The sequence below is a fragment of the Pseudomonas sp. Irchel s3h17 genome, from assembly GCF_900187505.1.
Taxonomy (GTDB): domain Bacteria; phylum Pseudomonadota; class Gammaproteobacteria; order Pseudomonadales; family Pseudomonadaceae; genus Aquipseudomonas.
Genome location: NZ_FYDL01000011.1, coordinates 55,289 through 170,631 on the forward strand (window position 1 = coordinate 55,289; position 115,343 = coordinate 170,631).

The window sequence follows — 115,343 nt, forward strand, 5'->3', positions numbered from 1 at the left end:
CGCGTTCCGTTCGGTACGGTGGGCAAGTTCTCTCGCGGCGGGACGGCATTGGCAGTCAATGCCCAGTTGCCAGTACTGCCAATCGCCCACAACGCCGGCAAGTTCTGGCCAAAGACCGGCTGGGCGAAAACCCCCGGCACGATCACGGTGGTCATCGGTGCGCCGATGTACGCCGAGGGTAGCGGGCCACGGGCGGTTGCCGAGCTCAACGACCGCGCCGCGGCCTGGAATGAGCAGACCCAACGCGACATGGGTTCGCTGCCGCCTCTGTCCGCCGTAACGGACAAGGAAGCGATTTGAGATTCTGTGGATAACCTGTGCACCGTTTTATCGAAAAAAGACGTAATTGATATCTAAATCCATGATTTACATACATATTTCTTAAGCTAATAAAACGCCGTAAAACGTGCATAAGTTTTCGCAGTCATAAAAAAGCCGGCACTGGATGCCGGTTTTTTTATGCCCTTCTTATTCATCCAGCAACGGCAGTTGGACACTGAAGGTCGTGCCTTGCCCGACCTGGCTTTCGCAAAGGATCCGTCCGCCATGACGATCCACCACGGCTTTGACCATCGACAACCCCAGGCCCAATCCGTCACTGCCCTGCGCTGAGGCAAAACGTCGGTACTGGCTGAACAATTCCGGCAACTCCGCCGCCGATAGACCTTTGCCCTGATCGCTGATGTCGCAGGTCAACCAGCCCTGCGCACAACTCACCCGCACCGTGACCCTAGAGCCAGACGGGCTGTACTTGATGGCGTTTTCCAGCAGGTTGAACAGCGCCCGGGTCAGCAATGACTGATCCGCCAGCACCATGCCTTCGGCATCGTCATCCAGGTCATGCTGCAACTCGATCTGCTTGAGCTGCGCGATGCTCATCGCTTGATCGAAGGCATCGAGCACCAGCATCGCGAACATGCTCGGCTCGAACTGGTAGGCCTCTGACTCGGCCTTGGCCAGCTGTACAAACGCCTCGGTCAGGCCCAGGGCCTTGCGTACCTGCAACTCGATCTGGGCGAACAACTGCGTGTCTCCCGCCCCCTGGCAATGCTGGACGTCGAGCAGCGCCAGAATCGCCGAATGCGGTGCGCGCAGGTCGTGGGAGAGAAAACGCATCAGCACTGCGCGTTGTTCCTCGGCCTCACGTTCGACGCTCAAATCCGTGAAACTGAGCAACCAGCCAATCGCCGCTCCACCTTCGGCCGGAAACAGCGATGCCACGTCCAGGCGCAGGCTTCGGCCATGGATATCGCGGAACTCATTGCTTTCAAGGGCCGATAGCGCGGGACGTGCCTCTTCAAGCAGGCCTGGATAACCCAGGGTCGCGAGCTGCGACAGCAAGTCTTCGCCGACCAGGTCACCGGCAAACAGACTCCGGGCATTTCGATTGGCCAGCAGAATGCGCCCATCCGGTCCACTGATCAGGGTGGCCACGGGCAAGTACTCAAGACCGTCCGAGATAAAACGCCGGGTGTCGCGGGTCCGGCTCATCGCCTGCTCCAGCGCAACGATCTGCCCCTGCAGCACATCACCGGCCGGAGAGGCCGTGCGACGACGTTCGGGGAACACTTTGGGCTCGCTGTCGAGTCGTGCCAGTTCCCAGCCGAAGTAGGCGAGCACGGCGCTCAGCCGGCGCCAGTTCCAGATCAGGTACCCCAGCAACATCCCCAGCACGCTCGCGGCCGGTGACCACCACCAGCCCGCCCTGAGCATGAGTGCCGAGATGAGCAGGGCCGTGGCCATGCCACCCAGGGTCAGCCACAAGGCTCGTCGTGGGCGGAACAACAGCAAGGCCAGCAACAGGGCGACCATGGCCGTCGACAGCGCAACCCTCCAGCCATTGCCCAACACCACAATGCTGCGTTGCTGGAGCAGACCGTTCAGCAGGTTGGCCTGAATCTCGATGCCCGCCGTCGTGCCGGCGCTCGCTGATTGCGGTGTGACGTAGCGGTCGCCTAACCCCGGCGCGGTGGAGCCGATCAGGATCAGGCGATCGCGCAGCAATTGCGCCGGTACTTCACCGCGCAGCACGCTGACGTACGGAACGCTGGGAAACCCTGCATTCATGCTGATAAAGGGAATTCGAATGCGCTGGCTTCGCTGCCAACCTTGCACTGTCGACACCGCGGACGAGCCGGGCAGGGTATCCGGGCCATCGGTGGTCGTCTCGTAGAGCAACCACGCCAATTGCGCTCTCGGGGCGCGCTCAGGGCCCTCACGCAGGTACACACTGCGCACGATGCCATCCGCGTCTGCCTCGGCATTGATATGCCCGACACCCTTGGCGCAGTGGCTCAACGGTGCCACAGGTTCGATCTCACCCAACGGCTGCCCATAGCGGGCAACCCCTTCACGCAACAACGGGATAAACACATTGCCAGCCTGGCAGATCGCCTGGGCCAGGCGAAGATCATGCTCGGGGGTTTTGGCCGGCTCACTGAAGATGACGTCAAACAGAACGCCCCGGGGCCCGGCGGCCGACAACCGATCAAGCAGGTCGGCGTGCATTGTCCGCGGCCAGGGCCATTGCCCTAACTGCTGCAAGCTGTAGTCGTCGATGGTGACGATGAGAATTCGCGGGTCGACTGGCAGTGGACTCAGGCGCCGCAGGTTGTCATACAGCAGGTTGCTCAGCGTCAGTCCATGGCTCAAGGACAATACAGCCGTCAACGGCAACAGGATCAGGCTGACCCATAGCCATTCACGGACCAACCGGCGAAACAGTCGCTGCGCCTGAGTGGGCTCGCGACCTTCCTTCCTTGGCCAGCGCCTCATCGGCAAAGCGCCGGACGCTTATTGAACTCGCGTGGTCCGAGGGTAATAGAAGATGTCATATACCCCGGTTTCTCCTTCAAGCCCCTGCGCGTCAAATGCAGAGAGCCGAACATGGTAGTAGAACGCCTTCAACCCGATGAAGTTTATCTCAGGCGTACTGGAAAACTGTTCCTGCTTGATGTTCATGAACGAGGTGTCCGTGGCGACTTGCGCCCGATAGCGCGTGGCGCCTTCCACCGGTTGCATGATCAGTTGCCAGGCCGGTGCCGGCCCGGTCTGTCCCGCCTGTCCGAGCAATCGTGGCGGAGGCAGCAGGTCGGTTGGTATCAACGTGCCTTCCTTCTGGATCCGTAATCCCTGGCGGGCCATCACCTGCACATCAGCATCCGTATCAGCCTGGGGCGATGGTTTTCCCGGTGTTTTTTTCAGCGGCGCGTCACCCTCATCACGGTCAACGGCAACCTGGCCATTGAGCACTTCAATCAATGAGTGCCCATTGTCTTCATTGCGTACCCGGAAGTGAGTGCCACGAACCCCGAGCACGCCCACCGGCGTCACGATCTGGAAACGATCATAGTCGCTGGCGCGCTTGATGACATAGGACTCGACCTGGCCTTGATCAAGGATCACCTGTGCCACCTTGAGCTCTTCGTTAAGGCTCAAGGTCACCTGGGAACTGGATGGCAGGACGATGCGCGACCCATCGCCCAGCGACAGGCTGACAAAGGCCGAAGGGGAGGTCTTCACACTTTCGTGTTCATCCACCGTCATCCCTTCTTCCAGGGCAACCTGCTTGCCTTTGCGGTCAAGCTTCCAGGCTTCGCCCGTCAGGTGTTCGATCGTGGCAGGCAGGGGTTGTCCGCGACACTGCTGATTATCATCAATGTACGGCAGGCGCTTGGCGGTGAAAAAAGCGGCAGATGCACTCTGGGTCAACGAACCCGACAAGCTCGCGACCAGCAACAACAGGGTGCCGAAATGGCGGCAGTGCAAAGAAGTGATTGAGTTCATAGGATTCGCTTTTCACGCTTTTTTTGAAGACCTGGCGGACCCACTGATTCGTCGGCCTTGCGCACCATACCTGACAGGGCTCTGCAACAGATAGCCCGTGCCTATACATAACGCCATCATCGATATAAAAAAGCTGTCGCGATTTTCCTTGAACGCGCCCCCCTCGAAAGGGGAAAGCGACACGTCCCTGTGTCGGATCGAATCCGAATCGACCCGGTTAACATGTGAGAAGGCACTCCATTTTTTCCCCTGAACTGCAGACCGCAAGCGAACCGGCGATCGGCGGTCCCGCCAGGCTGGCGATGACACTCCCTGTGTCGGGGCACATCCCAATGCCCCTGTGCCTCTCAACACTTGAGAAGTTACCAAGACCCACACGCGGTGAGGTAATTCTCAATATTTCTTCAGAATTGCCCGCCCAGCGTTTCAGAACACCCAGCGCGACTGCTCCTCCTGCGTGTGCAGAGGTGCCGAATAGGCTTCATCCCCGGACGTACTCACCGGCGCGAATCCCCGTGAATCGCTGAAGCCTGCATGCGCCACAATGGGGCTGTAGTAACGCGGCGACACGGGCTTATCCGATGCGGCATGACTTGAGTTCACCGCGGGCGAAGCGGCTCCCAGGCAGGCAACGAGTACCAACGATATGCAACCTTTCATCGCGATGCCTCGGTTCACCGTCGCCATCACAGCACGAGGATTCAACCTGTTCCCCATCGTTCGTTCCTTACACTTTCGAGCGGATACCTGCCGATTACCGGCTAATTGATATCAGCCTACCCAGCCCTGAAGCATCTGCAGAAAATCGCCATAATTGTTCAGATTCGAACAATCAGCCTAAACTCGGAACTGTAGGACTATTTACCCACAGCACTCTACGAGATGAAGGAAGCACTCCGCATGCGTGTCGCAATACTGGATGATGAACCCGCCGAGCTACGCCGGGTGGAACAGACACTGCGACAGATGCCGGAAGCCGGGGAAGATGCCTGGGGCTTGCATAGTTTCGAGCGAGGAGAGGACCTGCTGCGTCAGCTTCGCCGTGAAACCTTCGACTTGCTGATACTCGACTGGCAACTGCCCGACATCAGTGGGCTGGCGCTGTTGCGCTGGACCCGTGAGCACATGGAGGTGCCTCCGGCCGCCATCATGCTCACCAGCCGGGACGCTGAAAGCGACATCGTTCAGGCGCTCAACGCCGGAGCGGACGATTACGTCAGCAAGCCATTTCGCCCCAACGAACTCAAAGCCCGCGTTAACGCCGTGCTGCGTCGCCATGGTTTACAGCGCGGCACGGCCAGCGAAGTATTGAGCTTCAATGACCTGGTGTTCGATGACGCAGAGCTGACCGTCACCCGTGCCGGCAACCCCATCAGCTTCACCGAACGCGAGTACCGCCTGGCGCGCTGCCTGTTTGCCAACCTCGGCCGACCGCTGTCGCGGGAGTACCTCTATGAGCGTTTCTGGTCTCATGAAGAGATGGTGTCTTCCAGGCCCCTGGATACCCACATCTATCGCCTGCGCAACAAGCTCGGCCTGACCGCTGATCGTGGCTGGCAGCTGCTGACTATCTATGGCTACGGCTACCGCCTGGAAAGCGTCACGGCGGTGAGCGAGTAACGTGTTTTACGGTTAGATACGATCGAAAAAAAAGGCCAACGCTGAGCGTTGGCCTTTTTTGTTACTGCAGATCGAACCGGATGTAGGGTCTCAGAATAAATGATTTTGCGCCCCAGCAAACATTGCCGAAAAATCATCTTTTTTGTGAGTCAGCCGGTTAGGATTCACAAAATAAATGAGAAAAGCCTACTCGCCTCACACAATAGTTGGTTCCACGTGGAACATGGGCACGCAGGCGGAGTGTCGCATTGCAATTTTTTGAACCAATTAAATGTCGTTTCGCTCGCCTCCCCGCTGGAAGAGCTGAGTGGCTCAGGCCATGCCGAACCCATAGCCCCGTCCTGGCGCTCATCCGAGTAATCTTCTGCTGTACATCTTTTCCCACACTGATGGTGATGGCATATTGACACCTTCACACTGAAAAAATTGAAAAGGAAGTCAGGCGGAAAAGCTTATTGCTCTGCCGATTAAAGGCGAATCGTTCCTAATGCTGAGGGACGGTAAAGCCGTGCTTATTGATGGCGGTTACCCGCATCAGCAAAGTCGATCACTCACTCGAACGTCGGTTTATCGGCATGCTCTCGTGAGCGCTGCCAGTCTAAAACGCCGAGGTTACTTTTCGATATAATTGTCTCGCCAAGTATCGGAAGTAATAGACCGTGGCTGCGGGTATGGCATGGCCTTCACGACCTTACCAACGTCCAAAAAGCTCAAGCCGTATGCCACGGACAATCTGTCGAAATCAAGGCGGCTGAGGCCTGGGGCATCAAGATTAAAGGGCTTGTCGCAAGTCCCCTCAGCAGCTGACCGATGGTCGTGTCTCGTCACTATCACGTCATAAATCGTCCCTAGGCTGAATCGCATGGGCCAGGATTTTCCTGGCCTAGAGGAGGTCTGTTTGCCCTCTCCACACGCGCGGACAACTTCAGAAAACTCCTCCGACGGTCTTGTGCCGGCTGCGGAATACGTTCGTATGTCCACAGATCATCAACGCTACTCCACCGAAAACCAGTCGGCGGCCATCCATGCATACGCCATGAGCCATGGCATGGAAATCGTTACCACCTATCGTGATGAAGGGAAAAGCGGCCTGGATATCGGCGGTCGCGATGCATTGCGCACACTGCTTGATGATGTACAGGCCGGGAAGACTCAATTCCAAGCCATTCTGGTCTATGACGTCAGTCGTTGGGGACGTTTTCAGAACACCGATGAGAGTGCTCACTACGAATACCTTTGCACCAGCTCCGGCATCAGGGTGGTGTATTGCGCGGAGCCCTTCGAAAACGACGGTTCGCCACTGGCAACTATATATAAAGGCATCAAGCGATCCATGGCCGGCGAGTACAGCCGTGAATTGTCCCAAAAAGTTTTCGCAGGCCAATGCCGTCTCGTCGAGAAGGGTTTTCACCAGGGAGGGCCAGCTGGCTATGGACTGCGTCGTGCATTGATCGACGAGAGAAGCGAGTTCAAGGCAGAGCTCTCGCGGGGCCAACAGAAGAGCATCCAGACTGACAGAGTCATCTTGATTCCCGGCCCGAAAGCCGAGATTGAGGTCATTCAACGCATCTACTACCAATTCGTCCATGAACAGATGAGCGAACGTGAGATTGCCAATGCACTGAACGCTGAAGGTGTGGTCACCGATTTTGATCGCCCTTGGAGCCGAGGCAGCGTGCATCAGGTGCTGACTAACGAGAAATACATCGGTAACAACGTCTATAACAAGACATCCTCGAAATTACGAAAACGCATCATTCGTAACGCACCAGACAAGTGGATTCGCTGTGATGGGGCGTTTCAGGGCATTGTCTCACTGGGCGTATTTGCTGATGTACGCGAAATCATCTTACAGCGCTCGCAGCGCTTGGACGACGCACAGCTACTAGAGATGCTTCGCACCCTATTAAAGCGCGCAGGCACGCTGTCTGGGATGCTCATCGACGAGCAGGACAACATGCCCTCCAGCACCACCTATGTAAGCCGCTTCGGCGGGCTTTTACATGCCTATACCCTCATCGGTTACACGCCAGACCGAGACTATCGATACCTTGAGATCAATCGGTCACTTAGACAATTGCATCCCCAGGTTCTTGAAGACGTCGTGAAGCACTTCGAGCGCGTCGGAGCGGGAGTCGAACTCAACAATCAAAATGACCTACTGACCATTAACGATGAATGGACGGCATCCGTGGTCATAGCCCGTTGCCAGGCTACACCCGCTGGAACTCTTCGCTGGAAACTTAGATTCGACAACAGCCTAACGCCCGACATCACTATCGCTGTGCGCATGGAGGAAGCGAATCTTCAAGTGCGGGACTATTACCTCGTTCCCAACATAGACATGGGGACATGGCCACAAAAAATGGCCGAAGAAAACAGCTCCTTGATAGACAGCTACCGTTTCGCAACACTGGACGTACTTGATGGGCTGGCCGCGCGTTGCTCCCTAAAGGAGGCTTTTCAATGACCGTACCATCTGCAGCACGTGATCGCATCGCGCTCATTCCCATAGCGCAAATCCACATCCTGAACCCTCGCTCGAGAAACAAGAAAATTCACCGTGAGCTTATCGAGAATATCAAGACGGTAGGCCTCAAACGTCCAATTACCGTAAGTCGAAGAACCGCGCCGCAAGGACAGTTCAGTTACGACCTCGTTTGCGGACAAGGTCGTCTCGAAGCGTTCCTCTCGTTGGAAGCCACAGAGATTCCGGCGTTTGTCATTGATGCGGTGGAGGAAGATTGTCTGGTCATGAGCCTGGTAGAGAACGTAGCTCGAAGACAGCACCGCCCTATAGACCTGATGAACGAGGTTGGGCGCCTGAAGGAGCGTGGTAATACAGACGCGGAAATCGCACAAATAATTGGCACCACGTCGTCATGGGTGAACATGATTACGGGGCTGCTGGAGCGTGGCGAAGAAAAGCTCCTATCTGCAGTTGAAACGGGCTTGATTCCTCTGAGCATGGCAACGGATATCGCCCGCAGTTCGGAGAGTGAAATACAAAACGTACTCACGGACGCTTACGAGCGGGGAATAAGAGGGAAGAAAATTACCAAACTGCGACATCTTCTAGAGTTGCGGGCCAAGAAGGACAAGCTTGTCCGTGGAAACCCGTTAGGAGGTGGCCAAAACAAGAAGAAACGAATGACGCCTGCAGACTTGAGGCGTCTGTTCGAACGAGAGGCCGAGCGACAACGTCTGATGGTAAAGAAAGCAGCTTTTACTCATGATCGAGTTGTATTCGCCACTCAGGCCATCAAAGAACTGTTATCCGCCAGTGATTTCGAAAAGCTGCTCTGTGCCGAACAACTGGACTCATTACCAAAGCTCATACAAGCCCGACTAAGACAAGTAAGGGGGTAATGATGTCAGACCAAGCATTCGACCCGACCAACCATCAGCTAACTCATGTGCCGAAAAATGCTTTTTTGAATGAGTGCGTTAGAGTGAAAGTAGTCAATATTTTCCCCCTTAAAACCTCAAGGCCAGCTGTAAAAGAAAGCCATAAATATCAACAAATTCTCGCTTCGATCCAGGATGTCGGGTTGGTAGAGCCCCCTGTCGTAACGCCGGCGCCGGGCGGTAATGGTCATTATTTTTTGCTGGATGGACATCTGCGCATTGAAGCGCTAAAAGATTTGGCGGAGCTGGAAGTCGATTGCCTGGTGGCACCTGACGACGACACATACTCGTACAACAAGCGTACCAATAGACTCTCTGCCGTTCAGAGTAACAAAATGATTGTTCGCGCTATGGAGCGGGGTGTTTCGGCAGAGCGTCTTGGCAAAGCTCTTGGATTATCGCCACTGACGATCAAGCAAAAATTTCGTCTGCTTAATGGTATCTGTGAGGAGGCCATCGCACTTCTGAGCGATACAAATTGTCCATCTAATGTGTTCAACCTTCTACGGCAGATGAAACCACTGAGGCAAATCGAAGCTGCTGAATTAATGGTTGGAAACAAAAATCTATCGGTAATGTTCGCCAAAGCACTTTTGGCTGCCACACCGCCTGACCAACTGGCAATTCAAAGAAAAATACAGCCAGAGCAACAAGTCTCCGCAGAATCAATCGCGCGCTTGGAGCGTGAACTTGCCGCCTTGCAGATGCAGATCAAAACAGTGGAGGACGATTATGGGCCTGATGTACTGCATCTCACTGTCATCAAAGGTTATCTAACCAAGCTTCTTGCCAATGCTGCCATTGTTCGATGGTTGGCCAGACACCAACCGGAATACCTTAAAGAGTTCCAATCCATCGCGGAGCTGACTGAACTGCCTTGGGGAACCGACAGATCGGAAGCTGTTCCCCTTGAGCCTGCCACCGAGCCTACAATGGATGACACGCACCGGACACTAAGCACCTGATGAGGAGTAGGAAGCTTGAAGGGGGCATCCATCAATAAACCTCCACCTCACCCAGAAAGCTTCATAGCTCCCAACGCATTGAAACCGGCTGCCATTCACCACTCCGCTCAGAACAGCTCCATCGAGTTCAAAGTGTCAGCCAATCGATAGCCCATGGCTCGGTATCCACTCTGGCGCTTGTCCCACATCCTCAACAGTGCAGGATGTCCGCCATCGATGAAATCGATTATGCGCACATCGGCTTTACTTGCATGCTCCCGATGCAAACGCCCGGCATACTGCTGAAGTGTTCCCCTCCAAGAAATAGGCATTGCCAGCACCAAGGTATCCAATGGCGGATGGTCAAAGCCTTCTCCCACCAGCTTGCCTGTGGCCAAAAGCACCCGAGGGACATCCGGGGGTAGGGCTGCCAACTCCTCCATCATAGCCAAGCGCTGCTTTTTCGACATCCGTCCATGCAAGGTAAACAGGTTGTGGACACGCCCCGTCAGTGCGGCCTCAATGGCACTCAAATGATCGGTTCGCTCCGTCAGCACTAGAACCTTACGTCCTTGGTTAAAAGCTCCCTCCACTTCGGACGTGACGCGTTTGGTGCGATCAATATTGTCAGCAAGATGTCGGAATACCTCCTGAATACCCGCGCCCTCGGGCACATTGATCTGGCCCGGCAACAGTCGAGTTTCCACCATCAAATCACTCGGGGCACTTGTTGGCCTGCTTGCCGTATGTCGAATCGGCCCACACTGCATAAATATGATGGGGTGCTGTCCATCACGGCGTACCGGTGTAGCTGTCAGGCCAAGCACGTATTTTGCCCGAACACTTTTAAGGATCGCTTCAAACGAAAATGCCGACAGGTGATGGCATTCATCAACAATGACCTGCCCATAATTTTTCACCTGATCGCTAACCTCTCCTTGCCGTGACAACGACTGCATCACTGCTATATCGATGACCCCAGTCGGCTTGGCCTTACCACCGCCGATAGTGCCGACGAGACCTTTGCCGAGGCCAAGAAACATCTGCAAACGCTCCTGCCACTGTCGAAGCAGGTCAGTTCGATGTACGAGCACCAGCGTGTTAACGCCCCGGCGTGCAATTAGCGCGGCAGCAGCCACGGTTTTGCCAAAAGCGGTTGGGGCGCACAGGATGCCTGCATCATGTTGCAGTATCGCCGCTATAGCAGCCTCCTGATCCTCCCGCAATGAACCGGCGAAGTTAAGGTTGATCGGCTCTCCGCCAAAACGCTCATCCTGAACAATCGGGGCAATACCGTTATCGTTCAGAAGCTCTAACGCGGCATCCAGGCAACCGCGAGGCAGTGCGATGTGCTTGGGAAAATTCTCTGCACAGCCGATGATACGGGGCTTGTTCCAGACCGACAGACGCATCGCCTGCGCTTTATAAAATTCTGGATTCTGAAACGCAGCCAGCCTGATCAACCGATTAGCCAGTGCCTGGGGTAGCTCGGACTTTTCGAAGTAAATCAGGTTTGCCAACGTAACGTTCAAAGTTGCCGGCATTGGGCAGGATAGCTTTTGTTCGCGGGGGGTCTTCCACGGCTCCTGCTGGTCTTCCTCCGCGACAAATGTTACGTCCAGAGGGTGGGCATGACCGGTCGCACACACGATGGCCGGATCGATATCCTCCACAGGCATAGGCTTGATACTGGCCAGGAATGCCCATTGATCGGCATACGGTTTTAGTTCGCCGTCCACAAAGACACTGCACCCATGCTCGCGTGCTTTTTTCTGCAGAGGCAGTGCAATCAGGTTGCCAAAACCACCTTTAGGCATCCTGTCCTGGTTCGGGAAAAGTCGGTCATACGAACTCAGCTTTAGTTGTCGAGTCCGAGCGCAGGTATGGCTAATAATCGCCGTGCCCAGCCGCCTAGCGTCTTGGGCAGTGACAGCTTTTGCGAAGAAAATCCATGCATAAGCACCATTGCCCGAGCGAGAGATTTCCAAAGCCACGGGCACATCCAGCTCGTGACAGGATTGGGCGAAGCCCAGCAAGTCTTCACGCCAGTCGGCCTCGTCAAAATCCACGGCAAGGAAATGACAGGTGTCATCGGTTAGCAGAGGGTAAACGCCTGCGACTATTTCACCCGCCAAATGCCGATAAAGCACCTGGTCATCAAGAGGTACCAATTGGCGGAAGCTGCAGTCACCACACTTTATTTTCGGCTTCTGACAAACACCTGGGCGCCATTCATTGGCACAGGCCGGTGAGTATCCTGCCTTGCCGGCTTTGCTCTCCCAGCGTTGTGGGTACACATCAGTTCGTCCTCGAAACAAGCGCTGAAACAGCTTGAGCTTGGCCTCGGTTCCCAGATGCTGAGCGGGCAACTCGATTACTGAAATGGGCACGACGGACACAGCGACTGGCAGACGCCATTCGATAGCATTGGCTTCCAGCAAAGCAATCAATCGGGCATTTTCTGCCTGTAACTGTGCCAGTGCATCAGATTCAGTCATAGGGTCTCTATTCAATCCCGTGTCTCGTCCTTCCACGATGTTCTACGTTGGTCTGAGAAGCCAATTGCGCCATGGTCTACAGCGGCCAACGGTGATGTTCATGACTAGCAACGATATGAGTGATGGGCCTTTAAGCCAAACGTGGCGGCGCTCGTAAACAATGGCTGACGGTGCTGAGTGAAATGCGAGGGCACCCGACGGAGAACGACCTCTACCAGCCATATTGGTTGGGTATTTTAATATCCAGATCCAGCAGCCCGTCCGACTTATGGATAAGGGGATCAAGCCAATCCGCTTTGGCCTTAGCCCACTCTAAATAGGCGAGCTGCACTTGCGTTGGGGCTCCGGCACCGTAGGTTACTGTTTCTAACTCGACAAGATACTCCCGAAGCGCATTGGCCCGTCGCCAATTGTGGGCGTCATCCTCAAGCCGCTGTAGTTTTTCTCGCTCGGCATCCTGCTCCGCCTTTTTGGCTAAGGCTTCATCACGTTGTTGCCGACGCCCCACTTCAGCAATGGCCCGCTCTTCCCGCCCGATCAAAAGCTCGACGGCGCGCCGAACCATCATGATGATCAGCTTGTTGAGCTGCTGCTCAACAGGCGTATGGGTGGAGTCCATAATTTTCCCGCCATACCCTTCATCTCCCAGAACATGAAGCTGGCCTGTGGGAACGTACTGCGACGACGATATCGAACTCCAATTGATGCGTTCATTTCGCGCCAAGGTACGCGGAGGTGGACTGCTCTCAGAGCGCTTTGTCGGCTCGAAAAAGCGCAGACCAATCTGTATCCCGAATATTTCGACGTTGCATCGATCACCAATGAGCACTGTATACCCCCGGGTCTCGAAAGCTTTGATTAAGGCGTCAGCAATACGAAGCACCCGAGGCTGCATGGCCGCCGAAACCTTCATATCAAGTGCCCGCTGACGACCGGGGAAGGGCATGCCACGCTGATCCAAGACGGGATGAAGCAACGCCTCACGCGTCTGCACGACGTGGGCATGGGGATTTGTGAGCCGCTCTGCCACGCGAATCCGGTGGCTCGGCTGTTGCTCATATTCGATGACCGCTTGCAGCCGGGGATCAACCGACTCGATGACGGGCACTTTGGAGTGTGGCACCGGCACCGGCGCGTGATGCCATAGGTAGCGCGGAGGCCCGGTGTAATCCCGGAGTTGGGGTTGAGGCGGCACGCGCTTACCGGCTTTACGTTTGGCCCAATACCCTCGCATGGGCGTCGGTATCTGCAGTCTTGCGCACAACTTTTTGAGTCCGACGTCAGACAGCCCATACTTGGGCGCGACCACTGACACTGGGTCAGTCCAGACCTGCTCCAGAAGCACACCACGATCATATTGCTCCATGATCGGCTCCTCAATGCTCAGCAGCTAGCAAAGAACACGTTGATTTCCACAGTTTTACCGTCGTGCCAATACCACCGGTTCACCCTTCAACGGAAACCCGCGAGCCATAGAAGGGCGCACCTGAGTTACATCGCCCGGGCCGACCAGTAAGGTCTTCCAAAATTTTGCAATCGGCGCCAGTGGATGCCCGCCATGGGGCCCCACCCATCGGGTTTAACCTTTTGCCGGTTAGCCCTTACCGAATAGCTTGAGAAAGGTGGTGTGTTTCGCCTGGCGCCACGTCTCCGTCACGTCGCCGTTGAGCTCCAGCGCTTCGAAGATGCTTTTGACCTGCTCATTGGTGATTAACTTTGCCGTGAGCATTTTCTTGAGCAGCTCGTGGCCATGCCAGACAGCAATGTCGAAGTCTTGAGCGAGCTTGTGCATGCCCAGGTCATCCGTGACCACAATGGCGTTTCGGATTTGGCCAAACGCAAGGACTCTGCAGTCTGTCGAGGAAGGAGGAGAGCGGCCAGCCGTGGTGTAGGCTGTCGGATTCATTAATACCCAACCACGCAGCACGCTTTGAGCAGCTTCTAACTGGCCTTTCTCGTCAGCGCTCAGGCGAATCTGCTTCGCAACCCGCTCAGCGGCAAGATCCTCACCGTCGAACCAAGGAAACTTGAATTTCAGTGCACCACTGCGATGCACTTCCTCCTCTACATCTTTCAGAATGGTCAGGACATAGTTTTTCTGCCCAAACCCAACCCCCAGCATTGGGCGTACACGCTTCGCAAGCCGCAGATACGCGTTGGTATCCAGCAATACGAGCGTGGACGCCGCGCTCAACGCGCGAGCTCGCCGTATAGCGCGGAAGCATCACTGAGTGATACATCCATGATTTGCTGAACATACGACGGGCCCGTCCCGTGCTCGCGAATCATGCGTTTCAGCGCCATGAAGAACTCCGACTGAAACACATTCGACGCTGCGGCAATGTATTGCGCCGGTTTGGGTGGAGTCGGATCAAACAGGATCGTACTGACCAACTGCGGCGTGGAGCTGTTGCGCACCGCGTGAATTGTCCTTTCCGGTACCCGCAAGGATGGCAGATTGTTTTCCGCTGCATATCCCTGTGCCTGCTGGAACACTGTGTTCAGTGAAATCTGGTGATGCCTGGCATGCTGCTGAAGGACACTCACCTCCCCAGCTGCGCTAGGCGCTTGCGCCGCCTCGGCATACGCTAGCTGCACACAAGCCTCAGGAAACAGCAGGGCACCGGCAAAGGCATCCGCAAAATCCTCCCCCTCGTCACTACCCGCAAGCTCAGGGGTGTAGACATGCGCTAACTCGTGGGCCATCCAAAACTTGAAGTCTTCCAGCTTGGTATCCAGGTTGACGAAGACAAAGGTGACATCTGACGCCGGCAATAGAATGTGCAACGCATTCTTGTGTTGCTGCTTTTGCCCCCAGAGGACAGGCACGAGCACCGCTCCACACGCCTTGAATTCGGCGATCAGCGCCTCATACCCCAGCACACTGCGCTCACCCAAACCCAATTTATTGCGTACCTGGAACGCATCGCTCTGCAAGCGTGCATAGCTGGTGGAGGGCGACGAAATCTGGGTACGTAAGGTTGGCAGCTCCGGCAAAAAGTCGACGAGGGGCTTGAGCAAACCGCCGATGCCCATCGCTTTGAGAATGTGTTCATCGGTGGTTTTGGTGCCCGCCTTCTTGCGGAACGCCACCACGGGCTGATCCGGAGGGGGCGCGACCAACTGTGAAAATGAAAGCTGCAGTGTTGTGGCCAACTTCAGCAGTTTGTCTGGACGAGGAAAATCCTTGCCTTTGAGCCAGTTGGTAACGGACTGCGCCGAGACCCCCAACTGATCGGCCAGGTCTTTTTGTGTCCAGCCACGCTGAACGAGGGCCGCACGAAGCGACTCGATGTGTAGGGTATTTTGCATAATAGCCAATGTAGTGCCTCGGCTGGTCAAAATCAAGTTTGATCAAGTTTTACTTGCGCAGCATTGTCGAAACCATCATGTGCTTGAGGCGCCGCCGCGTCGCTCACCGTCCTGCGCCCGGCCACAGGGAGGCGAAACCTGCGGCACCTGGTGCAGGTAATGGACGTTATGGTCAGACTCCTAGTCTGGCTATGAGCCGGACGACACATAGAGAAATGCCAATCCGATAACTAGCAACCGCTGGCTCGGCGCACAAGAATTTAACGTCCTAATGGCTGTTTGCCTTTACCCACAAGGTCGGTCTGGATAATGTGATAGGCGACACAGGCTAAACACCTATAGGGCTGTGCTCTCTCCTACCGCGCCACGATCTTGCGCACGGCCAGGGCAGTGTCGTCACGGAGTCGGTATGGAAATGGATTGGGAATCGCTGTTAGACGAACTGTGGAGTTATGCGGCATCGGATCCTATGGAGCTGGAGACGAAGATCCGTTCGAGCCTGAAAGGCCATTCCTCAGAAGGCCTGCTCCAAGCTATTTCGCTTCTGATTACTCAGGGGCAACACGCCACAGCCAGAACACTCCTCAGCGAGTTCCTAAAAAACCATCAGGCTGCAGAAGATATCCAGCGCAGGCTTGAACTAATCCTTCGTTTCAAAAAACATCGCGCACAGCAGACCCTCTCGATCAAGAGCAAGCAACGCAGCAAAGAGCTGCTCCTCAAAGACGTCAACGGCCTGGTCGCGTCTGGCAAGTTACAAGCTGCCGAGTCGCTCCTCCTGGATGCAATTGATACGTTTGAAGAGCCTGACTATCTAAACCTGCTAAGTCGCGTTTACATGCTACAACGCCGCCCCATAGATGGGGCCAAAGCCATGCAGCGCGCTCTAGTGCTGAGACGCCAACAGCAGGCCTTTGTCGAAATAGCACCTGAAGAGTCGACGGATGACCTTCCAACAGCCAGTGACCTGGCTTTCCTCAACGACTCAGCTGAACGCCTAACGACCTTAGAAAGCCCAACACCCCCGATCAACAAGGCGTTGACCGAAACAGCCGATGATTCGCTCAACTTCATTCAGCACACGGCATCTCAATACCCCTCGTTGAAAACTGACGGCTGGTGGGAAGGCCAATCAGAATCAACGCCTTCTGAAGCTCCAATGTGCCTCAGTAAACCTGAAGCCGGTGATGCATCTGATATGGCTTCAGCAGCTACAGACGACTCCACCGAAGAGCACGCGGCTGAGGATGGAGTACATCCTGGTGCATGAGCTAGCTCACTTACATGAACGCCACCACAACGACCGTTTCACTGCTCTGCTGGATCAGCACCTGTCGCAATGGCGGTTGCTAAGAGATCAACTCAATAGCTCTCAGCTAGCTGATGAACGATGGCAGTAAATGTGAAATGAAAAAGCCCCCGGTAGATCGCATCTCCGGGGGCTTTTTCTATCTTCAACTCGGGAGAGTAACTTTGGCCGAAACGCTTTTCTTTGACCGAAAGGGCAAATAACTTTGCCCGCCTACAGCAGCCAAGCAGCCAAGCAGCCAAGCAGCCAAGCAGCCAAGCAGCCAAGCAGCCAAGCAAGGATGCGATTTGTTTCGATGAAACCGCAAGCGTGTCCCATTAGGTCGCCCATCAAATCATTGGAGACGGACCCCGAGCCGGACATGCGTTGTTGCTTGGCTACCCTTGGAATGAACACATTTCCCCCAGACGTCTTTGAAACTCTGTTTGGGTCTGGGCGGAGCTGAGCCCAAGGTCGGGTACGCAGGCAATGAGATGTTGCGCTGACCCCTCTGCCCATCCTTTTACATCGTCATCTAGGGCGACCCAGTGCCGAAGCTGTGAGCGGGCAGCGTAGCGGCAGATCTGGTCGTATCTTGTCCTCCCGTCCCATTGGTCTTCATCCACCCAGCCTTTGGCCATCGAGCTATGCCACGTGGCACCGATAACTCGCTCTCGCAGCTCGAGAGGTAGAAAGCCAATTGCTCGCTTATAGCCAAGATGTCGGACCCAACTAGTGCTCAATACCAACGAGATCATTGGAAAATCGTCGAGTAGGTTGGCAAGAATCGGCGCCCACATAAAAAGCGTACTTTCGGCTTTCAGTGTCGGCCCTTGGCGTGACAAGTAGACGGCGTCGGGGTGTAAGACGCCATCAAAATCAAGGAAAAGGATGTGCGTATTTCTCTGCACCGAGGTTTCTCCCGTAAATGGCCCTCACCAAATGGCTTGAGCCCGATGGGTCATGGCGTGTTCTCCACTCACTTTGCCTTCTCCAGTCGTTTCTGTGGGAGGGGAGTTATTGCCCAAAGCATATGAGATAGGGTATTAACGAAAAGCTTAGGAGCCGCGCCATAAGCTCAATAATACTCAACGAAGGCTCCCTGAAAGGCAAAAGACGATTGGTACCATGACTGTCATAGAGCAAGCTGTAGACGTACTACAGAAGGCCAAGAAGGTGGTCTTTTTCACTGGCGCCGGTATCTCCGCCGATAGCGGTATCCCCACGTACCGCGAAAAACTTTCTGGAATCTGGGCAGGTTACGATCCGAGGGATTTAGAGACAGCCAAGGCCTTTCGGGAAAACCCTGCATTGGTATGGGGATGGTATCTGTGGCGGCGGCTCCGAGTCACTCAAGCAGAGCCAAATGCCGCACATCTCGTGATACCTCGCTTGGCTAACTCACTGCGCAAAGTTTCTGTTATCACCCAGAATATTGACGACCTCCATGAGCGAGCAGGCTCGTTAAATGTGGTTCATTTGCATGGCAGTTTGGCAATGCCCAAATGCTTCGCCTGCCATCGGTCTGCGGTTGTCTCACCTAATCAATCCCCAATGCCGGATGAAGGCGCTCTGATCGAACCTCCTAGGTGCCAGCGTTGTAATGGCAAAATGCGTCCTGCTGTTGTCTGGTACGGAGAGGATTTGCCACCCCGGGCTTGGAAGGCCGCAGTGCTCCTGGTGAAGGATTGCGATCTTCTAATCTCAGTCGGCACCTCTGGGATCGTCATGCCTGCCGCAGGCCTTCCGGACCTCGCGTTGGCATCTGGAGCTTCAGTCATTCATGTGAATAAGGCTGACGTCGCAATGGGTGAACAGAAGGAATTCATGCTGATGGGGGCTGCCGCCGAAGTACTGCCGATGCTGCTCGAAAGGATAGAGACGGGTAAGCCCAGGGGACTTGAGCGTTGAAACTGCGTTTCGAGCACGCCTTTCTGATCTGCCCATTGGACCACTACAGGCGTCAGAAAGGCGTGTTTGCCGGACGCTTACCGTTTAACCACGCAAGGTGTTTTGGCGGACGTTCGAATTTATAGGGAATTATAGAGCGATTATAGAGCGACTCTGGCGCTGGCGCCCTAGGCTTACCCATAGCACCTAATCTGCCCCTTCGTGAAATCAGTCCCGCCCCGGCTTCGCCTTAAGGGGACCGTACGAGAGTCATGAGGAATCAGTCTGGGTCACCGACATACCAGCGCGAAGGGCAGGCCTATGTCGGCGACAACACGCTTACTACAGTAAGTCGCAAACCTTAGCTGTCGAGGTAAGATAAGCTGCCAGTTTCTTGCTCCGCCGCCATACATACTGCCGGCAATATGCATCTAAGAGAGAAGGACCAACGACAGGAAGAAATCCCACTTTCCGCAATTGAAATAGAGCGTTTATTACAGAAATCCCCAGTATCTGCGCGACTTCCGGGGCCAGAATATAGTTTCGTTTAAAGTGTTGTATTGCTCCGAGGGATACAACATGTGCTGGCCGCCTAAAGCATTGAACCATTTCGCTACGAAGTCGACCAAGACGCACAAGGGTGTAAGACACTTCTTCCTTCACACCCAGCATCTTCGCTGCTTCAGTAACAGACATCCCCTTTGCCTGCGATGAGGTAGAACGTGTGATTTGTTTACGCTGAAGTTCGTTCGGGCTAACTAGCCACTTACCAACATTTAAAGCCTCTGACTCTGCTCTACAAAACACAGGCATCTCCCCAGACTGAATCGCCATTACTAACTCTGTTAGACCGCCAGATGTAGGCAGATAGTGCTTCGCGACCTGCGATATCGTTATGAAGTCATCGCTAGGAGTGGACAAAAATTGTACAGGTGCAAGAGAAACTATCGAGGCATAGTCGACCAACCATTTTTCACCAGCATGCGGAGAGCCACCAACGATTTTTAGTATCCCGGCTTTTATTAACTGCTCAATACGCTTTCTACTGAGGTAAAGCAAACGAGACGTTTCCCGCAAGTTGAGAGGCTCATGTGCTACTGAACAGAGCCTACGGGCCTCTTCAATATCAACCACTGCGACAGTTTTACCACAGGAGTAACTAAACTCTCGAGCATCGAGTTCACCGGACAAATGCATCCTTCGGAGAAAGTTTTCGGGAAGACCGGTTATTTGCGCTGCCTTGTTGTATGGAAGCCAGCGATGCTCAAGTAATGTACACTCGCTTAACCTTCGGTTCCTCATAGCCAACGGACCTTCCCAATTTTGAATAACGTACCTTTCGAACTCACTACGAATAAAATCGTAGCATCGGTCGGTCAACGATAAATAAACATCGTTATAGATTCGCCCAAATGCAGAACCTAACCTCCAGGAAAGATTGGACGCCCTAAGCTCCATCAGATCGGTGAGCAAGCCATGAAAGGTTTGGGGCCAGCCCAATAGAACCTGACCAGCTGCTATGGCTAGGTCAGGAACTACGTTTCTAGACGCCATTGATGCGACCGTCATATTCATAAAATATTTACAACTTAACGCTCTCACACCGAAGCGAACGGCTAAAAAGTGAAACTGCTCGTATGTTAGTGAATCGAGACCAGCTGAATTACTAGTAATCCCTAGCCTTAGGCGTTTTTCAAGTTCGACCGAAATCCAGAATTTCGACTTATCGACTGCCGTGGCTGGTGTATATGCTTTAAGAGATGGATATCCACAGTTATCACAGCTCTTCGTGACCAGTATTTTTTGAGTAGATTTCGCTTGGCACCCGGGGCATTCATATAGAAGCTCTACCTTATGGACTGTACAAGTCGTATACAGGGTAAGGTCCCATAATTCACGCCAATAAAAACCAGCAGCCAAACAAACTTGACAATACTTTACATTAGCTAACGACCAGACCTTCTGATTATTGAATTTAGGTGTTCTGATTTCTGTGACCACATCATGCCAGCTTACGGGCCTAACATCCTCATTCAGCCATTCGTGCACTTGTTCATCTGTAAGCTCTTTGAATAATTTGACAAGCTCACCATTCCAAAGACCGTTACAATTCCCTAAGCGATACAGGTAACCTAACAAACTCTCATCGCGCTCTGGTGTAGGATTTATCAATAGACCAAACATCAAACTGATTCCTTTTAGAACGTATTGCAACTAAAGGTATTCAATATTAAATACCCGGCAATAATCGCCGGGTATTGATTGGACTCAAGCCGCAATAATGTCAAAGTTCTCGAATGGTTCACGATCTCTAATTAAAGGTTTGAAGTCGAATGCATCACTGAATGGATTGCGCTCATCAGGTGCAGCGCTCCAGACCTCGTCCTTAAACGCCTCAGAAAGTATCCCAAGGTTGATGCCTTCAGCATTTCGATGCTGGACCAGCCAAACAGAGCGATCTATAACTTTAATCAAATAGTCAATCAAGCCAAATGACGCTAGATAGAAACGGCGGATCATTTCCTTATCTGAAAAACTAATGGACTCCACCGGCAGCAATTCACGAATACCCCGGAGCAGCGTCGCGAACTGGGTCCAACAGGCTTCCGTCAGCATGAACCGATTGTAATCAACCGTGGCAGAGAATCTTCGTCGTAACTGCTCGTTCGCCCAGAGCAGGCCTTCAGTCCGCTTCAGGCCAACGAGGACGAACGTAATGCTGGTTTCGTTCATCAGACTCTTGATCCAATCTGCCGCCTCGTACGCAGCATTGCGCTTGTAATCCACGAGATGCTGCGCTTCGTCTAAAACGACTACTTCAACACCGAGGTTGCTTAAAAGTAGAATAATCCTCGCAAATTTCGTTTCTGCAGAGTGGCTACGCGAGTCCGCGTAAGGATCTTTCATCGCAGTCAGCATGGCCGTTGCCAGGTTCTTTTTGGTTGGAGAGGAAGGAATTTCCACTATGAGCACAGCTCGATGGCCCGCCACGTTTTTTTCTGTAGACTCCAACTCCCTGACATACTCTTTGATCAATGTGCTTTTCCCCACACCGCTTGGCCCTTGTATAACAAGTCCCTTGCTGGTACCTGTGCGACGTGTGTCTCCATGGACTTCCATCAATCTGGTCAGGGCTCGCTCCGCTTGCGGGCTAAAAATGAAGTGATGGCGCAGGGAAAATGGGGTTCGATTTTCCTCGTAGTTACTCATGATTTAGGCCCCCCGCTTGGGTGACGATGAATAACCTTGAATGGTATGGCGATATCGGTTGTAAGCGGCATGTCCAACCAGTCCATTCCGGTAGAAGCGATTGGAGACTTAGCGGCAGGGACCTTCCAGCCGTTTTTATCTAACTTGGCGCGGGCTACTGCCCGCCGTTTCCGCAATATCTGAGAACGACGCGCCTCTTCGACATCTTCTGTCAAATCGCGATAGCATTGATGAACCTGTTCGAAGCTAGGATTATTGCTGCCGCTATCTTGAAGCGCTTTTTCGGCAGCTTTCCATAGTTCACGACTCAGCCCAAGCATGCGCTTGTCTTTAATAGGTACCTGTAAAAATACATTTCTGAAACGGTCGTGCACCCAAACATGGCCGAGCTCGTCACGATATCGAACACTGATTTTTTCCTTCGGTGTCATCCGCATCCTCAACTCGGCAAGTTCAGGCGAATGGTAGCCGTGACCACCTACTTCAATACCGTAATGATGTACCGTCACCGAACTTCGGCGCGCGAGAATACATTCAAGCGCATCAGGATCAACGGGCAGCCTGATCAGGCGGTCCGCCTCTACGGAAGCCCACATTTGTGCAGGGGTCCTTTTTTTAAGAGCTCGGTGGGGAGTTTGATGGTATCCATCGACAATCCATTTCACGACGCAGCCTTCGAGCTGAGCCAGCGTGAAACACGCATGCTTCTCTGATTTGTAATCTCCCTTCTCCTGGATATTGGAAAATGTCGTTCCAGGCAGGTTATGAATCAATCCAAGGTTCTGAGTGCGGAAAAATCTCTCGACCGAACCTTTCATCTCTGGACCTCTAGACCGAGGGTACATAATTTCGATGCCGAGCTCGTTGAATCCAGCGATCAAATCGTCTGCATGGAATTCGGCCGCGTTGTCAGGAACGACTCGGGCGGGCAGTCCATGAGCCCGCCACTCGTTCTGTACCTTAGGAAAGCGTTTTAAAAAATCCGCCTTAGGACGAATGGAGCGTTCGATTACGCGAAGAACGGTCTCAGTGTTAGGTGCAGATAGATGAATTAGGTAGCCCATGATCATGCGGGAAAACTTATCCAGTACGACGGTGATGTAAGGACGCCCAATAATTAATCCAGTTTCTTCGTCCACCAGCAGCACATCCAACAGTGTATGGTCGATTTCCCATCGATCAAGAATGTTGGAAACTACGAGTACCTCGCCCGCAACTCGGTATTTATTTTTCGCAGCGTGCTTACCTAGACGATGTACATCAACCTCGTAAGGGTCGAGCTTGGCAAGGTACCTACGAACAGTCATACCGCACGGTTTTTTTAGTTGATGAGAGGAAAGACGCGTAGCGTTTTTTTCATCAATACGATCTAGATATTCGGCGACTACTATTGATATTTTGTGGCGTTCGGGCTGAAGGTATACCTCCTCTATGACACCTTGTAATATTTCTTCTAACTCTCCAGAGATTACATTGACCCTTCCTTTATCTGAATGTTTTGGTACTAACTTTACAACGTTTCCACCTACAAACCTTGAGTACCATCTTCTAATGGTAGAAATAGAGGGTACACATACCTCCTCTAGTTTTTTTGCTACCTCTTTTAATTTATCTCGCAAAATATCTATATTTGGTAGCATTGTCTGGCCCTCCATTACGCCTTCTAAATACGTACGACGACGTAAGGCTTCTTTACTATGTTTAGATGGGAAACAAGTAAGATCCGGGGCTACGTTCCTCACAAATGGAACCTCCCCAAGATAAGGTTGGTCTGTGCATATTTCGATCTCTCGCCGCTCATAACCGAGATAAAATTCGCGTTCGGTTAACGTAGTTGGCTCTCCGAGTTGATCAACGAAAAGCAGGCGTCTGTCGATAAGCCACCGCTGAAGTGACATCGTTGTACCGTGGATAACAACAACTAATTTCACCTTAAGCGAAAATGTCTGCATGGCGATGTCCTCCTGAAAGAAAGACCTTTGATTCTTCGATCAATGGCTCTTCAAGGTCGACACCGATAATGCACAGCCCCAACAAGCGCCAAGCTTCCATTGTTCCAAACAATGAAACAACCTCATGAAAAACCTGAGGTTTGTATTTATTCAATTGGAAGCAAACTTCCACATAATAAGACGACGACAGATATGGACCGCGTCGGTGATACAGTATTTTTTGAAGATTTGTCGCCAATGGTTCTCGCCAGATCAGCTCTTCCGTAACGACTGAAAAATTCCGATTGGTAGCAGGAAAATGGATCGCGGCTGCGCTCAGCTTTTGCTTAACGCTACAGATTAAAAGCTTCTTCGTTGGCTTGATTTCGATCCACCATTCTCCACCATCTTTCAAAAAAACACGCAGATCAGGAACGTAATCTACAACCGAATCTCCCAAGGAAATCCTTTCCCGAGAGGGCTGTACTTCATAGCGAAGAACGGACGGGGAGAGCTCGAGCAAGCGGAAAAAACCGCCCTCCAGCTGGGATTCCCAGGCCACAGGATGACCGTTTTTCAGAGAAGGGAAGTACCCCCTGAAATGACATGAACTGCGAGTAACTACCTTACGTACTGCCATCGCACACCTCCAAAGACGTGCACCGTCGCTGCACCTGGAAAGACAGGTACAGAGAGGTCCTCAAGGAGCACAATCGACAGGCAACACTTTCCCGTCGAGCGCCCTCGATAAAGTCGAAATGATGGGTGGGGATTGACAAGCACCAAAGAAAAGCTGAAATTACGGCTCTCACACCTGCAATTCCGCTTCAAATCGGCGCGGTCAAAACCCCTAGGTTTTGGTCGCGTTTTTACATTTCACACCTCCCGCTTTTCATAATTTTCTCCTCTGACTTGATAGCTAATGTAATTAAAGTTCCTTCTCGTTTATACGGTTATGCTCTAACCCCGCAGCCCTCAGCCACTTCCGAACCGAAGGTTTGGGTTAAATCAGCTTCGGTAAGCTTTTGATTTCATTAGTAGAGCTGTTCGTTCATCAACAAATGCAATTACCAAATAATATTCCAGCGCATCGGGAAAATCCATGGCTTACAACTGAAACCAAGTACTTTTTTTACTTCTCAACGACACTAAAAGTTAGCCGCTTAACTTTGCAATGTATAATATCTTTATATTTAGCATGCTTTAAAAACACCGAATTTTCGGAAATTCGAACGCTTTTTAGCGAATTAATAATATCTATTTTTATATGTTTTTATGCGTTAGAAACGCGTAAGACCGCCTGCCTTAAACAAAATCCTGTATTCCAATAAACTTCAGACCTTTCCAAACTCAAGTTTTAGAATTTCGTTGATTTCGAATCCCCATAGAATTTCTGTGTCTGGCAGTTATTGTTATCGCTCGTGCCGATCCTCCAAAAAGGATATTTAGCTTTTTCGCGTCAAAAAAAAGCCCGCTTATAAGCGGGCCTTCTTTTGGCGTGGCTACCTAACCCTGGGGTTAGTAGAACCATTTATTTGTGAAAATGCGCAACTATTCAGTGAACCTACACCGGATCAGAAGTCCAGGTTGGACACTGCCAGGGCGTTGCTTTCGATGAACTCACGACGTGGCTCGACCGCATCACCCATCAGGGTGTTGAAGATCTGGTCCGCGCCAATGGCGTCTTCGATGGTCACTTTGAGCATCCGACGCGAGCCTGGGTCCATCGTGGTTTCCCACAGCTGATCCGGGTTCATCTCACCCAGACCTTTGTAGCGCTGGATGGTATGGCGCTTGGTGCTTTCGGCCATCAGCCACTCAAGGGCTTCCTTGAACTCGGTGACGGCTTTCTTGCGCTCGCCGCGCTGGATGTACGCACCGTCGTCCAGCAGGGTGCTCAGTTGAGCGCCCAGGGACACAACGGTCTTGTAGTCGTTGCTGCCGAAGAAGTCACGGTTGAAGGTGACGTAGTTCGACAGGCCATGGGAGATCAGTTCGACCTCTGGCAGCCAGACGTTACGTTCACGGTCTTCGCGCAGGCTGGCCTTGTAGACCAGGCCCGATTTCTCGACGGTGCGCAGGCGCACTTCAAACTGAGCCAGCCAATCCTGCATCGCTGCGTGATCGGACAGTTGCTCCAGGCTGACGGCCGGCAGGTAGATGAAGTGCTCGGTCAGTTCCTGTGGATACAGGCGCGACAGGCGCTTGAGGGTCTTCATCACCAGACGGAAGTCATTGACCAGACGCTCGAGGGCTTCACCCGAGATACCCGGTGCATCTTCGTTCAAGTGCAGGCTCGCGTCTTCCAGGGCCGACTGCGTCATGTACTCTTCCATGGCGTCGTCGTCTTTGATGTATTGCTCTTGCTTGCCTTTCTTCACTTTGTACAACGGCGGCTGCGCGATGTAGATGTAGCCGCGCTCGATCAACTCCGGCAACTGACGGAAGAAGAAGGTCAGCAGCAGGGTACGGATGTGCGAACCGTCGACGTCAGCATCGGTCATGATGATGATGTTGTGATAACGCAGTTTGTCGATGTTGTACTCGTCGCGACCGATGCCGCAACCCAGTGCGGTGATCAAGGTGCCCACTTCCTGGGAAGAGATCATCTTGTCGAAGCGCGCCTTCTCGACGTTCAGGATTTTACCCTTGAGGGGCAGAATGGCCTGAGTCCGACGGTTACGACCCTGCTTGGCGGAACCGCCAGCAGAGTCACCTTCCACCAGGTACAGTTCGGAGAGGGCAGGGTCTTTTTCCTGGCAGTCCGCCAGTTTGCCCGGCAAGCCAGCGATGTCCAGTGCGCCTTTACGACGAGTCATCTCACGGGCTTTACGCGCCGCTTCACGGGCACGGGCCGCGTCGATCATCTTGCCAACGACCAGCTTGGCTTCGTTCGGGTTTTCCAGCAGGAAGTCGGAGAAGTACTTGCCCATTTCCTGTTCGACCGCGGTCTTCACTTCGGAAGACACCAGCTTGTCCTTGGTCTGGGAACTGAACTTCGGATCCGGCACCTTCACCGAAATGATCGCGGTCAAGCCTTCACGGGCATCGTCACCGGTGGTGGCGACTTTGTGCTTCTTGGCCAGGCCTTCGGCTTCGATGTAGGTGTTCAGGTTACGCGTCAGTGCGGAACGGAAACCCACCAGGTGAGTACCGCCATCGCGCTGAGGAATGTTGTTGGTGAAGCACAACAGGTTCTCGTTGAAGCTGTCGTTCCACTGCAGGGCGATTTCCACGCCGATGCCGTCTTCACGCTGGATGTTGAAGTGGAACACCTGGTTGACCGGGGTCTTGTTGGTGTTCAGGTACTCAACAAACGCACGCAGGCCGCCTTCGTACTTGAACAGCTCTTCCTTGCCGCTGCGCTCATCCTTGAGGACGATGCCGACACCGGAGTTGAGGAAGGACAGTTCGCGAATCCGCTTGGCCAGGATGTCCCAGCTGAAGTGAATATTTTTGAACGTCAGATCGGACGGCTTGAAGTGGATCTGGGTACCGGTGGTTTCGCTCTCGCCGACGATTTTCATCGGCTCTTGCGGAACACCGTGGACGTAAGTCTGTTCCCAGATCTTGCCGCTGCGGCGAACGGTCAGAACCAGCTCTTCGGACAGGGCGTTCACTACCGAAACACCTACACCGTGCAAGCCGCCGGATACTTTGTAGGAGTTGTCGTCGAACTTACCGCCGGCGTGCAGCACGGTCATGATGACCTCGGCTGCCGAAACGCCTTCTTCTTTGTGCACGTCTACCGGAATGCCGCGACCGTTGTCGCGCACGGTGATGGATTCGTCCGGGTGGATGATGATGCTGATGTCGTCGCAGTGGCCGGCCAAAGCTTCGTCGATCGAGTTATCGACCACCTCGAACACCATGTGGTGCAGACCGCTGCCATCGTCTGTGTCACCAATGTACATACCGGGACGTTTGCGTACGGCATCCAGGCCTTTCAGCACTTTAATGCTCGTTGAGTCGTACGTATTTTCTTCGCTCATGCCTTCACTCCCGATGGTCGTGGGTCTGGGTGATACGGCCCTGTTCCACGTGGAACAAAGCGACTGGCGTTTCCGTCTGCCAGCCTTCCCTCAATAATTCGTGATCTACACAGGTGATAAACACCTGGCAGCGTAAGTCTTCCAGCAAACGGCAAAGCGCGCGGCGGTGCTGCTCATCCAACTCGGACGGCAAGTCATCCACCAGATAAATACATTGGCCGCGCCGGGCCTGGCTGACCAGATGCCCTTGGGCGATGCGCAGCGCACAGACCACCAACTTCTGCTGTCCACGGGACAAGATGTCCGCGGCATTGTGTGCGCCCAATCTAAGACGCAAATCAGCGCGTTGTGGTCCGGCCTGGGTATGCCCCATTTGCTGATCCCGGTGAACGGACGCAGCGAGCACTGCACTCAGCTCTCGCTCTTTGTCCCAACCCCGGTAATAGCTAAGCGTTAAACCCTCGAGTTCGACGAGTTCACTCAAGGTCTGTTCAAAGACTGGTTTCAAGGCTTTGATGTAAGCGCGGCGGTATTCATCAATTTCAGCGCTGGCCTGGCACAGTTCTCTGTCCCAAACCGCTTGCGAAACGGCGTCAAGTGTACCATGCCGCAGCCAAGAGTTTCTCTGACGCAGGGCCTTCTGCAGGCGCTGCCAGGTGGACATGAAACGTGGTTCCACGTGGAACACACCCCAATCCAGAAACTGTCGACGAATCTTCGGCGCACCTTCCAACAGGCGAAAGCTGTCCGGGTTGATCAATTGCAGTGGCAGGATTTCTGCCAGTTGAGCGGCACTGCGGGCGTTCTGCCCATCGATGCGGATCTGAAACTCTCCCTGGCGATCCCGGGAAATTCCCAGCGCACTGTGCCCACCTTCGGCCAATTCGACCTGGCCGAATACCGTGCATGCCAACTGCTCGTACTGGATCACTGGTAACAGACGGGTACTGCGAAAGGAACGGGCGAGCCCCAGCAGATGGATGGCTTCCAGAACACTGGTTTTGCCGCTGCCGTTGGCGCCGTACAGGATGTTGATGCGGGGAGAGGGGGAGAAGGTCACCGGGTGCAGATTGCGCACCGCGGTGACCGAGACACGACTGAGGGACATCTAGCGGCTGCTAAGCATGTTTACAGGCGCATCGGCATGACAACGTAAGCCGAGTCGTCGTTGTCTGACTCTTGCACCAGCGCACTGCTGTTGGAGTCAGACAGGATCAAGCGCACTTGCTCAGTGGTCATCACGCCCAGCACGTCGAGCAGGTAGCTCACGTTAAAGCCGATTTCCAGCGAGCCACCGTTGTACTCAACGCCGACTTCTTCTTCCGCTTCTTCCTGCTCCGGGTTGTTGGCCTGGATCTTCAGTTGACCGTTGGCCAACTGCAGGCGAATGCCGCGGTACTTCTCGTTGGACAGGATCGCGGTACGGCTGAACGCTTCACGCAGCGCCTGGCGATCGCCCAGTACCAGCTTGTCGCCGCCTTTCGGCAGGACGCGCTCGTAGTCCGGGAACTTACCGTCGACCAGTTTCGAGGTGAAGGTGAACTCGCCGGTGGTGGCGCGAATATGGTGCTGGCCGAGAACGATGCTGACATTGCCGTCCGGCTCTGTGAGCAAGCGTGCCAGTTCCAGGATACCTTTGCGTGGAACGATGACCTGGTGGCGATCCGGCTGGCCGATGTCGGCCTGCATCGAGCACATGGCCAGACGGTGACCGTCGGTGGCTACGGCACGGATGATCCCGGCGGACACTTCCAGCAGCATGCCGTTGAGGTAATAACGAACATCCTGCTGGGCCATGGCGAAGCTGGTGCGCTCGATCAAACGGCGCAGCTTGCTTTGCGCAAGCGTGCAGGTCAGCGAACCCGGGCCTTCTTCCACGGTCGGGAAGTCGTTGGCTGGCAACGTCGACAGGGTGAAGCGGCTACGGCCGGCTTTGACCACAAGCTTCTGCTCATCGACCTTGATGTCGATCAGTGCATCGTTCGGCAGGCTTTTGCAGATGTCCATCAGCTTGCGCGCCGGGACAGTGATTTCGCCCGGCTCGGCCGGCTCTTCGAGTTGCACACGACCGACCAGCTCGACTTCCAGGTCGGTACCGGTCAGCGACAGCTGCTGGCCTTCGACAACCAGCAGCACGTTGGAAAGCACCGGCAAGGTCTGTCGGCGCTCGACGACGCCTGCGACCAGTTGCAGGGGTTTCAACAGGGCTTCGCGTTGAATGGTGAAATGCATGGTCTAGTCCCTTGCCTTAATAAGCTGCGCTGGTGTTCATCAAGTGGTCAGTGTACGCAGCAGGTTCTTGTAGTCCTCGCGGATGTCCGCGTCGGATTCCTTAAGTTCATTGATCTTGCGACAGGCGTGCAACACCGTGGTGTGGTCGCGTCCGCCAAACACATCGCCGATTTCCGGCAGGCTGTGGTTGGTCAGTTCCTTGGACAGGGCCATGGCCACTTGCCGCGGACGTGCGACCGAACGCGAACGGCGTTTGGACAGCAAGTCGGAAATCTTGATCTTGTAGTACTCGGCGACGGTGCGCTGAATGTTATCCACAGAGACCAGTTTGTCCTGAAGCGCCAACAGGTCCTTCAAGGATTCGCGAATCAGCTCGATGGTGATATCGCGCCCCATGAAGTGCGAGTGGGCGATGACGCGCTTGAGTGCGCCTTCGAGTTCACGGACGTTGGAGCGAATGCGCTGGGCGATGAAAAACGCGGCGTCGTGCGGCAGGTCGACTTTGGCCTGGTCGGCTTTCTTCATCAGAATGGCGACGCGGGTTTCCAGTTCCGGCGGCTCGACGGCAACCGTCAGGCCCCAGCCGAAGCGCGACTTCAAGCGCTCTTCAAGACCCTCGATTTCTTTCGGGTAACGGTCACTGGTGAGAATGACCTGTTGGCCACCTTCAAGCAGTGCATTGAACGTGTGGAAGAATTCTTCCTGGGAACGTTCCTTGCGGGCGAAGAACTGAATGTCATCGATGAGCAACGCGTCGACCGAACGGTAGAAGCGCTTGAACTCGTTGATCGCATTCAACTGCAGTGCCTTGACCATGTCGGCCACGAAGCGCTCGGAATGCAGGTACACGACCTTGGCATTCGGGTTCTTCTTTAATAGGTGGTTACCCACAGCGTGCATCAAGTGGGTTTTACCCAAGCCAACGCCGCCATACAGGAACAGCGGGTTGTAACCATGCTTGGGATTGTCCGCAACCTGCCAGGCCGCCGCGCGGGCCAGTTGGTTGGACTTGCCTTCGACGAAGTTCTCGAAGGTGAATGTGCGGTTCAGGTAACTGGTGTGCTTGAGCGCACCTTCTACCTGCACGGTACGTTGTTCCGCACGTACCGGGGCCTGTTGCGAGCTGGCGCCGGCCATTGGGTCGAAGCTGTCGCGGGACGGCTCTTGACTGGCCTCGGAAACCTTTTGCGTTGCACGCTTGGTCGGCGCGGCAGGCGCAAACGCGCTGACCGGTGCCGGCGCAGCCGCCGCCTGGGCTTGCGAGGCAGCCGCTGCCAATGGCGCATTCGGTGCAGCACGAGGCGCCGAACTGCGTTTGCTGCCTATTAATAAGGAAAGCGCAGGCGCCATGCCATTGCCGTGCTCATCCAGCAGTTCGAGCACGCGGCCCAGGTACTTTTCGTTAACCCAGTCGAGAACAAAGCGATTCGGTGCGTAGACACGCAACTCGTCGCCTTCGGCTTCGACCTGTAGTGGACGGATCCAAGTGTTGAATTGTTGGGCAGGCAGCTCATCGCGCAAAAGCTCCACGCACTGCTGCCAAAGTTCCACTGACACGGATATCCCCTAAGTTGAAAGCCGGTGAGGCAAAAACAAGCGCCCATTGTAACGGCCGGACGCAGACTTATCCACACGTAGCGTGCCCACAGGTGCAGATGAATCAAGGTTTTATACGTAAAAAAGATGACCAACGGTCTGTGCATAAGCCCTGTGGATAAACCGCCCTGAGCTCGTTGTACAAGTGGGGGGGAAACTCGGTGGATAACCGGCCTGTGGATAACCATCGATTCCACACACAGCTTATCCGACAGTGCAGCACAGGCTGAACACCGTTTTCCCGTGTAGTTGTCATTCTCTGTACAGCACGGGATAGAAGGGCTAAAGGTAGTTATCCACAGATAGATGCCGCCCTAGCTTTTATAAGCTTTACAGAAAAGCTTTAAATCATTTCCTTCTTTATTTTTATATTTGACTGTCTACCTTTCAAGGCCGAACCGGCTGGATGACCATTTAAAGGAAACGCTGGTTGGAAATTGACCTAGAGGCTTGCTTTCTCTAGAATCCCCGGTCTCTTAAAACGGGGGCCATTCCGGCCCGTTGTGGACGAACCAGGTAACACGACATGAAACGTACTTTCCAACCAAGCACTATCAAACGCGCTCGTACTCACGGTTTCCGTGCTCGCATGGCTACCAAGAACGGCCGTGCCGTCCTGTCGCGTCGTCGCGCCAAAGGTCGTGCGCGTCTGGCAGTTTGATAATCCGGTACTGGAGGTGAGTCAGGACTTCAGTCGGGAAAAGCGTTTGCTGACCCCCCGGCATTTCAAGGCAGTCTTTGACTCCCCTACCGGCAAGGTTCCGGGGAAAAATCTCCTGCTCCTTGCACGCACCAACGATCTCGATCACCCCCGTCTAGGGCTGGTTATCGGGAAAAAGAGTGTGAAACTCTCCGTTGAACGCAATCGCCTCAAACGTCTGATGCGCGAATCGTTTCGCCTCCACCAGGATTCTCTGGTTGGTTGGGATATCGTGATCGTCGCGCGCAAAGGTTTGGGCGACGTAGAAAACCCCGAATTGATTCAGCATTTCGGCAAACTCTGGAAGCGTCTGGCACGTAGCTCGCCGGTACCAGCAGTCAAAACCGAAACTGTAGGGGTAGACAGCACCGATGCGTAAACTGGCACTCGTTCCGATCCAGTTTTATCGCTATGCCATTAGTCCCCTGATGGCCAGCCACTGTCGTTTCTACCCCAGTTGTTCCTGCTACGCGTATGAAGCCATTGAAAATCATGGCCTTCTGCGCGGTGGCTGGCTGACCTTTCGTCGTTTAGGTCGCTGTCATCCGTGGAATCCCGGTGGTTATGACCCGGTTCCACCTATCCCTACCTCCCGTTCTTCTTCGATGGCCGAGTAATCATGGATATTAAACGCACGATCCTGATCGTCGCCCTGGCAATCGTGTCCTACGTCATGGTCCTGAAATGGAACCAGGACTATGGCCAGGCTGCCCTGCCGACTCAGAATGTTGCTGCCAATCAGGCTGCCCCGGCTATTCCGGACACCCCACTTGGCACCAATGCTTCCGCCAGTGCCGATGTACCCAGCGCGAATGCCGATACCAGCACCCCTACCGAAACTCCGGTAGTGACCAACAAAGACCTCATCCGCGTTAAAACGGATGTGCTCGAACTGGCTATCGATCCTCAAGGTGGTGATATCGCCCAGCTGATGCTGCCAAAATATCCACGTCGTCAGGACCACCCGGAAATTCCGTTCCAGCTGTTTGATAACGGTAGCGAACGTACTTATCTGGCCCAAAGCGGCCTGACCGGTACCAACGGTCCGGATGCGCGTCCTACCGGTCGTCCGGTTTACTCGACCGAGCAGAAGACTTATCAACTGGATAAAGATCAGAACCAACTGAATGTTGATCTGAAATTCAGCGACGCTGGCGTCAATTACATCAAGCGTTTCACCTTTACTCGCGGTCTGTACGATCTGAAAGTCACCTATCTGATCGACAACACCAGCGACAAGGCCTGGACTGGCAACCTGTTTGCCCAGCTCAAGCGTGATGCCAGTGCCGATCCTTCTTCGACTACCGCCACCGGTACCGCTACTTACCTGGGCGCCGCCCTGTGGACAAGTGCCGAGCCGTACAAAAAAGTGTCGATGAAAGATATCGACAAGGCGTCGTTGAAAGAAAGCGTTAACGGTGGCTGGGTTGCCTGGCTGCAACACTACTTCGTGACGGCCTGGATTCCAGCCAAGAACGACAGCAACGTGGTGCAGACCCGTAAAGACAGCCAAGGCAACTACATCATCGGTTTCACTGGCCCGGCGTTGACCGTTGCGCCAGGTGCCAAGGCTGAAACCAGCGCCACGTTGTACGCAGGTCCGAAAAGCCAGGCGATACTGAAAGAGTTGTCCCCAGGCCTGGAACTGACTGTCGACTACGGCATCCTGTGGTTCATTGCCCAGCCGATCTTCTGGCTGCTGCAACATATCCATGAGCTCGTCGGTAACTGGGGCTGGTCGATCATCTTCCTGACCATGCTGATCAAAGGGATCTTCTTCCCGCTGTCGGCTGCCAGCTACAAATCCATGGCGCGCATGCGTGCAGTGGCACCGAAACTGGCTGCGCTGAAAGAGCAACATGGCGATGACCGGCAGAAAATGTCGCAAGCCATGATGGAGCTGTACAAGAAAGAGAAGATCAATCCGCTGGGTGGTTGCTTGCCAATCCTCGTGCAGATGCCGGTTTTCCTTTCGCTGTACTGGGTACTCCTGGAAAGCGTTGAAATGCGCCAAGCGCCGTTCATGCTGTGGATTACCGACCTGTCGATCAAGGATCCGTTCTTCATTCTGCCGATCATCATGGGCGCAACCATGTTCATCCAGCAGCAGCTGAACCCGACTCCTCCGGATCCGATGCAGGCCAAAGTGATGAAAATGATGCCAATCATCTTCACCTTCTTCTTCCTGTGGTTCCCGGCGGGCCTGGTGCTGTACTGGGTTGTGAACAACGTCCTGTCGATCGCTCAACAGTGGTACATCACACGTAAAATCGAAGCGGCGGCGAAAAAAGCCGAGGCATAACTTACGCTGTATGTAACCATTCAAAACGCCCCCTAGTGGGGCGTTTTGCTATCTGCCATTTTTATCGGGATATCGGTTTATGAGCGCTCCTCGTGAAACCATCGCCGCAGTCGCCACCGCCCAAGGCCGTGGAGGCGTCGGTATCGTGCGTATTTCCGGGCCGTTGGCCAGCAGCGCGGCGAAAGCCATCAGTGGTCGCGAACTCAAACCGCGCTACGCCCATTACGGTCCTTTTTTCAGCGCCGAAGAAGACGTGCTGGATGAAGGTATTGCCTTGTATTTCCCTGGCCCGAACTCATTTACCGGCGAAGACGTGCTGGAACTCCAGGGCCACGGAGGTCCCGTAGTCCTGGATATGTTGCTGCAGCGCTGCCTGCAACTGGGTTGCCGATTGGCCCGGCCGGGTGAGTTCAGCGAACGCGCGTTCCTCAACGACAAGCTCGACCTGGCGCAGGCCGAGGCCATTGCGGACCTGATCGAGGCCAGTTCTGCACAAGCTGCGCGCAACGCACTGCGCTCGCTGCAAGGTGCGTTTTCCCAGCGTGTGCATAACCTGACCGAGCAACTGATTGCGCTGCGCATCTACGTCGAAGCCGCCATCGACTTCCCGGAAGAAGAAATCGACTTTCTGGCCGATGGCCACGTGTTGACCATGCTCGATGCCGTGCGCGAAGCGTTATCCACTGTGCTGCGTGAAGCCGGCCAGGGCGCGTTGCTGCGTGATGGGATGACCGTGGTGATCGCCGGTCGTCCGAATGCCGGCAAGTCCAGCCTGCTCAATGCACTGGCTGGCCGGGAAGCGGCCATCGTCACCGAGATCGCCGGCACCACCCGGGACATCCTGCGTGAACATATCCACATCGACGGTATGCCGCTGCATGTGGTCGACACCGCGGGCTTGCGCGATACCGATGACCAGGTCGAGAAGATCGGTGTGGAGCGGGCATTGAAGGCCATCAGCGAGGCTGACCGAGTGCTGTTGGTGGTCGATGCCACCGCCCCTGAAGCCCTAGATCCGTTTGCCTTGTGGCCTGAATTCCTCGAGCAGCGCCCGGATCCGGCCAAAGTCACCCTGATCCGTAACAAGGCAGACCTCACTGGCGAGGCCATTGAGCTGCAAGTCTGTGACGATGGCCACGTCACCATCAGCTTGAGCGCCAAGTCGGCAGGCGAAGGTCTGGAGCTACTGCGCGAGCATCTCAAGGCCTGCATGGGCTATGAGCAGACCTCGGAAAGCAGCTTCAGCGCCCGCCGACGCCACCTGGAGGCTCTGCGTCATGCCAGTGCATCCCTCGAGCACGGTCGTTCGCAGCTGACCCTGGCCGGTGCTGGCGAACTGTTGGCTGAAGATTTACGTCAGGCGCAGCAGTTGCTGGGTGAAATTACCGGTGAATTCAGCTCCGACGACCTGTTGGGCAGGATCTTTTCCAGCTTCTGTATCGGTAAATAGCCTCAGTTCCTGATTCAATTGGAGGCCTGGCTTGCTCGCCACATGGTGTTTCCGACACACCAAGTAGGCTGATTCGCTGGCAAGCCAGCTCCTTTCCCCCCTACGAACCATTCATTTTTTTGCATTGCCGGGCGGCATCGACCGCTTCGGTGGTTTTCCCATGTCCGGGATTTGTGCCTTTCAGCGCTTTTCTGTGGATTAAGCCCTGTGAATAACCGCGGCTGAGCTCGGTTGATAACAGGGCTCCAAAACTGAGGAAAACCACCTCTGTGGATAACCACCCCATTCATCCACAGGCTTACAGCGGTTATCCAAGGGCCTCATGGGCACATGACCACAGACTTTTGAATCTCTGTACACATTGAAAATAAAGGCCTGTAGTAATCTATCCACAGAAAGGTAGCTGTATAGAAATAAACATAAAAACAAAGATTTAATAAATTTCTTTCTTTTTAATTTCTATTGTTCGTGACTTACCCACAGCTGGTTAAATTTTGTGCAAAGGGTTCTTTAGGAAGGGCGAAGTCCCTATACTTGTCGACCAGGTCCAGAAACCTGAGCTCAAACTATTCCTGATTACCTAACTGAAGCAGGCACGAGGTGCGTGGTGGATTTCCCTTCCCGTTTTGAAGTGATCGTCATCGGCGGCGGTCATGCCGGTACCGAGGCAGCACTGGCCTCAGCACGCATGGGTGCAAAAACCCTGTTGCTGACGCATAACGTGGAAACCCTCGGAGCAATGAGCTGCAACCCCGCGATCGGCGGGATTGGCAAAAGCCACCTGGTCAAGGAAATCGACGCCCTGGGCGGCGCGATGGCCATGGCCACCGATAAAGGTGGTATCCAGTTTCGCGTGCTCAACAGCCGTAAAGGTCCAGCCGTGCGCGCAACACGCGCCCAGGCCGATCGCGTGCTGTACAAGGCCGCTGTCCGCGAGATTCTCGAAAACCAGCCGAACCTGTGGATATTTCAACAGGCCGCCGACGATCTGATCGTCGAGCAGGAACAAGTACGCGGTGTCGTCACCCAGATGGGCCTGCGTTTCTTTGCCGACTCCGTGGTGTTGACCACCGGTACGTTCCTGGGCGGACTTATCCACATCGGTATGCAGAACTTTTCCGGCGGTCGTGCCGGCGATCCGCCGTCGATCGCCCTGGCTCACCGTCTGCGTGAGTTGCCTTTGCGTGTGGGTCGCCTGAAAACCGGTACACCTCCACGTATCGACGGTCGTTCTGTGGATTTCTCGGTGATGACCGAGCAACCGGGCGACACGCCGATCCCGGTCATGTCGTTCATGGGCTCGAAAGAGCAGCACCCACAGCAGGTCAGTTGCTGGATCACGCATACCAACGCCCGTACCCACGAAATCATTGCCTCGAACCTCGATCGTTCGCCGATGTATTCCGGGGTGATTGAAGGTATTGGCCCGCGTTACTGCCCTTCGATCGAAGACAAGATCCACCGCTTTGCCGACAAGGAAAGCCATCAGGTCTTCATCGAACCGGAAGGCCTGACCACTCACGAGCTGTACCCGAACGGAATATCCACATCCTTGCCGTTCGATGTGCAATTGCAGATCGTGCAGTCGATCCGCGGCATGGAAAACGCGCATATCGTTCGCCCGGGCTACGCCATCGAGTACGACTACTTCGACCCGCGTGACCTGAAGTACAGCCTGGAAACCAAAGTCATTGCCGGCCTGTTCTTTGCCGGGCAAATCAACGGCACTACCGGTTATGAAGAGGCCGGCGCCCAGGGTTTGCTGGCCGGGGCCAACGCCGCCTTGCGCGCGCAGGGCAAAGACAGTTGGTGCCCGCGCCGCGACGAGGCGTACATCGGTGTGCTGGTCGACGACCTGATTACCCTGGGGACCCAGGAACCGTATCGGATGTTCACATCGCGTGCCGAATACCGGTTGATCCTGCGCGAAGACAATGCCGACCTGCGCCTGACCGAGAAAGGTCGCGAATTGGGTCTGGTGGACGACGTGCGTTGGGCGGCGTTCTGCAAAAAACGCGAAAGCATTGCCCTGGAAGAACAGCGCCTGAAAAGTACCTGGGTCCGCCCGGGTACCGAGCAGGGGGATGCGATCGCCGAAAAATTCGGCACGCCACTGACTCACGAATACAACCTGTTGAACCTGCTGAGCCGTCCGGAAATCGACTACGCTGGCCTGGTCGAAGTGACCGGGCACGGCGCGCAGGATCCACAGGTCGCCGAGCAGGTCGAAATCAAGACCAAATACGCCGGTTATATCGATCGCCAGCAAGATGAAATCGCACGCCTGCGGGCCAGTGAAGACACCAAGTTGCCTGTGGATATCGATTACACGAACATCTCCGGTCTCTCGAAAGAGATCCAGAGCAAGCTCGGCGCAACCCGCCCCGAGACGTTGGGCCAGGCATCGCGGATCCCGGGTGTGACCCCGGCAGCGATTTCGCTGTTGATGATTCATCTGAAAAAACGCGGCGCGGGCCGTCAGTTGGAGCAAAGCGCTTGAGTTCGTTGGTCACCACGCAACACGCCGAAGAGTTATCAACAGGTGCGCGCCAGCTCGGTGTAAACCTGACCGAAGCCCAGCATGCACAGCTGCTGGGTTATCTGGCCCTGTTGATAAAATGGAACAAGGCTTACAACCTCACTGCCGTACGTGATCCCGACGAAATGGTTTCGCGGCATCTGCTCGACAGTCTGAGCGTGATGTCCTTCATCGAGAATGGTCGCTGGCTGGATGTCGGCAGCGGCGGTGGCATGCCCGGTATTCCGCTGGCGATCCTGTTTCCCGAATCGCAAGTGACCTGCCTGGACTCCAACGGCAAGAAAACCCGCTTCCTGACCCAGGTCAAACTCGAGCTCAAACTGGATAACCTGCAAGTTATCCACAGTCGCGTCGAAGCGTTCCAGCCTGAAAAGCCATTCAACGGGATCATTTCCCGGGCATTCAGCAGCATGGAGAACTTCAGCAACTGGACTCGCCACCTGGGCGATCACGACACACGTTGGCTGGCAATGAAGGGCGTTCATCCCGCGGATGAGCTGGTAGCATTGCCGGCAGACTTCCACCTCGATAGCGAACACGCCTTGGCTGTACCCGGTTGCCAAGGCCAACGTCATCTGCTGATACTGCGCCGCACGGCATGATTGGGAACACAAGCAAGAATGGCTAAGGTATTCGCGATTGCGAACCAAAAAGGTGGTGTGGGCAAGACCACCACCTGTATCAACCTCGCAGCATCCCTGGTCGCCACCAAGCGTCGGGTGTTGTTGATCGATCTTGATCCACAGGGCAACGCCACCATGGGTAGCGGTGTGGATAAACACGGCCTGGAAAACTCCGTCTACGACCTGTTGATCGGTGAATGCGACTTGGCCCAGGCCATGCATTTCTCCGAACACGGCGGTTACCAGTTGCTGCCAGCCAACCGCGACCTGACGGCGGCTGAAGTCGTTCTGCTGGAAATGCAGATGAAGGAAAGCCGTCTGCGCAGCGCTTTGGCGCCGATCCGTGAGAATTACGATTACATCTTGATCGACTGCCCTCCGTCGCTGTCGATGCTTACGCTGAACGCACTGGTGGCCGCCGATGGGGTGATTATCCCCATGCAGTGCGAGTACTTTGCGCTCGAAGGCTTGAGTGACCTTGTGGATAACATCAAGCGTATCGCCGAACTGCTGAACCCGAACCTGAAAGTCGAAGGCCTGCTGCGGACCATGTTCGATCCGCGCCTGAGCCTGATGAACGATGTGTCGGCGCAGCTCAAGGAGCACTTCGGCGAGCAGCTGTACGACACGGTCATTCCACGCAATATCCGCCTGGCCGAAGCGCCAAGCTATGGCATGCCGGCGCTGGCGTACGACAAATCATCGCGGGGCGCCATTGCCTACCTGGCCCTGGCTGGCGAGATGGTTCGCCGTCAACGCAAAAACTCACGCATCGCCGCTGCTCAGGCAACTTAAGGAATCCCCATGGCCGTCAAGAAACGAGGTCTCGGACGTGGACTGGATGCACTGCTGAGTGGTCCGACCGTCAGCTTGCTGGAAGAACAAGCGGTGCAAGCCGACCAGCGTGAGCTGCAACATTTGCCCCTGGACCTGATCCAGCGCGGTAAATACCAGCCACGCCGGGACATGGACCCACAGGCGCTGGAAGAACTGGCTGCGTCGATCAAGGTACAGGGCGTGATGCAGCCGATCGTGGTGCGTCCCATCGGTGAAGGCCGCTTTGAAATCATCGCGGGTGAACGCCGCTGGCGCGCCAGCCAGCAAGCGGGCCAGGAAACCATCCCGGCGATGGTGCGCGATGTGCCGGATGAAACCGCGATTGCCATGGCGCTGATCGAGAACATCCAGCGTGAAGACCTCAATCCGGTCGAGGAAGCGGTTGCCCTGCAGCGTTTGCAGCAGGAATTCCAGCTGACTCAGCAGCAGGTTGCCGACGCGGTGGGCAAATCCCGCGTGACGGTGGCCAACCTGTTACGCCTGATTGCCCTGCCAGAGGTGATCAAGACCATGCTCTCGCACGGCGACCTGGAAATGGGTCATGCGCGTGCTTTGCTCGGTTTGCCGGAAAATCAACAGGTTGAGGGGGCGCGACACGTTGTCGCACGGGGGCTCACCGTACGCCAGACTGAAGCACTGGTTCGCCAGTGGTTGAATGGCAAACCGCAGGCGACAGAACCTGCCAAACCCGACCCGGATATCGCTCGCCTCGAGCAGCGCCTGGCTGAGCGCCTAGGCTCTGCGGTGCAGATTCGCCACGGAAAGAAGGGCAAAGGGCAGTTGGTGATCGGTTACAACTCCCTGGATGAGCTGCAAGGTGTCCTTGCACATATCCGCTGAAACATTTCCTCATGTAGCGTGCAGTCGGAAATCACTACCTGACAGTTGAATAGGGGCTGAACCGCCCCTATACTCTGCGCGCATTTTGTCGGCACAAATTATGCCAAGTTATTGAATTCTGGCAGCCGACCTTTGAGGAGCAAATGTGATGGAAACACGCACGCCAAACCGCTTGCCGTTCCATCGCCTGGCAGTTTTTCCGGTGTTAGTGGCTCAATTTGTCGTTTTGCTGGTGGCTGCTTTGGCGCTCTGGTACTGGCATGGAGTCGTTGCCGGGTACTCAGGACTCTGCGGGGGCCTGATAGCCTTGCTTCCCAATGTTTATTTCGCTCACAGGGCATTTCGGTTTTCCGGCGCCCGAGCAGCTCAAGCCATCGTCCGGTCTTTTTATGCCGGCGAGGCGGGCAAACTGATTTTGACGGCAGTGCTCTTTGCATTGACGTTTGCAGGTGTGAAGCCACTGGCGCCGTTAGCAGTCTTCGGCGTCTTTGTGTTGACCCAACTGGTCAGCTGGTTCGCTCCCCTGCTGATGAGAACAAGACTTTCGAGACCTTAGGGCGTTTGAGGCAACCATGGCAGAAACAACCGCTTCGGGCTATATCCAGCACCACTTGCAGAACCTGACCTTCGGTCAGCTCCCTAACGGCGGCTGGGGCTTTGCCCACACCGCAGCAGAAGCCAAAGAAATGGGCTTCTGGGCTTTCCACGTCGATACCCTCGGCTGGTCGGTCGCGTTGGGCCTGATTTTCGTTCTTCTTTTCCGCATGGCGGCGAAGAAAGCGACTTCCGGTCAACCAGGTGCTTTGCAGAACTTCGTTGAAGTATTGGTCGAATTCGTCGATGGCAGCGTGAAAGACAGCTTCCATGGCCGTAGCCCGGTGATTGCACCGTTGGCACTGACCATCTTCGTCTGGGTCTTCCTGATGAACGCCGTCGACCTGATTCCGGTTGACTGGATTCCTCAAGTGGCCATGTGGATCTCCGGCGACCCGCACATTCCGTTCCGCGCCGTATCGACCACTGACCCGAACGCTACCCTGGGCATGGCCCTGTCGGTGTTCGCGTTGATCATTTTCTACAGCATCAAGGTCAAGGGCATCGGCGGCTTCCTCGGCGAACTGACCCTGCACCCGTTCGGCAGCAAGAACATCTTTGTTCAAGCCCTGCTGATTCCGGTGAACTTCCTGCTGGAGTTCGTGACGCTGATTGCCAAGCCAATCTCGCTGGCACTGCGTCTGTTCGGCAACATGTATGCCGGCGAGCTGGTGTTCATTCTGATCGCTGTGATGTTCGGCAGTGGTCTGCTCTGGCTTAGCGGCCTGGGCGTAGTTCTGCAGTGGGCGTGGGCTGTGTTCCACATCCTGATCATCACCCTGCAGGCGTTTATCTTCATGATGCTGACCATCGTCTACCTGTCGATGGCGCACGAAGAGAACCATTAAGGCCGGCTTAGGCTAGTCTGATGTCCCTCTCGTCTCGGCGGGAGGGGGCCCATAACGGGCTCGATGAAACGATTTGTTTTACCGCTTTAATCTAAAAAACCTAAACCATACGACGTAAAAGTCGGGAGGAAAGATGGAAACTGTAGTTGGTCTAACCGCTATCGCTGTTGCACTGTTGATCGGCCTGGGCGCACTGGGTACTGCAATTGGTTTCGGCCTGTTGGGCGGCAAGTTCCTGGAAGGCGCAGCGCGTCAGCCAGAAATGGTTCCAATGCTGCAAGTTAAAATGTTCATCGTTGCCGGTCTGCTCGACGCCGTAACCATGATCGGTGTTGGTATCGCTCTGTTCTTCACTTTCGCGAACCCATTCGTTGGTCAACTCGCTGGCTAATCACTCGAACCTTCGAGTGATTGGTGTGATGTGCAACGAACGAGCGAGGTGTTGGCGTGAACATTAATGCAACCCTGATTGGCCAGTCCGTTGCGTTCTTAATTTTTGTACTTTTTTGCATGAAGTTCGTGTGGCCTCCGGTCATCGCGGCTTTGCACGAACGTCAGAAGAAGATCGCGGATGGACTGGACGCTGCCGCCCGAGCAGCTCGTGACCTGGAGTTGGCCCAAGATAAAGCGGGTCAACAACTGCGCGAAGCAAAAACTCAGGCAGCCGAAATCATTGAGCAAGCCAAGAAGCGCGGCAATCAGATCGTTGAAGAGGCTGTTGAAAAAGCCCGTATCGACGCTGAACGTGTAAAGGCTCAGGCTCAGGCCGAGATCGAGCAGGAAATCAACAGTGTCAAAGACGTGCTGCGTACCCGACTGGGTGCACTGGCCGTTGGCGGCGCCGAGAAGATCCTGGGTGCCACAATCGATCAAAACGCGCACGCGGAGCTGGTTAACAAACTGGCTGCTGAAATTTAAGCGAGGGCGATCATGGCAGAATTGACCACGTTGGCCCGACCTTACGCTAAGGCAGCCTTCGAGCACGCCCAGGCCCACCAGCAACTGGCCTCTTGGTCAGCCATGCTCGGCCTGGCTGCAGCAGTGTCGCAAGACGACACCATGCAGCGCGTGCTCAAGGCCCCGCGACTGACGAGCGCAGACAAGGCCACCACGTTTATTGACGTGTGTGGCGACAAGTTCGATGCCAAGGCACAGAATTTCATCCACGTCGTTGCTGAAAACGACCGTCTCCCGCTTTTGCCGGAGATCGCCGCTCTGTTCGACCTGTACAAGGCCGAGCAAGAGAAATCGGTAGATGTGGATGTCACCAGTGCTTTTGCATTGAACCAAGAACAGCAAGACAAACTCGCCAAGGTTCTCAGTGCACGGCTCAACCGGGAAGTGCGCCTGCAAGTTGCGGAGGATGCCACCCTTATTGGTGGTGTCATCATTCGCGCCGGCGACCTGGTAATCGATGGCTCGATTCGCGGCAAACTCGCGAATCTTGCCGAAGCATTGAAATCTTGAGTTTGAAGGGGCAGCAGAGCAATGCAGCAACTCAATCCTTCCGAAATAAGTGAAATTATCAAGGGCCGCATCGAAAAGCTCGATGTGACCTCTCAAGCCCGTAACGAAGGCACTGTCGTCAGCGTATCTGACGGTATCGTGCGGATTCACGGTCTGGCCGACGTCATGTACGGCGAGATGATCGAGTTTCCGGGCGGCGTCTTCGGCATGGCCCTCAACCTGGAGCAAGACTCTGTAGGTGCCGTTGTATTGGGCGCATACCAGTCTCTGGCTGAAGGCATGAGCGCCAAGTGCACCGGCCGCATCCTCGAAGTTCCGGTGGGTAAGGAACTGCTGGGTCGCGTAGTCGACGCACTGGGTAACCCGATTGATGGCAAAGGTCCGCTGAACAACACTCTGACCGATGCGGTCGAGAAAGTTGCTCCGGGCGTGATCTGGCGTAAGTCGGTAGACCAGCCTGTACAGACTGGCTACAAGGCTGTCGATGCCATGATCCCTGTCGGCCGTGGCCAGCGTGAGCTGATCATCGGTGACCGTCAGATTGGTAAAACCGCTCTGGCGATCGACGCGATCATCAACCAGAAAAACAGCGGAATCTTCTGCGTCTATGTAGCCATCGGTCAGAAGCAATCGACCATCGCTAACATTGTTCGCAAGCTGGAAGAAAACGGCGCACTGGCTAACACCATCATCGTGGCAGCGAGCGCTTCGGAATCTGCAGCACTGCAATACCTGGCACCTTACGCCGGTTGCACCATGGGTGAATTCTTCCGCGACCGCGGTGAAGACGCGCTGATCGTTTATGACGATCTGTCCAAGCAAGCAGTGGCTTATCGCCAGATTTCCCTGCTGCTGCGCCGTCCACCAGGCCGTGAAGCTTACCCAGGCGACGTGTTCTATCTCCACTCCCGTCTGCTGGAGCGCGCATCCCGCGTTTCGGAAGAATACGTAGAGAAGTTCACCAACGGCGCAGTGACCGGCAAAACCGGTTCCCTGACCGCGCTGCCGATCATCGAAACCCAGGCTGGCGACGTTTCCGCGTTCGTTCCGACCAACGTGATTTCCATCACTGACGGTCAGATCTTCCTGGAATCGGCGATTTTCAACTCCGGGATCCGTCCTGCTGTGAACGCCGGTGTTTCGGTATCCCGTGTGGGTGGTGCCGCTCAGACCAAGATCATCAAGAAGCTCTCCGGTGGTATCCGTACCGCTCTGGCTCAGTACCGTGAACTGGCGGCATTCGCCCAGTTTGCATCTGACCTGGACGAAGCGACCCGTAAGCAACTTGACCATGGTCAGCGCGTTACCGAGCTGATGAAGCAGAAGCAATACGCTCCGATGTCGATTGCTGACATGGCGCTGTCGCTGTATGCCGCTGAGCGTGGGTTCCTGACTGACGTCGCGATCGCCAAGATCGGTAGCTTTGAACAAGCGCTGATTTCCTTCTTCAACCGCGATCACGCCGATTTGATGGCGAAGATCAACGTGAAGGGTGACTTCAATGACGAAATCGATGCAGGCATGAAAGCCGGTATCGAGAAGTTCAAGGCCACCCAAACCTGGTAAGCCGCAGCGGGAGCCGCAAGGCTCCCGCTTGCTAACCTGATAGGTGTTACATGGCAGGCGCAAAAGAGATTCGCAGTAAGATTGCGAGCATCAAAAGCACGCAAAAGATTACCAGCGCCATGGAAAAAGTGGCGGTCAGTAAAATGCGCAGGGCACAAATGCGCATGGCTGCTAGCCGTCCTTACGCGGAGCGCATCCGCCAGGTTATTGGTCATCTGGCCAACGCAAACCCGGAGTATCGCCACCCGTTCATGATCGAGCGTGAAGTAAAGCGCGTCGGTTACGTTGTGGTGAGCTCTGACCGTGGTTTGTGTGGTGGTTTGAACACCAACCTGTTCAAGGCCCTGGTCAAGGACATGGCGGTAAACCGCGAAAACGGCGTCGAGATTGATCTGTGTGTAGTGGGTAGCAAGGGTGCGGCTTTCTTCCGCAACTTCGGCGGCAACGTCGTCGCAGCTATCAGCCACCTGGGTGAAGAGCCGTCGATCAATGATCTGATCGGCAGCGTCAAGGTGATGCTGGATGCCTACCTGGACGGCCGTATTGACCGCCTGTCCGTGGTGTCCAACAAGTTCGTTAATACCATGACGCAAACGCCTACCGTGGAGCAGTTGGTTCCGCTGGTGGCAACCCCGGATCAAGGACTCAAGCACCACTGGGACTATCTCTACGAACCGGACGCCAAAGAGCTGCTGGACGGCTTGATGGTTCGTTACGTGGAGTCGCAGGTCTACCAGGCGGTGGTCGAGAACAACGCAGCTGAACAAGCGGCGCGGATGATCGCAATGAAGAACGCTACCGACAACGCCGGTGATTTGATCAGCGATTTGCAGCTGATCTACAACAAGGCGCGTCAGGCTGCGATCACCCAAGAGATCTCGGAAATCGTCGGCGGCGCTGCCGCGGTTTAACGGTTCAAATATTCAGAGGATCCAGCTATGAGTAGCGGACGTATCGTTCAAATCATCGGCGCCGTTATCGACGTGGAATTCCCACGCGACAGCGTACCGAGCATCTACAACGCGCTAACAGTACAAAGCGCGGCCGCAACCACTCTGGAAGTTCAGCAGCAGCTGGGCGACGGCGTGGTTCGTACCATTGCGATGGGCTCCACCGAGGGCTTGAAGCGTGGTCTGGACGTCATCGACTCCGGTTCCGCCATCTCCGTACCGGTCGGTAAAGCGACTCTGGGCCGGATCATGGACGTTCTGGGCAACCCGATCGACGAAGCTGGCCCGATCGACACCGAAGAGCGCTGGGGCATTCACCGTCCTGCGCCATCCTTCGCTGAACAAGCGGGCGGCAACGACCTGCTGGAAACCGGCATCAAGGCTATCGACCTGGTTTGCCCGTTCACCAAGGGTGGTAAAGTCGGTCTGTTCGGTGGTGCCGGTGTAGGCAAAACCGTAAACATGATGGAACTGATCCGTAACATCGCCATCGAGCACAGCGGTTATTCCGTGTTCGCCGGTGTGGGTGAGCGTACTCGTGAGGGTAACGACTTCTACCACGAGATGAAGGATTCCAACGTTCTGGACAAAGTGGCACTGGTTTACGGTCAGATGAACGAGCCGCCGGGTAACCGTCTGCGCGTAGCACTGACCGGCCTGACCATGGCCGAGAAGTTCCGTGACGAAGGTAACGACGTTCTGCTGTTCGTCGACAACATCTATCGTTACACCCTGGCCGGTACTGAAGTATCCGCACTGCTGGGCCGTATGCCTTCCGCAGTAGGTTACCAGCCGACCCTGGCCGAAGAGATGGGTACTCTGCAAGAGCGTATCACTTCGACCAAGAACGGTTCGATCACCTCGATCCAGGCGGTATACGTACCTGCGGATGACTTGACCGACCCGTCGCCAGCGACCACTTTCGCCCACTTGGACGCCACTGTCGTTCTGTCCCGTGACATCGCTTCCCTGGGTATCTACCCGGCAATCGATCCACTCGACTCGACTTCGCGCCAGCTGGACCCGAACGTAATCGGCCAGGACCACTACGACACTGCTCGCGGTGTACAGTATGTTCTGCAGCGTTACAAAGAACTGAAGGACATCATTGCGATCCTGGGTATGGACGAGCTGTCTGAAGAAGACAAGCAGTTGGTAAACCGTGCTCGTAAAATCCAGCGTTTCTTGTCGCAGCCGTTCTTCGTGGCTGAAGTCTTCACCGGTTCTTCGGGTAAATACGTTTCCCTGAAAGACACCATTGCTGGCTTCAAAGGCATCCTCAACGGTGACTACGACCACCTGCCAGAACAAGCGTTCTACATGGTCGGCAGCATCGAAGAAGCGATCGAGAAAGCCAAGAAACTGTAATCCAGGCGCCCGGCGACGGGCGCTAATTTAGGTTGAGGCAAGCAGATGGCTATGACAGTCCATTGCGACATCGTCAGTGCGGAAGGGGAAATCTTCTCCGGTCTGGTCGAGATGGTGGTAGCGCACGGTGAACTGGGTGATCTTGGTATCGCTCTGGGTCACGCTCCGCTGATCACCAATCTCAAGCCAGGTCCGATCCGCTTGATCAAGCAGGGCGGGGAAGCCGAGGTGTTTTACATCTCCGGTGGTTTCCTCGAGGTTCAGCCGAACATGGTCAAGGTTCTTGCCGATACCGTGCAACGTGCCGCCGACCTGGACGAAGCCTCCGCTCAGCAAGCCGTTAAGGCTGCCGAGAAGGCCTTGCATGAAAGAGGCGCCGAGTTCGATTACGGCTCCGCTGCCGCACGTCTGGCCGAGGCGACAGCTCAGCTGCGCACCGTCCAGCAGATCCGCAAGAAGTTCGGCGGCTAATCAGCCTCCCGCTTGTTGTGCGATTGATTAAAAAGGGTAGCCTCGGCTACCCTTTTTCTTTTTTTGCAATTCACCCCTTGGTCGCAGCCGCCGACCACCCAGGATTGGTAGCCAGTCATGTCTCTAGAAATCGTTATTCTCGCTGCCGGTCAAGGTACCCGCATGCGTTCGGCGTTGCCGAAAGTCCTTCACCCGGTCGCAGGCAACTCGATGCTGGGCCATGTTATCCACAGCGCCCGGCAGCTTCAGCCACAGCGTATTCACGTGGTGATCGGCCACGGCGCCGAAGCCGTGCGTGAGCGTCTGGCCGCCGACGACTTGAATTTCGTGTTGCAGGATAAGCAACTCGGCACTGGCCACGCGGTGGCCCAGGCCGTACCGTTCATCACCGCTGATACCGTGTTGATCCTCTATGGCGATGTACCGCTGATCGAGGTCGATACCCTGCAGCGCCTGCTCAAGCACGTTGCGCCGCAACAGTTGGGCCTGTTGACCGTCGAACTGGATGACCCGACCGGTTATGGTCGAATCGTGCGGGATGCGGATGGTAAGGTCACCGCCATCGTTGAGCAGAAAGATACCAACGAAGCCGAGCGAGCAATCACCGAAGGCAACACCGGTATCCTGGCGCTGCCATTCGAACGCTTGGGCGACTGGATGAGCCGTCTGTCCAACAACAATGCACAGGGCGAGTACTACCTGACCGACGTGATCGCCATGGCGGTCAGCGACGGCCTGGAAGTGGCCACCGAACAACCCCATGACGCCATGGAAGTGCAGGGTGCCAATGACCGCAGGCAGCTGGCGGAACTGGAACGTCATTACCAGTGGCGTGAAGGTCGTCGCTTGATGGCCCAGGGTGTGACGTTGCGCGATCCTGCCCGGTTTGATGTGCGGGGCGAAGTGACCGTCGGCCGTGACGTGCTGATCGACATCAACGTGATCCTTGAAGGCAAAGTGGTCATCGAAGACGACGTGGTCATCGGGCCGAACTGTGTGATCAAGGACAGTACCCTGCGCAAAGGCGTGGTGATCAAGGCCAATAGTCACATTGAGGGCGCGGTATTGGGCGAGGGCAGCGATGCCGGTCCGTTCGCCCGCCTGCGCCCTGGGACGGTGCTGGAAGCACGCGCTCATGTGGGTAACTTTGTCGAGCTGAAGAACGCCCATCTGGGGGAAGGCGCCAAGGCCGGTCACCTGACGTATCTGGGGGACGCCCACATCGGGGCCCGCAGCAACATCGGCGCCGGTACGATCACTTGCAACTACGATGGCGCCAACAAGTGGAAAACCGTGCTGGGTGAAGACGTGTTCATCGGCTCCAACAACTCCTTGGTTGCGCCTGTGGATATCTCTTCGGGAGCAACCACCGCGGCCGGTTCGACTATCACCTCCAATGTGGATAAGTCCCAGTTGGCTGTTGGCCGGGCTCGACAGAAGAACATCGATGGCTGGAAGCGGCCGGAGAAAATCAAGAAGGCTTAAGTTATCCACAATCCTTGATCGGGACGAGATATCCACAGCCTGATCAAAAGGATTCACAGGCAAGTTCGTCCCCATCTGGATTCGTAGTCCGGTGGGAACGAGCTTGCCCGCGATGCATTTATCCACAGATCATTTTATCGCCCCGCGCTTGACGAAGTTTCGTTGATAGGTTTTGATTGCTTTCGTTATCTTTCGAATCGAAACTTAATCAGCCATGTCAAAACGCAACACTCCCCAGCGTCGCCACAATATCCTCGCCTTGCTCAATGAGCAGGGTGAAGTCAGTGTGGATGAATTGGCCAAGCGTTTCGAAACCTCGGAAGTGACCATCCGCAAGGATCTGGCCGCACTCGAAAGCAATGGGCTGCTGCTGCGTCGTTATGGCGGCGCGATCACCATGCCTCAAGAGTTGGTCAACGACCCGAACCAGCCTGTCTCCCAGTACAAGCAAGCCATTGCCCGGGCGGCCGTGATGCGAATACGCGAGCATGCGCGGATCATCATCGACAGTGGCAGTACCACGGCGGCGATGATTCCGGAACTCGGCAAGCTGCCTGGGTTGGTGGTCATGACCAATTCGCTGAACGTTGCCAATGCCTTGAACGAGCTGGAACACGAGCCGGTGCTGTTGATGACGGGCGGCACGTGGGACCCGCACTCCGAGTCCTTCCAGGGGCAGGTCGCCGAGCAGGTACTACGCTCATACGACTTCGACCAGCTATTTATCGGCGCCGATGGCATCGACCTGGTTCGAGGCACCACGACCTTCAACGAACTGCTTGGCCTGAGCCGAGTGATGGCCGAAGTGGCCCGTGAAGTGATCGTGATGGTCGAGTCTGACAAGATCGGACGCAAAATTCCTAACCTGGAGCTGCCATGGAGCAGCGTCCATACCCTTATTACGGATGATCGCCTGCCCATCGATGCGCGCGATCAGATTCAGGCCCGCGGCATCACCTTGATTTGCGCGGCAGTCAGCCAGGAGAAATAGCATGTGTGGAATTGTCGGCGCGGTAGCAGAACGTAACGTCACCGCCATTTTGCTCGAAGGCCTCAAGCGCCTTGAGTACCGGGGCTACGACAGTGCGGGTGTTGCGGTATTTACCAACGACAACACGCTGGAGCGTATGCGTCGTCCGGGCAAGGTCAGCGAACTGGATCAGGCCCTGGAAACCGCTCCGCTGGTCGGCCGCCTGGGTATCGCCCACACCCGCTGGGCAACTCACGGCGCCCCGTGCGAACGTAACGCCCACCCGCATTTCTCCGGTGACCTGGCTGTCGTGCATAACGGCATCATTGAAAACCACGAAGCCTTGCGCGAACAGCTCAAGGCACTGGGTTACGTGTTCACCTCCGACACCGATACCGAAGTGATCGCGCACCTGCTCGATCACAAGCTCAAAGAGCTGGTCGACCTGACCGTCGCACTGAAGGCCACCGTCAAAGAACTTCACGGTGCTTACGGCCTGGCGGTGATCAGTGCTCTGCAGCCTGATCGTCTGGTCGCTGCTCGCAGTGGCAGCCCGTTGGTGATTGGCCTGGGCCTGGGTGAGAACTTCCTCGCCTCCGACCAGTTGGCGCTGCGTCAGGTCACCGATCGCTTCATGTACCTGGAAGAGGGCGACATCGCCGAAATCGGCCGTGACAGCGTGCAGATCTGGGATATCGACGGCAAGGCGGTGGAGCGTGAATCGGTGCAGTACCGCGATGGTGCTGAAGCGGCCGAGAAGGGCGAGTTCCGTCACTTCATGCTCAAGGAAATCCACGAGCAGCCGTCGGTTGTACAACGTACCCTGGAAGGTCGCTTGAGCCAGAACCAGGTACTGGTGCAAGCGTTTGGCCCGCAAGCGGCCGAACTGTTTGCCAAAGTGCGCAACGTGCAGATCGTGGCCTGTGGCACCAGCTATCACGCCGGCATGGTTGCCCGTTACTGGCTCGAAGAGCTGGCCGGTATCCCGTGCCAGGTCGAAGTTGCCAGCGAATTCCGTTACCGCAAGGTGGTGGTTCAACCCGACACCCTGTTTGTGACCATTTCTCAGTCCGGCGAGACCGCCGACACCCTGGCGGCCCTGCGCAATGCCAAGGAGTTGGGTTTCCTCGCCAGCCTGGCCATCTGCAACGTTGGCATCAGCTCGCTGGTGCGTGAATCCGACCTGACCCTGCTGACCCAGGCGGGTCGAGAAATTGGTGTGGCGTCCACCAAAGCCTTTACCACTCAATTGGTCGGCCTGCTGCTGTTGACCCTGAGCCTGGGCCAGGTGCAAGGCACCTTGGCTGACGGTGTGGAAGCCCGGCTGGTCGAAGAACTGCGTCGCTTGCCCGCTCGCCTGGGTGAAGCGCTGGCCATGGACAGCACCGTGGAAAAAATCGCCGAGTTGTTCGCCGACAAGAACCACACCCTGTTCCTGGGGCGTGGTGCGCAGTTCCCGGTCGCGATGGAAGGTGCGCTCAAGCTCAAGGAGATTTCCTATATCCACGCCGAAGCCTACCCGGCAGGCGAGCTGAAGCATGGCCCGCTGGCGCTGGTCGATGACGACATGCCAGTGGTGACAGTGGCACCGAACAATGAGCTGTTGGAGAAGTTGAAGTCCAACCTGCAGGAAGTTCGTGCCCGTGGCGGCCAGTTGATCGTGTTTGCCGACGAGAAAGCCGGCATGAGCAATGGCGAAGGCACCCACGTGGTGAACATGCCGCACATTCACGACATCCTGTCGCCGATCCTCTACACCATTCCGTTGCAACTGCTGTCGTACTACGTCGCCGTGCTCAAGGGCACTGACGTCGACCAGCCACGCAACCTGGCGAAGTCGGTGACTGTGGAATAAGTTATCCACAGCGAAATAAAACATGGTTCTAGATAATTAAAACTGTCGCAGGAGCCGGCTGGGTCTGTCCTACCGCCTCCTGCCTTTCGCAACTGGCTCCGCTCCTACCCTTGACCGTCCAACGGGCCGGGATCCTCGCGCCTGATGGACGAACACTGAGCAAAAGGCGCAGTTACAGGTGGAAATCGCCCGCCGCCTCCGGCTGGTAAAGCACTTTCCTGATTTCAATCCGGCGGGTCCGATCAGAAATTCGCCAGTCGATTGCATCCCCCTCCTGATAGCCCAGGATGGCGGCGCCGATGTCGGAATACACGGAATGCCTCCCTGCGTTGCTGTCCGCGTCTTCGGGGTAGACCAAGACCACTTCGATCTCTTCGTCGTCCAGCTGCAGCAAGGCCCTGGAGTTCATCGTGACGACATTGCACGCCACCTGCTGCGGCTTGACGACAATGGCTCGCTCAAGCTCATGTTCGAGTTCAACAACGGTCGGGCCTTGCTCGAGCGCGATTAGACTCTCGAGCCTGGCCTTGTCGATTTCAGTGATGTAGATCCTGGTGGAGTCGTCAACGGCACCTTCGCGCAAGAGCTGGAGGTAGCGCCCCACCGCCATGGAAAATGACTTCAATGTCGGCGTTTCGCTCTCAAGCACAAAGCCGCTGCGCAGAAAGGCTTTCAGCGAGCGCGCGTTGTCCGGGTGGATCTTGGCGATGAGTTTCTCGGCCCGCATGTCGAGGAAGGCCAGTTTCATGCCTTCGCGGATCGTGCGGGCGCCAAGGTTTCGGCCCCATTTGTCGCTGTCTCCGATGACCAGGACTATCTCGCAATTTGAGCCGGTCTTGATGAGACGGACAAAGCCCACCGGGGCGTCATACCGGTCATAGGCCATGAAGAATCGGCCGCCCCGGTTGAATAGATGGGTCAGGATCGGCGATTGAGTCCGATCGATGACTTGCTCGATGGAGCGGGAAACATGACGCGAATCGCTCAGATAGCAGGTGACGCGCTCATCCTCCAACCAATCCATCAGCGTCAGTGCGTGCGCCCGAGTAATTTCAGGGCACAGCGAAATGAAAGGCTTGTTCATCTTCACCACATTTATTTGTAAAGGATGAAAGCCCTTCATGGCTATGGCCATGACGGTTCTTTCGGCAACCGGCTATTTTAAGACATAACGCGAGTAATGCCGAACCCGAACCCGTCAACCGCTCAAGCCTCGGTGAAGCCGACTATCAGTCGAACGATCAGCGCTGCATCGTTCTGCCCCTTGATCCACCCCACACATCGGTCGGAAATCTGTTTGATATAAAAAATCTACCAAAGCAAAATCAATAAGACTTTGGAGGTTTCAATGATAGAAACTCGCCTGCTACAGCAATTCATTGCCGTTGCCGAAGAACTGCACTTCAATCGGGCTGCGGTGCGCCTGCATATGGCTCAGCCGCCCCTGAGCCAAGCCATTCGCCGGCTGGAGAGCGAGATTGGTTTCCCGCTGTTCGAGCGCACGAACCGCAGCGTGTTGTTGACACCTGCCGGCACAGCATTTCTGCAGACTGCCAGGTGCATTCTTCAGTCTCTCGATGAGGGCGTGACACATACCCGGCGTGTCGCCGAAGGGCTCGAGGGCCACCTCACGATGACATTCATCAACATTGTGTCCTATGCCCCGTTGCTGCGGGCGCTACGCGGCTTCCGGCTCGCGTCGCCTGGGGTAGCGTTTACCATGAAGGAGGCCACGACCCACGAGCAGGTGGAGGCGCTGGAGAGTGGCGCTGCTGATATCGGCTTCATGCGCACACCGGGGACGACCACGCCCCATCTGCGCTTCGAGACTATCCTGCGCGAGCCGATATGCGTCGCGCTGCCTGCTGGGCATCGGTTCGAGGACCACGCGTCCATCGAGTTGGCGTTACTCAAGGACGAGGCTTTCGTGGCGTCGCCCCGACCGCTGGGGCAAGGCTTTCACGATCAACTTATCGGTCTTTGCCAAGCCGCAGGGTTCCTGCCAAACATTGTTCAACAAGCACGGCAGTTGCAAACCTTGATCGCGTTAGTGGCCAGCGGGTTCGGCATTGCCCTGATACCCGCATCGCTGGCGATGGGAATGCACGAAGACATTGTCTTTCGCCCCATCATCGTGGATGCGCCAGAAGAACTGCTGCATTTGGACCTGCTGATGGCGTGGAACGCGAATCAGGACTCGCCGATCCGGGACCGGCTAATCGAGGCAGTTCGAGGCGCTGTTCTGTCACTGACCCATTGAGACGTTCAGCGTCTTGTTTCGCGATAAAAACAGTATTTTACCAACATAGGAACTGGCACTACTGTACGGCAGCACCCGATCTCAGAGTGAGGACAGGGGCATTCCTACTCCCGTGACTCACGTCGAAACACTGCATTGGACTTGTGAAAAAGGCCTGCCATTTCCATGGCAATGCCTGTTCTCTGCGCAGTTATCCCAAGGTCACTTCACTATTGCCGAACCAGGGACTGCCATGCCTGCCGCCATTTATGTCTTTTCATTGTGTACCTTTGCATTCGGTCTCTCCGAGTTTGTCGTCGCAGGTTTGGTTTCCGCCATCGCGGCCGACCTCGACTCAAAAATTGCTGCAGTTGGCACCGCTATTGCCGCTTATGCCATGGGCGCACCGTTCATCACAGCCCTCGTCTCGCATTGGAGGGACAAGCACATTCTGATGCTTGCCATGGCGGTCCTCGCTGTCGGCAGCGTGCTGATGAGCCTTTCGCCGAATCTGCCCATGCTGCTGGTGATCCGGTTTCTGGTAGGCCTGGGCCATGGTGTTTTCATGGTGGTAGCATCGGACGCCGCGACGAAGCTGGTTGATCAGAAGCGTTCGGGACGGGCGCTATCCGTGGTGTGGATAGGATTGACACTCGCACTCGCCTTCGGCGTCCCGATTGGCACGTTTCTGGGCAGCATCTGGTCATGGCGGGGCATTTTCATGTCTATCGGGGTACTCAGCCTGTTGAGCATGCTCGGACTGCTGCTTTTCATGACCAGCAGCACAGAGCCTTCGGACGGCAGGCAAGCGAGCGCATGGAAAGGGATCAAGGCCATCACCCATCCGCAATTGCTCATCACCGCCGGCATCGGCGTACTCGTGAGCATTGCGACCTTTTCATTCTTCACGTTCGTCTCTCCCTACTTGCTGAGAATCACCGAGGTGGACGTGCAGCGGCTGAGTCTGGGCATGCTGCTGTTTGGCCTGTGCTCCATCGTGGGGAATCTGCTTGGCGGCTATCAAGTGGACAAGATGGACGCCAACCGCAGCACCGTGATGGCATTGGCGGGCTTGGCCATAAACTTGATCGGCCTTTATTGGTTTAGTGGCTCTGCGCTCATGATGACGCTCTTGGTCGGCACACTGGGGGTCTTTTTCTTTTCCATCGTGACCATGTTGACACTGCGTCTGCTGAAACAGGCCCAGTGCTATATCCCGGAATCAACCGCCGTGGCCGCCGGATTGAATATCGCGTCCTTCAACCTGGGCACAGCACTGGGTGGAGTACTCGGCAGCATCACCATTGCGTTCGGCAGCTTGTCGCACATCCCGCTAGTAGGGGCGTTGGTTGCTGCGTTGGCAGCCTCTGTGCTTTTCTTGCAAACCAAGCACTCCAGCACGCAATCAACGCAAATTCAGCAAAGGTAGTGGTCCTCGAGAAGTCCGAGCGCCTGACCCTTCGGCGACAGTTTTTATTCTCTAGAATCAAAAAATCGCAGCCCAGGCTGCGATTTTTTTATCCAGCCCGAGGACAGGCAATGGACCGTTTTCAAGAAATGCAGGTGTTCATGGCCGTGGCCCATGACCAGGGCTTCGCGGCGGCAGCCCGGCGCCTTGGGCTGTCGGCTGCCAGCGTGACCCGGGCGGTGGCGGCGCTGGAAGTGCGGATCGGTGCGCAGTTGCTGATTCGCACCACGCGCACTGTGCAACTGACAGAAGCGGGGCAGCGGTACCTGGAAGACTGTCGACGGATTCTCGCCGACATTCAGGACGCCGAAGAGTCGGCGGCGGGTAGCCATGCCGACCCCCGGGGGCAATTGACGATTACCGCGCCGGTGCTGTTTGGCGATTTGTACGTCACGCCGGTAGTGGTGGGCTTTCTTGAGCAGTATCCGCAGGTCAGCATCAATGCATTGCTGGTGGACCGGGTGGTGAGCCTGGTCGAGGAGGGCGTTGATGTTGCGGTGCGCATTGGCGAGCTGCCGGACAGCAGCCAGTACGCGATTGCGGTCGGTGAGGTACGCCGGGTGGTGTGCGGCTCTGCCGACTACCTCAGGCGTTTTGGTCGCCCCCTGCACCCAGAGAAACTCGCCCGCGCGCGGATTATTGCCACCTCTGCCATCGGGCAGCAGCGCAGTTGGCCCTTTATGGCGGCGGGCGCCTCGATGAGTGTGCGCCTGGAGCCACGCATGGTGGTGACGGCCAATCAGGCGGCCATCACGGCAGCAACCCTGGGCCTGGGGTTGACCCGCGTGTTGTCCTATCAGGTGGCGGACAAGGTGGCAGCCGGTGAGCTGGAAATCGTCCTCGAGGATTTCGAGCTGCCGCCGTTGCCTATCCATGTGGTGTATCAAGGTGGGCGCAAGGCGCCGGCGCGGGTGCGCAGTTTTGTCGACTACGCAGTGCAGGCGCTGCGCGAGCATCCGGCATTACGCGGCTGAGGCATTATTGCTGTGGGTGAAATGGTGGATTGCCTTTTCTGGTGATTCTGTTGTTTTTTCAGCTGACGCAAGATGGACTTCATCAGCGCGGTTCGCTCCTGAGCGGCGCGATTCCCCCTCTGGAGTCGACCATGCACAGCATCAAACTCTACAACTTCCCTCGTTCCGGCCATGCCCATCGGGTGGAGCTGATGCTGTCTTTACTGGATTTGCCCACCGAACTGATTTTTGTCGATCTGGCGAAAGGTGAGCACAAGCAAGCCGATTTCCTCGCGTTGAATGCGTTTGGCCAGGTGCCGGTGATCGATGATCAAGGCGTGGTGCTGGCTGATTCCAACGCCATTTTGCTGTATCTGGCGCAAAAATATGGCCAGGGCCGTTGGCTGCCTGCCGACCCCGTGGGCGCTGCCAGGGTGCAGCGCTGGTTGTCGGTGGCGGCCGGGCCAATCGCCTATGGCCCGGCCGCCGCGCGCCTGATCACAGTATTTGGTGCCCCCCACAACGCGCAAGAAGTGATCGCCCGCGCCCACGCACTGCTCAAGGTGATGGATCAGGAACTCGCCACCTCCCGCTACCTGGTGGGTGACGAGCCGACCATCGCGGATGTTGCCGGCTACAGCTACATCGCCCACGCCCCGGAAGGCAATGTTGCCCTGGACGAGTACGCCAACGTGCGGGCGTGGCTGGCGCGAATCGAAGCGCTGCCGGGTTTCGTGGCGATGCCCCGCACTGTCGCCGGCCTGCAAACCGCCTGAAACTGCGCCAAGTGCGCAGGGGAGTTGTGTGATGGACGTTTCACCCTGGCACGCAGGTGAGCGGCAGTTGCAAACCCTGGTGGGAGTTGCTGAACGCATGGAGGCGTTCGGGCGCAAGGTGATCCGCACCGAGATGCCGGAGCAACATCGCCAGTTCTATGCTCAGTTACCCTTCATGCTGTTCGGTGCAGTCGACGCCCAAGGTAATCCTTGGGCCAGCGTTCTCGAGGACCCACCCGGTTTTGCCCATTCACCGCAACCTGCGCGGTTGCGCCTGGACAGCCTGCCCAGTCTCGATGATCCGGCGCAGGTACGGGCCGGCGCGGCGATCGGGTTACTGGGGATCGAACTGCACAGTCGTCGGCGCAACCGCCTCAATGGCCGGGTGTTGACGGTCGACGAGTTGGGGTTGAGTGTTGCGGTCGAGCAGGCCTTCGGCAATTGCCCGCAGTACATCCAGATCCGCCAGTTCGAGTCAGTGCCGCTGGCCGACCCGTCCGCACGCATCGTGCACTACCTGGAAGCCCTGGATGACGCGGCCCGGGCGCTGATTCGCACAGCCGACACCTTCTTTGTCGCCAGCTATGTGGATGTGGATAACTCACGGGCGGTGGATGTTTCCCATCGTGGCGGTGTTGCCGGTTTTGTCCAGGTGCAGGGCAATCGCCTGACCATCCCCGACTTTGCCGGCAACCGCCACTTCAATACCTTGGGCAACCTGCTGCTCAATCCCCGAGCGGGGCTGCTGTTCATCGATTTCACCACGGGTGATGTGCTGCAGCTCAGTGGTCGTAGCGAAATCATCCTCGACGGGCCGCAAGTGGCGGCCTGCCAAGGCGCTGAAAGGCTGTGGACGCTGCAGGTGGAGCAGGTCGTGCGGCGTCCGGCGGCGCTGGCTCTACGCTGGCGCCGTTCAGGCATAGGACAGTGACTTCTCGGCCAGCACTTCCTCGTACAACGCCGCCCACTGGCGACCCATTTCTTCAGCGCTGAACAACTGCCGGTAACGAGCCTCGGCCTTGACGCCCATGGCGGCGGCCTGTTGCGGGTTATCCCACAGGGTACGCATGGCCTGGCGCAAGGCCGGTGGATCGCTCGGTGGCACCACCAGCCCGGTTTCGCCGTGACTGTTGATATAGCTGGTACCGGTACCGATCTCACTGGAGATCATCGGTTTGCCATACATCGCCCCTTCCAGCAGCGAAATGCCAAAGGCTTCCGAGCGCAGGTGCGAAGGAAACACGATGGCATAGCTCAGCTCCAGCAAGGCGGCCTTGTCCTCATCGTCGAGACGACCGAGGAACTGGATATTGCGCAGGCCCAGTGCGGCGGCCTGCGCGTGCAATTCGGTCTCCAGCGGCCCGGCACCGACGATCACCACCGGGTAATCGACACCCTTGAGGGCTTCGAGCAGGATGTGCAGCCCTTTGTAGTAGCGCATCACCCCGACGAACAGGAAAAAGCGCTCGCCCAGGCGTTCCCGCCAACGGGCCATACGCTCAGGGTCGGACTTGGGGTAGGCGGCCTTGTTCAGGCCATAGGGAATGACCCGGGTCTTGTCCGGGAATTTTTTCAGCACTTCGCTGGTATGCAGGTAGTTCGGCGAGGCTGCGACAATCCGATCGGCGCTGGCCAGAAACCGCGTCATCAACGGCTGGTAGAGTTTGAGCAGGAGCTTCTGGCGGATGATGTCCGAGTGGTAGGTCACCACGCTCGGTTTGTTCATGCCGCTGAGAAAATGCACTACATCCATGAACGGCCAGGGGAAGTGATAGTTGATCACGTCAGCTTCGGCCGCCAGCTCACGAAACTGTTTGAGCACGCTGTAGGAGAACCCGGTGGAGGCGATCTGCACATCGAGTTTGGCTCGGTGCACCTGGTGCTGGCCAAATGGGATAACCGCCGGCACGGGGTTGGCGCTCAATGTCAGCACCTGGCTCTCGATGCCATGGGCGGCGCCACTTTCACAGAGTTCGAACATCACGTGCTCGATGCCGCCGACGGTTTCCGACAGATAGGTTTTATAGAAATGTAGGACGCGCATTCAACCTCCTAAAACCTGGCGATAGGCGCGCGCGGTGAGCGTCGCGCAGCGATCCCAGGAAAAAAGCTTCGCCTGTTGCAGCCCGGCTTCTCGGCTTACCTGCCAATGCACTTGATCGTCGGCCAGCCGGCTCATGGCATCACGCAAGCCGTGCAGGTCTTCGGGTTCAATATAGTTGCCCGCAGCCCCCGCGACCTCCGGCATGGCCGAGCGTCGGGTGAGGATGATCGGGGTACCACTGGCCATGGCCTCCAGCACGGGCAGGCCAAAACCTTCATAGATCGATGGAAATACCAGGGCCCGGGCGCCGGCCACCAAGTGGGCGACTTCCTCATCGGGCAGGTACCCGAGCAGGCAGACATGCCCGCTGGCCAGGCCTTTGCGCAGTTCATCGTCGAGCTGCTGGGCTTTCCAACCGGCCATCCCGACAATCAGCAAGGGCATGCGCTGGCGCAGCGATTCCGGCAGTTGGGCATGGGCGCGCAGGGCCAGCCCGAGGTTCTTGCGCGGCTCCAAGGTGCCGACACACAGGAAGTAGCCGCGCGGCTCCACCCCATGCGCCTGCAGTACCGGGTGCAAGGTCGAGTCGGTACGGGGGTGAAAACGCGGAGCGACTCCCAGGGGGGCGACCACGAAGCGTTCCGGGCCGAGGCCAAAATACGCTTGTGCCTCATCGGCAATGAACTGGGAATCGGTGAGGATCAGGCTGGCCTGTTTCACCCCCTGTTCCAGGCGTCGTTCGATTTCTTTCAAGCGTGCCGCCGGCTGGGTGGCAGGGTAGTGCACGTGCGTCAGGTCATGCAGGGTGACGACCGTCGGCCCCTGGAATGCCAGCGGCCACAGGCTCGGTTCGTGGTACAGCTGGATGTTGCCGGGGCGGCCCTGATCGAAGCGCCGTTGCTCCAGCCAGCGGCGTGCCTGATACGCACCGGGGATCTGTCGCAGCACCGGGCTCAGCCGTGAGTAACCGGGCATCGCGGCGCTCGGCAGCTGGGAGCTCCAGCCCCAGCCGTGGAACAACGACAGCGTGATGTCCGGTTCCTGGCCGAGGGCGTTGACCAGCTCCGCCAGGTAATGGCCAATGCCAGTGCGTGGCGCCTGCAGGATTCGCGCATTAAGAGCAATCTGCATGCTGCCTCTCAACCGTCGTCGGGGTCTTGCGCACATGGCGCAGGACGCGCTCTACCAGTTGTGCACTGGCCTCGCGCCAGCCCAGCCAGCGCCACTCCTTGACGTCGCGCTCCGCCGGGAAGGTGCCGGTGGTTTCCATCTGTGTCATCAGGTCGACCAGGGTCTGCGGGTCATCCAGGTCGAAGTACGCCATGAACGGGCCGCCGATCTCGCGGAACACCGGGATGTCACTGCCCATCGCCGGCAAACCGCGCTGCATGGCCTCCACCAGCGGCAGGCCGAACCCTTCGACATAGGACGGGAAGACCAGCGCGGTGGCGTTGGAGTAGGCGTACTCCAGGCTCTTGTCGGTGAGGTCATTGAACATGAACAGTCGTTGGTTGAGCTGCGGGTGCTGGCGGATCCGCTCGATCAGCGCATCGCACTTCCAACCGATGCGCCCGGCAATGCACAGCCGCGCGCGCGAGCCTTTGGCCCAGGCCAGCTCGAACGCATCGAGCAGGTAGGCGTGGTTCTTGCGCGGCTCGATGGTGCTGACCATCAGGTACACCGGGTCTTTGTTCTTGAACATCTGCTTGAGGGCCGGCTCCACCGGCAACGCGTCGTCGCACAGGTCCAGCTCGCTGCCCAGGTGAAAATGGTCGAACCAGCGTTGCGCCACTTGCTCGGGCCCGACACGGCGCAGCATCTCATCGCGTACCTGATCAGCAATGGTCGCGGAAATCGCCACGTAACCGTCGGCGGTCTTCGCGATCCAGTCGAACCAGTCGTTGAACACCCGGACCAGCCCGGCGTCGCAGAACTGCGGGTGGGTCAGCGGGATCAAGTCATAGATCACCGAGACAATGCCCACGCCATCGCGCTTGAGTTGTTCGGCCAGGGGGAAAAAATCGGCGTGCCAGGAAGAGTCCAGGAGCACCAGTTGATCGCCCGCCTGATGCTGCAGGGGTTGGCAGCGGGTGGGGATCTCCTGGCGCCTGAGGCAGTAATTGAGCAGCCGGATCGGCACGCTCAACGCGGCAAATGCCGCCAGCCGGCAGCCTACATACAACACTCGGCGAGCGAACCGGGATTGGCGAAACGGCGTGCGCCGCTCCAGCGTGCGGTGCATCAGCCAGAACCGGTTGGCGATCTGCTCCAGCCGTACGCGCACGCCCATCAGGTCCAGCTTGGGCACCTTGAGTGGCGCCAGGCTGGTCACTTGATACAGCGCGCCCTTGAGCATCACCACGGGAATGCATTCGACGGCCGGGTTGTTTCTTGGCAGCTCGGTAATGACGTTGCGCACCACGCGCTGAATACCCGAGTTGGCTTGCGGGTGTTCGAACACATAGGTGCATTCAACCAGCATTCGCGTCATGGGGCGGTCTCCGGCGCAATGGGTGCTACAGGTGTCTGTGACGAACGGGTAATGCTGGTCTGCGCCTCCAGCCATGAGCAACCGACGAAGTCTTCCTGGCGGTTGTTGATGACGTGGAACACCAGCCCGTAATCGCGCCATTCGAAATTGCGGTCCAGGTGCGAGTCCAAGCGGGACAGGCTCAGGGCGACGGAGTAGTTGCCCTTGCCCAGGCGCATCGGGAACGCAAAGCGGTAGGTGACCCGCTCGCCAGCGTGCAGGTCCGTCAGGGCCTGATCCAGACGATGGGTATTGATGCCGTACATGGCCTGGCCGAGTCGATCCTTGATCAGGAAGCCCAGCACCAGGCGCTCGATGTCCTGCCGTACGTCAACCTGCACTTCCAGCACCATGGGCTGGCCGACCTCGGCAACTTCCACCGGGCGCTGGTGCTGGTCCAGCAGGCGCACGTTGTGGATGGTTGCTTCACCGGTACCGGAGATGGTCTGTACCTGGCCATTGGCGAGCATCTCCTGGCGCACGATCTGGCCTTCACGTTCGGCGAGCATGGCGTTGTAGTAATCCATCACCTCTTCCGGCTTGCCATGCATGGCCATGCGGCCCTTTTCCAGAAGAATGGCGGTGTCGCAGATCGACTGAATGGCCGAACGATCGTGAGACACGATCAGCAAGGTGGTTCCGGCCCGACGGAAGCTGCGGATGCGTTCGAAACTCTTGTGCTGGAAGTAGGCGTCGCCCACCGACAGTGCTTCGTCGACGATCAGGATGTCGGGCCTGCGGGCGGTGGCAACACTGAAGGCCAGGCGCATCTGCATGCCACTGGAGTAAGTGCGCACCGGGTGGTCGATGGCTTCGCCAATCTCGGCAAAGCCTTCGATTTCCGGCATCAGGGCTTCGATTTCTTCGACCTGCATGCCCAACAACTGACCGGCCATGAAGGCGTTCTGACGGCCCGTGAAATCCGGGTGAAAGCCCATGCCCAGCTCCAGCAACGCCGCGACGCGCCCTTGCAGCTGGATCTGCCCGCAGGTGGGCTGGGTCGTGCCGGTGATCATTTTCAGCAGGGTGCTTTTGCCTGCGCCGTTGACGCCGACAATGCCGACTGCTTCACCGGGCTGGATCTCAAAGTCGACGCCTTGCAGCACCCAATGCAACTGGTGGCGGGCGCGGGTAAATGGCACCAGCCACTCGAACAACCGGCTCCAGCGATTGGGGTATTGCTTGTAGGCCTTGCCCAGGCCACTGACGCGTATGTGTCCCATCAGAGCTCATCCACCATTTCACCGACACGCTGGCGGAATAACCGCAGCCCTATCACACAGAACAGCAGGCCGATCACCAGCAGCGGTGTCAGCGAACTCCAGGCCGGCCACTGGTTGTAGAGAAACACGTTCTGGTAGCTGTGCATCAATGCGGTCAGTGGATTGAGCGCCAGAACACGCTGGATGCCTTCGGGAAGGATCGACATCGGGTAAACAATCGGCGTCAGCCAGAACCAGAATTGCAGGAAGATCCCGAAGAACTGCCCGACATCGCGAAAGAACACGTTCAGTACACCGAGAATCATCCCCAGCCCCGCCGAGAACATCACTTGCAGCATCAGCAGCGGTACCAGGGCCAGCAAGGCCATGCCAGGCAAGCGCCCGCTGATCAGCAGAAACCCCAGGAACAAACCGAGGATGATCGCAAAGTTGATCCCGGCATTGAGCAGCACGATCACCGGCAGGCAGATCCTGGGGAAGCTGATCTTCTTCAGCAGGTTGGCGTTTTCCAGAAACATGCTCTGGCTACGCAGGGTGATCTCGGAGAACAAGCCCCAGGTCAGCAGACCGGCACACAGGTAAACGCTATAGGCCAATCCATCATCCACCCCCGGCAGGCGGGCGCGCATGATCTGGGAGAAGATCACCGTGTAGACGATGATCATCGACAGGGGGTTGAGCACGGTCCACAGGGCACCGAACAGTGAGTTGCGATAACGCGACTGGAACTCGCGCTTGACGCTACCGAGGATGAATCCCCGGTAGCTGCGCAGCGAGCGATACAGGTTGAGCAGCATTCAGACCGTCCTGCCGTACTGATCTTCGAAGCGGACAATATCGTCCTCCCCCAGATACTCACCGCTTTGCACTTCAATGATGACCAGGTCGATCACCCCCGGGTTTTCCAGGCGATGCTTGTGTCCAGCGGCAATGAAGGTGGACTCGTTCTTGGCGACCAGGTGCGAGCCCGAGCCGTTGTTGGTGACCTTGGCCATGCCTTCGACCACCACCCAGTGTTCGTTGCGGTGATGATGCATTTGCAGGGACAGTTTGGCCCCGGGCTTGACCACGATGCGCTTGATCTTGAAGCGCGGACCGTCCTCCAGCACGGTGTAGGTGCCCCAAGGTCGGCTGACGGTACGGTGCAGGCGGTAGCTTGCGTGTTCTTTGTCCTTGAGTTGCTTGACCACTTTGCGCACATCCTGTGCTCGGTCGGCATGGGCGACCAGCACGGCGTCAGCGGTGTCGATGACGATCAGGTTATCCACACCCACGGTCGCGACCATGCGCCCATCGCTCTGCACGAAGTTGTTGTGGCTGTCGATGAACAGCGCCTCGCCGCTGGCGCGGTTGTTTTGCATGTCGGCGGGAATCAGCGCACTGACGGCTCCCCATGAACCGATGTCGCTCCAGTCGAACCCGGCAGGTATCACCACCACTTTGTCGGAGCATTCCATCAAGGCGTAGTCGATGGAGATATCCGTCATGTCGGCAAAATGCGCCAGCGACAACTCCTGTTGCAGGCAGCCGCCGGTCTCGACCGGGGCGCTCACTGCCAGGCATGCATCGGCTTGTTCCAGGAGTTGTGGGGCGTGGGTTTGCAGTTCCGACAACAAGGTGCCGACCGAGAAGCAAAACATGCCTGAGTTCCACAGGAAGTTGCCGCTTTCCAGGTAGTCGGTGGCGGTCTTCAGGTCGGGTTTTTCAACGAAGCGTGCCACCCTGGTGGCGCCCTGGTCATCCAGGTGATCGCCACGCTCGATGTAGCCGAAACCGGTTTCAGGGGTCGTCGGGATCACGCCGAAGGTCACCAGATGGCCGGCTTCGGCCAGCTTCACGGCATGCTTTACGGCGTCTCTGAAGGCGTCTTCGTTCTGGATCAAATGGTCGGCGGGCATCACCACCATAATGGCTTCATTACCGTGCAGCGCTTGCAGGGACAGGGCGGCAGCCGCGATGGCCGGGGCTGTGTTGCGCCCCACCGGTTCAAGCACGAAGTGGCCGCGATGATGGCCCAGATGGGCATCCTGATAGTGATCCTTGCTTTGAAAGTAGTAGTCACGATTGGTCACGGTGACGATATCGCCATGGGTGCCCAGCAGCGAGGCTGCGCGCCGATAGGTCTTGCCCAGGAGGCTCTCGCCATCAGGCAGGACCATGAACGGCTTGGGATGACCTTCACGCGAAACCGGCCACAGCCGGGTACCGGCACCGCCGGAAAGGATCACAGGTATTAGCATGGCCTACTCCTTGGCGACGCGTTTCATGTCCGCATCCATCATCATGCGGATCAGGGTCTGCAAATCGGTTTTTGGTTTCCAGCCCAGCAGCCGCTGTGCCTTGGCCGGATTACCCAACAGCACGTCGACTTCGGCCGGACGGAAAAACGCCGGGTCGATCTTCACGAAGTCGCGGTAATTGAGACCGACATGTTCGAAGGCAATCTGGCACATCTCACGCACTGTCGTGGTGACGCCCGTGGCGACCACAAAGTCGTCGGCCTTGTCCTGTTGCAGCATCAACCACATGGCCTCGACATAGTCGCCGGCAAAGCCCCAGTCGCGCTTGGCATCGATGTTGCCCAGGCGCAGTTCCTGCTGTTTTCCCTGCTTGATCCGGGCAGCGGCGTCGGTGACTTTGCGGGTCACGAATTCGATCCCGCGCAGCGGCGACTCGTGATTGAACAGGATGCCGCTGCTGGCATGCAGGTTGAAACTCTCGCGGTAGTTCACGGTGATCCAGTGGCCATAAAGCTTGGCGACACCGTAAGGGCTGCGCGGATAGAAGGGGGTATTTTCGTCCTGCTGTTCGGCCTGGATCAGGCCAAACATTTCACTGGTCGAGGCTTGGTAGAAACGGGTGTGCGGGCTGAATTGACGGATGGCTTCGAGCAGATGGGTCACGCCCAGGCCATCGACGATCCCGGTGGTCACGGGTTGACTCCAGGAGGCCGCGACAAAGCTTTGTGCCGCCAGGTTGTAGACCTCGTCAGGTGCTGACTTGATCACCGCGCGCTGCACCGAGCAGGCGTCGGCCATGTCGCCGTCCAGATAATGAATATCGCCTTCGACGCCCATTTCGCGCAATCGCCAACGCGAGTCGGTGCTGCGCCGTGCGACCAGGCCGTAGACCTGATAACCCTTGTCGAGCAGCAACTTGGCCAGGTAGGCGCCGTCTTGACCGGTGATCCCTGTGATCAATGCACTTTTTGTCATTCTTGTAGTACCCGTGACTCCCAGTCGGACAGGATCGCCCGCAAGGATTGTTGTGTTGTAAGTTCAGGTGCCCACCCTGTGGCCTGGTACAGCTTGGCATGGCTGCCACAGACACGGCGCTGCTCTGCGCGGCGAAGGCGCGCAGGGTCTTGAATCAGTTGCACATCGACCTGGGCCAGATCGGCCAATTGCTCGATCAGGCCACGGATACTTTGCTCGACCCCGGAGCAGATGTTGTAGACCTGCCCGGGCACACCGCGTGCAAGCAATGCGAAGTAGGCGGACACCACGTCGTGGACATCGAGAAAGTCGCGTGTCACATCGATGTCGCCGACTTCCAGCTCAGGCACTTGCAGGCCCTGTTTGATCCGGCAGATCTGTCGCGCGGCGCTGGCGATCACGAAGCTGTCTGCCTGCCCGGCGCCGATGTGGTTGAAGGGGCGGGCGATCATTACCGGCCAGCCTTCGGTCATGCCCCATTGCAGGCAGAGCATTTCCGCCGAGAGCTTGCTCACGGCATAGGGGTTGCGCGGGCAGGGTGGCTGATGTTCGTCGATCGGCAGGGCGCTCTCGCTGACCTGGCCGTAGACATCGCCGGAACTGACATACAGGAAGGTACCGTTGAAGCCGCGCGCCATGAGCGCTTGCAACAGGTTCAGTGTCCCGAGCAGGTTGACCTCGAAGGTATTGGCCGGGTCACGGAAGGCTTCGGGAACAAAGGTCTGCCCCGCAAGATGGATCACCGCGTCAGGGAGTTCTGGCCACAAGCCCTCGAGGCTCTTTGGCTCGCGCAGGTCATAGCGAGAGGCAACGGGCAGCAGTTCCCAATCCGAATCGGTCGCCTTCAGGCGCGATTGGATGTGACGGCCTACAAATCCACTCAGACCTGTAACGAACAGACGCTTTTTCAAGCAATAGCCCCCAAGTAGGCAAACTTCGGCAATCCCCAGTCTTTGCTGGCTAAAACCGGAAAGCAGTGCTGCTTTCTCGGGCAAATCGGGTATGCGAAGATTTTGTTGTAGTTGTTTGGACGTCAATCTGTGCCAATTGCGCGGCAATTTCAACAGGTCCGAACGTGACTGGTGAGTTCTCGTCAGAGTCGCTCTATTTATTCTCGTGCAGCTGTTCACGAATCCCCAACGGATGTGTTTAGAATGCCCCTCAGCACGATTGCCCAGCGATCAGCTCGCGGGTTATCCGACCCTGCGAAGCTGACCACAAAAACAAGAACGTAGACGGGCATACAGACGATGGACGAATACCGGTATGCCGGGTTCGATTCATGGCTGGACCGTCATAAGAATGAGGCTGCCGGGATGGCGGTTTCATCGTGGGATGCCATGAATTTCATTCTTTATTCAGACGTGAACGACCGCTCGATCAGCCAGAGTCTCGGCCGTCCCGAATACAGCTATTACTTCGTCCTCAAGGCCTATCGTCCGGTCCTTGAGAGCCTTGGACGGGTTCATGTGGTTGATTCGATCGGTGAGGTCGACCCACTCTATCGACGCCTTCAAGACGAGGGCGAAGAAAGCCTGTTCCTTTCATTTGCACCGCCCCACAAGACGCCCGCCGACCTGCATTGCCCAACGCTCTGCGTGGTTGCCTGGGAGTTCGACTCGATCCCCGACGAGCACTGGGATAACGACCTGCGGCAGAACTGGAGCCGCACACTGGCCAGGCAAGGCCGGGTCATCACCTTGTCCAGCCATACCGCACAGGCCGTACGCAAAGCGCTGGGGGAGGACTTCCCGGTACTGGTCTTGCCCACACCGCTGTGGGAAACCTTCGCCAGCGTGCGCGACCAGTACCCGAGTGCCCCGATCAATCCGGGCGCGACCTTGCAGACCATCGGTTGCCTCATCGACAGCCGTGCACTCGGCCTTTCAGCCGATGGCCTGGTTGCACCGATCATCCCGGAACCAGAACCCCGACCATTGGTGGAGTCGGAAACCATCGCCCAGGCACCCCCCCTGACCTGGCGCCGCCGGCTTTTCATTGGCAAACACTATCTGCGCGAGAGTCTACGCGAGTCCGCTGGCCAGTCGCTGTCTCGGCGGTTGTTCATTTTCCGGCACTACCTGCACCAGGCCTACGGTGAAGGCTTTCGTGATTTGTTGCCCGAGCGCCTTCGGGGCTTGATTGCCCAGGTTCGGCCTAAGCCACCGCAGGCGGTCGAACCGCTGTCTGCGCAGCCGCATCCCCAAGCCAACCTGCCGGACACCACCGAACGGGTGGAGACCCGGGTCGATGGCGTGGTCTACGTCAGCGTGTTCAATCCTGACGACGGCCGCAAGAACTGGCACCAACTGATCACGGCCTTTTGCTGGGCCATGCGTGATGCCGAGGACGCCACGCTGGTGTTGAAGATGACCCAGAGCGACCTGTCCTCCTATTACGTCGAAATGCTGACCCTGTTGTCGCAGTTGTCGCCGTTCTCCTGCCGAGTGGTGGTCATGCACGGCTACCTGGACGACCAGCAGTTCGCCCGCTTGTATGGTGCGGCCAGTTTCTACGTCAACGCGTCCCGCTGCGAAGGCTTGTGTCTGCCGCTGATGGAGTTCATGGCCTGTGGCAAACCGGTGATTGCGCCGGCGCATACGGCGATGCAGGACTACATTGATGAGCGCGTGGCCTTTATCGTTGAGTCCAGCCAGGAGCCTGCGGTATGGCCGCAGGACACGCGCATCCTGTACCGCACCTTGCGTCATCGACCCGATTGGGGCTCGCTGAAAAACGCTTACCAGAACAGCTACCGGGTCGCCAAAGAGCAGCCGGAGCGCTACCAGGCGATGTCTGCCGCGGCCAGCCAGCGCATGGCGGACTACTGCAGTTTCAACGTCGTGCAACAACGGTTGAAGGAATTCTTCGAGCCGACCCCGACAACCCAGAGTAGGCCGGCACCTGCTGCCGCCGTGGCGGGCACAGCACCATGCTGATCATCATTCATTCGGAAACCAACAAAAGTAACATCGTGCAGAACCTTGGGCGCCCGGAGTACAGCTACTACTTTGTGCTCAAGGAGTTCCGCCCGGTACTGGAGCGCCTGGGGCAAGTCATCGAGGTCAGCAATCCCGACGAACTGGTCGACCGCTTGTATGTGGATTGCCAACGCCGTGGCGAGGCGTGCATTTTCCTGTCCTTCTCGCCCCCCCATCGCACGCCGATGCACTATGTCTGCCCGACCATCCCGGTGTTTGCCTGGGAGTTCAGCACCATTCCCACCGACACCTGGCATAACGAGCCACGCCACGATTGGCGGGTGGTACTGGCTGCATCGGGTGCGGCGATTACTCACTCCAGCTTTACGGTCAAGGCCGTACGCGATGCGATGGGCGCGGACTATCCCGTCAGTGCCATCCCGGCGCCGGTGTGGGACCGGTTTTCCGGACGTCGCCAGGGCCTGGACCAAAAGCCCCGGGCCGAACAGGTCACGCTCAACTTGCGTGGCCTGCTGATCGACAGCCGTACCCTCGACTTACGCCCCTATGGCCCCGAGGCGTCGTGTGAAGGTCAGGCGGTGGTGTTCGACGGACCGGTGCGCGACTGCCAACTGGTGCTCGATGGCGTGATCTATACCTCGGTGTTCAACCCTTACGATGGCCGGAAAAACTGGCAGGACATGCTCAGCGCGTTCTGCACCACGTTCCGCGATACGCCGGACGCCACCCTGGTGTTGAAGTTGACGCACCACGATATCGCCGATGCGTTGAATGACATGCTGCATCACCTCTATAAAAACCAGTCCTATCGCTGCCGGATTGTCCTGATTCACGGATTTCTCACCGACGCGGACTACGAACGCCTGGTGGAAGCCACCAGCTATGTGGTCAACAGTTCGTTTGGCGAAGGGCAGTGCCTGCCCCTGATGGAGTTCATGTCTTGCGGTAAACCGGCCATTGCCCCCTGCAATACCGCGATGGGCGACTACATCGACAGTGAGAACAGCTTCATCGTCGAATCGACGGACGAGCTCACTGCCTGGCCTCACGATCCGCGCGCGGCTTACCGGACGCTGCGCTACATCACGAATTGGGATTCATTGTGCTCGGCCTACAAGGCCAGCTTTGATGTGGCCTGGAACGATGAGGCGCGTTATGCGCGCATGTCGGTCCATGCGGTGAACAAGCTTGAGCAATTCTGCAGCCAGGCCAGCACCGAACAACGGCTTCGGGAGTTTTTCACGACAGTGCTGGCCCGGGAAACGACCCCGGCATGATGGCTCGATTGCTTCGCTGGTTGCGTCCGGCGCCCGTGCCCGCCCCGGTGACTGCTCCGGTCAGCGCAGTGTCGCCCCGCGATTGCGGGCTGACCGACGCGGTGCTCGATGGCTGGTTCCAGGGCGATACAGGTGAGTTGCTCAAGGGGTTTGCCATTACCGCCGAGGACACGCTGCTGGACGTCGGTTGTGGTGAAGGCGTGGCGACCCTGTTTGCCGTGCGCCAGGGCGCGTCCGTGATCTTTACCGACAGTGAACACGACAAGGTGCGTGATCTGGCTAGTCAGGTGAATGCCCAGACCCAGGCTCCGTCTCTCGGCCTGGTCAGCAACAGCCTGCCGCTGCCCTTGGCCGACGGTTGTGCGAGCAAAGTGGTGTGCATGGAAGTGCTGGAGCACGTCGATACCCCTGAGCAGTTCATGGCGGAACTGGTGCGCATGGGGCGTCCTGGTGCCCAGTATCTGCTCAGTGTGCCCGCTCCGGTGGGTGAACACTTGCAACAGGGCATCGCGCCGGCAGGCTACTTTCAGTCGCCCAATCATGTGCAGATTTTTTCCCATGAGCGCTTCGCCGCCTTGGTCGAAGACGCCGGCCTGGTGATCGAGCACCGGCAGGCCACCGGTTTTTTCTGGGTCATGGGCATGATCTTCTTCTGGGCCAGCGAACGAGCGGCCGGTCGCGACCTGGGCGGTGCGGTGCGTGACAGGATCCAGCCGCCATACCCGCCGTTGATGGAAAGCTGGGCGCGTACCTGGCAGGACTTGCTGGCACAACCCGACGGGCTGGCGATCAAGCAACTGCTGGACGGGTTCATGCCCAAGAGCCAAGTGATCATTGCGCGCAAACCGGTGACTTCGCAGGAGCGATCATGACCCACAAGCGGATCATGGACATTGAACTGCTGCGTGCCATCGCCGTGCTCGGTGTGTTGTTTCATCACCTGCAAGGCAGCCTGTTTCCGGGGTCGCAGCCTCTGCTTGAGCATCTCGCGCTACGTGGGCAGTTCTGGTGGGGCGTGGACCTGTTCTTCGCCATCTCGGGCTTTGTCATTGCCCGTAGCCTGATACCGGAGTTGCGAGGTTGCCGCTCGCGCCAGGAATACTGGGAACAGACCCGCAACTTCTGGATTCGCCGGGCCTTTCGTTTGCTGCCGTCGGGCTGGCTGTGGCTGTTGCTGATCTTGTTGTGCAGCCTGTATCTCAACCAGTCCGGGGTGTTTGGTACGTTGCATGCCAACCTGATGGCAACGCTGGCGGGCTTCCTGCAGATTGCCAATTTCAGGTTCGCCGACAGCTTCTTCACCTACGAGTACGGGGCCAGTTTCGTCTACTGGAGCCTGTCCCTCGAAGAACAGTTCTATCTGCTGTTGCCATTGCTGGCGCTGATCTTTCGGCGTCATCTGGCATGGGCATTACTGGCGCTGGTCGCGGCACAGTTGCTGACATTTCGCGACCCGCTGCTGATGGTGATCAGAACCGACGCACTGGCACTCGGGGTGTTGCTGGCGTTGTGGAGTGCGCGGCCTGGCTATGGGCGATGGGAGCCGACGTTTCTGCGGCGTGCCTGGCTCGGCCCATTGGTGTTACTCGGCATCGGGGCGGCCTTGAGCGTGCTGGCGACGGATCAATTCTCCCTGACCCGCTACCGCATTGGGGCAATCGCGGTGCTCTGTGCGGTGCTGGTCTGGATCGCCTCTTACAACCGCGATTACCTGTGGCCACGGGGCCGGCTGAAGACGCTGCTGACCTGGGTTGGCAGTCGCTCCTATGCGATGTACTTGACGCACATTCCGGCGTACCTGTTGGTCCGCGAGTGTTGGTTCCGCCTTGAACCCATGGGGTTGTCGCCTGCGTTGAGCCATCCAGTGTCGATCCTGTTCTGCTCAGTGACGCTGGTCGTTGTGCTCAGCGAACTCAACTACCGATTCATCGAGCTACCCATGCGTAACCACGGTGCACGCCTGATTGCACGCCTGAACGCTTCCCCAACGGCTATCACGGCCCCTGGAGTCACCACATGCTGAGCCTGTTGAAGAAACTCACGGCGGGTGCTCCCGCCCCCATGCCCGTACCGCCAGAGGCGCCCGCAGCCAAGGCTGACCCCTACATGCTGGGCCTGCGCGACGCAGTCCTGAGCGGTTGGTTCAATCAGCAAACCGGCGAGTTGTTCACCGGCTTCCCGGTGACCGCCGACGACACCTTGCTGGATGTCGGCTGCGGTGACGGCGGCAACGTGCATTTCTGCGCCACTCGTGGGGCGAAGATCATCATCGCCGACATCGATGCGGCCAAGGTCGAGGCGACCCGCTTGCGGCTGGCGGACACCATCGCCCCGAGCGTCGAGTGCCACGTCACCGATTGCGCACCGTTGCCGATTGCCGATGGCACGGCGACACGGGTAGTGTCCACCGAGGTGATCGAGCACGTCGATGACCCGGCACAGTTCCTCGCCGAACTGGTGCGCGTGGGCAAGCCTGGTGCGTTGTATCTGCTCAGCGTCCCGCATCCAAGTTCCGAAGATTTGCAGAAAGATATCGCCGCTGCCGAGTATTTCCAGAAGCCCAACCACATCCGCATCATCAGCGAAGATCAGTTCAAGCAGATGGTCGGCGATGCCGGTCTCGACGTGATCAGCCACAGCCAGTACGGCTTTTACTGGTCGCTGTGGATGCTGCTGTTCTGGGAGGCCAAGGTCGATTTCAGTAACCCCGATCACCCGTTGCTCAATCACTGGGCCGAGACCTGGCAGGCGGTCCTGGATTCGCCGCGCGGTGCGCAGATCAAGCAGGCACTGGATGGCGTCGTGGCGAAAAGTCAGGTGATCATTGCCCGCAAGCCGTTGGCTGAGTAGGCTGACGCGCTGAGCAACAAGGGCCCTGAGAGGCTAATGCCAGTCTTGTAGGAGCGAGCGTGCTCGCGATGGACGTTAACGATAACGCGTGCTTTCTGATTAAACGCGCTGTCCTTGAGTCCATCGCGAGCGCGCTCGCTCCTACAAGGGTTGAGTTCGCTTAACTGACTGGCATTACCCTCAGAGGCCCTTTTTGCGTTTAGGGATGACCTCAGCCACAGGCCTTTATGTCAGCGACTTTTTTGCGCCGTTGCGCGCTAGTGTTCACCGCCGTGCTGCTCGGCGGTTGCCAGCAACAGGACGCACCGCCCCTCGACCAACAGCTCTACATCTGGCAGCGTCAATGGACGGAGGCCCACGAAGATGCCCTGGCTCAATCGCGCCAGGACTTTTCCACCCTGCGGGTACTGGCCCTGCAGGCGTACCCGCAAACCGGCTGGCGCCGGGCACAGATCAATCCAGCGTTGTTGAAGGATGATGGCCGTCCACTGATCGCGGTCATCCGGCTCGATGGTCAGCTCAAGCATCTGGATCAAGCCGAAGCCATGGCGCAGGTCCAGCGCGTGGTCGCCCAATGGCAGGCTCAGGGGCTGACGCTGGCCGGCGTTGAGATAGACCACGATGCGGGTACGGCGCGGTTGCCTGACTATCGTGAGTTCCTCGTTGGCTTGCGCAATGTCCTGCCGGCGTCATTGAAACTGAGTATCACCGCCTTGCCGGCCTGGCTGGACAGCCCTGAGCTTGCGCCGCTGCTGGCGGCGGTCGACAGCAGTGTGTTGCAGGTGCATGCCGTCAGTCGTCCTGAGCGTGGTTTGTTCGACCCCGTGCAGGCCCGGGAGTGGGCCGAGCGCTGGAGCCGAATCACCACTAAGCCTTTTTATCTGGCACTGCCAGCCTACGGTATTGCATTGCTACCCGGTGACGGCGGGGCGCCGTTGATTGAAAGCGAAGTGCCCATCGAGCGCGTTGGCCAGCGTCGCGAACTGTTGGCCGACCCGCGCCAACTGTCGACCCTCGCCAGTCAGTTGCGTGCCGAGCCTCCATCCCATCTGGCCGGGTTGATCTGGTTTCGCCTGCCGCTCAAGGGCGACCGGCGCGCCTGGAGCCTTTCGACCTTGGGTGCGGTGGCGCGGGGTGATCGACTGCAGAGTGAGTTGGCGCTGAACCTTTCCAGCCACGACGGTCTGTACGACATCGTCGTGAGCAACACCGGCAACCTCGACGCGGCATTGCCGGAGCGTGTGACGTTGCCGGCGACCCAGTGCGACGGGTTTGATGCACTCAACGGCTACACCGTGCAACTGACATCGGGTGTGCTCGGTTTTACCCGTCTCAAGGACGGCCGATTGCCAGCCGGTGCCGAACGCACCCTGGGATGGGCCCGCTGCGTAACTATTGATCAAGGAGGCTCACATGTTTTCCCGTAACTGGCCGCGTCATTTGCTTGCCCTCGGCCTCTGCCTGCCTTTGGGTACGGCCATGGCCTGCGGGCCGGATTTTCCGCTGCGTTTGCTAAGTGACCGGGCGCAGACCCTGGGAGAGTTGCCGGAGGGCAGTTTCCAGTTCGAGGTCAATCGCCTGGGTAAAGCCATTGCTGGCCTCAAGCCGGCGTTGGCAAGCACCTTCAACACTGATTACGGCAGTGATGAAGATCCTCATGTGCAAGCCCGAAATCTCGCCGAACAGCAGGGCTTGAGCGACGTTCAACGTACGCAAGTGGCGCAGCTGCGCAGGCTGCAAAGCGCACAACAGGTACAGGCCGAAGGCGTCGCGTTACCACCGGAACTGAGCCTGTACACCGCGGGTGCCGTGGCGTTCAACGCGGGCGAGCCAGGCGTGGCGGCGGAATATTTTCGTCAGGTGCTGGCGCTGCCGGCCGACCAGCGTGCGCTGCGCAGCACCTGGGCTGCGTACTCGCTGGGTCGAGCGCTGTTCGCTGTCGGCCAAGCGGCCAGCGAGCTCGATGCTGGCGGTCGCCGGGACATTCTGCAGCAGGCGCGACAGGCCTTTGTGCAAGCGCGTCAGCTGAGCATCGACGGCTTCAGCGACCCGCTGGAGTTGGGCATCGCCAGCCTTGGCGAAGAGGCACGACTGGTGCGTCAGGCAGGGGACTGGAACAGTGCCATCGAGTTGTACGCGACCCAGAGCCGGCAAGGTTCGCCCGTGGGCTACAGCTCCCTCAAGCAGTTGGTGGAAGAGCTCAATGCAATGCCTGAGGCGCAACTGAGCGAACTGCTCAAGGGCAAGGCCGTTCAGCACCTGGTCACCGCAGCCCTGATCAGCCATGTCGGCTGGTCTTACGGTGAACAACCGCCGGCGGAGCAGAAGATGATCAAGGTGCTGGTGCGCAGTACCACGGGCAGCCTGGAGAACGCGGATCGCCTGGCCGCGCTCAATTATCAGATTGGCGACTACGCCAGCACTCAAACCCTGCTTGAGCACGCAGGCGATGGCGGCCTGGCCTGGTGGCTGCGGGCTAAAATGGCGTTGCGCAATGGCGACAAGACGGCGGCGGCGAGTGCTTACGCCAACGCTGCCAAAGCCTTTCCGCAGGACGAAGACTGGGGCTATCGCGGCACCTCGGATGGCGACTATGAAACCCTGAAGCCTGGCTGCCGGGTTGACGGTGAGCGTGCGTTGTTGGCGCTGGAGCGCGGTGATTATCTGCAAGCTTTCGAGCAGCTATACCGCAGCCAGGACCTGTATTGGCTGGATGCGGCAATGGTGGCCGAACGAGTGCTGACAGTCGACGAGCTCAAGCAGTTCGTCGATCAACAGGTACCGGCACCTGCGCCGCTGACCCAGCAGGAGCGCGATGATTATGTACCGCTGTCCGTTGCTGCACGCTTGCGGGATTTGCTCGGACGGCGGTTGTTGCGGGAGGAGCGCTACGACGAGGCACCTCAGTATTTTGCGGACCCGCTGATGCAAGGGGTGGCCAGGGAGTATGGTCGCATGCGTCAGGCCGCCGAGACGGGGTGGTGGCCGAGCCGTCGGGCGGAGAACTATTTCAACGCAGCCTCGATAGCACGCAACCATGGAATGGAGTTGCTGGGCTACGAAATGGCTCCGGATTACGCCACGTTTGACGGCAATTTCAGTCTCGCAACACCGCAGCTCAAGGCCGGGCCGCTGATCAGCGAGGCGGAGGTGCAACGTCAGCAGGCCAGCGCCGCCAAACCGGATGAACGCTTCCACTATCGCTACGTCGCAACGGGCTTGGCCAGCCAGTCGGCTGACTTGCTACCGCACAGCAGCCAGGCGTTCGCCGCGGTGTTGTGCGCCGCAGCCGGTTGGGGCACCAGCCTTGAGGAAGAGAAGGCCTTCTATCAACGCTACGTGAAGGAAGGGCCGTATGTGGATTGGGCAGTGAGTTTCGGTCATCAATGTCCTTATCCCGATTTCCAGAGCGCCGACAAACGTTATGTAACCCAGGCTCTGGCACCGGTACGCAGTGCATTACGGCCTTACAAGCCGTGGCTGCAGATAGGCGCTTTGCTGGCGTTTACCGGGCTGGGCCTATGGCTGATCAACCGCCATAAGCGCAAGGCCAGGTAGGTTCACGCCTGCTGGGCAAAGGTCAGGCGCAGCGCAAAACCGATCAGCAGGCTGCCAAACAGCCATTGCTGGACGCGCTGCGCCGACGGGCTGCGTGTCAGCCAGCGTCCGAGCGCTGCGCCGATCAGCGCGTAGGCACTGTCGAATAGCAGGCCGACCAACACCAGCACCCCGCCCAGGGTCGTGAACTGCGTCAGCACCGGACCGGTTTGCGGGTCGATGAACTGGGGTAACAGCACGGAACAGAACAGCAGGGCCTTGGGGTTGAGCAGGTTGGTCAGCAAGCCGCGCTGGATTGCTTCGCGCCAGTCCAGTCTCGACACGCAGGTGCCATCGGCGTTCAGGTTCGGCAGCATGTTCGAGCGCAGGCATTGAATCCCCAGCCACAACAGGTACGCAGCACCTGCCAGGCGCACGATGTCGAAGGTCCAGGGCGCGGCTTTGAACAGGGCCGCGAGGCCCAGCGCGGCGAGTGCTACGTGACACCCCCGGGCGATCGCCAGGCCGATGGCGGTGGCCAATGCGGCGGCCTTGCCCTGTCTGGCGCCGGTTTGCAGGAGCAGAATCATGTCGGGACCTGGCAGCAGATAGACCACGGCCAACGCCAGGAAAAACAGCCAGAGCTGCGTCATGTCACACCCCATTCGATTGCGATTACGTGAGCAAAGTCTAGGGCCGAAGGGCAGGGCAGGTGGTTGCGTAATGAAGCGTACAAGCCGCTAGAATTGGCAGCTTCTGCCATTCGATGCAAAAAAACCGTCAGGAACTGCCAAACCATGAAACTGGATGCTTATGACCGCCGAATTCTTGCCGCGCTGCAACGCGACGGACGCCTGAGCAATGTGCAATTGGCGGACGAGATCGGCCTGTCGGCTTCGCCATGTTTGCGCCGGGTACGGATGCTGGAAGAGGCCGGGGTGATTCGCGGCTACCAGGCCAACCTGGACCGTGACGAAGTCGGGTTGGGGCTGACGGTGTTCGTCGGGGTCAAGGTCGTACGGCACAACGATGAAGAAGCCGAGGCTTTTCGCCTGGCGGTGACCGCGCTGCCGGAAGTGATTTCGGCGTTTCTGGTGTCGGGTGAGTCGGACTTTCTGTTGCAAGTGGTGGTACCTGACTTACGCGCCTACGAGAGCTTTCTCACCGGCAGTCTGCTCAAGTTGCCGGGGGTGAGTGACATCCGCAGCAACTTCGCGATCCACACGGTGAAAACCCCAGGGCCGTTGCCGCTTGGGCATTTACCGGCCTGAGTCCAGGTTGCGTCTGTATCGCTAGAGCTTCGATATTCATCGTCGCCTGACGCAATGCCTCGGAGCGCGTCGGGTGTGGGTGGCAGGTCCGGGCGATATCTTCAGCCGAGGCTGAAAACGCCATGGCGACACAGTATTCGCCGATCAATTCACTGACGCTCGGTGCCACAAGGTGTACGCCCAGTCCGTCGGTAAATGGCCGCCGGCCGATAGCCACCAACCCGCAGTCGGTGTCGATCAATTGCGTCGCGCCACCGGTAGTCGGTTCTACACTTAATTGCACCCCGGTGGGGGAGGTGGTGGTGGCCGTGATTATCCAACCGAGCTTGAGCGTGATGCCCTGTTAGCCGAGGGAACGTTGCAGGATCTTACCCGCCTCAGCATCAACACCCGGACAAATGTGCTCCAGGTATTCAACCACCGTGACCTGGGCACTTCGCTGAGTAACAGGGCGTCGGTGGAATCAAGAATACGCTGGTTATCGAGGGTCACACCGGGCAGTGGTATTGGCTGCGAACCGGTAGCAATGATGATGTCCTTGGCGCTCATTTCCGTCCGGGCCCCCAGGCTGGTAGTGCTCAGGCAATATCATGATCGTGGTAGTTGTCCTTCAAAAGTATTGAGTCAAGACATCGGTACCTGCGAGGTCTTGGTCGGAGGTCTGCCCTCAACAAAATATTCACGCACACCGTTATATCGTAACGATATACAGTGCGTGCAGCGGTCTGATCTCGTTTTCACAGGCCCGGTTCAAGCCATCAAAAGTACTGAGGTGCTATGCAAGTCGATCTGGAAGCCGAAGGGACGAGCGTCGAAGGACTGCCGCGTTTTCAGCAGGCTGTGTTTCATGCAAGGCGATTGAGGCTGGCGGCCATCGGTCTGATGGCATTGGCGGCAATGGGATTGTTGCTGGCAGCGTTTGTCGGGCTGTTTACAGCGCAATCGCTGTGGGTACCCCTGCTGGTCAATCAGGCCAGCGCACTGATCATTGTCGTGGCCGGCTTGCAGTCGGCGTTGTGGGTGGCGCAGTGGCGAACACGGGCAATGGTCGCGCCGACGACGGCAGCGCTGGAGGAGGGCCCTGCCCCATCCAATGAGCAACTGGGCTGGTATGAGCGCCTGTTGGCCCGTCTGGGGGACCGATGGCTGGACTTGATGCGGCAGATCGGCGCGCCAACCCTGTGGCTGGCCGGGTGGGGGTTGCTGGTGTTGTTCTGCATCGACCTGGCCTGGAGCCTGACGTTGCCCACTGCAGCACTGGGCCTCTCGGCCAGCGTCGGCGCATCGATCTCCTTGTTACTGGCCTTTGGTTTACTGGTCGGCGAACGGCAACTGGCGCAGGAAGGTTCTGAGCAATGGCCAGAGGCCGGGCAGTTGGCGCAGCTTGTACGGGTGGCGATCATCTGCCTGGTGATCAGTGCGGCTTGCCTGCTGTTCAGCAGTGACGGGCTCGTATGGCCTGTACGACTGGCTGTCTTGATCGGTGCGCTACCGGTATTGGTCGCGGCGGAATTTTTATTGCGCGCGGTGTTGTCGCTGTTCAGTCCCTGTCGTGATTCGCTTGAGCCCAGGTTGTTGGCCCGCAGTTTTGTCGCGCAGATGTTGCGCTGGCCACCGCGGCCGTTACTGGCGTTGGAGCATGAATTGCACAACCGGTTCGGCATCGACTTGCGACAGATCTGGGCCTTCAGCTATATGCGCCGAGCGTTTATACCGGTGCTGGCTGTGGTGGCTTTTGTGGGGTGGTTGTTGACCGGGATTCATGAAATTCCGCTGCAAGGGCGGGGCATCTACGAGCGCTTTGGTAAGCCGGTCGAGGTTTTCGGGCCGGGGTTGCACTTAGGCTTGCCTTGGCCACTGGGGCGGGTGTTGAGTGTTGAAAATGGTGTGGTTCACGAGTTGGCCACCAGCGTGGGAGACGCGCCGGTATCCACGGTGCCTGACCCTGCCGAAGGTCCGGCACCGATGATCGCCAACCGGTTATGGGACGCCAGTCATGTCAATGACAAGTCCCAGGTGATTGCCAGCAACCGAAACGATAAACAGAGCTTTCAGGTCGTCAACATGGACGTGCGTTTCGTCTATCGCATCGGTCTGACCGATCAAGCTGCCCTGGCTGCGACCTACAACCATGCCGATGTGCCGACTCTGATTCGCAGCACGGCTAGCCGGATCCTGGTGCACGATTTCGCCTCACGTACTCTGGATGGGCTGCTCGGCGAAGATCGCCTCAGTCTGGCGCAAGACATTGGCCAAGCTGTGCAGGCTGACTTACATGCACTCGACAGCGGTGTGGAAATCCTCGCCACGGTGGTTGAAGCCATTCACCCGCCAGCGGGCGCGGCCAATGCCTACCACGGAGTGCAAGCGGCGCAGATTGCTGCGCGCGCACTGATCTCCCGGGAGCGTGGTGCGGCGATGGAGCAGGCTAACGAGGCGCAGCTGCAGGCCAGTCTTGCCCATGATCAGGCATCGGCCACAGCCTACGAAATCAACGCTACCGCTCGGGCTGTTGACCTGCGATTTGTGGCCGAGCGCAAAGCCTATGCGGCTGCGGGCCAGGCCTTTGTTCTGGAGCAGTACCTGGCCCAATTGGTCCAGGGTCTGGCGAACGCCAAAGTGCTGGTGCTTGATCACCGTCTGGGTGGTAGCACTGCGCCGACCATCGATTTAAGAAGCTTCACGTTACCGGCAGATCCGTCGCCGTCTCGTCAAACTGTTCAGCCAGGAGTTGTCCATTGAGCCCGTCTCATTCCCACGAGTCCCATGATCATCACGACCACGCGGGCCATGATCACAGTCATGGTGGGCATTCCCACCACCATCATCACCATGGCGAACCGGGCGAGGCGGGACCGTTTCCGTGGCGACGCATGGGATGGGCGGCGGTGCTGGTGTTGTTTGCCGTGGCGGCAGCCAGCCTGGTGCAAGTGCGTTCTGGCGAAGCGACAGTGATCACCCGCTTTGGCAACCCGGCCCGGGTGTTGCTGGAACCTGGCCTCAGTTGGCGTTGGCCGGCACCCTTCGAGGCGGCGATCCCGGTGGACTTGCGGTTACGCACCACTTCCAGCGGCCTGCAGGATGTAGGCACGCGTGATGGTTTGCGGATCATCGTACAAGCCTATGTGGCATGGCAGGTGCAAAGTGACCCGGACAACGTGCAGCGCTTCATGCGCGCGGTGCAGAACCAGCCTGACGAGGCTGCGCGGCAGATTCGCACCTTCGTCGGATCGGCGCTGGAAACCAGCGCCAGCAGTTTCGACCTGGCCAACCTGGTGAACACTGATGCCAGCCAGGTGCGCATCGCCGATTTCGAGGCACAACTGCGTAAGCAGATCGAGCAGCAGTTGTTATCGACTTATGGCGTGCGCGTGCTGCAAGTCGGCATTGAGCGGCTGACCCTGCCATCGGTGACCCTCACGGCGACGGTCGACCGAATGCGCGCCGAGCGTGAAACCATCGCCACTGAACGCACGGCCATTGGTAAGCGCGAAGCGGCGCAGATCCGCTCCGCCGCCGAGCGCGATGCACGGATTGTTCAGGCCGACGCCGCAGTGAAGGCGGCGGATATCGAAGCCCAGTCGCGGGTCGAAGCGGCAGACATTTATGGCAAGGCCTACGCCAGTTCGCCGCAGCTGTACAACTTACTGCGCTCACTGGACACGCTGGGCACGGTCGTCACACCCGGTACCCAGCTGATTTTGCGCACCGATGCTGCACCTTTCCGGGTGTTGGTTGATGGTCCGCCGACTCTGGAAAGCAAGGCTGGGTCGCAGCCATGAGTGAGGTTCCACGTGGAACACAGGAACTTAACAGCCCATGGATTCAAGCGGGGCGTCTGACCTTTTTCGCGCTCTATGGGGTCACGGTGCTCGCGGCGCTGGTTTGGGGATTTTCCAATGTGCGGCAGATCGACCCCCAGGATCGCGCGGTGGTGCTGCACTTCGGCGCACTGGATCGGATTCAGAATGCCGGGCTGTTGTTGGCCTGGCCGCGACCGTTTGAGCAGGTGGTTTTGTTACCGGCAGCGGATCGAGTGATTGAGCGGCGGGTGGACAACTTGCTGCGCTCCGAGGCGGCCCTGAAAGCAGAACGGGCGGCCAGTTTCGCCACACCCATGAGCGATGCGTATGCCGGCTCCGGGTACTTGCTCACGGGCGATGCTGGTGTGGTTCAACTGGACGTAAGGGTGTTTTACAAAGTGACGGAGCCCTACGCGTTCGTATTGCAGGGCGATCATGTACTGCCGGCGCTGGACCGTCTGGTTACACGCAGCGCGGTGGCGCTGACAGCCGCGCGGGATCTGGACACCATTCTGGTGGCCCGACCGGAGTTGCTCGGCAGTGACAGTCAGGCCGCCGAGCGCCGTGAGCGCCTGCGGGGTGATCTGGTTCAGGGCATCAACCAGCGCTTGGCGGAGTTGGCGGAAACGGGGCAGGGATTGGGTATCGAGGTGGCCAGGGTCGATGTGCAGTCAAGTCTGCCGACGCCGGCCGTGAACGCGTTCAATGCGGTACTGACGGCCAGTCAGCAAGCGGACAAAACAGTGGCCAATGCCCGTACCGAAGCCGAAAAGCTCACTCAGACCGCAACCCAGCAAGCCGACCGAACGCTGCAAGTCGCTTATGCCAAGGCCAGTGAGCGACTGGCCAAAGCCTCAACGGATACCGCCACGGTATCGAGTCTGGCGCAGGCACAGCAGCAGGGCACTGACCCGCAAATGCTCCTGCGGATCTACCGCGAGCGATTGCCAAAAATTCTTGGCCAGGCCGGTTCGGTCACGACGATCAACCCTAAAGATGATTCCCACCTGATCATTCAGGGAGCTGAACAATGACAGCACACACTGCCCCACTGCCAAGCATGCTGACCACGGTCGAGCAACGTAGTGCCGCCCGCCAACTGACGCTGGCCATGCTTGCATTGGGCTTGCTCGGCCTGGGGTTGACCTGGCGCTGGCTTTCACCGCAGCAAACCGGCGTCAGCCAATTGCTGCTCGGTGTCGCCTCGCTGTTGGTGGCGGTGCCGGTCATGCGTTCGGCCTGGTACAGCCTGCGTTACCCAAGCCTGCACGGCATCACCGATCAATTGATCGCCTTGGCGATGATGGGCGCCTGGGCCACTGGCGATCTGCTGACCGCCGCGTTGCTGCCGATCATCATGATCTTCGGCCATGTGCTCGAAGAGCGTAGCGTGATTGGCTCCCAGGAGGCGATCCACGCACTCGGCCGGCTGACTCGCAGTCACGCGCGTCAGGTTCAGGCCGATGGTTCTATCGTGGAAATCGACAATGGCAAACTGAAAGCCGGTGACAGGGTTGAGGTTCGTGCCGGGGATAGGGTGCCAGCCGATGGCCTGGTACTGTCCGGGCAAGCGAGCCTGGACACTGCACCGATTACCGGTGAGTCGGTGCCACTTGAGGCCAGTGTCGGCATGCAGGTGTTCGGTGGTGCGATCAACCTCGATGGTTTGTTGCGTCTGGAAGTGACTCGCACCGGCAGCGAGTCCACGCTGGGCAAAGTCATTGCGCTGATGCAAAGTGCCGAACGCGCCAAACCGCCGATCACCCGTTTACTGGAGCGCTATGCCGGTAGTTACATGGTGTTGGTGTTGTTGCTGGCCGCGGTGACCTGGTTTACCACCAACGATGCACAAGCCATGCTTGCGGTGCTGGTGGCCGCGTGTCCCTGTGCATTGGTGTTGTCCGCTCCGGCGACGGCGATCGCCGGAATCGCGGTAGCGGCACGCCACGGTATTCTGATTCGCAGTTCGGCATTCCTCGAAGAGTTGGCGGACCTGACTTCCCTGGTGGTCGACAAGACCGGTACGTTGACCTTCGGCACCCTGCGCCTGCAATCAATCGACAGTCCGGTCGAGGACCGAGGCACCTTGTTGACCCTGGCCGCCAGCCTTGGCTCGGCCAGCAGTCACCCTGTCAGCCGGGCGTTGGCCGCAATGGTGGAAACGAAGCAATTTCTACCGCTGACGGAGATTCGTGAACGTCAGGGTTTGGGCGTGGTGGCGATGACGGAGCAGGGGGAAGCCGCGCTCGGTCGCCCAGAGTTGTTCGCACAGTTGGGGATTGCCACCTCAAAGGTACCGGAGCACGATGGCCCGATCGCCGGCCTGGCGCTGGACGGGCGGTTCCTGGCCTGGTTGCTGCTGGCCGACAGCGTCAAGCCTGAAGCCCGTTTTGCCTTGCATGAGTTGCGTGAGCTAGGGCTGGGCCGGCAGTTGTTGCTGACCGGTGATCGACACAGTGTCGCCCATAGCCTGGCCAAGGATGTCGGCATCAGTCACGTCGAAGCGCAGGCGCTGCCCGAAGACAAACTCAACCGCGTCCTTGCGGAAATCGATACCGGCTTCCGGCCTATGGTGGTAGGTGATGGCATCAACGACTCCCTGGCACTCAAGGCGGGTGTGGTTGGTGTGGCCATGGGGGCGGGCGGTGCAGACATCGCGCTGGCGTCGGCTGACATCGTGTTGATCGGTAGTGACCTGCGTCGGTTGGGAACCTGTGTCCGTTTGAGTCGCCAGTGCCGACGAACCTTGCAAGTGAACGTGATCATTGGCTTGGGCTGGACCTTGGCGATCGTGGCCTTCGCTGCATTCGGCTGGCTGGGCGCGGCGGGTGCGATGATCGCCGCCATTTTGCACAACCTGAGTACCTTGCTGGTGTTGGGCAATGCCGGGCGTTTGCTGCGCTTTCAAGAACCACTGCTCAAACTGTAGGGCTTGATCGTCTCGGCGGATGTCGGTCTGTCGTCTTCCGGGTTCTTTTCTTTTTTTCGATGTCGGCTGTAACGCCGTCGGGGCAGTGCTCTCTAGTGCTATGTCGGGACTGAACACCTTTCCAGCCGACACCCCTGTCGATTATCGAGGATAAGAAAAATGACCATGAAAACCGCTGCCGTCGGTGCCGCCCTCGCGTTGGCCGCCGCCACCCTGTTTGCCGGTGTCGCCACCACGGCTTCGGCTGCCGATGCCAATGTTCACTGCTATGGAGTGAACGCCTGCAAAGGGCAGAACGACTGCAAGACCAAAGACCACGCGTGTAAAGGCATGGGTGCCTGCAAAGGCCAGGGCTTCAAGGCGATGACCCAGGCAGCCTGTGAAAAGGCGGGTGGCAAAGTCGGCGAGTAACCGAGGACCGAGTGCTACCGCAGTGGTGCCTTGTTCACCACTGCGGCCACGTTGCGAGGAGTCTGCAATGTCCGCTTCCACCTCCAGCCTCGGCTACGGCCTGGGTTTGCGCAGTGCCTACTATCAACAGATTCTGGAACAGTCGCCGGCAGTGGACTGGTTTGAAGTCGTCTCCGAGAATTTCATGGTGCAGGGCGGCAAGGCCCTGTACTACCTGGATGCCATTGCCGAGCGTTATCCGCTGGTGATGCATGGCGTGTCGCTGTCCATCGGTGGGCCCCATGCCCTTGACCCTGACTATCTGCAGCAACTCAAGGCATTGGCCGAGCGGGTCAGGCCCGCGTGGATTTCCGATCATTTGTGCTGGAGCCGGGGCAACGCCCATCAGCTGCATGACCTGCTGCCGCTGCCCTACACCGAAGAAAGCCTGAGTTATGTGGCTGGCCGGGTGCAGCAGGTGCAGGACGTGTTGCAGCGTCCGTTGGTGTTGGAGAACGTCTCCAGTTATGTGCGCGCGGCGGGTGATGAGTTCAGTGAGTGGGAGTTCCTGGCGGCGTTGAGTGCGGTCAGCGGTTGTGAGCTACTGCTGGATGTGAACAACGTCTACGTCAGCTCCCGTAACCATGGCTTCGATGCCTGGACATTCATCGAGGCGTTGCCGGCACACCGTATCCGGCAATTGCACCTGGCGGGCCATCAGGATTACGGCGACTACGTGATCGACACCCACGACCACCCGGTCAGTGATCCGGTCTGGGCGCTGTACCAACGAACCCTCGACCACCTCGGTCCCGTTGCGACCTTGCTTGAGCGTGATGACCATTTTCCGCCGTTTGAAGAACTGCTCGCCGAGTTGCAAAAAGCCCGCGAGTTGGGTGAGGCCACGCTGGCTCGGAGACTCGAATGCGCCTGAACGAGTGGCAACGGGCTTTTGAAAGCTACCTGCTTGGAGAGCAGGCCACGGCCAACTCCGCCTTGGCGCGCACGCTGACCGGTGGGCCGACCCTGGATGTAGAGACGGGGTTGGCGATTTACCACAACGCTTATCAGGCCAGGTTGCAGGACGTCCTGCGTGATGACTTTCCGGCGATCCGGCACTGGCTGGGTGACGCAGAGTTCGATCAACTGACGGCACAGTACGTGCGCCAGAATCCATCGGCACACTATAGCTTGCGCTGGCTGGGCAGTGGATTCGAGGCGTTCATCCGTATTCATCTGGTCGAGGCGCAGGGCGCACCCTTGGCTGAGTTGGCACATTTGGAGTGGGCGTTCACCCTGGCCTTCGATGCCGCCGAGCATGAGCCGCTGACGATGGAGAGCATGGCCAGCCTGTCGCCGGAGGAGTGGCCGGCGCTGCAACTCGGGTTCCGGCCGTGCGTTCAGTGGCTGGAATGCGGCTTCAACAGTGTTGCGCTGTGGCGCTCGGTGAAGGATGGGACTGAATTCCCGGGCCGCCGGAAGCTGGATGCGCCGCAGGTGGTCGTGGTCTGGCGTGCAGGCCTGATCTGCCATTACCGCAGCCTGCCGCCCGATGAGGCGTGGGCGCTCAGTGGCATGGTCAAGGAAGGCTGGAATTTCGCCGAACTGTGCGCACAATTGACAGTCAATTATGGAGAGGGCGCACCTCTTCAGGCCGTGACCTGGCTGAAACAGTGGGTTTACGACAGCTTATTGCTCCGTCGTGATTCATAGGAAAAGGCTATTTATTCGGTAGCCAGCTTATTTTTCACGATGGTCTACCCTCAGTTCAGACGTCTGAAACAAGGGGGATTATTCATGCTCGTGCAACTTCCGCCGGCCTTACAGAATCTGCAATTGCCGCTTCGCTTGCGACTCTGGGACGGCCATGAATTCAATCTGGGCCCTGCGCCCACCGTCACGATTGTGGTCAAGGATCCGCAACTGGTGCCGCAATTCATCCATCCCAGCCTTGACCTGCTCGGTGCGGCCTTTGTTGAAGGCAAGCTTGAGCTCGAGGGTTCGATCAGCGATGTGATCCGGGTCTGTGATGAGTGGACCCAGGCACTGCTGGAGGACGTTGACGGCAATCAACCCGTGCGCACGGTCCATGACAAAGCCACTGACGCGGCGGCCATTTCCTATCACTACGACCTCTCTAACGCGTTTTATCAGCTCTGGCTCGACAGTGACATGGCGTACTCCTGTGCCTACTTCGAGACTGGGAGTGAATCCCTGGAACAAGCCCAGCAAGCGAAATTCCGTCACCTGTGTCGCAAACTACGGCTGCAACCCGGCGAGTACCTGCTGGATGTAGGCTGCGGTTGGGGAGGGTTGGCGCGTTATGCCGCGCGGGAGTTCGGGGCCAGGGTGTTTGGCATCACCCTGAGCAAGGCGCAGTTGGCGCTGGCCCGTGAACGGGTGGCCGATGAGGGGTTGCAGGATCTGGTTGAGCTGCAGTTGCTCGACTACCGTGATCTGCCCCAGGACGGTCGGTTCGACAAGGTGGTAAGTGTCGGCATGTTCGAGCATGTCGGCCACGCCAACCTGCCTGAGTACTGCCAGACTCTGTTCGGTGCGGTGCGTGAAGGCGGCCTGGTGATGAACCATGGCATTACCGCCAAGCACACCGATGGCCGACCAGTCGGGCGCGGGGCGGGGGAGTTCATCGGGCGCTATGTTTTCCCGAATGGCGAGTTACCGCACCTGGCGATGATGTGTGCCCAGATCAGTGAGGTCGGGCTGGAAATCGTCGATGTCGAAAGCCTGCGCCTGCACTACGCACGTACGCTGGATCACTGGAGCGAGCGGCTGGAGGACAACCTTGAGACCGCCGCCAAGGAAGTGCCGGAACAAGCCTTGCGGATCTGGCGGCTGTACCTGGCAGGTTGCGCCTACGCGTTCGCACGGGGCTGGATCAACCTGCACCAGATCCTCGCGGTCAAGGCCCACTCCGACGGCAGTCACGAGCTCCCCTGGACCCGTGACGATATCTACAACCCTTGAATTAAAGTATCGGTGAAATAAGCCGGGCGATCCGCATGCCAAGTTGTTGCAGGCGGTGGGTCTCCTGGCCTTCGTCCTTGTCTATCTCACTGGCCAGGGCGAAGTCGTCGTTGAGCATGCGCTCCACTTCACCGGCAAATGCACTGTCGACGGTCAGCAACATCACTTCGAAGTTCAGCCTGAATGAACGGTTGTCCAGATTGGCACTGCCAATGGCACTGATTTCGCTGTCGATCAACACAACTTTCTGGTGCAGGAAACCGGGTCGATAGCGGTACACCCGGACCCCCGCGCGAACAGCTTCGAAGGCATACAGACTGGAAGCGGCGTAGACGATCCGGTGATCCGGTCGTGACGGCAACAGAATCCGCACATCGACACCGCGTAGCACCGCCAGGCGCAGCGCGGCAAACACGGCTTCGTCAGGAATGAAATACGGACTGGTGATCCACACGCGTTCGGTCGCGGCATGGATGGCCTCGACGAAAAACAACGAACAGGTTTCGTAAGGGTCTGCCGGGCCGCTGGCCAGCAATTGGCAGAGTACGCCCTCGTCGGGATAGCTCTGCGGCAGGATCAGGGGCGGGAGCGCTCGTGCTGCCCAGAACCAGTCTTCGGCAAACGACTCCTGCATGCACGCCACCACCGGGCCGCAGACGCCAACGTGCGTGTCGCGCCAGGGTGACAGTGGCGCCTTGGCACCCATGTATTCGTCCCCGACGTTGTGCCCGCCAACGAAGCCCTGCACGCCGTCGACCACGACGATCTTGCGGTGGTTGCGGAAGTTGACCTGGAACCGGTTGAGCCAGCCACTGCGGGTGGCGAACGCCTTGACGTTCACCCCCGCGTCACGCAATGCCTGCACATAGCTGCGGGGCAGGGAGTGGCTGCCAACACGGTCGTAGAGCAAGTAGACCGCCACACCTTGCGCGGCTTTCTCCAGCAGCAGCGTCTGCAAGCGTCGGCCCAGATGGTCGTCATGAATGATGAAGAACTGAATCAACACCGCTTCGCGTGCGTGACTGATGGCCTCGAAAATCGCCTCGAAGGTGGCTTGGCCATTGATCAGCAGGCGCAGTTGATTGTTGGCCAGGCACGGCATGCGTCCCAGCTTGGGCATCGCCCGCAATGAGGTGTAGGCTTTCGAGGCGCGGGCAGTCAACGCTTCCTCGATCCAGGGGCGCCAGTTGAGGTCGGTGATGGCCTTGCGCATTTCTTCGTTGGCCTGGCGACGGGCCTTGATGTAGGCGTCGAACGTGCTGCGACCGAACACCAGATAGGGGATGAGCGTCAGGTAAGGGATGAACACCAACGACAGGGCCCAGGCGATCGAGCCTTGGGCCGTCCTGACGGTCAGTACGGCATGAATGGCCGCGATCGTGCCCAGGGAATGAATGAGCGCGATCAGGTAAGCGAAAAGGTGGGGTCCAAAAAAATCCATGGGGCGACCTTGCTCCTGAGAGTTCAACCCTTAACAGACCATGTTCCACGACGAATGTCGCTATTTAATTGAGCATGCAACCGAAGTCGCCTGGCGACGTCTAACGGCCATTACTGAACGGGAGTTACTCGATGAATGTACGTCTGCTGGGTTTGGTCATGGCTGCTGGCTTGTCACTACCGTTGGCTGCTCAGGCGCAGATGCTGCAGCCGGGCTTGTGGGAGCTGACGTCAAGCAACATGAAGGTCGATAACCAGAACCTGCCGGATCTGCAACTGATCCTCAGCCAGCTGGGCAATCAAATCACCCCGGAGCAAAAGGCGGCGCTGGAGAAGCAGGGCATCAACATGGGCGGTAAAGGTATTCGCGTGTGCCTGACACAGGCGCAGGTTCAAACCGACAGTATTCCGCTGCAAGACCCTCAGTCGGGTTGCAAGCAGGAGATTACCGACCGCACCGGCAACCAGTGGAAATTCCGTTTCAGTTGCCCGAAAGCCCAGGGCGCCGGTGTTGCTACCTTCCTTAGCGACCGAGAGTTCAACACCACCGTCAACGGTACCTTCAACGCGACCGGTATCCAGCAAACGGGCAGCATGGACACCCGCGCCGTGTGGTTGGGACAGGACTGCGGGACCGTCAAGCCTCGCGCCTGAATGCTTCGCTGATGAGCCCGTGCCTACGCCATTCAGGTGGTAGACGCGGGCTCGTCAGCGAAGGCCTGGTCATGCCCCACACCCATCCGCAATCGCGCGCATACCGCCTCGACGCTCATCTGCCCCAGATCCTCCCCCACGTTGCTGCGCAAGCTGACAAACCCACCGTCCAGTTCCTTGTCTCCGATCACTAGCAGATAGGGCACTGCCTGCTGGCGGTGCAGACGAATCTTGCTGCTGATGTGCTCGTTGCGTACGTCGGAGTTGGCACGCAAACCGGCACGACGCAGCGCATCGGTGACGGCTTGGGTGTAGTCGATCTGGCGTTCGTCAATGTTCATCACCATGACGTGTTGCGGTGCCCGCCATTCATCGAGCTCGTGCTGGCTGGCCCAGCACACGCCATAAATCCGTTGCCGTGATGTACCGCCGAGGTGGTTCAGGGTGAACGCCTGAATCACGCTGGTCGAGGGTACGTGTGGCCCCTCACTCACTGTGAGGGTAGTCGAGGGGTACCGCGACAGCAGGTGAGACATGGAATGGTTGGTCGCTGCCAGGGTGTGCATGCGGGTTTCGATGTTTTGCAGGTCATAGGCAGATAACGCGTGTTCGTGGGCAAACTCGCAGTAGAAGCCATCACCGACCACCGCGCCTTCTAGTACCTGTGCATGGGGATAAAGCTGCCGGATCGTCATCGCCAGCAACAGTGCACACGAGCGGCGCAGGATTTCCAGTCCCTCCGGTTCGCGCACCGTGACGATACTGACCCGCGTGTCATCGGAAATCAGAAATCCACAATCGACCAACGAGCCATTCACCCGCCCGGCCACAGCTGCTTTGGCCAGGCCGAGACTGATACTCGCGGCGATTTCGAAAATGGAAAGCGCTTGGTCGTACTCGCGCCGTGAGCCGTCAGGCAAAGTGATGTGAATCATCGTCAGCGATCCTTGTGTTGCACGCATAACGGGATTTAACGCATGAACCGTAATGGCAAACCCTGACATCTGTCATTAAGACGTTCGGTGGTCTGGCAATGTGCCCCGATACCCTCTTCGTACTGAGCGAGAGTCGACGACCACTCGGCACGCTGTCCATGCGTGCTCAGAATTCGTTCTGCAGGGCTTTGTATCCACGCACCAGATCGACGTTGGTGCGCGCGACGTCTTCGGAAAACTCCGAGGCGCTGACACTGACTGACGGGAACCTGGACAAGTCGGTACCGGGGCCAATGCGGGTGGTGGAGGGGACGTAGAAGCCACTCGGCAAGTCCCGCCCATCCACCACCGAATTGTGTCGCACCACGCAACCATCGCCCACCACGCAGTTGAACAGCACGCTGTTGAAGCCGATGAACACCCGATCGCCGACAGTGCACGGGCCATGGACGATGGAGCGGTGGGCAATCGAACTGTACTCACCGATGGTCACCGCCGCCCCGGATTTGGAGTGGATCACCACGCCATCCTGAATGTTCGAATTGGCGCCGATGGTGATCGGCTCCATCTGCCCTGAGTCGTCGACTTCATCGGCGCGAATCACCGCATAGGGGCCGACGAACACGTTTTCTCCAATCACCACTTTGCCGCAGATGATCGCGGTTTTATCGACATAGGCCGACTCGGCAATCCACGGCAAGTCGCCGGAGGGGTTCTTGCGAATCATGCGGTCTCTCCGTTCCAGTGACTCTCTGCCACCGCATCGTGAGCGTGAAGACTTTCAGCATGCACGACCCGCAGACGGAACGACCTGATCCCAGGAGAGCGTTTTAACGCCTGATTCAGACGGCGTGCGGCGTCTTCGCAGAACATCAGGTTTTGGCCATTGGCCAGGGCAAACGCCTGTTCGTCCGCGCGCTTTACCGCCGTTTGAACGGCGGTTCCCAGTGCTGCTTCGGCGTCATTGATCGCGGCTATCAGTGGCAGGTCATCCAGATAGTCGTCCAGGCACAACTGCAACTGTGCGCTGCTGCGTTGGCTGTGGGGGGTTGCAAGGATGCCGCTGGAAGAGCCGAGCCAAGCCAGAACGTCGGTGTGCTGCAACGGTTTATTGGCAAAATCGTCGACAAACTGCTGCTGAATCAGTTGCCGTGAAAGTGCCGCCGAACAGGGGCAGGTGGACGAATAGGTCACCTCAATATTAAGTTCCACGTGGAACACTTGGTTTTCCAACCGCGCTTCAATGCTGATCGGATAGCTTTTCCAACCGGCCAACGGGCTGATCAAGGCGGGACGTTTGAGCAGCAGATCGGCGTGAATGCGCAGGTAAGCCGAAGTGGATAAACCGGCGTGGCTGTCGAGGAAACGTTGCAGCACACCTCGTAATAGCGCAGGAGTGAGGGGCTCCTGCTCAAGCATGTCCAGCGCCAGATACAAGCGCGACATATGAATACCACGGGCTTCGCCGTCATCAAGGCTGACACCCGCATCGGCTTTTGCGCTCACGCGCTGGCCATCGAGCACCACAGGAAGAGCAATGCCGCACATGCCCACCCAGTCGAGTGGCAAGGCTTGGCGTGAGGCCTGCGCGGCGATATCCGGCAGAGTCAGCGCATTCATGGGCAGGTCCATCGTTGGAAATGATCGTCATGTTATATAATAACATTTGAATCGATGATAGTTTTTTCGAGCTCGCAAGCAACCCGATCTAGCAGCCCGTGAGCCGGCTGCAGGTAAATTTTCCGCTGGATCCGCCGGAGCTGGAAAACCGATTAAGGGTGGTCCAGCCAACGCGGCGGCTGTAGCCGACCCAGGCTTCGCCGTCGGACGCCAGCCCGGTGAAGAAGGTCAGTTGCCCGTAGCGGCTGGTGGTCTGCACCCAACGGCGTTTACCGCTGACTTCAAACCCTCGCATATAAGTCGTGTTGCCTGCCGTGGCGACGCTGTAGGCATTACCGTCCCGGTCCATACAGGCCAGCAGATTGGCGCTGCGTGTGCAGGTGGCCAGGTCAGGGGCCTGGGCGAAAGCGTTGGCCGTGAGCATGAGGGCAAGACTCAGCAGTGAGTATTTAAGGGCGATGTACATCGGGTTTCTCTTGAGGGGGGAGCAGGGCCAGCATTGCGCCCTTCGCCGTTGGGGGCAAGGGGGATTGGCGTATTTGCATTGTTATACTATAACATTAGCGACTCGCTCGACTGGCCGCTCCTGATGAGGAACACCTGATGCCCAATCGTCTCCCCGTTACCGTGCTCTCCGGCTTTCTCGGTGCCGGAAAAAGCACCCTGCTGAACTACGTTTTGCGCAACCGCGACAACCTTCGGGTGGCGGTGATCGTCAATGACATGAGTGAAATCAACATCGACGGCAGTGAGGTCCAGCGTGATGTCAGCCTGAATCGTGCCGAAGAAAAACTGGTCGAGATGAGTAACGGCTGCATCTGTTGCACGCTGCGCGAAGACCTGCTCGAAGAGGTTGGCAAGCTGGCCCGGGATGGCCGCTTTGATTACTTGCTGATCGAGTCCACGGGCATTTCCGAACCGCTGCCGGTGGCGGAAACCTTCACCTTTCGTGATGACCAGGGTCAAAGCCTGGCCGACATCGCACGGCTCGACACCATGGTCACGGTGGTCGATGGCATGAACTTCCTGGCCGACTACCAGGCGGCCGAAAGCCTGGCCTCGCGAGGGGAAACCCTGGGTGACGAGGATGAGCGTTCGATTACCGACTTGCTGATCGAGCAGATCGAATTCGCCGACGTGCTGCTGATCAGCAAGATCGATCTGATCAGCAGCGCCGACCGGGCGGAGTTGATGGCGATCCTCGAACGCCTCAACTCACAGGCGCAGATTATCCCGATGGTGATGGGCGAGGTGCCGCTGAACAAGATCCTCAACACGGGCCGCTTCGACTTTGAACGAGCTGCTCAGGCCCCGGGCTGGTTGACGGAACTGCGCGGCGAACATGTGCCGGAAACCACCGAATACGGCATTGCCTCAACGGCATACCGGGCACGCCGGCCTTTTCACCCCCAACGGTTTTTCAGCTTCATCAATCGCCCTTGGGTGAACGGAAAACTGCTGCGCTCCAAAGGTTTTTTCTGGTTGGCCAGCAAACACCAGGACGCCGGTAGTTGGTCCCAGGCCGGTGGTTTGATGCGTCACGGGTTCGCCGGTCGCTGGTGGCGATTTGTGCCGAAAACCCAGTGGCCACAGGACCAGGAGAGCACCGCAGCGATCATGGCGAACTGGACGGTTGCCACCGGAGATTGCCGTCAGGAACTGGTGTTCATCGGTCAGAATATCGATTTCCCCCGGCTCACTGCAGACCTTGATGAGTGCCTGCTCAGCGATGACGAAATGGCGCTGGGCGTTGAGGGGTGGCGGCTGATGGCCGACCCGTTCGGTCCCTGGTTCGACGAGGAGGCCGCGTGATGCTGGCGTCGGTGTTCAAGGCAGACCCGATGATCCGTCAGGTCGCGGGCCAATCCCCTGAAATCCTGGCGCAAATACTTGAAGACGGGACCAACCTTGCCCTCTGGCAGCGCCGGTTGCCGGTCCATATCGCTGATTTCGGCGCACTGGTGTTGTCCCGGAACCCACCGCTGGCCGAGTCGCTGGTGGTGGAGTTGGCGACGGACGAGGAAGAGCCTGACCTGCGCAGTCTGGCGGCCTGCCTCAGTGATCTTGAGGGCTATACAGGCTTTATCGCCGATGTCTCATGGCTGGTCAGCGCGTTTGCCTGTTTGCTCGGGGCCCGGCGCATCGGGGTGCGTGTGCGGGTGCTGGATAAAGCCATGTGCCCGCGCTTCCACGTCGATCACGTGCCGGTCCGGCTGATCACCACATACGCCGGCATCGGCAGCCAGTGGCTCAAGGAGGACGTGATGAGTCGCCAGCAACTGGGTAACGCCCAGGCCGAGCCCGAGGCTTACCAGCAAATGCTGTGTGGCGAAGTGGCGTTGCTCAAGGGCGAGAAGTGGCAGGGCAATGAAGGTCTTGGGCTGATCCACCGGTCGCCGCAACCGGCTCCCGGTGAGCGCCGCTTGATCCTGACGCTCGACTGGCTCGCCTGAGCCAGGGGGTGGGCGAGGTCTTGATAGTGAATCGCCAGGCGCTCAGGCATATTGGTGTCATTCTCTTGTGACGCTCCCTCTGCTGTGAAAACGCCAACCATGCTGCAGAACATTCCCACCCATGTCATTGCCGGTCCCTTGGGAGCCGGCAAGACCAGTCTGATCAAGCACCTGCTGGCACAACGTCCGGAAACAGAGCGTTGGGCGGTGCTGATCAACGAGTTCGGCCAGATTGGACTTGATGCCGCGCTGTTGAGCACGGGCGCCGACGGTATCGCCCTGGGTGAAGTGGCCGGCGGTTGCTTGTGTTGTGTCAACGGTGCGCCGTTCCAGGTCGGCCTTGGGCGGTTGCTGCGTCAGTCACGGCCTGATCGCTTGTTTATCGAACCCTCCGGGCTGGGCCACCCGGCGCAGTTGCTCAGGCAGTTGAGCCAAGCGCCGTGGCAGGGTGTACTGGCGGTCCAGCCATGCATCCTGGTGCTTGATGCCCAGGCGCTGGCCGCTGGCAAGCCATTGCCACCCTCGCAGCAGGACGCACTGCCAAGCGTGGGATTGTTGCTGTTGAACAAGGCGGAGTCACTCAGCCAGGGCGATCGCCAACGGATCGCCGACCAGTTGCCACAGCGCCCGTTGCTGTGGACGCAGCAGGGGCAGCTGGCGTTGAGTGAGCTGCCGGGCGTGGGGAGCCGGGCGACCAGCGGTGTGGATAACGTTCCTGTACCCAACGGCCCGGGGCAGATGCCGACGGTCTGGACTGATCCGGCACAGCCGATTTGCCTGAGCCAGCAGCAGGACGGCGGCTGGAGCATCGGCTGGCGCTGGCATCCTGGCCAGAGGTTCGATCTCGAACGGCTCCAGGCATGTCTGCAGGCATTGAATTGGCGTCGGGCCAAGCTGGTTATCCACAGCGGCGAGGGCTGGGTTTCAGCCAATGCGCTGGATAACGCCGCGCTGCTATGGAAGCCCAGTGAATGGCGCCAGGATTCGCGCCTCGAGTTGATTTTCGAGGCCCTGCAGGACGTCAACGACCTGCAGGAGAGCTTGGCCAGCTGTCGGGTGAGCCCCGAGTAAGGCTGTGCAGGCGTCAGTCACGCCACTTGTTGTGGTCCTGGCGCCACTGGCTCAGCTCGATGACCTCGGCACGGATGGGTGGCTCCGGTTTTTCTTCGAACGGAACCGGGTAGGGCGCCAGTTCGATTTGCGCGCTATGGGCACCGAACTGGGTGATGGTGCCGCAATGGCGGGTTTCACCCGTCACGGTGAACTCGAAGTTGTACACCCGGGCCAGGCGTCGCCGCCCGTTGGCATCCTTGACCAAACCAATTTTTTTCAACGCGACATTGCCATCGAGCAATTCGATGTCGAGTTTGCTGCAATGCCGCTTGACCCGCTCCAGGGCCCGTTCACGCAAGCCGTGGTTGTGCCACAGCCACGCGGCACCGGTCGCCAGCAGCATCAGCACGAAGATATTTCCCAGGGTCAGCATCAACAGAACTCCACTAATTAGCGTCAGCTTAACTGCGACATTGGTCTGTCGTACAGGCTGGGTTTAGTCGCATACTGCGCGGCTCGAATTTCAATCGGTTTACGGAAATCCCGCATGAAACGTACACCTCATCTGCTCGCCATCCAGTCCCATGTGGTTTTTGGCCACGCCGGCAATAGCGCCGCGGTATTCCCGATGCAGCGGGTCGGGGTGAATGTCTGGCCACTCAACACGGTGCAGTTCTCCAACCACACCCAGTATGGCCAGTGGGCCGGTGAAATACTGGCGCCACATCAGATTCCGGAACTGGTGGAGGGGATTGCCGCCATTGGTGAGCTGGGCAACTGCGATGGGGTATTGTCGGGCTACCTGGGCAGCGCGGCACAAGGGCGGGCGATCCTCAGCGGTGTGGCGCGGATCAAGGCCATCAACCCCCATGCGTTGTACCTGTGCGATCCGGTGATGGGGCATGCGGAGAAGGGTTGCATCGTGCCCGCCGAGGTCAGCGACTTCCTGTTGGATGAAGCGGCCGCCGTGGCGGATTTCATGTGCCCGAACCAGCTTGAGCTGGACAGCTTTTCCGGGCGTAAACCACAGTCGTTGTTCGATTGCCTGGCGATGGCGCGTGCACTGCTGGCCCGTGGCCCGAAGGCGGTGCTGGTCAAGCATCTGGACTACCCCGGCAAGTTGCCGGACAGCTTCGAGATGTTGCTGGTGTCGGCCGAAGGCAGTTGGCACCTGCGCCGTCCGTTGTTGGCGTTTCCGAGGCAGCCGGTGGGCGTGGGTGACCTGACGTCGGGTCTGTTCCTGGCCCGTGTGCTATTGGGCGACAGCCTGGTCGCCGCATTTGAGTTCGCGGCCTCCGCGGTGCATGAAGTGCTGCTGGAAACCCAGGCCTGCGCCAGCTACGAGCTGGAACTGGTGCGGGCCCAGGACCGCATTGCCCACCCTCGGGTGAAGTTCGAGGCGACTGCAATCAGCTTTTAAGGGCGATCCTGGGAAAGTCCGTTTCCCTGGGATTTCTATGATGTACACCTGTGTACATCACAGAAATCCACAGTCGGAGCGAGTTTTCCCGCGAAGACTGCCTGAAGAGCGACGTTATTCTGAAGATGCGGCGAAAGCGTCGGCTTTTATTTCTCGATAACGCAGTTCCATCTCTTGTCGTATCTGGCGGCGCTGCCTGCCCTGGATAAACCGGCGTTTGTCTTCACTGTTTTGCGGTTGCAGGGGGGGAACTTGCGCGGGTTTGCGCTGATCGTCGACCGCCACCATGGTGAAGAAACAGCTGTTGGTGTGGCGCACCGAGCGTTCGCGGATGTTTTCGGTCACCACTTTGATACCCACCTCCATCGAGGTATTGCCGGTGTAGTTGACCGATGCCAGAAAGGTCACCAGCTCACCGACATGGATAGGCTCGCGGAAGATCACCTGATCCACCGACAGGGTCACCACGTAACGGCCGGCATAGCGGCTGGCACAGGCATAAGCGACTTCGTCGAGGTATTTGAGCAGGGTGCCACCGTGGACATTACCAGAGAAGTTGGTCATGTCAGGGGTCATCAATACCGTCATCGACAGCTGGGCGGTTCCGGGTTCCATAGCACACTCACGGTTCTAGGCAGGGATTACGGGAGCGCCTCTACGGGCACTTGAACAGTTTTCAAACCATCCTTAACGGGACGCCGCGCCAGTGCTGGCCGTCACGCCCAAATCCATCTGTTTCCATATATTGCACCGCCTTTCTGCCAGAAGTCGCGGTGTTACGCTGCAAAAGCCCGCTCAAGGGGCCTTTTCTCGCGATCCGGTCATCACGAAACGGTTTTAGTCGCCCGTCATCAAGGAGCCTTCGCCATGCATGCCGTCAGTTTCATTCAGGATTTGGCAGTGATCATGTTGGTGGCGGGCGTGGTGACCGTGCTGTTTCATCGGCTCAAACAACCGGTGGTCCTGGGCTATATCGTCGCGGGTTTCATCATCGGTCCGCACACTCCGCCGTTCGGGTTCATTCACGACGAAGACACCATCAAGACCCTGGCCGAGCTCGGGGTGATTTTCCTGATGTTCTGCCTTGGCCTGGAGTTCAGCCTGCGCAAGCTGTTCAAGGTCGGCGCGACCGCGTTCATTGCAGCGTTCCTGGAAATCGTGCTGATGATCTGGATCGGTTACGAAATTGGCCGCTGGTTCGACTGGAACACCATGGATTCGCTGTTCCTCGGCGCGATTCTGGCGATTTCCTCGACCACCATCATCGTCAAGGCGCTGAATGACCTGAAGATGAAAAACCAGCGCTTTGCCCAACTGATTTTTGGTGTGCTGATCGTCGAGGACATACTCGGCATCGGCATCATTGCCTTGTTATCGAGCATCGCGGTCAGTGGCACCGTGAGTTCGGGCGAGGTGTTTTCCACCGTTGGTAAACTCTCATTGTTCATGGTCGTGGCCTTGGTGATCGGGATTCTGCTGGTGCCGCGCCTGCTGGCTTACGTGGCCAGCTTCGACAGCAACGAAATGCTGTTGATCACTGTACTGGGCCTGTGCTTTGGTTTTTGCCTGCTGGTGGTCAAGCTCGAATACAGCATGGTGCTCGGTGCGTTCCTGATTGGCGCGATCATGGCCGAGTCCCGGCAACTGCTGAAAATCGAACGTCTGATCGAGCCGGTTCGCGACCTGTTCAGTGCGATCTTCTTTGTTGCCATCGGCCTTATGCTCGACCCGGTTATCCTCCTGCAATATGCCTGGCCGATTGTGGTGATCACCGTGGCGGTTGTGCTCGGCAAGATACTGACCTGTGGTCTCGGGGCCTTTATCGCCGGTAATGACGGACGCACTTCACTGCGGGTCGGCATGGGCCTGTCACAAATTGGCGAGTTCTCGTTCATCATCGCGGCGCTGGGCATGACCCTGCAGGTGACCAGTCACTTTCTCTACCCGGTTGCCGTTGCCGTCTCGGTGATCACCACCTTGATGACGCCCTACCTGATTCGGGCAGCCGATCCGTTGTCGATCAGGCTCGCAGCGGTCATACCGCAACGTTTGGGCCGTGTACTGGGGATGTATGGCGAGTGGTTGCGCAGTATCCAGCCCCAGGGCGAGGGTGCGCTGCTGGCATCGATGATCCGGCGGATTCTGTTGCAGGTGGGGGTCAATCTGGCGCTGGTGGTGGCGATCTTTTTGTCAGGGGCCTTTTTCGCCGAGCGCATGTCCGCTTACCTGCAAGACTGGATCAGCGATCCGAGCTGGCAGAAAGCGTTGGTCTGGGGGGGCGCGTTGCTGTTGTCGCTGCCGTTCCTGATTGCGGCATACCGCAAGCTCAAGGCGCTCTCGATGATGCTGGCGGAAATGGGGGTGAAGCCGGAGATGGCCGGCCGCCACACTCAGCGAGTGCGTCGGGTGATCGCCGAAGTGATCCCGATTCTCTCGCTGCTGGTGATCTTCCTGCTGCTGGCAGCCTTGTCGGCCAGTATTTTGCCGACCAACAAGTTGCTGCTGCTGGTTGCTGTCGTGGCAGCTGCGGTGGCCGCGTTGCTGTGGCGTTGGTTCATCCGTGTGCACACACGGATGCAGATCGCCCTGCTGGAAACCCTGGACAACCACAAGGATTCGTCCGGGCATTGATCAAGCAGGGCGTCCGGCCAATCAGCTCTCCAGCCAGACGTCCCGCGCCCAGTGCCATACCGATTCCCAGGTTTCTTCGGCGAGCAGTTCTTCTTCGGCCAGCCACAGCACCACGGTGCCGTCTTCTTCGACGCAGTAGTAGTTGTCGCCGTCCTGGCAAATCGGGATCAGGCTGCGCTCCACGCCCGCGTCCCAGGCGTTGGCGGCAACGTCGGGCAGGTAGGTATGGGATTGCGGGTCGGTGACGGTCACCGGCTCCAGGCTGCCGTAAACCACGTCACTGACGGTCAGCAGGAATTCTCTGAAGACAAACGGGATATCGATGAACAGCTGTTCTTCGATTTCCACCAGCAGGTCTTCGTCAGGCAACTCCAAGGGCACCGGTACCGGTTCGTTGGCTTCACGCAGTTGTTCGATGATTTCTTCCACGTCCGGGATCCTCTTGCTCATTGGCGCGGTTTGGTTGGGCCGGTTTATACAGTAGCTTGCTATAGATGCAACCGCGAAATAGAAAACCCCAGCCGAGGCTGGGGTTTTATGTGCTGCAGGCAACCGCGGGAGGGTATTAGCCGTTCTGGCGGATACCGGCCACCAGCCAAGGCTGGTTGTCGCCTTGCGGACGTTCCATGTTCCAGCTTTCGCTGAACACTTCGCCCTGGTCGAAACGCGAGGTTTTCGACACACCGCTGAATGTCAGGGTGGCGATGGTCTTGTCGGCACGATCATCCACACCGTCCAGTTGAACGGTGAGGTTGTCGATGTAGGTGGACTGGAAGCCGTCACCCAGGTCGGCGCGTTCACGCTTGAGGAACTCCAGCAGTTGCGGCGTCACGAACTCGGTGATCTTGTCCATTTCGTTGGCGTCCCAGTGCTGCTGCAGGGACTGGAAGTGGTTGCGCGCCGCTTCAATGAAGCGCTCTTCATTGAACCAGGCTGGAGCATTGATCACCGGACGAGCGGCAGCGGGTGCAGCCGAACCACCGAAGATTGACCCCATGGATGGCTTCTGTTCGAAAGCTTCACGCTGCATTGGCGCGTGGCCGGCAGGGGCCATGTGCGCTTGTTGCTTGCGGCGACGAGCGGCGATGAAACGGAAGATGACGAAGGCCAGGACGGCCATGATCAGGATGTCGAGGATCTGCATGCCCTCGAAGCCACCACCCATGAACATGGAGGCCAGCAGGCCACCTGCAGCGATACCGGCCAGAGGGCCGAGCCAGCGCGAAGCACCACCGGCCTTGGCGGCAGCGCCAGCGGCACCGGCGGCGCCGGCAGTCGCGGCTGCGCCGCCCATGCCAGGAGAAGAAGGGGCCATTTGGCTGGTCTGGTGCGTCGGCGCAGCGCCGGAGCTTTTGCCGCCACCAAAGCGCTTGGCGTTGGCGTCCAGGCTCATCGTCAGGCCGATGCACAACGCCATGGCGATGCTAAGAAAACGTTTCATAAAGGGAATTCCCATTTGTGGATGGCACGCGCGCCATGTTGCACAGGTGAAGTGTTACTGGCTAGCGGCAGAGTGTTTCTGGCTTTTGCCTGACAGGCTGCATTCAGCCCCGTCGGCATGAGGCGGTGTATGTACTTTTGTCCGTAGGACAATTGGTTTGGTTCAGCAGGAAAGTCGCTCAGCGTCTTAACACCAACAGGACCACGCCTGTCGTGATCAGGCCGATTGCACTCCATTGGCGCAGGTCGAGCTTCTCGCCCAGCAGGATCACGCCCAGTACCGCCACCAGCACGACGCTGAGTTTGTCCACCGGGGCTACCAGCGCGGCGGGTCCAAGTTTCAGCGCCCGGAAGTAGCATATCCACGAAGCACCGGTTGCCAGCCCGGACAGCAGGAGAAACAGGTAGCTTCTGGCGGATATCGATCCCAGGGACTGATATTGGCCCGTGGCGTACAAAATCAAGGCCAGGCTGACGAGGACCACCACGGTGCGCAGAAGCGTCGCGAAGTCGGAATTGACGTTTTCGATACCTACTTTGGCGAAAATCGCGGTCAGGGCGGCAAACACCGCCGATAACAGGGCCCAGAATGTCCAGGAAGAAAAGAAGCCCGAGCCCATGTCTTGCGCCCTCTACTGGAGTTGATCGTTCCCGGCCAGAGCGCGGGAACGATCAGCCATGCAGGACTAGACCGCTTCCAGCTTGGCGTAGCCGAGCATCAGCCATTTGCTGCCTTCGCTGAAGTTCACTTGCACCCGGGCCTGCGCGCCGGCGCCTTCAAAGTTGAGAATAACCCCTTCGCCGAAGACCGCATGCTGGACTTGCTGGCCGAGGCTGAACGCGGTTTCCGGAATTTCCACACCGGCGAACAGGCTGCTCGAATTCTGCTTCTGGCCACCGCCAAACGGACGGCTGACGCTGTTGGACAGCCGCACTTCCTGGATCAGGCCCTTTGGCACTTCGCGGACGAAGCGCGACACCTTGTTGTAGGTTTCGCTGCCGTACAAGCGTCGGGTTTCAGCGTAGGTCATCACCAGATTTTGCATGGCGCGAGTGATACCCACGTAAGCCAGGCGGCGTTCCTCTTCAAGGCGGCCGGGCTCTTCCAGGCTCATCTTGTGCGGGAACAGGCCTTCTTCCATGCCCACCAGGAACACGTAAGGAAATTCCAGGCCCTTGGCGCTGTGCAAGGTCATCAGTTGGATGCTGTCTTCATGCTCGTCGGCCTGGGTGTCGCCAGCCTCCAGAGAGGCATGGCCGAGGAAGGCGGCCAGTGGCGTCAGGTCTTCGTCTTCTTCGGCGCTTTCAAAGTTGCGCGCCGCGCTGACCAGTTCCTCAAGGTTTTCTACCCGTGCCTGGCCTTTCTCGCCTTTTTCCGCTTCGTGGTAGGCAATCAGGCCGGACTGCTCGATGACCGTTTGGGTCATCAGGTGCAGGGGCATTTCGGTGGTCTTGGCCGCCAGGTTCTCGATCAACTCGATGAACGCGCCCAGGGCACCGGCCGCGCGACCGGTGAGGCCCTTGTTGGCGATCAGTTGGCGCATGGCTTCCCACATCGACACATCGCTGTGGCGGGCGTGGTCACGGATGGCCTCGACGGTTTTTTCGCCAATGCCACGGGCCGGAACGTTGATCACCCGCTCCAGTGCCGCATCATTGCCGCGCCCTTCGAGCAAGCGCAGGTACGCCATGGCGTTCTTGATCTCGGCCCGCTCGAAGAAGCGTTGGCCACCATAGATGCGGTACGGAATGCGCTCGCGCAGCAGCGCTTCTTCCAAAACTCGTGATTGGGCGTTGGAGCGGTACAAAATCGCGATATCGCTGCGGGCCATGCCGGTTTTCAGCGCGCTTTCGATGGTTTCCACCACGTAGCGTGCTTCGTCATGTTCGTTGAACGCGGCGTAGAGATTGATGGCTTCGCCTTCGCCGCCATCGGTCCACAGCTCTTTGCCCAAGCGTCCGGTGTTATTGGCAATCAAGGCGTTGGCGGCCTTGAGAATCCCGGCGGTGGAGCGGTAGTTCTGTTCCAGGCGGATGACTTCCGCGTCCGGGAAGTCGGCCGAATACTGGTGAATGTTCTCGATTTTCGCGCCGCGCCAGCCGTAGATCGACTGGTCGTCGTCACCCACCACCATCAGGCTGTCGCCGCCTTTGGCCAGCAGTCGCAACCAGGCGTACTGCACGGCGTTGGTGTCCTGGAACTCGTCGACCAGTACGTGGCGGAAGCGCTTTTGATAATGCGCCAACAGGCCCGGGTGGTCGCGCCACAGGTCGAGGGCGCGCAGCAGCAGTTCGGAGAAGTCGATGACGCCCGCGCGCAGGCACGCGGCCTCGTAGGCCTCATAGATGCTGCGCATGGTGGCCAGGTACAGATCGCCGCTGGCTTGAATGTGTTGTGGACGCAGGCCTTCGTCTTTCTGGCCGTTGATGAACCACTGGGCCTGGCGGGCCGGCCAGCGTTGCTCGTCCAGTCCCAGTTCGCGGATCACCCGTTTGACCAAGCGTTGCTGGTCGTCGCTGTCGAGGATCTGGAAGGTCTGGCTCAGGCCGGCTTCCTGCCAGTGTGCCCGCAACAGGCGGTGCGCCAGGCCGTGGAAGGTGCCGACCCACATGCCGGCCGGGTTGATACCCATCAGCTGCTCGATGCGGTGGCGCATCTCGGCAGCGGCCTTGTTGGTGAAAGTCACCGACAGGATCGAGTGTGGCGAGGCGTTTTCGACCTGGATCAACCAGGCGATACGGTGCACCAGCACACGGGTTTTACCGGAACCAGCACCGGCCAGGACCAACTGACGACCCACGGAGGCAGCTACGGCCTGGCGTTGGGCATCGTTGAGGGAGTTCAGCAGAAGGGAGAGATCATCGCGCATCAGCGCATTCTAGGGTGCTGAGCCACACCGGGCAAACCGAGCGTTGCATTAACCGATGAAAGATACGCCCAGGGCGACCGGTCGGTCACTCGCCAGCAGCCCTGACAGGCCGTGGCTCTGGGGTTTCGAGCGGTTTCCCAGGCCCATTGGTTTCGTCGATTTTGTGTGCAGGATCAGTTTGGTCCGGGGCATTGCTTGTGTATGCTCCGTCGACGTTTCGGGCCTGCACGGCCAGCCTTGAAAAAACAAGAATATTGCCTATGACCCTCAGCTCCAGTCTGCCGGGGCCCATTGTGGAACCGCAGGTTATCCGCAAGCAGTACGCCATGGAGATGGCGGTCGAGCGCACGCGTCTGCTGTATCAGGGCTCGTTGCTGCCTACGCTGTTCATGTTGATCAATGGGCTGGTCTGCGCCGGATTGCTCTGGAGTCCGCAGCGCTATTTATTGGTGAGCGTCTGGCTGGTGTGGTTGCTGGCACTGGTGGCGTTACGGGTGATTCAGGTCGCCGCATTCGATTCGGCGATACCCGGTCGCCAGGCGCAACCCATCTGGCACCGCATGTTTTTGCTGGGCTCGGCCATGAGCGGCCTGACCCTGGCGGCAGCCGGCATCGCCCTGGTGCCCACCGACAGTTTTCTGCAACAAGCCTGGGTATTCGGCCTGATTGGCGCCGCGACACTGTCGGCCAGCGTCGCCTATGCGGTAAGCCTGCCGGCCTTCCTGTCCTTTACCTTGCCGTGTCTGTTACCCGCCATTGGCTATCTGTTCTGGGGCGGTGATGAGCGGCAGCAGGGCTGGGGCTGGCTCGGGTTGATTCTGTTGGGCTCCCTGAGCGTGGTGGCCTGGCAGGTCAACCGCTTGATCCAGCGCGGGTTGATGCGGCGCTTCCAGAACCAGGCGCTGATCGAGCATCTGCAGCAGGCGCAAAGTCGCAGTGAGCTGCTTAATCAGGAACTGGCGCGGGAAGTTGAGCAGCGCCGCCAGGTCGAAGAGGCGTTGCGGGCGGCCCAGGTCGGTCTGGAAAGCCGCGTGGCTCAACGCAGCCTCGATCTGGATGCCGCCAATCAGGCCTTGAGCAAGAGCGAGGCGCGGCTGGCCCTGGCGTTGAAGGCCAGTGAGCTGGGACTCTGGGACTGGAACCTGCAGACCGACGAAGTGCATCACACCCAGCTCAAGGAGCTGTTCGGGTTGGAGCCGGAATTCATCACGGCCATGCTCCGGCACCTGAAGCCGCGCCTGCACCCCAAGGACCTGCCCGCGCTACGACGGGCGCTGGTGGAACATTTGAAGGGGCGCACCGAGGATTATCAGATCGAATACCGTGTGCGTCATGGTGATGGCCACTGGGTGTGGATCGAAGACCGTGGGCGAGCCGTGGAGCGTAGCGCCAGCGGGCGGGTCCTGCGAATGGTCGGTACTCGGCGCGACATCAGCGCCAGCAAGGACCTGGAAGAGCAACGGCAATTGGCGGCGACGGTGTTTGAGGCGGCCAGTGAAGGGATCGTGATTTTTGACCCCGATTACGCGCTGATCGCGGTCAATCAGGCGTTCAGCCGGGTGACCGGTTATCAGATCGAGGACCTGCTGGGGCGCAATGTGGTCGAGTTGCCGTGCAGCCGCGATGCGCGCCGGCACTACCCGATCATTCATCAGGCACTGGAAGCCCAGGGTACCTGGCAGGGCGAGTTGGTGGAGGCGCGCAAGAACGGCGAGCTCTATCCGCAATGGCTACAGCTGAACGTGGTGCGCGATTCTCGAGGAAACGTCAGTCATATCGTGGGCTTCTTCGCTGATCTGTCTGCCCGCCGCGAATCCGAAGAGCGGATGCGCAACCTGACCCACTACGACGAACTGACGGGGCTCGCCAATCGCGCCTTGTTCCGCGAGCGGCTCCATGAAGCTCATCAACGGGTCCGGCGGGGCGGGCGCAGCCTGGCCTTGCTGCACATCAACCTGGACCGTTTCAAATTGCTCAATGACAGCTTGGGCCATGAGGTGGCTGACCAGTTGTTGCAGAAAATGGCGCGACGCCTGGTCAACGCATTGCCGGAAGCGAACACTATCGCGCGTCTGTCGGGCGATGAGTTCGCGGTGCTGTTCGATGCCTACGGCAACCTGTCGAGCCTGGCACGCGTGGCGACCCGGTTGTCGACCAAGCTGCGCTTGCCGCTGACGGTCGAAGGCCATGAGCTGGTGGTCAGTGCATCGATGGGCATCAGCCTGTTGCCGGACAACGCCCGGGAGATCTCGGCGCTGATCAGCCAATCGAACATGGCCATGCAGCATGCCAAGCACCTGGGCGGGAACAATTTTCAGTTTTACACCGACAGCCTGCAGACCAGCACGTTCGAGCGCCTGCAGTTGGAAAATCAGCTGCGCAAGGCCATCGAAGAACATCAGTTGAAGGTGTTCTACCAACCCAAGCGCTGTCTCGCCACCGGCCGGCTGAACGCCGCCGAGGCGCTGGTGCGCTGGGACCATCCGACCATGGGCTGGGTATTACCGGGAGCGTTCATTGGCCTGGCGGAAGAAACAGGCCTGATCGGGGCGATTGGCGAGTTCGTGCTGCGCCAGGCCTGCTGGCAGGCGTGCGAGTGGCAGCGCCAGGGACTGGAGCCGATTCGGGTCTCGGTCAATCTGTCGGTGCACCAGTTGCGGCGGGGCACGCTGGTCAGTCTAGTGCGCCAGGTGTTGGAAGAAACCGGCCTGGCGCCGCACTACCTGGAATTGGAACTGACCGAAAGCCAGTTGCTCGACAGCGTCGAACACATCATCGCCACCTTTGAACAGCTGCGTGACCTGGGGGTGAAGCTGGCCATCGATGACTTTGGCACCGGTTACTCGTCGTTGAGCTACCTCAAGCGCATTCCCGTGGACTACGTGAAGATTGATCAGGCATTCATCCGCGGGCTGGGCGAGGGCGGTGCCGACGCGGCGATCACCCGGGCGATCATTGCCATGGCTCATGGATTGTCGCTCAAGGTGGTGGCCGAAGGCGTTGAGCACGAGGAGCAGTTGGCGTTTCTCAAGGCCGAGCGGTGTGATGAGGTGCAAGGCTACCTGATCAGCCGGCCGGTGGAGGCCGATGGACTGGCTGGCCTGTTGCGCGGGCAGGATGTTGAATGAGGGGGCGGTAACCCGATGGGATTCCTGCCGGATCAGTCCACTGTCCGGCAGGAAGTCACGCTGCGCCCGAGCAAGAGACTGTGGGCGCTTAATGGGTGGTCAGAATTTCATCAATCTGCTGCAGCAGCTGGCCGTTATAGAAAATGCTGACTTTTGTGACATCCAGGTCGTTCGATGTCTCGAACCTGACGGCCTTGTCTGTCACGACCTGCAAAAAACAGTCGTCGGTGTCTTCAAGTGTCAGCGCCAGCGTTACCTCGCATGCCTTGATACCTCCGGTCATTTCACGATGGTGAACGGCTGACTGGGTTAATTTCGGCGTAATACCAGGGTGTGCGACGGTGACGGTGCCGGTGACGCGGAAAGATGGAGCGCCCGGCATCAGATCTCGTTGGGCTTTCCAGTCGCGTGTAGTAATGATCATGGTTGTTAACTCCTGTAATGAATAGTGTGCGTCCTGCCCGGTCACTATCCTTCCGGCAGTGGGTGGGGATGCCCTACATATGTAGGGTATCTGTAAGGTCGTGTGTTTTTTGGGCTTGATCGAACCGCGAATGAGGCAGGCCCTTTCGGATAGAGGCGGCCGACGGATCATTGTCTTGGCGAGTTTTCTACAGGGTTGCGCTTGGGGGTATCGGCTACGGAGGGCTACATGCAGCGCGCATGGCGCAGGGCGGGGACATGGAGTTACGCATTGAGCAGGCAAAAAGCGGATTCTTGTAGTATAACTACAAGCTTGCTACATCCCCGGCGCCTGCCCATAACAATGAGTCCTGCCCTTTGAACCTGTTGCAACATATCGCCCAGTCTCGCCACCTGTTACGCAAATCGGAACTCAAGGTTGCCGATCACGTGCTGCTTGACCCTGCGGCAGTGATGCACAGCTCCATGGCCGATCTTGCCCACAGCGTTGGCATCAGCGAACCGACCATCGTGCGCTTTTGTCGCGCCATCGGCTGTTCGGGTTTCCAGGACTTGAAGCTGAAGCTGGCGCAAAGCCTGGCGGCGGGTGCGAGCTTCGGCCAATTCGCGATCCATGAAGACGACTCGGTCGCCGACTACAGCCTGAAGATCTTCGACACCACCCTGCACACCCTGATGGAGGTTCGCGAGAAGCTCGATCCGGTGGAGTTGCAGCGGGCGGTGACGCTCATGTCGCAGGCTCAGCGCGTCGAGTTCTATGGTTTTGGCGCCTCCGGTGCCGTGGCCGCGGATGCCCAGCATAAATTCTTTCGGTTGCTGCTGACGGCGGCGGCCTACTCCGACCCGCACATGCAGGCGATGTCGGCGGTCACGCTGAAACCCTCTGATGTAGCGATCTGCATCTCCCAGTCCGGGCGTTCCAAGGACCTGTTGATCACTGCCAACCTGGTGCGTGAAAGCGGTGCGTCGTTGATCACCTTGTGCCCGAGCCAGACCCCCTTGGCCGAGTTGTCGACCGTCAACCTGGCGATCGATGTGCACGAAGACACCGAAATCTATACGCCGCTGACCTCGCGTATCGCGCACCTGGTGGTGATCGATGTCTTGGCCATGGGCGTGGCCATGGCACGCGGCCCGAGCCTGGTGAACCACCTCAAGAGCGTCAAGCGCAGCCTTCGCAGCCTGCGCCTGTCGCCCAAATCGGTGAAAGCGCTGGACGATTGATGTGGCAATGGGCTCGTTGTGGCGAGGGGGCTTGCCCCCGTCGGCCAGTCCGCGCTCGGGCGCAACAGTCGCAAACCCGGCGGGCACGATCCTCCTGAATCACCGCGTCGCGTGACTTTGGGGCCGCTTCGTTGCCCAACGGGAACACGCGCCCTCACCGCAGGTTCGATGTCACCCTGTGGATTTCATCAGTCTGTAACCCGCTCGCCGCCAAACCGTCATCCCCGTTGCCTATCTTGAAACTCCCGCACTCGCCTTGGGAGACTCGAAATGGCCCAGCCCTACGAAGAACGCAACAGCGCCGTCAAAACCCGTCGTCAGCAGGAAGACCAGCGCCGCATGGAGTTCCGCCGTGCGATCGAAGATCGCTGCGAACGCCGGCAGCTTCTGGCCGAGATCGGCGATTTTCCTGACGGTGGTGAGCTCAACTACTGGCAGGCAACACCGGCAGCTTCGCGTCGAAGCGCTCAACCAGCGCGCTGATCTGCGCGCGTTCGCTGCGGATAAATCCCAGGAACGCATGCGCGACCGGTGAGAGGCGCTTGGCTTTGGCCTGCACCAGGCACCAGCTGCGAAACAACGGCAGCTCTTCGACCGGCAGCTCCTTGAGTCCACCGGTCGCCAACTCAAGGTTCAGGGCGTGGCGCGTCAACAGGGCCACGCCCAGGCCCGCCACCACGCATTCGCGCTGGGCCTCGGCTGACGAGACTTCCTGGGTCTGGTTGAAGTGCACGCGCTTCTCTTTGAAGTACTCCTCGCACGCCAGGCGCGTCCCGGAACCGGGTTCGCGCAGCAGCAGGGTGTAGGGCTCAAGGTCCTGCAGGCGCAGAGGGCCCATGTGGCACAGTGGATGGTCCGGTGGCGCCACGGCGACGATCGGATTGTTGAGGAACGGCAAAAATTCCAACCCCATGTCCTGCGGCACCATGGACATGATCACCAGATCGTCACGGTTATCGGACAGGCGCCGGATCACCTGCCCACGGTTGACCACCGTCAGTTGCAGGTTCACTTCCGGGTGCTGGCGCTTGAATGCGGCAAACAAGTGCGGTACGAAATACTTGGCGCTGGATTCCACCGCCAGTTTCAGTTGGCCTTGCAAGGAACCTTGCATGTCCGAGAGTTGCATATCGAGGTTTTCGAGGCGCCCGAAAATGTCTCGACTGGCACGCTGTAACGCTTCAGCGGCCTCGGTCATGTAGAGCTTTTTGCCGACGTAATCGAACAAAGGTTGACCAATCAGCTCTTCCAGCTGACGCATCTGTAGGCTAACAGCCGGTTGTGTGAGCGACATTTCGTCGGCTGCGCGGCTGTAAGAACGCAAATCACAGACTTCATTGAAGATCTGAAGCTGACGTAATGTCATACGCATCAAGGACTTACGCATTTTATGCTGACTCTGGCCACAGGCTGGTGGCTCAACTATAAGTCTTTACTTATGCATGACCCAATTATTATTGATTTTTGTTAATCCCTTGAGCGGGATAGTGTGACTGTGCGACTGGCTTGAAGCATTTAGTCACGCGCCGACCCAGTCTAGGGGTCGTGGGTAGCAACCGGCTCAAGGGAAACTCCAAGTGATAACAAAGATCCTGATCGCCAACCGTGGTGAAATTGCCGTACGAATCATACGTGCCTGCGCCGAGATGGGCATTCGTTCGGTCGCGATCTATTCCGACGCCGATCGCCATGCGTTGCACGTCAAGCGCGCCGATGAAGCCCACAGCATTGGTGCCGAGCCACTGGCCGGCTACCTGAACCCGCGCAAGCTGGTGAACCTGGCCGTGGAAACCGGTTGCGATGCGTTGCACCCAGGCTATGGCTTTCTGTCGGAAAACGCCGAGCTGGCCGATATCTGCGCCGAGCGCGGTATCAAGTTCATCGGTCCATCGGCCGAAGTCATCCGCCGCATGGGCGACAAGACCGAAGCGCGTCGCAGCATGATCAAGGCCGGCGTGCCGGTCACGCCGGGCACCGAAGGTAACGTCGCGGGCATCGAAGAAGCCCTGGTCGAAGGCGATCGCATCGGCTATCCGGTGATGCTCAAGGCCACCTCCGGTGGCGGCGGCCGTGGCATTCGTCGCTGCAACAGCCGTGAAGAACTGGAGCAGGCATTCCCACGGGTGATTTCCGAAGCCACCAAGGCCTTTGGTTCGGCGGAAGTCTTCCTGGAAAAATGCATCGTCAACCCCAAGCACATCGAAGCGCAGATCCTCGGCGACAGCTTCGGCAACGTGGTGCACCTGTTCGAGCGTGACTGCTCGATCCAGCGTCGCAACCAGAAGCTGATCGAGATCGCGCCAAGCCCGCAACTGACCCCTGAACAGCGCGCCTACATCGGCGACCTGTCGGTGCGCGCGGCCAAGGCCGTGGGTTACGAGAACGCCGGTACCGTGGAGTTCCTGCTCGCCGAGGGCGAGGTGTACTTCATGGAGATGAACACCCGGGTGCAGGTGGAACACACCATCACCGAAGAAATCACCGGCATCGACATTGTCCGTGAGCAGATCCGCATTGCGTCCGGCCTGCCCCTGTCGGTCAAGCAGGAAGACATCCAGCATCGCGGTTTCGCGCTGCAGTTCCGGATCAACGCCGAAGACCCGAAAAACAACTTCCTGCCCAGCTTCGGCAAGATTACCCGTTACTACGCGCCCGGCGGTCCCGGCGTGCGCACCGACACGGCGATCTATACCGGCTACACCATTCCGCCGTTCTACGACTCCATGTGCCTTAAGCTTGTGGTGTGGGCGCTGACGTGGGAAGAGGCGATGGACCGTGGCTTGCGAGCCCTGGACGACATGCGTCTGCAAGGGGTCAAGACCACGGCCGCGTACTACCAGGAAATCCTGCGTAACCCGGAATTCCGTAGCGGCCAGTTCAATACCAGCTTCGTCGAAAGCCACCCTGAGCTGACCAACTACTCGATCAAGCGCAAACCCGAAGAGCTGGCCCTGGCCATCGCCGCCGCCATCGCCGCCCACGCAGGCCTGTGAGGAATATTCCAATGTCCAAGAAAATTCATGTAACTGACACTATCCTGCGCGACGCTCACCAATCGCTGCTCGCAACCCGCATGCGCACTGACGACATGCTGCCGATCTGCGACAAGCTCGACAAAGTCGGCTACTGGTCGCTGGAGTGCTGGGGTGGCGCGACGTTCGACGCCTGCGTGCGCTTCCTCAAGGAAGACCCGTGGGAGCGCCTGCGCAAACTGCGCGCGGCGTTGCCTAACACGCGCCTGCAAATGCTCCTGCGCGGCCAGAACCTGCTGGGCTACCGCCACTACAGCGACGACGTGGTCAAAGCCTTCGTCGCCAAGGCCGCGGTCAACGGCATCGACGTGTTCCGCATCTTCGACGCCATGAACGACGTGCGTAACCTGCGGGTGGCCATCGAGGCGGTGAAAGCCGCCGGCAAGCACGCCCAGGGCACCATCGCCTACACCACCAGCCCGGTGCACACCATCGATGCGTTCGTGGACCAGGCCAAGCAAATGGAAGCCATGGGTTGCGACTCGGTGGCGATCAAGGACATGGCCGGCCTGCTGACGCCGTACGCCACGGGCGAACTGGTCAAGGCGCTGAAAGCCGAGCAATCGCTGCCGGTCTTCATCCACAGTCACGACACCGCCGGCTTGGCCGCGATGTGCCAGCTCAAGGCCATCGAAAACGGTGCCGACCACATCGACACCGCGATCTCCAGCTTTGCCTGGGGCACCAGCCACCCGGGTACCGAATCGATGGTTGCGGCCCTCAAGGGCAGTGAGTTCGATACCGGCCTGAATCTGGAACTGCTGCAAGAGATCGGCCTGTACTTCTACGCCGTGCGCAAGAAGTACCACCAGTTCGAAAGCGAATTCACGGCGGTCGACACCCGCGTGCAAGTCAACCAGGTGCCGGGCGGGATGATTTCCAACCTGGCCAACCAGTTGAAAGAGCAGGGCGCCCTGAACCGCATGAGCGAAGTGCTCGCGGAAATCCCGCGGGTTCGCGAAGACCTTGGCTACCCACCGCTGGTGACTCCGACTTCGCAGATCGTCGGCACCCAGGCGTTTTTCAACGTACTGGCCGGTGAGCGCTACAAGACCATCACCAACGAAGTGAAGCTGTACCTGCAGGGCGGCTACGGCAAGGCGCCGGGTACCGTCGACGAAAAACTGCGCCGCCAGGCCATCGGCAGCGAAGAAGTGATCGACGTGCGTCCTGCCGACCTGCTCAAGCCGGAAATGACCAAGCTTCGCGGTGAAATCGGCGCGTTGGCCAAATCCGAAGAAGACGTACTGACCTATGCGATGTTCCCGGACATCGGGCGCAAGTTCCTCGAAGAGCGCGAGGCCGGCACCCTGACTCCCGAAGTGCTGCTGCCGATTCCTGAAGCCGGCGGCGTGGCCTCGGCCGGTGGCGAAGGCGTACCGACCGAATTCGTCATCGACGTGCACGGCGAAACCTACCGGGTCGACATCACGGGTGTCGGCGTCAAGGCTGAAGGCAAGCGTCACTTCTACCTGTCCATCGACGGTATGCCGGAAGAAGTGGTGTTCGAACCGCTCAACGAATTTGTCGGCGGTGGCAGCAGCAAACGCAAGCAGGCCAGCGCGCCGGGCCATGTCAGCACCACCATGCCGGGCAACATCGTCGATGTGCTGGTCAAGGAGGGCGACACCGTGAAAGCCGGCCAGGCCGTGCTGATCACTGAAGCGATGAAGATGGAAACCGAAGTCCAATCGGCCATCGCCGGCAAGGTCACCGCCATTCACGTGGCCAAGGGCGACCGGGTCAACCCGGGCGAGATCCTGATCGAGATCGAAGGCTGATACAACGCCTTCATCTGCAACGTTTTACCTCGGGGGGGCATGTGCCCTCCTTTTTTTTTCCTGCATTTTAATGCGTTTCTTTTTATCGGCCGTCACTAAAACTGCATTTTAATGCGTTTATTGATGAGCGAATGTAGCGAATCTGCACTATATTGCAAGTTCAGAGCGAGCCTATGCGCAGTAGATGCATCAAATTGCAGGTTTGAAAATGTATACCCTGACCCTCCAGATATAT

The 115,343-nt window shown here is 58.1% G+C and carries 99 protein-coding genes and 2 pseudogenes (2 of these 101 running past the window's edge); 62 read left to right on the top strand and 39 right to left on the bottom strand.

The window, feature by feature from the left end; genetic code table 11:
* Positions 1-300, top strand: the 3' portion of a protein-coding gene (locus CKW25_RS17410) for a 1-acyl-sn-glycerol-3-phosphate acyltransferase (RefSeq protein ID WP_095081003.1). Its footprint begins 471 nt before the window's first position; 300 of the gene's 771 nt are visible here — the last part of the coding sequence; its start codon lies off the left edge, out of view; it ends in the stop codon at positions 298-300.
* A gap of 168 nt (positions 301-468) precedes the next feature.
* Here CKW25_RS17410 and CKW25_RS17415 read toward each other — a convergent pair whose 3' ends face one another.
* Both CKW25_RS17415 and CKW25_RS17420 read right to left on the bottom strand, forming a co-directional pair.
* Positions 469-2,775, bottom strand: coding sequence for a CHASE2 domain-containing protein (locus CKW25_RS17415; protein ID WP_095081004.1), 2,307 nt, complete (start codon positions 2,773-2,775; stop codon positions 469-471).
* A gap of 18 nt (positions 2,776-2,793) precedes the next feature.
* Entirely contained in the window at positions 2,794-3,786 is a 993-nt protein-coding gene (locus tag CKW25_RS17420; RefSeq protein ID WP_095081005.1) for a FecR domain-containing protein, read from the bottom strand.
* Between the two features lie 900 nt (positions 3,787-4,686).
* Here CKW25_RS17420 and CKW25_RS17430 point away from each other — a divergent pair.
* From CKW25_RS17430 to CKW25_RS17450, 4 genes are all read left to right on the top strand, one after another.
* Complete coding sequence (locus CKW25_RS17430) at positions 4,687-5,406, top strand: response regulator transcription factor (RefSeq protein ID WP_095081007.1); 720 nt, start codon at positions 4,687-4,689, stop codon at positions 5,404-5,406.
* Between the two features lie 862 nt (positions 5,407-6,268).
* On the top strand, positions 6,269-7,876 hold the full coding sequence (locus tag CKW25_RS17440; RefSeq protein WP_095081010.1) for a recombinase family protein: 1,608 nt from the start codon (positions 6,269-6,271) through the stop codon (positions 7,874-7,876).
* On the top strand, positions 7,873-8,775 hold the full coding sequence (locus CKW25_RS17445; protein WP_095081015.1) for a plasmid partitioning protein RepB C-terminal domain-containing protein: 903 nt from the start codon (positions 7,873-7,875) through the stop codon (positions 8,773-8,775). Before CKW25_RS17440 ends, CKW25_RS17445 begins: the two co-directional genes overlap by 4 nt.
* A 2-nt stretch (positions 8,776-8,777) precedes the next feature.
* A complete protein-coding gene (locus CKW25_RS17450; RefSeq protein WP_095081020.1) occupies positions 8,778-9,779 on the top strand; it encodes a plasmid partitioning protein RepB C-terminal domain-containing protein in 1,002 nt (333 codons plus the stop codon).
* 107 nt (positions 9,780-9,886) lie between these two features.
* Here the strand turns inward: CKW25_RS17450 and CKW25_RS17455 are convergent, their stop codons facing one another.
* From CKW25_RS17455 to CKW25_RS17470, 4 genes are all read right to left on the bottom strand, one after another.
* Positions 9,887-12,256 (bottom strand): DEAD/DEAH box helicase family protein, encoded by a 2,370-nt coding sequence (locus CKW25_RS17455; protein WP_095081026.1) that lies wholly within the window; start codon positions 12,254-12,256, stop codon positions 9,887-9,889.
* Between the two features lie 211 nt (positions 12,257-12,467).
* Positions 12,468-13,622 (bottom strand): hypothetical protein, encoded by a 1,155-nt coding sequence (locus CKW25_RS17460; RefSeq protein WP_173919075.1) that lies wholly within the window; start codon positions 13,620-13,622, stop codon positions 12,468-12,470.
* A gap of 228 nt (positions 13,623-13,850) precedes the next feature.
* Complete coding sequence (locus tag CKW25_RS17465) at positions 13,851-14,450, bottom strand: hypothetical protein (RefSeq protein ID WP_095081030.1); 600 nt, start codon at positions 14,448-14,450, stop codon at positions 13,851-13,853.
* Positions 14,447-15,568 carry an XRE family transcriptional regulator gene (locus tag CKW25_RS17470; RefSeq protein WP_095081036.1) on the bottom strand — a complete coding sequence of 374 codons (1,122 nt, stop codon included), beginning with the start codon at positions 15,566-15,568 and terminating at the stop codon, positions 14,447-14,449. The genes CKW25_RS17465 and CKW25_RS17470 overlap by 4 nt, the downstream gene beginning before the upstream one ends.
* 409 nt (positions 15,569-15,977) lie before the next feature.
* Here CKW25_RS17470 and CKW25_RS17475 point away from each other — a divergent pair, with 409 nt between their 5' ends.
* Positions 15,978-16,838, top strand: a complete 861-nt coding sequence (locus tag CKW25_RS17475) for a hypothetical protein (RefSeq protein ID WP_256577989.1) — start codon at positions 15,978-15,980, stop codon at positions 16,836-16,838.
* On the top strand, positions 16,816-16,968 hold the full coding sequence (locus CKW25_RS17480; protein WP_256577990.1) for a M48 family metallopeptidase: 153 nt from the start codon (positions 16,816-16,818) through the stop codon (positions 16,966-16,968). The genes CKW25_RS17475 and CKW25_RS17480 overlap by 23 nt, the downstream gene beginning before the upstream one ends.
* A 286-nt stretch (positions 16,969-17,254) precedes the next feature.
* On the opposite strand, the gene CKW25_RS17485 is transcribed toward CKW25_RS17480, so the two are convergent.
* Positions 17,255-17,767, bottom strand: coding sequence for an HAD domain-containing protein (locus CKW25_RS17485; protein WP_095081039.1), 513 nt, complete (start codon positions 17,765-17,767; stop codon positions 17,255-17,257).
* A 217-nt stretch (positions 17,768-17,984) separates the two neighbouring features.
* Between CKW25_RS17485 and CKW25_RS17490 the strand changes: the two genes are divergently transcribed.
* A complete protein-coding gene (locus CKW25_RS17490) occupies positions 17,985-18,767 on the top strand; it encodes an NAD-dependent deacylase (RefSeq protein WP_095081040.1) in 783 nt (260 codons plus the stop codon).
* Between the two features lie 321 nt (positions 18,768-19,088).
* Here the strand turns inward: CKW25_RS17490 and CKW25_RS17495 are convergent, their stop codons facing one another.
* The 8 genes from CKW25_RS17495 to dnaA form a co-directional block, all read right to left on the bottom strand.
* Positions 19,089-20,930: a TniQ family protein gene (locus CKW25_RS17495; RefSeq protein ID WP_095081041.1), complete on the bottom strand. Its 1,842-nt coding sequence runs from the start codon at positions 20,928-20,930 to the stop codon at positions 19,089-19,091.
* 84 nt (positions 20,931-21,014) lie between these two features.
* Positions 21,015-21,956, bottom strand: a complete 942-nt coding sequence (locus tag CKW25_RS17500; protein WP_095081042.1) for a TniB family NTP-binding protein — start codon at positions 21,954-21,956, stop codon at positions 21,015-21,017.
* Positions 21,953-23,908, bottom strand: coding sequence for a DDE-type integrase/transposase/recombinase (locus CKW25_RS17505; protein WP_095081043.1), 1,956 nt, complete (start codon positions 23,906-23,908; stop codon positions 21,953-21,955). Before CKW25_RS17505 ends, CKW25_RS17500 begins: the two co-directional genes overlap by 4 nt.
* On the bottom strand, positions 23,889-24,527 hold the full coding sequence (locus CKW25_RS17510) for a TnsA endonuclease N-terminal domain-containing protein (RefSeq protein WP_095081045.1): 639 nt from the start codon (positions 24,525-24,527) through the stop codon (positions 23,889-23,891). The genes CKW25_RS17505 and CKW25_RS17510 overlap by 20 nt, the downstream gene beginning before the upstream one ends.
* Before the next feature lie 934 nt (positions 24,528-25,461).
* Positions 25,462-27,879, bottom strand: coding sequence for a DNA topoisomerase (ATP-hydrolyzing) subunit B (gene gyrB, locus CKW25_RS17515; protein WP_095081047.1), 2,418 nt, complete (start codon positions 27,877-27,879; stop codon positions 25,462-25,464).
* Between the two features lie 4 nt (positions 27,880-27,883).
* Positions 27,884-28,987 carry a DNA replication/repair protein RecF gene (gene recF, locus CKW25_RS17520; RefSeq protein ID WP_019694407.1) on the bottom strand — a complete coding sequence of 368 codons (1,104 nt, stop codon included), beginning with the start codon at positions 28,985-28,987 and terminating at the stop codon, positions 27,884-27,886.
* A gap of 20 nt (positions 28,988-29,007) precedes the next feature.
* A complete protein-coding gene (gene dnaN, locus CKW25_RS17525) occupies positions 29,008-30,111 on the bottom strand; it encodes a DNA polymerase III subunit beta (protein WP_095081049.1) in 1,104 nt (367 codons plus the stop codon).
* Between the two features lie 39 nt (positions 30,112-30,150).
* Entirely contained in the window at positions 30,151-31,668 is a 1,518-nt protein-coding gene (gene dnaA, locus CKW25_RS17530; protein WP_095081051.1) for a chromosomal replication initiator protein DnaA, read from the bottom strand.
* Between the two features lie 565 nt (positions 31,669-32,233).
* Here dnaA and rpmH point away from each other — a divergent pair.
* The 21 genes from rpmH to glmS all read left to right on the top strand — a co-directional run bounded on the left by rpmH (position 32,234) and on the right by glmS (position 52,572).
* The gene (gene rpmH, locus CKW25_RS17535; RefSeq protein ID WP_003213577.1) at positions 32,234-32,368 is read left to right on the top strand and encodes a 50S ribosomal protein L34; all 135 of its coding nucleotides are present in this window, start codon (positions 32,234-32,236) and stop codon (positions 32,366-32,368) included.
* 16 nt (positions 32,369-32,384) lie between these two features.
* A complete protein-coding gene (gene rnpA, locus CKW25_RS17540; protein WP_218192034.1) occupies positions 32,385-32,786 on the top strand; it encodes a ribonuclease P protein component in 402 nt (133 codons plus the stop codon).
* Complete coding sequence (gene yidD, locus CKW25_RS17545) at positions 32,779-33,024, top strand: membrane protein insertion efficiency factor YidD (protein WP_010465488.1); 246 nt, start codon at positions 32,779-32,781, stop codon at positions 33,022-33,024. The genes rnpA and yidD overlap by 8 nt, the downstream gene beginning before the upstream one ends.
* Positions 33,025-33,026: 2 nt before the next feature.
* Positions 33,027-34,709: a membrane protein insertase YidC gene (yidC, locus tag CKW25_RS17550; protein ID WP_095081055.1), complete on the top strand. Its 1,683-nt coding sequence runs from the start codon at positions 33,027-33,029 to the stop codon at positions 34,707-34,709.
* Positions 34,710-34,788: 79 nt separating this feature from the next.
* Positions 34,789-36,159: a tRNA uridine-5-carboxymethylaminomethyl(34) synthesis GTPase MnmE gene (gene mnmE / locus CKW25_RS17555; RefSeq protein ID WP_095081057.1), complete on the top strand. Its 1,371-nt coding sequence runs from the start codon at positions 34,789-34,791 to the stop codon at positions 36,157-36,159.
* A gap of 607 nt (positions 36,160-36,766) precedes the next feature.
* Positions 36,767-38,659, top strand: a complete 1,893-nt coding sequence (gene mnmG, locus CKW25_RS17565) for a tRNA uridine-5-carboxymethylaminomethyl(34) synthesis enzyme MnmG (protein WP_095081060.1) — start codon at positions 36,767-36,769, stop codon at positions 38,657-38,659.
* Positions 38,656-39,300 carry a 16S rRNA (guanine(527)-N(7))-methyltransferase RsmG gene (gene rsmG, locus CKW25_RS17570; protein WP_095081062.1) on the top strand — a complete coding sequence of 215 codons (645 nt, stop codon included), beginning with the start codon at positions 38,656-38,658 and terminating at the stop codon, positions 39,298-39,300. The genes mnmG and rsmG overlap by 4 nt, the downstream gene beginning before the upstream one ends.
* An 18-nt stretch (positions 39,301-39,318) precedes the next feature.
* On the top strand, positions 39,319-40,116 hold the full coding sequence (locus CKW25_RS17575) for a ParA family protein (protein WP_095081064.1): 798 nt from the start codon (positions 39,319-39,321) through the stop codon (positions 40,114-40,116).
* 9 nt (positions 40,117-40,125) lie between these two features.
* Positions 40,126-40,998 (top strand): ParB/RepB/Spo0J family partition protein, encoded by an 873-nt coding sequence (locus CKW25_RS17580; RefSeq protein WP_095081066.1) that lies wholly within the window; start codon positions 40,126-40,128, stop codon positions 40,996-40,998.
* A 148-nt stretch (positions 40,999-41,146) separates the two neighbouring features.
* On the top strand, positions 41,147-41,554 hold the full coding sequence (locus CKW25_RS17585) for a F0F1 ATP synthase subunit I (RefSeq protein ID WP_095081068.1): 408 nt from the start codon (positions 41,147-41,149) through the stop codon (positions 41,552-41,554).
* A 16-nt stretch (positions 41,555-41,570) separates the two neighbouring features.
* The gene (gene atpB / locus CKW25_RS17590) at positions 41,571-42,440 is read left to right on the top strand and encodes a F0F1 ATP synthase subunit A (RefSeq protein WP_095081071.1); all 870 of its coding nucleotides are present in this window, start codon (positions 41,571-41,573) and stop codon (positions 42,438-42,440) included.
* Positions 42,441-42,573: 133 nt separating this feature from the next.
* Positions 42,574-42,831: a F0F1 ATP synthase subunit C gene (gene atpE, locus CKW25_RS17595; protein WP_002555987.1), complete on the top strand. Its 258-nt coding sequence runs from the start codon at positions 42,574-42,576 to the stop codon at positions 42,829-42,831.
* Positions 42,832-42,887: 56 nt separating this feature from the next.
* Positions 42,888-43,358, top strand: coding sequence for a F0F1 ATP synthase subunit B (locus tag CKW25_RS17600; RefSeq protein WP_095081073.1), 471 nt, complete (start codon positions 42,888-42,890; stop codon positions 43,356-43,358).
* A gap of 12 nt (positions 43,359-43,370) precedes the next feature.
* Positions 43,371-43,907: a F0F1 ATP synthase subunit delta gene (locus CKW25_RS17605; protein WP_095081074.1), complete on the top strand. Its 537-nt coding sequence runs from the start codon at positions 43,371-43,373 to the stop codon at positions 43,905-43,907.
* Positions 43,908-43,928: 21 nt separating this feature from the next.
* A complete protein-coding gene (gene atpA, locus CKW25_RS17610; RefSeq protein WP_095081075.1) occupies positions 43,929-45,473 on the top strand; it encodes a F0F1 ATP synthase subunit alpha in 1,545 nt (514 codons plus the stop codon).
* 50 nt (positions 45,474-45,523) lie between these two features.
* Positions 45,524-46,384, top strand: a complete 861-nt coding sequence (atpG, locus tag CKW25_RS17615; protein ID WP_095081076.1) for a F0F1 ATP synthase subunit gamma — start codon at positions 45,524-45,526, stop codon at positions 46,382-46,384.
* A 27-nt stretch (positions 46,385-46,411) separates the two neighbouring features.
* Entirely contained in the window at positions 46,412-47,791 is a 1,380-nt protein-coding gene (atpD, locus tag CKW25_RS17620) for a F0F1 ATP synthase subunit beta (RefSeq protein WP_095081077.1), read from the top strand.
* Between the two features lie 45 nt (positions 47,792-47,836).
* Positions 47,837-48,262 (top strand): F0F1 ATP synthase subunit epsilon, encoded by a 426-nt coding sequence (locus CKW25_RS17625; protein WP_095081078.1) that lies wholly within the window; start codon positions 47,837-47,839, stop codon positions 48,260-48,262.
* A gap of 117 nt (positions 48,263-48,379) precedes the next feature.
* Positions 48,380-49,747, top strand: a complete 1,368-nt coding sequence (gene glmU, locus CKW25_RS17630; protein WP_095081080.1) for a bifunctional UDP-N-acetylglucosamine diphosphorylase/glucosamine-1-phosphate N-acetyltransferase GlmU — start codon at positions 48,380-48,382, stop codon at positions 49,745-49,747.
* Positions 49,748-49,961: 214 nt separating this feature from the next.
* Positions 49,962-50,738 carry a DeoR/GlpR family DNA-binding transcription regulator gene (locus tag CKW25_RS17635; RefSeq protein ID WP_095081081.1) on the top strand — a complete coding sequence of 259 codons (777 nt, stop codon included), beginning with the start codon at positions 49,962-49,964 and terminating at the stop codon, positions 50,736-50,738.
* A gap of 1 nt (position 50,739) precedes the next feature.
* Positions 50,740-52,572 carry a glutamine--fructose-6-phosphate transaminase (isomerizing) gene (gene glmS / locus CKW25_RS17640; RefSeq protein WP_095081083.1) on the top strand — a complete coding sequence of 611 codons (1,833 nt, stop codon included), beginning with the start codon at positions 50,740-50,742 and terminating at the stop codon, positions 52,570-52,572.
* A gap of 172 nt (positions 52,573-52,744) precedes the next feature.
* Here the strand turns inward: glmS and CKW25_RS17645 are convergent, their stop codons facing one another.
* Positions 52,745-53,707 carry a bifunctional GNAT family N-acetyltransferase/nucleoside diphosphate kinase regulator gene (locus CKW25_RS17645; RefSeq protein ID WP_095081085.1) on the bottom strand — a complete coding sequence of 321 codons (963 nt, stop codon included), beginning with the start codon at positions 53,705-53,707 and terminating at the stop codon, positions 52,745-52,747.
* Between the two features lie 213 nt (positions 53,708-53,920).
* On the opposite strand from CKW25_RS17645, the gene CKW25_RS17650 reads away from it, so the two are divergent.
* The 5 genes and pseudogenes from CKW25_RS17650 to CKW25_RS17670 form a co-directional block, all read left to right on the top strand.
* A complete protein-coding gene (locus tag CKW25_RS17650) occupies positions 53,921-54,832 on the top strand; it encodes a LysR family transcriptional regulator (protein WP_095081087.1) in 912 nt (303 codons plus the stop codon).
* A 232-nt stretch (positions 54,833-55,064) separates the two neighbouring features.
* On the top strand, positions 55,065-56,240 hold the full coding sequence (locus CKW25_RS17655) for an MFS transporter (protein ID WP_095081089.1): 1,176 nt from the start codon (positions 55,065-55,067) through the stop codon (positions 56,238-56,240).
* A gap of 110 nt (positions 56,241-56,350) precedes the next feature.
* Entirely contained in the window at positions 56,351-57,253 is a 903-nt protein-coding gene (locus CKW25_RS17660; RefSeq protein ID WP_095081091.1) for a LysR family transcriptional regulator, read from the top strand.
* Between the two features lie 131 nt (positions 57,254-57,384).
* Positions 57,385-58,008, top strand: a complete 624-nt coding sequence (locus CKW25_RS17665; RefSeq protein ID WP_095081302.1) for a glutathione S-transferase family protein — start codon at positions 57,385-57,387, stop codon at positions 58,006-58,008.
* A gap of 31 nt (positions 58,009-58,039) precedes the next feature.
* A pseudogene (locus CKW25_RS17670) lies at positions 58,040-58,930 on the top strand (pyridoxamine 5'-phosphate oxidase family protein); the annotation flags it as partial.
* Here the strand turns inward: CKW25_RS17670 and CKW25_RS17675 are convergent.
* From CKW25_RS17675 to CKW25_RS17710, 8 genes are read right to left on the bottom strand one after another with little or no spacing between them, the layout of a single operon-like run.
* Positions 58,922-60,052, bottom strand: a complete 1,131-nt coding sequence (locus CKW25_RS17675; protein WP_095081097.1) for a glycosyltransferase family 4 protein — start codon at positions 60,050-60,052, stop codon at positions 58,922-58,924. The pseudogene CKW25_RS17670 and the gene CKW25_RS17675 overlap by 9 nt on opposite strands.
* A complete protein-coding gene (locus CKW25_RS17680) occupies positions 60,053-61,183 on the bottom strand; it encodes a glycosyltransferase family 1 protein (protein WP_095081099.1) in 1,131 nt (376 codons plus the stop codon).
* Positions 61,167-62,543, bottom strand: a complete 1,377-nt coding sequence (locus tag CKW25_RS17685) for a glycosyltransferase family 1 protein (RefSeq protein ID WP_095081101.1) — start codon at positions 62,541-62,543, stop codon at positions 61,167-61,169. Before CKW25_RS17685 ends, CKW25_RS17680 begins: the two co-directional genes overlap by 17 nt.
* On the bottom strand, positions 62,540-63,805 hold the full coding sequence (locus tag CKW25_RS17690; RefSeq protein WP_095081103.1) for an ABC transporter ATP-binding protein: 1,266 nt from the start codon (positions 63,803-63,805) through the stop codon (positions 62,540-62,542). Before CKW25_RS17690 ends, CKW25_RS17685 begins: the two co-directional genes overlap by 4 nt.
* Positions 63,805-64,602 carry an ABC transporter permease gene (locus CKW25_RS17695; RefSeq protein WP_095081104.1) on the bottom strand — a complete coding sequence of 266 codons (798 nt, stop codon included), beginning with the start codon at positions 64,600-64,602 and terminating at the stop codon, positions 63,805-63,807. Before CKW25_RS17695 ends, CKW25_RS17690 begins: the two co-directional genes overlap by 1 nt.
* Positions 64,603-66,045 carry a mannose-1-phosphate guanylyltransferase/mannose-6-phosphate isomerase gene (locus tag CKW25_RS17700; protein WP_095081105.1) on the bottom strand — a complete coding sequence of 481 codons (1,443 nt, stop codon included), beginning with the start codon at positions 66,043-66,045 and terminating at the stop codon, positions 64,603-64,605.
* A 3-nt stretch (positions 66,046-66,048) separates the two neighbouring features.
* Complete coding sequence (gene gmd / locus CKW25_RS17705; protein WP_095081107.1) at positions 66,049-67,020, bottom strand: GDP-mannose 4,6-dehydratase; 972 nt, start codon at positions 67,018-67,020, stop codon at positions 66,049-66,051.
* Positions 67,017-67,931, bottom strand: a complete 915-nt coding sequence (locus CKW25_RS17710; RefSeq protein WP_095081109.1) for a GDP-mannose 4,6-dehydratase — start codon at positions 67,929-67,931, stop codon at positions 67,017-67,019. Before CKW25_RS17710 ends, gmd begins: the two co-directional genes overlap by 4 nt.
* A gap of 429 nt (positions 67,932-68,360) precedes the next feature.
* Between CKW25_RS17710 and CKW25_RS17715 the strand changes: the two genes are divergently transcribed.
* The 7 genes from CKW25_RS17715 (at position 68,361) to CKW25_RS17745 (ending at position 77,647) form a co-directional block, all read left to right on the top strand.
* The gene (locus CKW25_RS17715) at positions 68,361-69,959 is read left to right on the top strand and encodes a glycosyltransferase (RefSeq protein ID WP_095081304.1); all 1,599 of its coding nucleotides are present in this window, start codon (positions 68,361-68,363) and stop codon (positions 69,957-69,959) included.
* Positions 69,953-71,239: a glycosyltransferase gene (locus CKW25_RS17720; protein WP_095081111.1), complete on the top strand. Its 1,287-nt coding sequence runs from the start codon at positions 69,953-69,955 to the stop codon at positions 71,237-71,239. Before CKW25_RS17715 ends, CKW25_RS17720 begins: the two co-directional genes overlap by 7 nt.
* Entirely contained in the window at positions 71,236-72,111 is an 876-nt protein-coding gene (locus CKW25_RS17725; RefSeq protein ID WP_095081113.1) for a bifunctional 2-polyprenyl-6-hydroxyphenol methylase/3-demethylubiquinol 3-O-methyltransferase UbiG, read from the top strand. Before CKW25_RS17720 ends, CKW25_RS17725 begins: the two co-directional genes overlap by 4 nt.
* Positions 72,108-73,262, top strand: a complete 1,155-nt coding sequence (locus tag CKW25_RS17730; RefSeq protein ID WP_095081115.1) for an acyltransferase — start codon at positions 72,108-72,110, stop codon at positions 73,260-73,262. The genes CKW25_RS17725 and CKW25_RS17730 overlap by 4 nt, the downstream gene beginning before the upstream one ends.
* Positions 73,256-74,089, top strand: a complete 834-nt coding sequence (locus CKW25_RS17735; protein ID WP_095081117.1) for a bifunctional 2-polyprenyl-6-hydroxyphenol methylase/3-demethylubiquinol 3-O-methyltransferase UbiG — start codon at positions 73,256-73,258, stop codon at positions 74,087-74,089. Before CKW25_RS17730 ends, CKW25_RS17735 begins: the two co-directional genes overlap by 7 nt.
* Positions 74,090-74,316: 227 nt before the next feature.
* Positions 74,317-75,516 carry a DUF3142 domain-containing protein gene (locus tag CKW25_RS17740; protein ID WP_095081119.1) on the top strand — a complete coding sequence of 400 codons (1,200 nt, stop codon included), beginning with the start codon at positions 74,317-74,319 and terminating at the stop codon, positions 75,514-75,516.
* Complete coding sequence (locus tag CKW25_RS17745; RefSeq protein ID WP_095081121.1) at positions 75,503-77,647, top strand: hypothetical protein; 2,145 nt, start codon at positions 75,503-75,505, stop codon at positions 77,645-77,647. The genes CKW25_RS17740 and CKW25_RS17745 overlap by 14 nt, the downstream gene beginning before the upstream one ends.
* 2 nt (positions 77,648-77,649) lie before the next feature.
* Here the strand turns inward: CKW25_RS17745 and CKW25_RS17750 are convergent, their stop codons facing one another.
* Positions 77,650-78,279: a LysE family translocator gene (locus CKW25_RS17750; RefSeq protein ID WP_095081123.1), complete on the bottom strand. Its 630-nt coding sequence runs from the start codon at positions 78,277-78,279 to the stop codon at positions 77,650-77,652.
* 144 nt (positions 78,280-78,423) lie between these two features.
* Between CKW25_RS17750 and CKW25_RS17755 the strand changes: the two genes are divergently transcribed.
* Complete coding sequence (locus tag CKW25_RS17755; protein ID WP_095081125.1) at positions 78,424-78,897, top strand: Lrp/AsnC family transcriptional regulator; 474 nt, start codon at positions 78,424-78,426, stop codon at positions 78,895-78,897.
* Between the two features lie 13 nt (positions 78,898-78,910).
* Here CKW25_RS17755 and CKW25_RS17760 read toward each other — a convergent pair.
* Positions 78,911-79,461, bottom strand: a pseudogene (locus CKW25_RS17760) (FAD-dependent oxidoreductase); the annotation flags it as partial.
* 213 nt (positions 79,462-79,674) lie between these two features.
* Between CKW25_RS17760 and hflK (CKW25_RS17765) the strand changes: the two are divergent.
* The 8 genes from hflK (CKW25_RS17765) to cfaB all read left to right on the top strand — a co-directional run bounded on the left by hflK (CKW25_RS17765) (position 79,675) and on the right by cfaB (position 89,004).
* Entirely contained in the window at positions 79,675-81,639 is a 1,965-nt protein-coding gene (gene hflK / locus CKW25_RS17765; protein WP_095081127.1) for a protease modulator HflK, read from the top strand.
* Positions 81,636-82,679 (top strand): protease modulator HflC, encoded by a 1,044-nt coding sequence (hflC, locus tag CKW25_RS17770; RefSeq protein ID WP_095081129.1) that lies wholly within the window; start codon positions 81,636-81,638, stop codon positions 82,677-82,679. The genes hflK (CKW25_RS17765) and hflC overlap by 4 nt, the downstream gene beginning before the upstream one ends.
* Positions 82,676-83,734 carry a protease modulator HflK gene (gene hflK, locus CKW25_RS17775; RefSeq protein ID WP_095081131.1) on the top strand — a complete coding sequence of 353 codons (1,059 nt, stop codon included), beginning with the start codon at positions 82,676-82,678 and terminating at the stop codon, positions 83,732-83,734. Before hflC ends, hflK (CKW25_RS17775) begins: the two co-directional genes overlap by 4 nt.
* Positions 83,731-85,629 carry a heavy metal translocating P-type ATPase gene (locus tag CKW25_RS17780; RefSeq protein ID WP_095081133.1) on the top strand — a complete coding sequence of 633 codons (1,899 nt, stop codon included), beginning with the start codon at positions 83,731-83,733 and terminating at the stop codon, positions 85,627-85,629. The genes hflK (CKW25_RS17775) and CKW25_RS17780 overlap by 4 nt, the downstream gene beginning before the upstream one ends.
* A gap of 159 nt (positions 85,630-85,788) precedes the next feature.
* A complete protein-coding gene (locus tag CKW25_RS17785; RefSeq protein ID WP_095081135.1) occupies positions 85,789-86,040 on the top strand; it encodes a hypothetical protein in 252 nt (83 codons plus the stop codon).
* Positions 86,041-86,107: 67 nt separating this feature from the next.
* On the top strand, positions 86,108-86,953 hold the full coding sequence (locus CKW25_RS17790) for a DUF692 domain-containing protein (protein ID WP_095081137.1): 846 nt from the start codon (positions 86,108-86,110) through the stop codon (positions 86,951-86,953).
* Positions 86,944-87,732 (top strand): DNA-binding domain-containing protein, encoded by a 789-nt coding sequence (locus tag CKW25_RS17795; RefSeq protein ID WP_095081138.1) that lies wholly within the window; start codon positions 86,944-86,946, stop codon positions 87,730-87,732. Before CKW25_RS17790 ends, CKW25_RS17795 begins: the two co-directional genes overlap by 10 nt.
* 84 nt (positions 87,733-87,816) lie before the next feature.
* Positions 87,817-89,004 carry a C17 cyclopropane fatty acid synthase CfaB gene (gene cfaB, locus CKW25_RS17800; RefSeq protein ID WP_095081140.1) on the top strand — a complete coding sequence of 396 codons (1,188 nt, stop codon included), beginning with the start codon at positions 87,817-87,819 and terminating at the stop codon, positions 89,002-89,004.
* 1 nt (position 89,005) lies between these two features.
* On the opposite strand, the gene cls is transcribed toward cfaB, so the two are convergent.
* Entirely contained in the window at positions 89,006-90,445 is a 1,440-nt protein-coding gene (cls, locus tag CKW25_RS17805) for a cardiolipin synthase (protein WP_095081142.1), read from the bottom strand.
* 131 nt (positions 90,446-90,576) lie between these two features.
* On the opposite strand from cls, the gene CKW25_RS17810 reads away from it, so the two are divergent.
* Positions 90,577-91,098, top strand: a complete 522-nt coding sequence (locus tag CKW25_RS17810; RefSeq protein ID WP_095081144.1) for a DUF3617 domain-containing protein — start codon at positions 90,577-90,579, stop codon at positions 91,096-91,098.
* A 32-nt stretch (positions 91,099-91,130) separates the two neighbouring features.
* Here CKW25_RS17810 and CKW25_RS17815 read toward each other — a convergent pair whose 3' ends face one another.
* From CKW25_RS17815 to CKW25_RS17830, 4 genes are all read right to left on the bottom strand, one after another.
* Positions 91,131-92,033, bottom strand: a complete 903-nt coding sequence (locus tag CKW25_RS17815; RefSeq protein WP_095081146.1) for a His/Gly/Thr/Pro-type tRNA ligase C-terminal domain-containing protein — start codon at positions 92,031-92,033, stop codon at positions 91,131-91,133.
* A gap of 166 nt (positions 92,034-92,199) precedes the next feature.
* Positions 92,200-92,760, bottom strand: coding sequence for a DapH/DapD/GlmU-related protein (locus tag CKW25_RS17820; RefSeq protein ID WP_095081148.1), 561 nt, complete (start codon positions 92,758-92,760; stop codon positions 92,200-92,202).
* Entirely contained in the window at positions 92,757-93,653 is an 897-nt protein-coding gene (gene folE2, locus CKW25_RS17825; protein WP_095081150.1) for a GTP cyclohydrolase FolE2, read from the bottom strand. Before folE2 ends, CKW25_RS17820 begins: the two co-directional genes overlap by 4 nt.
* Before the next feature lie 88 nt (positions 93,654-93,741).
* A complete protein-coding gene (locus CKW25_RS17830; RefSeq protein WP_095081152.1) occupies positions 93,742-94,119 on the bottom strand; it encodes a glutamine synthetase in 378 nt (125 codons plus the stop codon).
* Between the two features lie 137 nt (positions 94,120-94,256).
* Between CKW25_RS17830 and zigA the strand changes: the two genes are divergently transcribed.
* The 3 genes from zigA to CKW25_RS17845 all read left to right on the top strand — a co-directional run bounded on the left by zigA (position 94,257) and on the right by CKW25_RS17845 (position 97,177).
* Entirely contained in the window at positions 94,257-95,465 is a 1,209-nt protein-coding gene (gene zigA / locus CKW25_RS17835) for a zinc metallochaperone GTPase ZigA (protein WP_095081154.1), read from the top strand.
* The gene (locus CKW25_RS17840; RefSeq protein ID WP_095081156.1) at positions 95,465-96,106 is read left to right on the top strand and encodes a DUF1826 domain-containing protein; all 642 of its coding nucleotides are present in this window, start codon (positions 95,465-95,467) and stop codon (positions 96,104-96,106) included. Before zigA ends, CKW25_RS17840 begins: the two co-directional genes overlap by 1 nt.
* Before the next feature lie 99 nt (positions 96,107-96,205).
* Positions 96,206-97,177 (top strand): GTP-binding protein, encoded by a 972-nt coding sequence (locus CKW25_RS17845; protein ID WP_095081160.1) that lies wholly within the window; start codon positions 96,206-96,208, stop codon positions 97,175-97,177.
* A gap of 13 nt (positions 97,178-97,190) precedes the next feature.
* Here CKW25_RS17845 and CKW25_RS17850 read toward each other — a convergent pair whose 3' ends face one another.
* Entirely contained in the window at positions 97,191-97,592 is a 402-nt protein-coding gene (locus CKW25_RS17850) for a DUF3301 domain-containing protein (protein ID WP_095081163.1), read from the bottom strand.
* Positions 97,593-97,706: 114 nt separating this feature from the next.
* Between CKW25_RS17850 and pdxY the strand changes: the two genes are divergently transcribed.
* Positions 97,707-98,579 carry a pyridoxal kinase PdxY gene (pdxY, locus tag CKW25_RS17855; RefSeq protein ID WP_095081165.1) on the top strand — a complete coding sequence of 291 codons (873 nt, stop codon included), beginning with the start codon at positions 97,707-97,709 and terminating at the stop codon, positions 98,577-98,579.
* A 114-nt stretch (positions 98,580-98,693) separates the two neighbouring features.
* Here pdxY and CKW25_RS17860 read toward each other — a convergent pair whose 3' ends face one another.
* On the bottom strand, positions 98,694-99,194 hold the full coding sequence (locus CKW25_RS17860; protein WP_095081167.1) for an acyl-CoA thioesterase: 501 nt from the start codon (positions 99,192-99,194) through the stop codon (positions 98,694-98,696).
* A gap of 252 nt (positions 99,195-99,446) precedes the next feature.
* Here CKW25_RS17860 and CKW25_RS17865 point away from each other — a divergent pair, with 252 nt between their 5' ends.
* Positions 99,447-101,210 carry a cation:proton antiporter gene (locus tag CKW25_RS17865; protein ID WP_095081168.1) on the top strand — a complete coding sequence of 588 codons (1,764 nt, stop codon included), beginning with the start codon at positions 99,447-99,449 and terminating at the stop codon, positions 101,208-101,210.
* A gap of 21 nt (positions 101,211-101,231) precedes the next feature.
* On the opposite strand, the gene CKW25_RS17870 is transcribed toward CKW25_RS17865, so the two are convergent.
* The 4 genes from CKW25_RS17870 to uvrD all read right to left on the bottom strand — a co-directional run bounded on the left by CKW25_RS17870 (position 101,232) and on the right by uvrD (position 105,520).
* Positions 101,232-101,639 carry an SMI1/KNR4 family protein gene (locus CKW25_RS17870; protein ID WP_095081169.1) on the bottom strand — a complete coding sequence of 136 codons (408 nt, stop codon included), beginning with the start codon at positions 101,637-101,639 and terminating at the stop codon, positions 101,232-101,234.
* Between the two features lie 136 nt (positions 101,640-101,775).
* Positions 101,776-102,651, bottom strand: coding sequence for a Tim44 domain-containing protein (locus CKW25_RS17875; protein WP_095081171.1), 876 nt, complete (start codon positions 102,649-102,651; stop codon positions 101,776-101,778).
* Between the two features lie 178 nt (positions 102,652-102,829).
* Entirely contained in the window at positions 102,830-103,270 is a 441-nt protein-coding gene (locus CKW25_RS17880; RefSeq protein WP_095081172.1) for an EamA family transporter, read from the bottom strand.
* Between the two features lie 66 nt (positions 103,271-103,336).
* Entirely contained in the window at positions 103,337-105,520 is a 2,184-nt protein-coding gene (uvrD, locus tag CKW25_RS17885; RefSeq protein ID WP_095081173.1) for a DNA helicase II, read from the bottom strand.
* Between the two features lie 260 nt (positions 105,521-105,780).
* Here uvrD and CKW25_RS17890 point away from each other — a divergent pair, with 260 nt between their 5' ends.
* Positions 105,781-108,648 carry an EAL domain-containing protein gene (locus tag CKW25_RS17890; protein WP_095081174.1) on the top strand — a complete coding sequence of 956 codons (2,868 nt, stop codon included), beginning with the start codon at positions 105,781-105,783 and terminating at the stop codon, positions 108,646-108,648.
* Between the two features lie 88 nt (positions 108,649-108,736).
* Here the strand turns inward: CKW25_RS17890 and CKW25_RS17895 are convergent, their stop codons facing one another.
* Complete coding sequence (locus CKW25_RS17895) at positions 108,737-109,072, bottom strand: hypothetical protein (RefSeq protein ID WP_095081176.1); 336 nt, start codon at positions 109,070-109,072, stop codon at positions 108,737-108,739.
* A 356-nt stretch (positions 109,073-109,428) separates the two neighbouring features.
* On the opposite strand from CKW25_RS17895, the gene hexR reads away from it, so the two are divergent.
* Positions 109,429-110,295, top strand: coding sequence for a transcriptional regulator HexR (gene hexR, locus CKW25_RS17900; RefSeq protein WP_025131545.1), 867 nt, complete (start codon positions 109,429-109,431; stop codon positions 110,293-110,295).
* 270 nt (positions 110,296-110,565) lie between these two features.
* Positions 110,566-110,778, top strand: a complete 213-nt coding sequence (locus CKW25_RS17905) for a PA3496 family putative envelope integrity protein (protein WP_095081178.1) — start codon at positions 110,566-110,568, stop codon at positions 110,776-110,778.
* Here the strand turns inward: CKW25_RS17905 and CKW25_RS17910 are convergent.
* Positions 110,720-111,682 (bottom strand): LysR family transcriptional regulator, encoded by a 963-nt coding sequence (locus CKW25_RS17910; RefSeq protein ID WP_095081180.1) that lies wholly within the window; start codon positions 111,680-111,682, stop codon positions 110,720-110,722. The genes CKW25_RS17905 and CKW25_RS17910 overlap by 59 nt on opposite strands.
* Positions 111,683-111,872: 190 nt before the next feature.
* Here CKW25_RS17910 and CKW25_RS17915 point away from each other — a divergent pair, with 190 nt between their 5' ends.
* From CKW25_RS17915 to CKW25_RS17925, 3 genes are all read left to right on the top strand, one after another.
* Positions 111,873-113,288 (top strand): acetyl-CoA carboxylase biotin carboxylase subunit, encoded by a 1,416-nt coding sequence (locus CKW25_RS17915; protein ID WP_095081183.1) that lies wholly within the window; start codon positions 111,873-111,875, stop codon positions 113,286-113,288.
* An 11-nt stretch (positions 113,289-113,299) separates the two neighbouring features.
* The gene (oadA, locus tag CKW25_RS17920; RefSeq protein WP_095081185.1) at positions 113,300-115,108 is read left to right on the top strand and encodes a sodium-extruding oxaloacetate decarboxylase subunit alpha; all 1,809 of its coding nucleotides are present in this window, start codon (positions 113,300-113,302) and stop codon (positions 115,106-115,108) included.
* Between the two features lie 208 nt (positions 115,109-115,316).
* On the top strand, positions 115,317-115,343 hold the start of the coding sequence (locus CKW25_RS17925; RefSeq protein ID WP_095081306.1) for a type II toxin-antitoxin system HipA family toxin. Its footprint extends 1,299 nt past the window's final position; the window shows 27 of its 1,326 coding nt (coding positions 1-27); the start codon lies at positions 115,317-115,319; its stop codon lies off the right edge, out of view.

Bases quoted from the DNA above. Each gene is read 5' to 3' on its own strand.
- CKW25_RS17500 (WP_095081042.1), bottom strand. From the start codon at position 21,956: ATGAGTAACTACGAGGAAAATCGAACCCCATTTTCCCTGCGCCATCAC.
- recF (WP_019694407.1), bottom strand. From the start codon at position 28,987: ATGTCCCTCAGTCGTGTCTCGGTCACCGCGGTGCGCAATCTGCACCCG.
- CKW25_RS17645 (WP_095081085.1), bottom strand. From the start codon at position 53,707: ATGGCCATAGCCATGAAGGGCTTTCATCCTTTACAAATAAATGTGGTG.
- CKW25_RS17580 (WP_095081066.1), top strand. From the start codon at position 40,126: ATGGCCGTCAAGAAACGAGGTCTCGGACGTGGACTGGATGCACTGCTG.
- CKW25_RS17815 (WP_095081146.1), bottom strand. From the start codon at position 92,033: ATGATTCACATCACTTTGCCTGACGGCTCACGGCGCGAGTACGACCAA.
- yidD (WP_010465488.1), top strand. From the start codon at position 32,779: ATGCGTAAACTGGCACTCGTTCCGATCCAGTTTTATCGCTATGCCATT.
- uvrD (WP_095081173.1), bottom strand. From the start codon at position 105,520: ATGCGCGATGATCTCTCCCTTCTGCTGAACTCCCTCAACGATGCCCAA.
- CKW25_RS17755 (WP_095081125.1), top strand. From the start codon at position 78,424: ATGAAACTGGATGCTTATGACCGCCGAATTCTTGCCGCGCTGCAACGC.
- CKW25_RS17780 (WP_095081133.1), top strand. From the start codon at position 83,731: ATGACAGCACACACTGCCCCACTGCCAAGCATGCTGACCACGGTCGAG.
- CKW25_RS17860 (WP_095081167.1), bottom strand. From the start codon at position 99,194: ATGGAACCCGGAACCGCCCAGCTGTCGATGACGGTATTGATGACCCCT.
- CKW25_RS17460 (WP_173919075.1), bottom strand. From the start codon at position 13,622: ATGGAGCAATATGATCGTGGTGTGCTTCTGGAGCAGGTCTGGACTGAC.
- glmU (WP_095081080.1), top strand. From the start codon at position 48,380: ATGTCTCTAGAAATCGTTATTCTCGCTGCCGGTCAAGGTACCCGCATG.
- CKW25_RS17475 (WP_256577989.1), top strand. From the start codon at position 15,978: ATGGAAATGGATTGGGAATCGCTGTTAGACGAACTGTGGAGTTATGCG.
- folE2 (WP_095081150.1), bottom strand. From the start codon at position 93,653: ATGAATGCGCTGACTCTGCCGGATATCGCCGCGCAGGCCTCACGCCAA.
- CKW25_RS17450 (WP_095081020.1), top strand. From the start codon at position 8,778: ATGTCAGACCAAGCATTCGACCCGACCAACCATCAGCTAACTCATGTG.
- CKW25_RS17895 (WP_095081176.1), bottom strand. From the start codon at position 109,072: ATGATCATTACTACACGCGACTGGAAAGCCCAACGAGATCTGATGCCG.
- CKW25_RS17745 (WP_095081121.1), top strand. From the start codon at position 75,503: ATGTTTTCCCGTAACTGGCCGCGTCATTTGCTTGCCCTCGGCCTCTGC.
- CKW25_RS17605 (WP_095081074.1), top strand. From the start codon at position 43,371: ATGGCAGAATTGACCACGTTGGCCCGACCTTACGCTAAGGCAGCCTTC.
- CKW25_RS17700 (WP_095081105.1), bottom strand. From the start codon at position 66,045: ATGCTAATACCTGTGATCCTTTCCGGCGGTGCCGGTACCCGGCTGTGG.
- rpmH (WP_003213577.1), top strand. From the start codon at position 32,234: ATGAAACGTACTTTCCAACCAAGCACTATCAAACGCGCTCGTACTCAC.
- CKW25_RS17695 (WP_095081104.1), bottom strand. From the start codon at position 64,602: ATGCTGCTCAACCTGTATCGCTCGCTGCGCAGCTACCGGGGATTCATC.
- CKW25_RS17830 (WP_095081152.1), bottom strand. From the start codon at position 94,119: ATGTACATCGCCCTTAAATACTCACTGCTGAGTCTTGCCCTCATGCTC.
- CKW25_RS17675 (WP_095081097.1), bottom strand. From the start codon at position 60,052: ATGCGCGTCCTACATTTCTATAAAACCTATCTGTCGGAAACCGTCGGC.
- CKW25_RS17660 (WP_095081091.1), top strand. From the start codon at position 56,351: ATGGACCGTTTTCAAGAAATGCAGGTGTTCATGGCCGTGGCCCATGAC.
- CKW25_RS17585 (WP_095081068.1), top strand. From the start codon at position 41,147: ATGGAAACACGCACGCCAAACCGCTTGCCGTTCCATCGCCTGGCAGTT.
- zigA (WP_095081154.1), top strand. From the start codon at position 94,257: ATGCCCAATCGTCTCCCCGTTACCGTGCTCTCCGGCTTTCTCGGTGCC.
- gyrB (WP_095081047.1), bottom strand. From the start codon at position 27,879: ATGAGCGAAGAAAATACGTACGACTCAACGAGCATTAAAGTGCTGAAA.
- cls (WP_095081142.1), bottom strand. From the start codon at position 90,445: ATGGATTTTTTTGGACCCCACCTTTTCGCTTACCTGATCGCGCTCATT.
- CKW25_RS17750 (WP_095081123.1), bottom strand. From the start codon at position 78,279: ATGACGCAGCTCTGGCTGTTTTTCCTGGCGTTGGCCGTGGTCTATCTG.
- oadA (WP_095081185.1), top strand. From the start codon at position 113,300: ATGTCCAAGAAAATTCATGTAACTGACACTATCCTGCGCGACGCTCAC.
- yidC (WP_095081055.1), top strand. From the start codon at position 33,027: ATGGATATTAAACGCACGATCCTGATCGTCGCCCTGGCAATCGTGTCC.
- CKW25_RS17575 (WP_095081064.1), top strand. From the start codon at position 39,319: ATGGCTAAGGTATTCGCGATTGCGAACCAAAAAGGTGGTGTGGGCAAG.
- CKW25_RS17905 (WP_095081178.1), top strand. From the start codon at position 110,566: ATGGCCCAGCCCTACGAAGAACGCAACAGCGCCGTCAAAACCCGTCGT.
- CKW25_RS17505 (WP_095081043.1), bottom strand. From the start codon at position 23,908: ATGCAGACATTTTCGCTTAAGGTGAAATTAGTTGTTGTTATCCACGGT.
- CKW25_RS17810 (WP_095081144.1), top strand. From the start codon at position 90,577: ATGAATGTACGTCTGCTGGGTTTGGTCATGGCTGCTGGCTTGTCACTA.
- atpE (WP_002555987.1), top strand. From the start codon at position 42,574: ATGGAAACTGTAGTTGGTCTAACCGCTATCGCTGTTGCACTGTTGATC.
- CKW25_RS17865 (WP_095081168.1), top strand. From the start codon at position 99,447: ATGCATGCCGTCAGTTTCATTCAGGATTTGGCAGTGATCATGTTGGTG.
- CKW25_RS17725 (WP_095081113.1), top strand. From the start codon at position 71,236: ATGATGGCTCGATTGCTTCGCTGGTTGCGTCCGGCGCCCGTGCCCGCC.
- CKW25_RS17440 (WP_095081010.1), top strand. From the start codon at position 6,269: ATGGGCCAGGATTTTCCTGGCCTAGAGGAGGTCTGTTTGCCCTCTCCA.
- CKW25_RS17455 (WP_095081026.1), bottom strand. From the start codon at position 12,256: ATGACTGAATCTGATGCACTGGCACAGTTACAGGCAGAAAATGCCCGA.
- CKW25_RS17445 (WP_095081015.1), top strand. From the start codon at position 7,873: ATGACCGTACCATCTGCAGCACGTGATCGCATCGCGCTCATTCCCATA.
- CKW25_RS17875 (WP_095081171.1), bottom strand. From the start codon at position 102,651: ATGAAACGTTTTCTTAGCATCGCCATGGCGTTGTGCATCGGCCTGACG.
- CKW25_RS17890 (WP_095081174.1), top strand. From the start codon at position 105,781: ATGACCCTCAGCTCCAGTCTGCCGGGGCCCATTGTGGAACCGCAGGTT.
- CKW25_RS17845 (WP_095081160.1), top strand. From the start codon at position 96,206: ATGCTGCAGAACATTCCCACCCATGTCATTGCCGGTCCCTTGGGAGCC.
- CKW25_RS17715 (WP_095081304.1), top strand. From the start codon at position 68,361: ATGAATTTCATTCTTTATTCAGACGTGAACGACCGCTCGATCAGCCAG.
- CKW25_RS17420 (WP_095081005.1), bottom strand. From the start codon at position 3,786: ATGAACTCAATCACTTCTTTGCACTGCCGCCATTTCGGCACCCTGTTG.
- CKW25_RS17415 (WP_095081004.1), bottom strand. From the start codon at position 2,775: ATGAGGCGCTGGCCAAGGAAGGAAGGTCGCGAGCCCACTCAGGCGCAG.
- CKW25_RS17480 (WP_256577990.1), top strand. From the start codon at position 16,816: ATGGAGTACATCCTGGTGCATGAGCTAGCTCACTTACATGAACGCCAC.
- CKW25_RS17495 (WP_095081041.1), bottom strand. From the start codon at position 20,930: ATGTTTGGTCTATTGATAAATCCTACACCAGAGCGCGATGAGAGTTTG.
- CKW25_RS17635 (WP_095081081.1), top strand. From the start codon at position 49,962: ATGTCAAAACGCAACACTCCCCAGCGTCGCCACAATATCCTCGCCTTG.
- CKW25_RS17680 (WP_095081099.1), bottom strand. From the start codon at position 61,183: ATGCAGATTGCTCTTAATGCGCGAATCCTGCAGGCGCCACGCACTGGC.
- mnmE (WP_095081057.1), top strand. From the start codon at position 34,789: ATGAGCGCTCCTCGTGAAACCATCGCCGCAGTCGCCACCGCCCAAGGC.
- CKW25_RS17785 (WP_095081135.1), top strand. From the start codon at position 85,789: ATGACCATGAAAACCGCTGCCGTCGGTGCCGCCCTCGCGTTGGCCGCC.
- dnaN (WP_095081049.1), bottom strand. From the start codon at position 30,111: ATGCATTTCACCATTCAACGCGAAGCCCTGTTGAAACCCCTGCAACTG.
- CKW25_RS17430 (WP_095081007.1), top strand. From the start codon at position 4,687: ATGCGTGTCGCAATACTGGATGATGAACCCGCCGAGCTACGCCGGGTG.
- CKW25_RS17730 (WP_095081115.1), top strand. From the start codon at position 72,108: ATGACCCACAAGCGGATCATGGACATTGAACTGCTGCGTGCCATCGCC.
- CKW25_RS17850 (WP_095081163.1), bottom strand. From the start codon at position 97,592: ATGCTGACCCTGGGAAATATCTTCGTGCTGATGCTGCTGGCGACCGGT.
- CKW25_RS17840 (WP_095081156.1), top strand. From the start codon at position 95,465: ATGCTGGCGTCGGTGTTCAAGGCAGACCCGATGATCCGTCAGGTCGCG.
- CKW25_RS17685 (WP_095081101.1), bottom strand. From the start codon at position 62,543: ATGACGCGAATGCTGGTTGAATGCACCTATGTGTTCGAACACCCGCAA.
- gmd (WP_095081107.1), bottom strand. From the start codon at position 67,020: ATGACAAAAAGTGCATTGATCACAGGGATCACCGGTCAAGACGGCGCC.
- atpG (WP_095081076.1), top strand. From the start codon at position 45,524: ATGGCAGGCGCAAAAGAGATTCGCAGTAAGATTGCGAGCATCAAAAGC.
- CKW25_RS17795 (WP_095081138.1), top strand. From the start codon at position 86,944: ATGCGCCTGAACGAGTGGCAACGGGCTTTTGAAAGCTACCTGCTTGGA.
- CKW25_RS17740 (WP_095081119.1), top strand. From the start codon at position 74,317: ATGTCAGCGACTTTTTTGCGCCGTTGCGCGCTAGTGTTCACCGCCGTG.
- CKW25_RS17790 (WP_095081137.1), top strand. From the start codon at position 86,108: ATGTCCGCTTCCACCTCCAGCCTCGGCTACGGCCTGGGTTTGCGCAGT.
- CKW25_RS17690 (WP_095081103.1), bottom strand. From the start codon at position 63,805: ATGGGACACATACGCGTCAGTGGCCTGGGCAAGGCCTACAAGCAATAC.
- CKW25_RS17665 (WP_095081302.1), top strand. From the start codon at position 57,385: ATGCACAGCATCAAACTCTACAACTTCCCTCGTTCCGGCCATGCCCAT.
- CKW25_RS17470 (WP_095081036.1), bottom strand. From the start codon at position 15,568: ATGCAAAATACCCTACACATCGAGTCGCTTCGTGCGGCCCTCGTTCAG.
- CKW25_RS17625 (WP_095081078.1), top strand. From the start codon at position 47,837: ATGGCTATGACAGTCCATTGCGACATCGTCAGTGCGGAAGGGGAAATC.
- hflK (WP_095081127.1), top strand. From the start codon at position 79,675: ATGCAAGTCGATCTGGAAGCCGAAGGGACGAGCGTCGAAGGACTGCCG.
- CKW25_RS17720 (WP_095081111.1), top strand. From the start codon at position 69,953: ATGCTGATCATCATTCATTCGGAAACCAACAAAAGTAACATCGTGCAG.
- CKW25_RS17510 (WP_095081045.1), bottom strand. From the start codon at position 24,527: ATGGCAGTACGTAAGGTAGTTACTCGCAGTTCATGTCATTTCAGGGGG.
- CKW25_RS17735 (WP_095081117.1), top strand. From the start codon at position 73,256: ATGCTGAGCCTGTTGAAGAAACTCACGGCGGGTGCTCCCGCCCCCATG.
- atpA (WP_095081075.1), top strand. From the start codon at position 43,929: ATGCAGCAACTCAATCCTTCCGAAATAAGTGAAATTATCAAGGGCCGC.
- CKW25_RS17820 (WP_095081148.1), bottom strand. From the start codon at position 92,760: ATGATTCGCAAGAACCCCTCCGGCGACTTGCCGTGGATTGCCGAGTCG.
- CKW25_RS17490 (WP_095081040.1), top strand. From the start codon at position 17,985: ATGACTGTCATAGAGCAAGCTGTAGACGTACTACAGAAGGCCAAGAAG.
- atpB (WP_095081071.1), top strand. From the start codon at position 41,571: ATGGCAGAAACAACCGCTTCGGGCTATATCCAGCACCACTTGCAGAAC.
- glmS (WP_095081083.1), top strand. From the start codon at position 50,740: ATGTGTGGAATTGTCGGCGCGGTAGCAGAACGTAACGTCACCGCCATT.
- atpD (WP_095081077.1), top strand. From the start codon at position 46,412: ATGAGTAGCGGACGTATCGTTCAAATCATCGGCGCCGTTATCGACGTG.
- CKW25_RS17910 (WP_095081180.1), bottom strand. From the start codon at position 111,682: ATGCGTAAGTCCTTGATGCGTATGACATTACGTCAGCTTCAGATCTTC.
- hflK (WP_095081131.1), top strand. From the start codon at position 82,676: ATGAGTGAGGTTCCACGTGGAACACAGGAACTTAACAGCCCATGGATT.
- cfaB (WP_095081140.1), top strand. From the start codon at position 87,817: ATGCTCGTGCAACTTCCGCCGGCCTTACAGAATCTGCAATTGCCGCTT.
- CKW25_RS17655 (WP_095081089.1), top strand. From the start codon at position 55,065: ATGCCTGCCGCCATTTATGTCTTTTCATTGTGTACCTTTGCATTCGGT.
- CKW25_RS17880 (WP_095081172.1), bottom strand. From the start codon at position 103,270: ATGGGCTCGGGCTTCTTTTCTTCCTGGACATTCTGGGCCCTGTTATCG.
- CKW25_RS17650 (WP_095081087.1), top strand. From the start codon at position 53,921: ATGATAGAAACTCGCCTGCTACAGCAATTCATTGCCGTTGCCGAAGAA.
- pdxY (WP_095081165.1), top strand. From the start codon at position 97,707: ATGAAACGTACACCTCATCTGCTCGCCATCCAGTCCCATGTGGTTTTT.